This window comes from Bradyrhizobium lablabi, from assembly GCF_018131005.1.
Taxonomy (GTDB): domain Bacteria; phylum Pseudomonadota; class Alphaproteobacteria; order Rhizobiales; family Xanthobacteraceae; genus Bradyrhizobium; species Bradyrhizobium lablabi_D.
Genome location: NZ_JAFCJK010000011.1, coordinates 57,672 through 172,235, shown reverse-complemented (window position 1 = coordinate 172,235; position 114,564 = coordinate 57,672). Strand labels below are relative to the sequence as shown.

The following is a 114,564-nucleotide window of genomic DNA, read 5'->3' as shown; positions in this document are numbered from 1 at the left end:
CGCCGCCGGCGTCGGAGCGTATCCAGCCGAAACGGCTGTTCGCATTCATCATCATGGTGTTCGGGATGTTCATGTCGATCCTGGACATCCAGATCGTCTCGGCGTCGCTGACTGACATTCAGGCCGGCCTGTCGGCGAGCTCGACCGAAGTGTCGTGGGTGCAGACCGCCTATCTGATCGCCGAGGTGATCGCGATACCCTTGTCCGGCTTCCTGTCGCGCGCGCTCGGCACGCGGCTGTTGTTTGCGATCTCGGCGTCCGGCTTCACGTTCGCGAGCCTGCTTTGCGGCTTCGCCTCGTCGATCGAGCAGATGATCCTGTGGCGCGCGCTCCAGGGGTTCCTCGGCGCGGGCATGATCCCGACGGTGTTTGCTTCCGCCTATTTGATCTTCCCACGCACCAAATTCCACATCGTCGCGCCGATCATCGGCCTCGTCGCCACGCTAGCGCCGACTGTCGGCCCAACGGTCGGCGGCTTCATCACCGACATGATGTCGTGGCACTGGCTGTTCTTCATCAACGTCGTGCCCGGCATCATCATTACCATCGGCGTGCTGGCGCTGATCGATTTCGACCAGCCCAACTTCGCGCTGCTCGAACGGTTCGACTGGTGGGGCCTGATCTTCATGGCCGGCTTCCTCGGCTCGCTCGAATACGTGCTGGAGGAAGGCCCGCAATATGAATGGCTGCAGGACACCTCGGTAGCGGTCTGCGCCGGCATCGGCTTCGTCTCGGCGATCGCCTTCTTCTGGCGCGTGCTGACCGCCGAGGAGCCGATCGTCGATCTCTATGCCTTCACCAACCGCAACTTCGCGGTCGGTTGCGTGCTGCAATTCTGCATCGGCATCGGGCTCTACGGCCTCACCTATATGTATCCGCGCTATCTCGCCGAAGTGCGCGGCTACAGCGCGCTGATGATCGGCGAGACCATGTTCGTCTCCGGCATCACCATGTTCCTGATGGCGCCGGTGGTCGGGCGCCTGATGCTGAAGGTCGATCTGCGCTACATCATCGCCTTCGGTCTGGTCACCTTCGCGCTCGGCTCCTGGCAGATGACGTGGATTACGCGCGACTACGATTTCTACGAGCTCCTGTTGCCGCAAATCCTGCGCGGAATTGGCATGATGTGCGCGATGGTGCCGACCAACAACATCGCGCTCGCCACGCTGCCGCCGGACCGCGTGAAGAACGCCTCGGGTCTGTTCAACCTGATGCGCAATCTCGGCGGCGCGGTCGGGCTTGCCGTCATCAACCAGGTGCTTAACGACCGCACCGACCTGCACATCTCGCGGCTGCATGACCGTGTGACCTGGGGCAACGGGACCGCGGTCGAGACCCTCAACATGCTCAGCCAACGCCTGCAGGGCATGGGCGATTCCGCTGTCATGGCGATGAAGCAGCTCTCACAGATCGTGCACCGCCAGGCCGTCGTGATGAGCTATGGCGACGCCTTCTTCATGCTGTCGCTATTTTATGTCGGCCTCAGCCTCCTGGTGCTGCTGGTCAACAAGCCGCCGTCGATGGCCACGGGCGGCGGCGACGCCCATTGAGTGATAAGGGCCACAGTTGCGCAGTTTGGATCGCAGCGTGACGCGCTCACGGGCTTGTCAACTTGCAAATCACGCATGATGTCTTTATAAGAAACTTATTGTCACTCGAACCGGGGAGATGTGCATGATTTTGATGCTTTTGCAGATCGCGCGCCCGCGTTCGATGTCGCTGGACGCCACCGCGCATTGAGCACCAGCTCTGATCGGGCCTGATACCCGATCATCCAAACTTCCCAACACGTTACCGATTGTTTTCAACGACGACGCAGGCGGCTGGATTCCGTCCGCCCTGCGTCGATTTCAGACGGAGCCGGCCGGCGCTGCAAACGCGTGGCCGGAATGTGCCATGGCCGCCGAAACAACCAAGCGTCCCGCCGCGATCCGGATCGTGATCCCATTCGTGTTCTGCCACTGGCTCAAGCAGCCGCTCCGCGCGGCTGCGGTGATCGCTGGATTTCTCGGGGCGACCGTCGCCGACCTGTTCATGCCGGTCTATTCCGGCCATCTGGTCGACGCGCTGACCTCGGGCGCTTTCGATCCGGCAGCGCGTCACGGAGCGATGATCGCGTTCGCCGCCATTGTCGCGCTCGGCCTGCTATCGGTGATCCTGCGGCAATGCGGCCTGCAGGCGATCGTGCCGTTCACGCTGAGGACGATGTCGGACGTGGCGCAGCAGGCTTTTACGCGCGTGCAGCGCTTCTCGACGGATTGGCACGCCAATTCCTTCGCCGGCTCGACGGTGCGCAAGGTCACGCGCGGCATGTGGGCGCTCGATCTCCTGAACGACACCATACTGATGGCGCTTCTGCCTTCGCTGATGGTGTTGGTCGGCTCGATGATCCTGCTCGGCCTGCATTGGCCGCAGCTCGGCGCCGTGATCGCCGTAGGTTCGGTGATCTATGTCGCGATGACGACGGCGTTCTCGGTGCGCTACATCGCGCCGGCCGCCCGCGTCTCCAATGCATGGGACACCAGGATCGGAGGCACGCTGGCGGACGCGTTGACCTGCAACGCGGTGGTGAAGTCGTTCGGCGCGGAGATGCGCGAGGACACGCGGCTCGCCGGCGTCATCAGCCGCTGGGGCAGGCGGGTGCGGCGGACCTGGTATCGCTACAACCACACCGCGGCCGCGCAACTGCTCGTGCTGTTGTGCTTCCGCGCGTCGGTGATCGGCGGCGCGATCCTCTTGTGGAGCGCGGGCCGCGCCACGCCGGGCGACGTCACCTATGTGCTGACCAGCTACTACGTCATTCACGCCTACCTGCGGGACGTCGGCATGCACATCAACAACCTGCAGCGCTCGGTCAACGACATGGAAGAGCTGGTTGCGATCCATGGCGAGCCGCTCGGCATTGTCGACGCGGCCGACGCCAAGCCGATCGACATCCAGGGCGGCCGCATCGTGTTCGACGACGTGACGTTCCACTACGGTGGTCATCGCCGGGCGCTCTATGACGGCCTGTCGATCGACATCCGCGCCGGCGAGCGGGTCGGCCTGGTCGGACGCTCCGGGTCCGGCAAGACGACCTTCGTCAAGCTGGTGCAGCGGCTCTACGACGTTTCGGGCGGCAAGATCCTGATCGACGGTCAGGACATCGCGCAGGCGACGCAGCAGTCGCTGCGCAGTCAGATCGCGATCGTGCAGCAGGAGCCGATCCTGTTCCACCGCACCCTGGCGGAGAACATTGCCTATGGCCGGCCGGGCGCCGGCGTGGCCGCGATCGAGCAGGCAGCGCGGCTCGCCAATGCGCACGACTTCATCATGCGGCTGCCCAAGGGCTACGGCACGCTGGTGGGCGAGCGCGGCGTCAAGCTCTCGGGTGGCGAGCGCCAACGCGTGGCGCTGGCGCGCGCGTTCCTGGCCGATGCCCCGGTGCTGATCCTGGACGAGGCGACCTCGAGCCTCGATTCGGAATCGGAAGCGCTGATCCAGCAGGCGATGGAGCGGTTGATGAAGGGCCGGACCTCGATCGTGATCGCGCATCGCCTGTCGACGGTGCGCAGCATGGATCGGATCCTGGTGTTCGATCACGGCAAGATCGTCGAGCAGGGTACGCATACCGCGCTCACGACGCGGCCCGGCGGCACCTATCGCTCACTCTTCGAGCGGCAGGTGACCGACTTCAGCCGGGTCGACGCGGCCGAGTGAATTTTGCGGGGCGTGGCGGACGGGCGGCCACGCGCCGGGACCGGATTTGATGTGAATGGATTTCGAAAATGAAAGACCTGACGCACGGCTCGATTGCGAGCCACATCCTGACCATGGCGCCCCCGATCGTCGTCGGCATGATCACGATCATGATCTGCCAGCTGGTCGATCTGTATTTCGTCTCGAACCTGGGCGAGGCTGCTGTCGCCGGCGTGGCCGCGGCGGGCAACGCCGGATTTCTCGTCAACGCGCTGATGCAGGTGCTCGGCGTCGGCACGGTCGCGCTGATCGCACATGCCGTGGGACGCAAGGACCGGCACGACGCCAACCTCGTCTTCAACCAGTCGATCGTTCTGTCGGTGCTGTGCGGGTTGATGACGCTGGTCGCAGGATCCGCGCTGGCCCGGCCCTATATGCGCTCGGTTGCAGCCGACGAGGCCACCGTCGAGGCCGGTACCCTTTATCTGCTGTGGTTCATGCCGGCGCTGGCGCTGCAATTTGCGACCCAGGTGATGGCGTGTGCGTTGCGCGCGACTGGCATCGTGCGGCCGAGCATGCTGGTGCAGGCGCTTGCCGTGATCATCAACATCGCGCTGGCACCGGTCCTGATCGCGGGATGGGGGACCGGCCGCGCGTTTGGCGTCGCCGGGGCCGGCCTTGCAAGCTCGATCGCGGTCCTGATCGGCGCGCTGATGCTGCTCGTGTATTTTCGGAAGCTGGAGCGCTATGTCGGGTTCGATCCCGCGCAATGGCGTCCGCAGCTTCACCAGTGGAAGCGTATCCTCAACGTCGGTCTGCCCGCCGGCGGCGAGTTCGTGATGATCTTCATCTTCATGGCCGTGGTCTATTATGTGCTGCGCGACTTCGGCGCCGCGGCACAGGCGGGGTTTGGTATCGGGACACGAGTGCTTGGCCTGATCCAGATGCCTGCGCTGGCGGTTGCGCTCGCTGCGGGTCCGATCGCGGGGCAGAATTTCGGCGCCGGGAACGCCGCACGCGTGCGCGAGACCTTCGTCAAGGCCGTTCTGATCGCCACCGCCGTGATGGTCGGCTTCACGATTCTGGCGCAATGGAAGCCCGGGCTGTTGCTCGACGGCTTCTCGAACGATCGGGAGACCATGGCGGTTGCCGCGCAGTTCCTGCACTTTGTTTCGCTGAACCTCGTGGCGCAGGGAGTTGTCTTCACGTGCTCCAGCCTGTTCCAGGGCCTTGGCAATACCAAGCCCGTGCTGCTGAGCTCGGCATCGCGCGTGCTCACCTATTCGCTGCCGGCGATCTGGCTGTCCACGCTGCCCGGCTTCCGGATCGAACAAGTCTGGTATCTGTCGATCGCGACGACCACGCTGCAGGCCGGCTTGAGCCTGTGGCTGCTGCGCCGTGAATTCGACAGGCGCCTGGCACCATCGGGACAGGAGGTCACTCCGGCGGCAGCTGCGCCTGCGCGGCGAGCACCTTCTGGGCACGCGTCCGCGTAGAGACCGCGACCGTCGCCACCACGGCGGCGGCGAACAGCACGATCTGCCATGTGATCGTTTCGCCGTTGAAGAGGGCGGCAAGCGCGAAGGTGATGAAGGGCTGCAAGAGCTGCACCTGCGACACCCGCGCGATGCCGCCCATCGCCATGCCCGCGTTCCAGGCGAAGAATCCGATCCATTGCGAGAACAGCGCGACATAGAACAGGCCGAGCAGCGGCTTGAGCGGAATGTGCAGCGGGTCCGCCGGCATGGTCAGCGCCGCCGCAGGTACCGAGAGCGGCAGTGCGATCACCAGCACCCAACTGATGACCTCCCAGCCCGGCATGTGTGCGGTGAGCTTGCCGGAGAAGGCGTAGCCGATCGCCGATACCGCAACGGCCGCAAACAGGAACAGATCGCCCGTCGATAGCGTGCCGCCGCCGTCGCGCAGCGCGAAGGCTATCACCAATGCCGCGCCGGCGATCGAGGCGATCCAGAACAGCGGACGCGGGCGCTCGTGGGTGACGACGACGGCGACCAGCGCGGTCGCGATCGGCAGGATGCCGAGCACCACGCCGCCATGCGAGGCATCGACGCGCTGCATGCCCTTTGCCATCAGAAGCGGAAACAGCGCGACGACACAGACCATGGTCAGCGCCAGTTGCGGCCACAGCGAGCGCGGCGGCAGCGGACGCCGCAAGCTGGCCAGCACCAGCGCCGAACAGACGCCCGCGATCGCGGCTCGCATCGCGGTCAGCGCAAACGGATCAATCGCGGAGACCGCAAGCCGCGTTCCCGGCAGCGTGCCGCCAAAGATCACCATGCCGACAAAACCGAGCAGCAGGCCAAGACGTTCGCGGGATGAGGACTCCGACATGACGGCCGTGGTTAGCGGCTTTGCTGTCGACCCGACAAGCACTTCAGGCGGTGCACATGGCGGCTATGCGCGTGCTAGCTCGGAGCAATCCCGCTCCACAGCAACCCAAGGCCGGACAGGAACAGGAGCGCCAGCACGACGTCGGAGAAATTCCGGTCGCTCATCGCGTGATAGACGCGCGCGCCGATCCAGGCGCCGATCAGCGTGCCCGGAAAAGCGCAGACCACCAGCCAGACGATCTCGGGCTTGACCAGGCCGCTTGCGATCTGCACGCACAGCGCGCTCGCAAGGATCGTGAAGTTGAAGGTCTGGAAGATACCGCGACGCGCTTCCTTGCCCCAGCCGCGTATGCTCGCCCACAGGATCGGCAGCGGGCCGGACAATCCGGCGAGGCCGCCGAGGATGCCTCCGGCAAACCCGATCGCGCCGTCGGCCCATTTGCCGCCGAAGCCGATCGCCATCGGCTTGCGCTGCAGATACAGCGCGGTCGGAAACACCAGCAGGAAGACGCCGATGGTCAGCTTGAAGACGGTCGGGTCGGCTTGCGCGATCAGGAGGATGCCGATCGGGACGCCGGCGAGGCCGCCGATGATGAATGGCCAGACCAGGCGGAAATCGATGGTCTTCCAGATCGAGGGGAGCGTCGAGGTCTGCGCGATCACCGAACAGATCAGCACCAGCGGCACCGCAAGCGTCGGCGGCAGCACGTAAAGCCAGATGCCGAGAGCCATCAGTGCAGTGCCGAAGCCGGCGAGGCCGGCCACGAACCCGCCAGCGAGCGCGCCGACAATCAGAAGCACGTAAGTCGGCGCGGTCATCCTTGTCCCGTATTCCCTGTTATGTGACGTGACGTTTACACGACGCCGGCGGCAGGTACTATCCAAATCACGGTTGTTCAACGGCAATCGGAATGGAAACGTCTCGATCATTTCGAAGAGTGAAGACGGCCGCCAATTTCGGGATCGGGCAATTCGGTCAACCGGACTGACTGTTCCACAGCGCGGGCCAAGCCGTTACAGGGACCGTACCTGACTGCTGTAGCGAGCATTCGCAGCTTGTGATAGCATAGAAGGTACATCTCCCAACAAAGGCGAAGCCCCCCCGCACCTTGAAGCAAGTTTTCTACGTTCCGCTGAGAAGATTTCGTCGAAGCAAGCGAGGAGAATGCTCATGGCCGACAAATCAAGCTTCACCTCTGACGAATGGCAGACCCTGCTGGAAAGCGTAATGGCAACGGGGCTCGCTGTAACTGCGGCCGAGCCGAGTGGGCTTTTCGGTCTCCTCCAGGAGAGTTTTGCGAGCGGCAAGATGCTCGCGAAGGCAAAGATGGACGCGGGCGCCAACCCGCTCGTCAAGGCCGTCGTCGATGAGCTCGCAACGAGCAGTGGACGCAGCATGTCCAGCAGCCGTTTGCAGCAGGCATTGGCCGGCAAGAAGCCTGGCGAAATGAAGGCCGCCTGCATCGAAATCCTTGGCAAGGTCGACAAGATTCTTGGCGCAAAGGCGCCGGGTGATGCTGCGGTATTCGAGAATTGGCTGCGTCAGATCGGCCAGAGCGTTGCGGAGGCCGCCGGTGAAGGTGGTTTTCTCGGCATCGGAGGCGTTGCCGTAAGCGAAACCGAAAAGGCGACGCTGAACGAAATTTCGAGTGTGCTCAAGCTCGCGAGCTGAACGAGCTATCCAGCGCTTGCCGCACGAAGCGCCGCGCGTCTTCGCACCGACTGCGGATGAGCACAGGTATCCACCGCATGAGGATCGACGATCGAAATGCGTTTCAGCGTGGGAGTAGCGTCCATGACATCTTATGCCGCCCATGATGGGCCGTCAGCGCAGGGCAGCGAGAGCTGCGGTGGCCACGACCCGCATTCCGACTTCGTGCTCGTAGAGCAGGTCCGGCCCCCGCAACGCATCGAGCTCGGGCGCGAGCGAATGCTTTTGTGTCGCCTGTATCTCGGCTTGATACAGAGCCTGAACGACGACTACGGCACGTCATTCGGCTCTCACAGCGACAGTGCGACCTATCGCGCAATCGGCATCTATGTGTTTCTCCGAACCGTGATGTGCTCGCCGGCGCGGCCGACCAATATCGCCGACGCCTTGAAGCTGCCGCGCGCAGTAGTGTTGCGGCGCCTGCAGGAGATGGTGAAGCACGGATATGTCGAACGTGTCGGCAACGCCTATCGGGTCACCGACAAGGTCAACATCCCCGATCTGAAGCAGAAGCTGCAGCGTCGGATCGACATGATCGTGGACACGGCAAAGGAATTATCGAGATTGGAAACGTCGATCTGAAGGCCCTGGGGGGCGCATAGACTCAACCTAGAAAGATTTCAAAGGAGCTCACGATGGCTACCAACCTTGTTCAGCTTGTGACGCAACTACTGACCCCCGACATGATTACGAAGATCGCCGCGGCTCTCGGCCTTGACAGCAACCTCGTGCAGAAGATGATTGCCGGCGCAGTCCCTTCGCTGCTTGCGAGCGTCGCTGACGTCGCTTCGACTCCCACCGGCGCGCGCCAACTCACGAACACGCTGTCGCAGCAGCAGCCCGGATCCCTCGATGGCGTGCTAGCGAGTCTCACGCAGGGTTCAGGCGCAGATGCGCTCATGAGCACCGGATCGCGCATGCTGTCCGGGCTGTTCGGAGGTGGTGCGCTCGACACGATGTCACAGGCGATTGGTGAATCTTCGGGAGTGAGCAAGAGCTCAGCCAATTCCTTGCTGAGCATGCTTGGTCCGGTGGTGCTCGGCGCCCTGGGCCGGCACGCCAGCAGTGCGGGCCTGGATACAAATGGACTGGCATCTCTCCTCACTTCGCAGAAGCGGCAGATCGCGGCGGCGATTCCGTCAGGGATTGCCGATCGGCTGACGGCGACTGGTCTCATCGACGATGCTGGCGAGAGTCTGCGTAGCGGCGCAGCCACGGCTTCGGCCGCCGCCGGGCGAATGTCTGCCGCAGGCAGTCAAGCAGCCGCGAGGGCGAGCGGAACGACGGCGCAGTGGCCCTACTGGCTCCTCGGCGTGGCCGTGCTGGCCGGCCTCGCCTGGTACGCAATGGGTCCGCAGCGAGAAACCGTCGCCGAGCTGCCACGTTCGGCACCGGTTCAACCGGCGACGACCACGGTTGGCGCTGCGCCAACGGATATAACCGTTGGCAATTTGACAGGCCGGGTCAACTCGTCCGTCGACAGCCTGAAGTCGCTGCTTCCAAGCATTAAGGATGCCGCGAGCGCGCAATCGGCCTTGCCCAAGCTGCAAGAGGCGACCAATCAGTTGAGCGAGGTCAATCAACTCGCCGGCAAGCTCAACCCGGAAGGCAGAAGCGCACTCGCCAAGTTGATCGCCGCGGCAATGCCGACGATCAATGAAATGTGCGAGAAGGCGCTGGCCACGCCGGGGGTCGGCCCGGTCGCGAAGCCTATGATCGATGAGCTTCGCGGCAAGCTTGACGCGCTCTCCCGGGCTTGATCCGTACGCGTCAAGCACGGAGCGCGGCAGCGCGGAAGGATCTTGCTGGCCGGCGGCAACGGCTATGCGGCCAGCTCGATCCGACGACAGAAGCACGATGCCCGTATCGGCACCTCCGTCCGCGCTTGCGCGAGATCGAGCCGTTGCTTGATCAGAGCGCTCTCGACTTTTTCTCCGCGACGAACCAGGCATTCGTGCAAGCCATGGAGCGACCACAAATTGTCGGGATGCTGGCAGGCCCGGCTCAGCTTGCCGTCGAGACCGAGATCGGAACGGTACACCGCCTCGGCCTCCTCGATGCGTCCCTGCTCGAGGAGTAGCGCGCCGAGCGCATGACGGGGCGGCTGCATCCATCCCCAGGGCTCGTCATAGGGCAGGGCGTCTGAGAGCTCGACCGATCGACGCAGGTGCGCGAACGCGGTGTCGTGATTGCCCTTGCGGTACTCCAATTCGCCGTTCAGCATCGCGTCCGCCACGAGCAGCAGATTCACGACCCTGTTGTTGTGGATGAGTCGGCTTTCGGGCACGCGGGTTCTCGCCGCCGCGAACAATTCCTTCTCGGCCTCGGCCTCGGCGACATTGCCGAGCGCCGAATGCGCAACCGCCTTGGCGTAGTGGATCATGGCGGTCACCGAGCAGTACAGGTCGCGATCCTCCGGCAGCTTCTGTTCGATGATCTCGCGCCATTTGCCGAAGCGCACGAGAACGTGCTGCTTCATCGTCAGATATCCCTCGAGGAAATCCGCCATCGGCGGCGATGGAATGCGCAACACCGGCTCGGGGACCGTCGCGATCAGTTCCTCGGCGGCAGCGATGGCGGGCTTGTACTGGCCGAGGAACATCGCGCCGTACATCGCGAAGTGGAAGTTGTGGATGACGTAGACCAGGTAGACGCCCGGATCGTCGGAATAGGCGAGGAATCGGCGGTCGCTCGCGAGCGCCTTCTGATTGTAGAGCAGGACGTCGTTGTATTGTCCGCACAGCACGTCGAGATGCGTCGGCATGTGGATCAGGTGACCGCCGTCGGGGACGATCTCGCGCAACCGGTCGCCGGCCCGCAGCGCCCGCTCCGGGAAGGGCGACATCTCCATCAGGTGGACATAGAGGTGCAACAGCCCCGGATGATTCCACGCAGCCGGAACTGTCGCGAAGGCCTGTTCAAGGACCGCCCTGCATTCCTCGGTGCCGGCGCCCTCCGCGGGCTTGCCGGACGGCAGGTCCCACATCAGCCACGGCGTTTCGTTCATGATCGACTCGGCAAACACCGCCCGGACCTCGAGGTCATCGGGAAAGGAAGCGAAGAGCTGGCGCATCTCTCTCGTGAAGGCCTTGTCCCATGGCGCCATGTCCTCGATCGCCTCGCGCTGCGGATAGCGCGCGGGCAGGGCGCGGATCATCGCCTGCTCGACCGGACTTGCTTTCCCTGCATGCGCGAGCGCCTGCTGCATGGCATCGTAGGATGCGGCGAGCGCCATTTGCCGGCCCTGCGGGTCATAGCGGACCCAGGGCAAATTGTAGTTGGGACCGGCGGCGTAGCTGATGCCCCAATGCGCCATCGCGCATTCGCCATCGTGCTGGAGCGCCTTCTGGAAGCACTTGATCGCTTCGCCATGGTTGAAGTTGAACACCCAGTTGAGTCCGCGATCGAACCAGAGCTGGGCGTCGGGCGACGATGTCGTGACTTTGCGGCTGTACGGCCCGAGATCAAAATAGGTCATGCCCTTTGTCCTCATTGAGCGGCGCCGGTTCGGCAATCTACCAAAACAGCCGCCATCGTCACAGCGCTTGCGACCGTGGTACCCCCAAATGGCGAGGGGCCCGGCGGTTACGCCGAGCCCCTCATGGATCGAGCATCAGCCGGCCTGTAAGCCGGGTTCTGTAGGGCACCATTCTTGCGAATGATGCGCGACGGCCATTCCTCTGGGACAAGGTTCGCACCTTGCCTCGAGCAACCTACCCGGACGGCGAGCCTGACATCGCCCTGCGGTGTTATCGCGCGTCGCGCGAACTGACCGCGTTGCCGTCCCTATTCGGTTTTGCTCCCGGTGTGGTTTGCCATGCCGTTTCCGTTGCCGGAAACGCGGTGCGCTCTTACCGCACCTTTTCACCCTTACTTCCTCCGAGGAGGCAGCGGTTCGTTCTCTGTGGCACTTTCCCTGGGGTTGCCCCCGCCGGATGTTATCCGGCACCGCATGTCGATGGAGCCCGGACTTTCCTCTCTCGCGGCCTTTCGGCGCTTGCGGGAGCGGCCGTCCAGCCGACTGACGGGCTTACGCATGGGGGCTTTGGGCGCCGGCGTCAAGCGATAGGGATGGTTAACGCGGGCTGTGCATGATTTTGACATTCGCCAAGCAGCGGCATTTGATATCGAATTCGCCGATTCAAGGAGATTGCGCGTCATGGACACCGAACTGGCCCGCACCTTCCTGACCGTGGTGAGCGCCGGCAACTTCATCACCGCAGCGGACCGCCTTCACGTTAGCCAGTCGACCGTCAGCACACGCATCCACACGCTCGAGCAGCAACTCGGCTGCACGCTGTTCGTGCGCAACAAGGCGGGCACGACGCTGACGCCGGCTGGCCGCCAGTTTCAGCGTCACGCGTCGGTGCTGGTCCGCACCGTCGAGCAGGCACGCCAAGATGTCGGGATTCCGAAGGGCTTTACCGGCACGCTGGTTGTCGGCGGCCGCATCGGATTGTGGGAGGAATATCTGCTGCATTGGTTGCCGCTGATGCAGGCGACCCATCCGGACATCTCGATCCGTGCCGAAAGTGCGCTCGAGCCGGAACTGATGCAGGGCCTTGTGGAAGGACGTATCGACATCGGTGTGATGTACACGCCGCAAAGCCGTCCCGGCCTCAAGGTCGAGCAATTGTTCGACGAGCAGCTTATCCTGGTCTCGACCGATCCCAAGAGCCCGCCCGAACCGGGAGCGGGCTATGTCTATGTCGACTGGGGGCCGGAATTCTACATGCGTCACAGCACGCTGTTCCCGAATTTCGCCGGCTCCGCGCTGAACGCGAACATCGGCTGGCTCGGCTTGCAGCATCTGCTCGAAAACGGAGGAACGGGATTTTTTGCCCGACGGATCGTGGAACCGTTGCTGAAGGCGAAGCGACTGTCCGCGGTCGCGGGCGCGCCGGTGTTCACCTTGCCGGCCTATGTCGTCTATCCCTCCGACCGGCAGGACGAGCATATCGCGAGCGCGGTCGCGCTCATGCATCGCATCGCGATATCGCCGGTGCGGCGAGATGCCGAACCGCCGGCGGTCACCAAGAAGAGCGTCCGCAAACGTCGGTGACGTCTGAGCGTCGTATCGGCGTTGTCGATGGATTGCATCGCCAATTCCCGCTTGTCACTGCGGGCTTGCGGGTCCAAACCAGCGCGATCAAGCGAGCGGGGGAGCACGATGGATCTTCGTCAGATTCTTGGCAGCGCGCTGCTTGGCGGCGAGTCGGACGCGATCGTCGCGACCGATCGAGACGGCAGCATCACGTTCTGGAATCCAGGCGCGGAGCGCATCTTCGGTTTTGCGTCCGCGGAAGCCGTTGGGAGTTCGCTTGATCTGATCATTCCCGAGAACCTGCGCGCACGGCACTGGGCCGGCTACCGCCATGTCATGCAGACGGGCGCCAGCCGTTACGGCCAAGGCGATCTGTTGTCGGTGCCGAGCCTGACCAAAGATGGCCGGCGGATTTCGGTCGAATTCACGATCGTCATGTTGCGAAACGGGCAGGGCGAGGTCGCAGGAACGGTAGCCGTCATGCGCGACGTCACGAAACGGTTCGAGGAAGTCAGGGAGCTGAAACGCCAACTGGCGGTGCAAGGGCAGGTCAGCTCGCGGTCCTGAGCTTGGCAGGACCGGCGAGGTTGGGGTTCGCGCTATTTCCGCGCCCTCATTCGGGTCTCCGCAAATGCGGTCGCTACGCCCAGGATCAGCATCGATGCCACGACCTCCAATGTTGCGCCAAAGCCAAAGGCGAGCAGCGCCGCGAGCGCGACTGTCGCAAAGATCGCGACTGTCGGCCCTTCATCGGCCAACAGCTGGCGCAAATCGTAGAGAAATGCGGCGCCGCGTTGCATCCGATGCCTTTACTGAAACAGCTTCATGGCGTTGATGAGTGTCTGGATCACGCCTGCAAGCAGTGGGATACCGGCAAAGCTCCAAGCCAGCGCGAGCTGGAGCGGGGTGGTGCGGGATATTTCGTTGATCTGCATGATGGCCTCATGTGCCGGACGGGTTACCGCTCGCCGCGACATCGGCCGCGATCCGGTCCGCCTTGTAGACCGGACTGAACGAAGCAAGCACGCGCGCGAGGTGACGCTTCGCCCAACCCAGCAGCATCTGCGAGAAGGGTCGTTCGGCCTCTGGCAATCTCTTCATGATCGTTCCTCCCTGGGTATGGAACTAGGCGGCGCGTTCGAGTTCGGCCTCGCGCTCGGGCGCCATGTGATGGCGCTTGTCGACGGCCTTGACACAGAGATTGGCGATGAAGCCGATCACGAGCAGGCCGGCCATGATGTACATGGTGGTGTTGTAGGCCTGCGCCTTCGGCACGCCGTGCGTGACGTTGTATTCCCGGATGTAGTTGATCAGCACCGGCCCGGCGACGCCGGCGGCGGACCACGCCGTGAGCAGGATGCCGTGTATGGCGCCGACATAGCGAGTGCCGAACATGTCGCGCAGATAGGCCGGCACGGTGGAGAAGCCGCCGCCATACATGCTGACGATGATCAGGAAGCATATCACGAAGAGGGCGACGTTGCCACGTGCGCCTGCGAACGGCACCGTGATGTAGAGTGCGAAGCCGAGTGTCATGTAAACGAAATAAGTGTTCTTGCGTCCGATCAGGTCCGACAGCGATGCCCAGCTGAAGCGGCCGCCCATGTTGAACAGGCTCATCAACCCGACGAGGCCCGCTGCGGCCACCGCCGTGATGTGGCCGGGGAACATCTCCTGGCTCATCGCCGAAGCCTGGCCGAGAACGCCGATGCCTGCCGTTGTGTTGCAGAACAGTACGATCCAGATCAGCCAGAACTGCGGCGTCTTGACCGCCTGGTAGACGAACACGTCGTTTGCCGTCATCAGCTTGCGCGGCGTCGCGGGCGGCACATAGCCTTCCGGCTTCCAGCCTGGCGCCGGCACGCGCACGATCGTTGAGCCGACCATCATGAAGATGAAATAGATGCAACCCAACGTGATGAAGGTGTAGAGCACGCCGACATCGGAGGCGCTCGCGAACCTGCCCATCAGCCAGACCGACAGCGGAGACGCGATCAGCGCGCCGCCGCCGAACCCCATGATCGCCATGCCGGTGGCCATGCCGGGCCGGTCGGGAAACCATTTCATCAGCGTCGAGACCGGAGAGATGTAGCCAATTCCAAGTGCGCAACCGCCGATCACGCCGTAGCCGAGATAGATGATCCAGAGATTGTGGAAGTAGACGCCGAGCGCCGAGATCAGGAACGCACCTGCCCAGCACACTCCGGCGGTGAACATCGCCTTGCGCGGGCCGCCTTCCTCGACCCAGCGCCCGAACACGGCAGCGGAGAGGCCCAGGAAAACCATGGCGATCGAGAAGATCCAGCCGAGATCGGTGAGTTTCCAGTCCGCCGGCGTCGATTGCGTGATGCCGAGCAATCGCGTCATCGGCAGGTTGAAGACGCTGAAGGCGTAGGCTTGTCCGATGCACAAATGCACGCAGAGCGCTGCCGGTGGAACCATCCAGCGGCTATAGCCGGGCCGGGCGATTGTATGATCGCGGTCGAGAAATGGCAGCACCGATTGCGAAGACGGATCGAGCCTCTCGAGCGTGGTCGTCATTCATCCCTCCAGCGCGCCACCTTTGAAGCCGGTGAGGACCGGCGTGAATGCGCACGACATGAAAGCTACGCACGGCAATAATTTTGACAAACGAATAATTGTGGCTGTTACTATCGTATTTATAGATATAAATGCGCCGGATCAGTATCACCATTTGCGACGGCCGGGGCTCTGCCGCGTTCTCAAAAAAATATTATCCTGGCGATGTCGTTTCGCCTGTCGCCGGTTCGACTGGGTGTCGGTGACCCAGCCGATGAACAAGGAGTTGTTGAGATGCAGTACCTGCTGTTGATCTATCGTAGCGAAGCAGAGCTAGGCCGTATGACCGCGGACGACCGTAAGAAAATGACGGGGGAATACGGCGCATTCACCCAAGCCATCATCCAGAGCGGCCATTTCAAGGCCGGCGATGGGCTGCAGCCCACCACGACCGCGACCACGGTGCGGGTCCGCGACGGCAAGATTCTGACGACGGATGGCCCATTCGCGGAAACGCGCGAACAACTCGGCGGTTATTACCTGATCGATGCCAAGGATCTCGACACTGCGCTTGGCATCGCCGCGCGAATTCCGGGCGCCAAGACCGGCTCGATCGAGGTCAGGCCGGTCATGATCTACAACAACTGATGCCGGACCATCGTTCCGGGCTGCGCCACGTGGCGCGGCTGCGGAATGAAGCCTGGCAGGTCCGATGACGCCGAACGAGATCGAAAAGATATTCCGCGACGAGGTGGGGCGCGCGCTGGCCACGCTGATCCGCCTCGTCGGCGATTTCGATCTCGCCGAAGACTCGCTGCAGGACGCGTTCGCCGTCGCGCTTGAGAAGTGGCCGGCCGGCGGGCTGCCTGCCAATCCGCGTGCCTGGCTCGTCAATGTCGGCCGCAACAAGGCGATCGACCGCGTGCGCCGTGTGGCCTCATTCCGTGGCAAGCAGCAGGAACTGACGCATCAGTTGCTGCTCGATGCGTCGTCGTCTGCCGAACCGGCCGATGCGACGCTCGACGATGACATGCTGCGGCTGATCTTCACCTGCTGCCATCCGTCCTTTGCCGAGGAAGTCCGGATTGCGCTGACGCTGCGCACGGTGTGCGGGCTCACCACCGCGCAGGTCGCTCGCGCCTTCCTGGTGAGCGAGGATGCGATGGCGCAGAGGCTGTTGCGCGCCAAGCAGAAGATCAGGCTCGCCGGCATTCCCTACGAAGTGCCCGAACGCAATGCGCTCGCGGCGCGGCTCTCCGGTGTGCTCGCGGTCATCTATCTCGTTTTCACCGAGGGCTATGCCGCGACCGCGGGCGACGACCTGATGCGGCCCGATCTGGCGCGCGAGGCGATCCGCCTGGCACGCCTGATCGACGGCCTGATGCCTTCGCGCGGCGAGATCAAGGGGTTGCTGGCGCTGATGCTGCTGCATGACGCGCGCCGCGCCGGCCGCCAGACCGCGGGCGGCGACATCGTGCTCCTTGAGGAGCAGGACCGTTCGCTGTGGGATGTCCAGCAGATCGCCGAGGGGCTGGAACTGGTCGAGGAGGCGCTGCGGATTCCGGGCCGGCCGCAATCCTATGCAGTGCAGGCCGCGATCGCCGCGCTGCATGCGCGCGCGCCCAGCTACGAGGACACCGACTGGCCGCAGATTGCGGGCCTCTACGAGGTGCTGCTGCGGATCAGTCCATCACCTGTCATCGAGCTCAATCACGCCGCCGCTGTGTCGATGGTCGACGGCCCGGCGCGTGCGCTCGATCTGCTCGATGCGCTGGAGGCGCGCGGCGGGTTGAAGGGATACGAGCTCCTGCCGGCGGTGCGCGCTGATCTGCTGCGCCGCCTCGCGCGCAGAGAGGATGCGCGCGAGGCGTATCAGGCGGCGAGTGCGGCGACGCAGTTGGAACCGCTGCGCCGGTTTTATGCGCGCCGGATCGCGGAGATGGGGTGACGGACATCAGGCTTGCACTTGCAAACGATGCAATGGTTGGAACAGATCAACCTGCAAAGCAGGGTTTCTGTCTCTATAGCAGGCCGCGCTGGTGCAGGACGATGATGATCGCGCGAATGATGCAGTCCGACATCGATTCGCCGGGCCGCCGCACCTTCTGCAAGCACTTCAACGTTTCCGCATCGACCGGCAGCTGCCAGTTGCCATTTGGCAGGCGCCGCCCGGTCTCTTCAAAGGGGAACTCGGCCGCAATCAGGGCGCGGCACTCCTCGTTGATTTCAATATCTGGCATCGCTCTCGGTAGAAGTCGTCACGGCGGGCGCCGGCCGCGTGCAGCTATCGCCTGACCCCCCAAGATCAGCCAGTTAAATCGCAGTAACCTCAGGCAGCGCGTCGAGGCAGTCGCCAACCGGATGCGATGCCTCGAGACGTCTGCTCCGACCGCGACAGAACAGCGCACATCGGGGGACGTCTCAAACATGCCAAACAAGCGACCTAGCAGGCTTTATGCGAAACATCGCCCGACAACCGGCCATCGATTTTCAGGAGCACGAACGGAGCGTTGCATACTTGCGCCACTTCTGCACTTATCATCTGTAACCAGTGAATCGACCCCTTGAGGCCCGACACGCTGCGTGGCATCGTGACCCTCGAGGTCCAGGCCGGAGCAACATGACGAGTCCCTGCCGTGTCCTAATGATCTATCCGAAGTTCATTACGGACTCATTCTGGAACTATACGGAAGCATGCGAACTCGTCGGCGCGAAGTATCCGGCTGCGCCGCTCGGGCTGATCACCGTTGCCGCCATGCTGCCGAAGCATTGGGACATTCGTCTTGTCAACCGCAACACCGAGCCTTTGACGGACGCGGACCTCAACTGGGCCGATCTCGTCATGATCGGCGGTATGCTCAACCAGCAGCCTGATTTTCTCTACCTGATCGATCTCGCCCATCTGCACGGCAAGCCGGTATGTGTCGGTGGGCCGGACGTCTCCTCCAGCCCGCATCTATACGCGGACGCGGACTTCCAGGTGATCGGCGAGGCCGAGCAAATCATGGAGCAATTCATCGCGGCATGGGAACGCGGCGAGCGCAAGGGCGTGTTCATCGCCGAGAAATTCAAGATCGACGTCACGCAAAGCCCGATGCCCCGCTACGATCTGATCAAGTTCGATCAGTATCTCTTCATTGGCGTGCAATATTCGCGTGGTTGCCCGTTCACCTGCGAGTTCTGCGATATCATCGAGCTGTATGGTCGCGTGCCGCGCACCAAGACCAACGATCAAATTCTCGCCGAGCTGCAAGCGCTCTACGATCACGGTTATCGCGGGCATGTCGATTTCGTCGACGACAATTTCATCGGCAACAAGAGAAACCTACGTACGTTGCTGCCGCGGCTCAAAGCCTGGCTGGAAGAACGCGACTATCCGTTCGAGTTCTCGACCGAAGCCTCGATCAATATCGCTGATGACAGCGACCTGTTGCAGGCAATGAAGGACGCGAACTTCTTTGGGATTTTCGTCGGGATCGAGAGCCCGGATCCGGAGACCCTGGTGCAGATGAAGAAAAAGCAGAACACCAGGCGCAACATCGCGGAGTGCATTCACAAGATCTACAGCTACGGCATGTTCGTCACCGCGGGTTTCATCGTCGGGTTCGATACCGAGAAAGTCTCGATGGGGCAGGCGATGATCGACTTCATCGACGAGGCGAGCATTCCGGTCTGCATGGTCGGCCTGCTCTATGCGCTGCCCGGCACACAGCTGACGCGGCGGCTCGCCGCGGAGGGTCGCCTGCACGAGGGCCATGATCTCATGAAGGTCGAGCATGCGGGCGACCAATGCACGCTCGGTTGCAATTTTGACACCGTACGCCCGCTTCGTGACATCCTGGAAGATTACAAGACCGTGCTCGGGCATGTGTTCAGCCCGACGGCGTACGCGGCCCGGCTGTCGCGGCTCGCCGTGATGCTCGATCGGTCGGATCGGCGCCGCGACCTGCCGGATGGCGACGTGCGTAAGAGGCTGGCCGGCATCGAGGGCGTGCACAAGGTCATGCGTGCCCTGCCGGAGGTTCGCGAGCCGTTTTGGAAGACCTTCGTCGAGGTTGCCAAGACCAATCCAAACGCGCTGCGTTACATCGTGATGCTGATGGCGCTGTACATGCATCTCGGGCCCTTCTCGAAGCGCGTGATCAGTCAGATTGAGCGCCGGATTGCCGAACTGGATCGCATGCCTGCGGTGACGGCTGATGGGCTTGTGCGGCGAACTCATCAACATGCAGTTTGATGGACGGAAAAGTTCGCGACACCTCCGATCGCTGCCCGATCAAATCACCCGTTGAAGAGAGCGGCGCCCGCTATCTCGCCGAAGCCACAACCGGCGCTGCCGCATCCGGCGGCAGGCTGGCGAGCAGTGCGTGCAGCGTCGTCATGGTGGACTGGTCGGCGATCCCGTCGACACGCGCGGGGCGGAAGTGGCGCTGAAACGCGGTGACTGCATCCATCGTCGGACCGTCAAACTTGCCATGGACCGGGATGTTATATCCGTAGCGCGCGAACGCCGTCTGCATCTCGGTGACGGCGTCGCTGATCGCCCCTAACTTCAGCGCGTTGCCGGGCACAATCGGCGCCGGTTGGACCCAGTGGCCGACCCCGGAATTGGCCAGCGAATGCCAGGGGAATTTCTCGCCGGGATCCTTCTTGCGCGCCGGCGCCACGTCGGAGTGGCCGAGCACGCGATGCGAGGGCACCTTGCGGCGGAGCATGATGCCGCGGCACAGCGCGATGACAGCGGCGATCTGGCGCAGTGGAAAATCGGGATAGCCCCAGTCGTGGCCGCGGTTGACGATCTCGATGCCGATCGAGCAGGAATTGACATCTTCCTCGCCGGCCCAACAGGAGACGCCGGCATGCCAGGCGCGCTTGCTTTCGGGAACGCACTGCAGGATGCGGCCATCCTCGAGCACGACGTAATGCGCCGAGACCTCCGTGCCCGCCGTGCAAAGCTGCGCGATCGCACCCTCCACGTCGGGCATGCCGGTGTAGTGCAGCACGATCATATCGGGCTGGCGACCGTCGGCGCGCTCTCCATAGTTCGCGGACGGGATCACGTCGGACGCAATCGAGGAATCGGGAGTGAACGTGTTCATGTCGGCAATGGCCCCGGGAATGGGAAGGGCACGTTGACGCTTCGAGTCGGGACCTGCAGACGTGAACGAACCGAAGCACAGCGGATCATCCAAACCGGGCAGGAGAACGGCACCACACATAAATCAACCAATGACATTTACCATTCCTTTACCTGCCGGCGGTCGATCGCTTCGCCGGCGGGCCCGGGGGCATTTTGCCCGGGTTGTGCGCCGAGGGCATCCCTCCAGGCTCCGGCAAGGTTAAAAGGCAGCCGATTCCGGTAACGGATCATCAACTCTTTCTTAACGCTAAGTGCCATTACTGAGAGGAGAGGAGCCGAACCGGTTTGGAAGGGCGGCCGAGGTCCGCTTTCGCGCGAAATCCCATGGGAACCCAGCAAATTCCGGTCGGAAATCAGGGTTTGCAGCCGCCAAGGGGAACCAGCGCGATCTCGAATCGGCTTTTTGACCGGAACGGCGAGGCAAGGCGCAGGAGTCTCGGGCGCAATGGACCCGTGCGCGTCCATATTCCATCTAGAGAGCGCGGCCCGGTGCGGGGCCGGCGCATGATGGCTGTTGTCTCTCGTCATATCTCGGTGCTCGGCCGCGAGGCGGTGGACTTTCTCGCGCCGCGCGCAGGCGGCACATACGTCGATGCCACGTTCGGCGCCGGCGGCTACAGCCGCTTGATCCTCGACGTCGCCGGCACCCGCGTCATCGGCATCGACCGCGACCGGAGGGCAATTCTTGGCGGCTTTGATCTGGTCGACCGCTCCGACGGCCGCCTGACGCTGGTCGAGGACCGCTTTTCCGAACTCGCCGAAATCTGCGCCGCGCGCGGCATCGACGCTGCCGACGGCGTCGTGATGGATGTCGGCGTCTCCTCGATGCAACTGGACCAGTCCGAGCGCGGCTTTTCGTTCCGCCACAATGGCCCGCTCGACATGCGGATGGGGCAGGGCGGCCCGACTGCCGCCGACGTGGTCGCGAAAGCCTCCGAGACCGATCTCGCCAGCATCATCTATGTTTTTGGCGAGGAGCGTCATTCACGCGGCGTCGCCCGCGCCATCGTCGCCGCGCGCAAGGAGACCCCGATCACGACGACGCAGGCGCTTGCCGACATCGTCGCGAAAGTCGTGCGCGCCAAGCCGAACGAGATTCATCCGGCGACGCGGACGTTCCAGGCGCTGCGCATCTTCGTCAACGAGGAGCTCGATGAGCTGCACTTGGCGCTCGCCGCGGCCGAGCGTGTGCTAAAGCCAGGCGGGCGGCTCGTGGTGGTGTCCTTCCATTCGCTGGAAGACCGCATCGTCAAGAGTTTCTTCGCCGAGCGCGGCAAGGCCGCCGGCGGATCGCGGCATTTGCCCGAGGTCGCACTGGCGGCGCCGAGCCTTCGAATCCTGACCAAGCGCCCGGTCACTCCTGACGAAGCCGAGGTGGCGGCCAATCCGCGTGCACGGTCGGCAAAACTGCGCGCGGCAGAACGCACCGCGGCTGCCGTGCACAAACCCGTGGCCTCGGCGTCATGGCCGCGGCTATCAGACGTGATGCGGGGAGGCTGACATGCGCATCCTCCATTTCCTCGTCATCGGCATGCTGGTGTTCGCGGCGGCCTATGTCTACCGCATCAAGATGGAATCGACCGCGCGCACCGAGCGCGTGCTGCGACTCAATGCCGAGATCCGCGAGCAGCGCGATGCGATCGCGTCCTTGCGCGCTGAATGGGCCAGGCTCGACGCGCCGCTGCGGCTGCAGGGGCTTGCCGAGCGGCACCTGCCGCTCAAGCCGATCAATGCAACCCAATATGATTCCCTGAAGAACCTGCCCGAGCGGCCGCCGAACTTCACGCGGCCCGGTGCGCGCGACCCGATCGGCGCGATGATCGACACCATCGAGGCCGCGGCCGATCCCGATGCCGCAACCGGTTCGGTGCAACCACCCGCGCCAGACGCCGAGCAGGCGACGGGAGATCAGCAATGAGCGACCGGGCACCCGCCAACAAGCCGGCCGAACCCTGGCGTCGGCGTCTGATCCGCAACCTGCTGTACGGACCCAATGTCGATCGTGCCGCGAAGGCGCGCGCCCGCGTCGGCTTTGCGATCCTCGCCTTCACCGCTGTCTACGCCGTGCTTGCCGGGCGCCTTGTGCTGTTCGCGGTCGGCGCCGACAGCCATGGCGCGCGGCGCACCGCCTCGCAGGACGCCATCGCGACCGCACGGCCCGACATCGTCGACCGCAACGGCGAGATCCTCGCAACCGACGTCAAGACGCCGAGCCTGTTCGGCGAGCCGCGCCGCATCATCGACAAGGACGAGGCGATCGAGCTCCTGACCGCGACCTTGCCCGATCTCGATACCGGCGAGGTGCGCGACCGCCTGTCGTCGCGCAAGGGCTTTGTCTGGCTGAAGCGAGAGATCTTGCCGAAGCAGCAGCAGGACATCCATCGCCTCGGCATTCCCGGCATCGGTTTCCTGCGCGAGAACAAGCGCGTCTATCCGACCGGCGCCGAGGTGGCCCATCTGATCGGCCTCGTCAATATCGACAACCAGGGCATTGCCGGAATGGAGAAGTGGCTGGACAATAATGGTCTGGCCGACCTGCACCGCGCAGGCTTCGCCACCGACCGGCTGCAGAAGCCGATCGAATTGTCGATCGACCTGCGCGTCGAGCACGCGTTGCGCGACGAACTGCTCAAGGCCAAGGCGAAGTTCAAGGCCAAGGCCGCCTCCGGCATTATCTCCAATGTCAGGACCGGCGAAATCGTGGCGATGGTCTCTCTCCCGGATTTCGACCCCAATAATCCGAAGGAAGCCCACGACCCAGACCGCATCAATCGCCTGACCACCGGCGTCTACGAAATGGGATCGACGTTCAAGGCATTCACGCTGGCGATGGCGCTCGATTCCGGCAAAATCAGCCTGAACTCGTCGTGGGATGCGCGCGGAAACCTGCACTACGGCAAGTTCACCATCCATGACAGTCACCCGCTCGGGCGCTTCATCAACACCAAGGAAGTATTCACCTACTCGTCCAATATCGGCGCCGCGCGGATCGCGCTCAGCCAGGGCGTCGAGGCGCACAAGGCGTTCCTGTCCAAAATGGGCCAGCTGACGCGGTTGCGCACCGAGTTGCCGGAGAGCGCCGCGCCTCTGGTGCCGCGCCATTGGGGCGAACTGAACACGGTGACCGTGGCGTTCGGCCAGGGCCTGTCGGTGGCGCCGCTGCAGGCGGTGATGGGCATCAACGCACTGGTGAACGGCGGCTACCTGATTCCACCGACGTTCCTGAAGCGCAGCGAAGCAGAAGCGGCGGCGATGGCCAAGCGGGTGGTCAAGCAGGAGACCAGCGACAAGATGCGGTACCTGATGCGGCTCAATGCCGAGATCGGCACCGCCAAGACCGCCGACGTCAAGGGCTATTATGTCGGCGGCAAGACCGGCACTTCCGAGAAAGTCATCAATGGCCGGTATGCCAAGAAGCGGGTGCTCAACTCCTTTACCGCGATCATGCCTTCCGACGATCCGAAGTATCAGATTCTTGTCATGCTGGATGAGCCACAGGCGTTGCCCGAAACGCACGGTTTCATCACTTCGGGCTGGAACGCGGTGCCGACCGGCGGCAATGTCATCGCCCGAATTGCGCCGCTTTTGGGGGTCGAACCGCGATTCGACCTGCCGCCGTCCGACCGCCTTATTCTTGCGGCATCCAGGACAACCCAGTAAGGCGTACAACCAGAGGCGCGGCGGCGCCGGCCAGACTGGAAGATCATGAAACTTCGCGACCTCTTCAGCGATGATGCCACGATCGATCCGAGCGCGGACGCCATCGTGGTCACGGGACTTGCGGTCGACAGCCGCACGGTGAAACCGGGCGATCTGTTCTTTGCGCTGGCGGGCAGCAGAACCGACGGCGCGCGCTTCATCGACGCGGCGGTCGCCGCGGGTGCGGTGGCCATTGCCAGCGATCATCTGCCGCAACGCGGCAGCCGCGTTCCCTTTGTCATCACGGCGAATGCGCGCCGCGCACTGGCGCTCGCCGCCGCGAAATTCTATCCCCGGCAGCCGCAGACCATTGCCGCGGTGACCGGCACCAGCGGCAAGACCTCGGTCGCGGCGTTCGTGCGCCAGATCTGGCAGCGACTCGGTCACCCTTCAGCGAGCATCGGCACCATCGGCCTCGTGTCGGACAAGCGCACCGTCTACGGCTCGCTGACCACCCCCGACCCGATCGCATTGCATCGTCAGCTCGACGAGATCACAGGTGACGGCGTCACCCATCTGGCGTTCGAGGCCTCCTCGCACGGCCTCGACCAGTATCGCCTCGACGGCGTACGGATCGCCGCGGGCGGCTTCACCAATCTGTCGCGCGATCACATGGACTACCATCCCGACGTCGCGCATTACTTCAACGCGAAGCTGCGGCTGTTCCGCGATCTCGTCACCGATGACGGCGCCGCCGTGATCTCGGCGGATCATGATTGCTCGCGAGCCGTGATCGATGCGGCGCGCGCGCGCAAGCTTCGTATCATCCCGACCGGCCGCAACGCCGATGGCGCAGGCGAGGGCATTGGCCTCCTCGAAGCCGCCATCGAAGGCTTTGCGCAGAAAGTCGTGATCGCGCATCGTGGGCGCAGGCAGACGATCAGGCTGCCGCTGGTCGGCGAATTCCAGATCGAGAACGCGCTGGTCGCGGCTGGCCTTGCGATCGGCACCGGCAGCGCCGCGAACGACGTGTTCGACTGCCTCGAACATCTCGAGGGCGCAAAGGGACGACTCGAGCGCGTCGGCGAGCACAATGGCGCGCCAATTTTTGTCGACTACGCCCACAAGCCCGATGCGCTTGCGAAGGCGCTGCAGGCACTGCGACCCTATGCCAAACGCAAGCTCGTCGTCATCTTCGGCGCCGGCGGCGACCGCGATGCGGGCAAGCGGCCGATCATGGGGGCGATCGCGGCCGAGAACGCCGATCAGGTCATCGTCACCGACGACAATCCGCGCGGCGAGAAGCCGGAGGCGATCCGCGCCGCGATCCTGGCGACCGCCAAGGGGGCGCGCGACATCGGCGATCGCGCCGCGGCGATCCGCGCCGGTATCGCCGACCTGCAGCCGGGCGACGCCTTGCTGGTCGCCGGCAAGGGCCATGAAGTCGGGCAAACCATCGGCGATAAAACGTTGCCGTTTAGCGATCACGACGCGGTTGCCGCCGCGCTTTCAACGAGGGGCGCATGAACGCATTGCTGTGGACGTCGGATGCGATGGCAAAGGCGATGCGCGCCGCGACACAGGGCGCGCTGCCCGAAGGCGTCACCGGCCTCTCGATCGACAGCCGCACCATTGCAGCAGGAGAAGCCTATTTCGCGATCAAGGGCGACGTGCATGACGGCCATGGCTTCGTCGAGGCCGCGCTGAAGGCGGGCGCCGGGCTCGCGGTCGTCGAGGCGGCGCAGCGCCACAAGTTTCCCGCCGACGCGCCGCTTCTGGTCGTTGACGACGTGCTCGCCGGGCTCGTCATGCTCGCACATGCCTCGCGCGCGCGGCTCGGCGCCCGGATCATCGCGGTGACCGGATCAGTCGGCAAGACCTCGACCAAGGAGGCGCTGCGGCGCGTGCTCGCGGCGCAAGGCGAGACCCATGCCTCGGTGGCGTCGTTCAACAATCACTGGGGCGTGCCGCTGTCGCTGGCGCGTTGCCCTGCGACGGCGCGATTTGCGGTGTTCGAGATCGGCATGAACCATGCCGGCGAGATCACGCCGCTCGTGACGATGGTGCGGCCGCACGTCGCCGTCATCACCACGGTCGAGCCGGTGCACCTGGAATTCTTCGCCGGCATCGAGGCGATCGCCGACGCCAAGGCCGAAATCTTTCTCGGCGTCGAGCCCGGCGGCGCCGTTGTGCTCAACCGCGACAACGCGCAATATGCCCGGCTTGCGCAGCAGGCGAAGAACGCCGGCATCTCCCGCATCCTGTCGTTCGGCGCGGACAGGAAATCGGACGCGCGGTTGCTTGCCGTGTCGCTGCACGCGACCTGTTCAGCGGTGCATGCCGACATCTTCAACCACGACATCACCTACAAGATCGGCATGCCCGGCCGTCACATGGCGATGAATTCCCTCGCCGTGCTCGCAGGTGCCTCGCTGCTGGGCGCGGATATCACGCGCGCGGCGCTGTCGCTGTCGCAGCTCGAGGCGCCCTCGGGGCGCGGCATGCGGCGCGTGCTGGAGGTCGGTCATGGCGAGGCCACGCTGATCGACGAAAGCTACAACGCCAACCCGGCCTCGATGGCGGCCGCCCTCAATGTGCTCGGTCAGGCTCAGGTGGGGCCGCATGGCCGGCGCATCGCTATTCTCGGCGACATGCTCGAGCTCGGGCCCAGCGGTCCCCAGTTGCACCGCGGCCTCGCCGAGGCCATCAAGGCCAACCGAATCGATCTCGTATATTGTTGTGGTCCGCTGATGCGGAATCTGTGGGACGCCCTTTCCGCCGGCAGGCGGGGAGGCTATGCGGAGAGTTCGGCGGCGCTGGAAGCACAGGCGGTCGCCGCGGTCCGCGCTGGTGATGCGATCATGGTGAAGGGATCGCTGGGCTCGAAGATGAAGGTCATTGTCAGTGCGCTGGAAAGGCGCTTCCCCGGCAAAGCCGCGCAAGAAGAAGCGGTATAGGGCTTTTGAATGTTCTACTACTTGATCGAGTTGTCCAATACCGTACCGGGTTTCGCGGCGTTCCGCAGCGGCCTGAACGTGTTTCGCTACATCACCTTCCGCACGGGTGGCGCGATGGTGACGGGGGCACTGTTCGTGTTCCTGTTCGGGCCCTGGATCATCGACCATTTGAGACTGCGGCAGGGCAAGGGCCAGCCGATCCGCACCGATGGGCCGCAGTCTCATCTCATATCCAAGAAGGGCACGCCCACGATGGGCGGGCTGATGATCCTCTCCGGTCTTGTCGTATCGACATTGCTGTGGGCCAACCCGATCAATCCCTATGTCTGGATCGTGCTGGCGGTGACACTCGGCTTCGGCTTCGTCGGCTTCTATGACGATTATCTGAAGGTCACAAAACAGTCGCATGGCGGATTCGCCGGCAAGCTGCGGTTGTTGATCGAGGCGGTGATCGCGCTCGGCGCCTGCTACGCGCTGGTGCGGCTCGGGCGCGACGTGTCCTCGACCTCGCTCGCAATTCCCTTCTTCAAGGACCTCGTGTTCAATTTCGGTTGGTTCTTCGTGGTCTTCGGCGCCTTCGTGATGGTCGGCGCCGGCAACGCGGTGAACCTCACCGACGGCCTCGATGGTCTCGCCATCGTACCGGTGATGATCGCGGCGGCAAGCTTCGGCATGATCTCGTACCTGACCGGCAACGCGGTATTCTCCGACTATTTGCAGATCAACTATGTTGCCGGCACCGGCGAACTCGCAGTGCTCTGCGGCGCGGTGCTCGGGGCCGGCCTCGGCTTCCTCTGGTTCAATGCGCCGCCGGCCTCGATCTTCATGGGCGATACCGGTTCACTCGCGCTCGGCGGCATGCTGGGCGCCACTGCGGTTGCGGTGAAGCACGAGATCGTGCTCGCCGTCATCGGCGGCCTGTTCGTGCTGGAAGCGGTGTCGGTGATCGTGCAGGTGGTGTCGTTCAAATTGACCGGCAAGCGCGTGTTCCGCATGGCGCCGCTGCATCATCATTTCGAGCAGAAGGGCTGGACCGAGCCGCAGATCGTGATCCGCTTCTGGATCATCTCGGTGATGCTGGCGCTCGCCGGCCTCTCCACGCTCAAGCTGCGCTGAGCGGCAGGCCGATGATTCCCGTTACCTCATTCGCGGGCAAGACGGTCGCAGTGTTCGGCCTCGGCGGCTCCGGGCTTGCGAGTTGCCACGCGCTGAAGGCGGGCGGCGCCGAAGTGATCGCCGCCGACGACAGTGCCGACAATGTCGCAAAGGCAGCCCAAGCAGGCTTCATCACCGCGGATCTGCGCAATGTCTCGTGGGCGGGTTTCGCCGCGCTGATCCTCACCCCCGGCGCGCCGCTCACTCATCCGGCGCCGCACTGGAGCGTGCTCAAGGCGCGCGAGGCCGGCGTCGAGGTGATCGGCGACATCGAGCTGTTCTGCCGCGAGCGGCGGCGCCACGCGCCGAACGCCCCGTTCGTCGCAATCACCGGCACCAACGGCAAGTCGACCACAACGGCGTTGATCGCGCATCTGGTTGATGTCGCGGGTTACGACGCCCAGATGGGCGGCAATATCGGCACCGCGATCCTGTCGCTGGAGCCGCCGCGGATGGGACGGGTACATGTGATCGAGATGTCGTCCTACCAGATCGACCTTTGTCCGTCGCTCGATCCGTCGGTTGGCATCCTGCTCAATGTGACCGAGGACCATATCGACCGCCATGGCACGCTCGTGAATTACGCCGCGGTGAAGGAGCGGTTGGTGGCCGGCGTGCAGGACGGCGGTACATCGATCGTCGGCGTCGACGATATCTGGTGCCGCAATATCGCCGACCGGCTGGATCAGTCGGGCAAGCGCGTGGTCCGCGTCTCCGTGAAGAACCCGCTGCCCGACGGAATCTATGTCGAGCGCGAAACCATCGTGCGCGCGGAAGGCGCGGCGCGCCGCGAGGTGGCGCGCCTGGGTGGCATCGGCTCGTTGCGTGGTCTGCACAACGCGCAGAACGCCGCGTGCGCCGCGGCCTGCGCGCTCGCGATGGGAATTTCCGCCGACGTGCTGCAGAACGGCCTGCGCAGCTTTCCCGGCCTCGCGCACCGCATGGAGCAGGTCGGTCGCCGCGGGAACGTGCTGTTCGTCAACGATTCCAAGGGCACCAATGCCGATGCGGCCGCGCATGCACTGTCATCGTTCGCTGACATCTTCTGGATCGCGGGCGGCAAGCCGAAGGCCGGCGGCATCACCAGTCTGACCGGCTATTTCCCGCGTATCCGCAAAGCATATCTGATCGGCGAGGCCGCGCAGGAATTTGCCGGAACACTCGGCGAGCGCGTGCCGCATGAGATGTCAGGTACGCTCGACGTCGCGGTCGCCAGCGCCGCCCGCGACGCGGAAGCCTCCGGTCTCCCTGAAGCGGTCGTGCTGCTGTCGCCGGCCTGCGCGTCGTTCGACCAATACCGTAACTTCGAAATCCGCGGCGCGGCGTTTCGCGATCTCGTCAATTCGCTGCCAGGTGTGAAGCCGATCGTATGAAGCCAACACGTACGGCGGATTACGCTGTCAATCCGCCGTACGTGCTTTCGCCTCTTGCTCTCTTCACCAGCTTGATGACGCCCAAGCTGGCGTTACCTGCCCGATCCGCGTCTCCTTCCGCCCTCAAACCAATCGGAGCGTTGACACGGAATTTCGTATTCAAAGCAACAGTGGGCCAACAATCTGAACTTTGAATTTCTCAGCGATAGCCATGATGTCGACATCACCTCGCGCGATCAGGCGAAGTGATTCTTCGACACCACCCGGCGTGGTCGTCACCACGAAGCGAATGGGCGACTTCGTAGGGTTACCCCAGGCGTGAGGAACATTCCGCGGAAGGCTCATGGATGTCCCAGCCGGGGCGTCAACTACCTTGTCACCGCACGCAATGCGTGCCGTGCCCTCCAGGATAACAAAGTGCTCGTCCTCGTTCTGATGAACGTGCATGGGCGTGCTATCTCCGGGACTGGCGACGATCTCGACGATCGAGTATGCGCCGTTCGTTTCCTCAGCGGAAACCCGTATCAGGCAACGCTCACCCGGCCTCGTTTGCAGCCATTCGCCTCCAGTTTCTTTTGATCGCGCGCCAGTCATCTATGTCTCCTTTTTCTTGGTGGGATCGATCGCGGAGAGTTGGTTCACGCATTGCCAGGGCTCACGTACTGGAAGAACTCCAATTCTCCACTAAACGAAGATCGATGGCTACGAGACCGCCACCGGTGTCCAGAACGCAATGTCCCAAATGACTTTGCTGTTCGACGGCTACTGCAACGATGAAAAGCTTCGTCATCGTATGCGTCCACGATAGAGCGCTCGACAGCGCGCGTAGAAGAAGTACCGTGGAGGGGCCGCGTGTATGTGACCATGCCAAGCGGTGTTTGCGTTAGCTGAAGGCGGGTAGACGCGGCGAACGTACCGGCCTGCCGGTAGGCATGCGGCCGTTCGTGAGTGCGGAGGCAATTAGCTGATCCACGAGCGTGTACCTTCTGTCGCTTAACTCACGGACCTCCGAAGCAATGGTTGGCCGGAAGCGATGTGGCCGTCTATAGACGAATTTGCTGAACTCGGAGATCACTCTTTCGAGATTCACGTTTGAAGCTTCAGGTTGCGAAATTCTTGGCCGTTATCTTCGGCACGTTCGCTTGCCGAGCATCGGTAAATACATTCGTCGCAATCCGCACTCATGCGGGCTAGCGACTGCGGATCGATTGCGCAGCGGTCGTAGTGTCGGGAAAATTCGCCGCACGAAGCTGCGTAAGACGACAGGCTGCACTTGCCAAACCGATCAAGCAACGTATCGCCGAGTTCGCTGGCGACCGTTTGCTCGGATGATCGATAAACAAAGCGATCCGGAGTTGGTTCTCAGGACGATCGATTCTGGACGAGTTCCCAGGTCCGCCGATAACGATCCGAAAAGAAAGGCTCCGACTGTGAGCCATTTCATATACCGCGCAATCGGGCTGACAACTAATAGTGGGATAAGGATCGTTGCTCAACCCTCTTCGTGGAGGTTCGACATGTCAGTCTACGATCTAATTTCACTTCTAGTTTCTGACGAGAGTCGAAAATTTCTTGCAAATATCTGGACGGTTCCGGTTGGGATGGCTGTCCTGTACTTTTATGGTCTGAGCCACTTTAACACGCCACAGTATTCGCTGGAGTTGTCGAGCGGTGAGCCTTTTCGGCTCATTACGCTGACGCCACCTATTTTTACGACGACCCGGGCGCGGTACAACAATTACGCCTATCGTTATGTGCTCATTCTTGAAGTCGTATTTCTTGTTTTTCTGTTCGCTCACTCGGTCATTGAAGACGCCGCCACGATCGGAAAAGTCCAGCTGCCGAATTGGGCCGACCAACCCTTGCACTATCGTGTCGTCCTGGCGCTTTTTGTTTTAACCGGCCTTTTGTCTTCATTTCCCATTATCAAGCAGATCGATGCTTGGCTTTTAGAGAACTTGCACAAGAGCGCTTACATCCCAGACGACGCGAAGAACCTGGGTGAAAAGCTCTACAATTGCTCATTTTCTCCTCCTCCCGACGTGAGGAGAGCAGTTCAATCAATGCTGAACATGCGGGACACTATCCGCGTCGCCGAAGGCAAGGCAGCCGGAGTACTCGAAAAGCGGTTGTTCGAAATACTTTGCCTGCGCAGCCTGTTGCAAGCACGTAGGGGCGAGAGATTCACGGAGTTCAAGATAACGCTGGAACGGGACTTCAGGGCTCTGACGGAGCAATCGCAGAGCATAAGATCTGCGGTCATCAGCTATCTGAGAACTCAAGAACGCATCGTGCCCGAAGATGCATCGGACATCGATGCGTACATCTCGGAAAATACTGATGCTGAAGGGATGCTTGAACTTAGCGAGCGTCGCCAAGAGTTACAGGCGAGGTGCGACTCCGTTTACGAGACGTTGTGCCTCGTTGTCGCGCTGTCAGTCTTTGCAACGCAGTTTGATCCCGAGGACATCGATTCTGCAATCGGCGAGATGGGTTTCTCCACGACTGTGGATCGGCTGCCTCCATCCGATTGGAATACAATCGGCCTGGTTAGCGCTTCGACCTTCGTGCTTATGCTCGCCTTCAACGGACTGTATGTGTTGATTGGTTACCTATCAGGACTGTTTGACAAATACCCCGTCATGATGCCGAGTAAAGTCGATATCATCAGATATGCAGTTATCTATACGTTCGCGTATGCCATCGTGATATGGCTGTCCATCTATTGCAAACGCAAGTGGCGGCGTACTGATGACGGAGAGTACAGGCCCGAAGATCTCTTGCTTGCTGTGTTCGCCTACTTTGCGACTGTTTGGCTTAACGTGATTTTCAGTCTGATCTTGCGGGGCGGCCAGTTTACATATGCACCATTTCTTTATGCGCTGAACCAAGCGATTCTTGGCTATTTCATCGGGTTGTATATTGATCGTTCAATGAAGTCGTCCGGCGTGTCTGTCGGACTCGCGTTGATACAGGCTACAGCGCAAGCAACTGCTGCTGTCATTGCGACCACCCTTTCGCCAAGCGTTTTTTCGCCCACGTTTGGCATACTGGATCTACAGATAGCTGCTTTCGCGTCGTTGCAGGCTGCGTTTAGCGGTTTTATCATCAGTATATTGTTTCAACGGCTCTATGGGCGCACCGGATCGGCCGGACCTCAACTGGCGCCAAACCTGCAGGCGACATATCAGCCAGTTCCGGCTCGCTCCCCGTAACCTGGAAAATGACGCCCTCTGCGAGGTACGGCCACGGCCTTCGCCGGGACCATGGCCGCGAGCGCGGTCTCAGTGGTCGCGTTCCTCAAAAGTTATACAAACCGTTAACCGCTTGGAAACCATCCTGCGGCACCAATGGACATTGCCTCTGCCATCTGGGGACGCCCATGCTCGCCCGTGACCAACGCACCCCGTTTTCCGACTGGTGGTGGACCGTCGACAAGCCCCTGCTTGCGGCGATCCTCGCGTTGATGCTGGGCGGCGTCATTCTGTCGCTGGCGGCGAGCCCGCCGGTCGCGACCCGCATTGGGCTGGATCCGTTCCACTTCTTTTCCAGGCACGTGATGTTCCTGGCGCCGTCGCTCTTGGTGCTGGTCGCGGTGTCCTTCATGTCGCCGCGGCAGATCCGTCGTGCCGCGCTCGTCGTGTTCGCGCTCTCCATCGTGCTGATCGTGGCGACGCTGCTGGTCGGGCCGGAGGTCAAGGGCTCACGGCGGTGGATCACGCTGATCGGCGTCAATGTTCAGGCCTCCGAATCCGCCAAGCCCGCCTTCGTGATCATTGCGGCGTGGCTGTTCGCCGAATCCACTAGACGGCCGGAGATGCCCGCAACCTCGATGGCGATGGTGCTGCTATTGATGCTGGTGTCGCTCCTGGTGATGGAGCCGGACTTCGGCCAGACGATGCTGATCCTGATGGTATGGGGTGCGCTGTTCTTCATCGCGGGCATGCGGATGATCTGGGTGCTCGGGCTCGCGGGCGCGGCAGGCGCCGGCCTGTTCGGTGCCTATCTGCTGGTGCCGCACGTCGCCGGCCGCATCAAGCGCTTCATGAATCCGGCGTCCGGTGACACCTTCCAGGTCGACACCGCGATGGAAGCGTTCTGGAACGGAGGCTGGTTCGGCCTCGGGCCGGGCGAGGGGATTGCCAAGCGCAGCCTGCCGGACAGCCACACCGATTTCGTGTTCGCGGTCGCCGCCGAGGAGTTCGGCATCATTCTGTGTCTGATGCTGGTCGCGCTGTTCGCCTTCGTGGTGCTCCGCACCCTGAGCCGCGCTTATTCCACCGACGACATGTTCGCGCGGTTCGCTGCCTCCGGGCTTGCCATCCTGTTCGGCGTGCAGGCCGCGATCAACATGGCGGTCAACCTGCAATTGATCCCGGCGAAGGGCATGACGCTGCCGTTCATCTCCTATGGTGGGTCCTCGATCGTCTCGCTCGCCTATGGCGTCGGCATGATGCTGGCGCTGACCCGGCAGCGGCCGCGCATCGAGATCGAATCGATGGAAGGCGCCAGTGCCTCGGGCGCCTACGCGTAGGGTTGAAGCAAGACGGTGCTTACCGTCGCTGCGAGGGGCGCAGCGACGACTAGTCCACGGTGGCCTTAGCGAAGGCGGAAGCAATCCATCCTTCGTATGCGGCTCGATGGATTGCTTCGCTTCGCTTGCAATGACGGTGTAAAAGGCCCGTATGGCGAATGCACCTCTCATACTATTGGCTGCCGGGGGGACCGGCGGTCATCTGTTCCCGGCCGAGGCGCTCGGCGTGGAGTTGATCCGGCGCGGCCTGCGGGTGCGGCTTGCGACCGATGCGCGGGCGCTGCGCTATCGCGGCGGTCTGTTCTCCAGCGACGACATCGACGTGGTGCCGAGCGAGACCATACGCAGCCGCAATCCGATCGCGCTCGTGCGCACAGGCATCATGCTTGGCTATGGCATGTTGGTGGCCGTCAACGTGGTGCGGCGGCTGAAACCATCAGCGGTGGTCGGCTTCGGCGGCTATCCCACCTTGCCGCCGTTGATGGCCGCGCGTCTGCTTGGCGTGCCCGGTATCATCCATGACGCCAACGCGGTACTTGGCCGCGCCAACCGCTTTCTCTCCAGCCGCGTCAATGCGATCGCAACCGCGCTGCCCGGCGTGCTCGATCGCGATCCCGCGCTTGCAAGCAAGACGACCATGGTCGGCACGCCGATGCGTCCGGCGATCCTGGCTGCGGCGGTGGTGAAATACGCTCCGCCTGAAGTGAACGGACCGCTGCGTCTGCTCGTGGTTGGCGGCAGCCAGGGCGCGCGGGTGATGAGCGACATCGTTCCACCCGCGATCGAGAAGCTCGAGCCTGCGCTGTGGAGCCGCCTGATCCTCACCCAGCAGGTGCGCGAAGAGGACACGGCGCGGGTGAGCGCGGTTTATGATCGGCTCAAGATCAACGCGGAGCTTGCGCCGTTCTTCAACGACCTGCCGGCGAAGCTCGCGTCGAGCCATCTCGTGATTTCGCGTGCCGGCGCCGGAACCGTCGCCGAGCTTGCCGCGCTCGGCCGGCCCTCGATCCTGGTGCCCTTGCCGGGCGCGATCGACCAGGACCAGTTCGCCAATGCCGGTGTGTTGCTGCAGTCCGGCGGCGCGCTGCGCATTGCGCAAACCGAGTTCACACCCGACCGCCTGGCGGTCGAAATCTCGTCTCTTGCCGCCGAACCGGCAAAACTGACCGCGATGGCGCAAGCCGCGCGCAGCGTCGGCCGGCTCGATGCCGCGGAGCAGCTGGCCGATCTGGTGATGAATGTTGCCCGAATATAGGCCGTCGCGAGGAATTTTTGGCGATTCGGCGTCATGGCCGGGCTTGTCCCGGCCATCCACGTCTTTCATAAGTCGGGTGCCCGAAACAAGCTCGGGCATCACGGAGCAACCGCGAGACACACCATGAGACTGCCGCGCGAGATCGGGCCCATTCATTTCGTCGGGATCGGCGGCATCGGCATGAGCGGCATCGCCGAGGTGCTGATCAATCTCGGCTATACCGTGCAGGGCTCGGACGCCTCGGACAATTATAATCTCGAGCGGCTGCGCAAGAACGGCGCGAAGATCTCGGTCGGCCACCAGGCCGAGAATGTGGACGGCGCCGATGTCGTCGTGATCTCGACCGCGATCAAGCGCGACAATCCGGAATTGATGGCGGCGCGCGCGCAGCGCATTCCGGTGGTGCGCCGCGCCGAGATGCTGGCGGAGTTGATGCGGCTCAAAAGCTGCGTCGCGATCGCCGGTACTCATGGCAAGACGACCACGACTACGATGGTGGCGACGCTGCTCGACGCCGGCGGGCTCGATCCGACCGTGATCAACGGCGGCATCATCAATGCCTACAGCTCCAATGCACGGCTCGGGGCCGGCGACTGGATGGTGGTGGAAGCCGACGAGAGCGACGGCACGTTCCTCAAATTGCCGTCCGACGTCGTCATCGTCACCAACATCGACCCCGAGCATCTCGATCATTTCAAGACTTTCGAGGCGATCCAGGATGCGTTCCGCAGCTTCGTCGAGAACGTTCCGTTCTATGGCTTTGCTGTGATGTGCACCGACCATCCCGTGGTGGAGACGCTGGTCGGCACAATCGAGGATCGCCGCATCATCACCTATGGACAGAATCCGCAAGCCGATGTGCGGCTGATGGATCTGACGCCGATGGGTGGCGGATCGAAATTCAAGGTCGCAATTCGCGATCGCAAGAGCAGCGCGACGCATGAAATCGCAGACATCATGCTGCCGATGCCCGGACGCCACAACGCGTCGAATGCAACGGCGGCCATCGCAGTCGCGCATGAGCTCGGCGTCCCCGACGACGTCATCCGCAAGGCGCTTGCCGGCTTCGGTGGCGTCAAGCGGCGCTTCACCCGGACCGGCGAATGGAATGGCGTCACCGTGATCGATGACTACGGCCATCATCCCGTCGAGATTGCGGCGGTGCTAAAGGCTGCCAGGGAATCCACTAACGGCAAGATCGTTGCCGTGGTGCAGCCGCACCGCTTCACCCGCCTGCAGTCGCTATTCGAGGAGTTCTGCACCTGCTTCAAGGACGCTGATGCCGTCGTGGTGGCAGAGGTCTATGCTGCCGGCGAAACGCCGATCCCGGGTATCGACCGCGATCATTTCGTCACGGGCTTACGCGCGCACGGCCAGCGCGAAGTCATCCCGCTGCCGGATGCGGGCGAACTCGCCGGGATCGTTCACGGCCTCGCCAAGCCCGGCGATCTCGTCGTCTGTCTCGGCGCCGGCAACATCACGCAGTGGGCCTACGCGCTGCCCGGCGAATTGAAGGCGTTGGGGTGAGCGTGGCTTTTCCCGACATCACGCCCGACCTGAAAGTCGCGCTGCCCGACTTACGGGGCCGGCTGCTCGCCAATCAGTCGCTTGCGGAACTGACCTGGTTTCGCGTCGGAGGGCCCGCGCAGGTGTTGTTCACGCCGGCGGACGAGGAGGATCTCAGTTATTTCCTGAAGCGCCTGCCGACGGACCTGCCGGTCTATGTCGTCGGCGTCGGCTCCAATTTGATCGTGCGAGACGGCGGCATGCCGGGTGTGGTGATCCGCCTCGCGCCGCGCGCCTTCGGCGAAATTAGCGCGGAGGGCGATGTCGTGACCGCTGGCGCTGCGGCGCTCGACAAGCGCGTGGCGGAGACGGCGGCCGCGGCCAATCTCGGCGGCATGGAATTCTTCTTCGGCATTCCTGGCACCGTCGGTGGCGCCTTGCGCATGAACGCCGGCGCCAATGGCGGCGAGACCAAGGATGTGCTCGTCGAGGCGACCGGCATCGGCCGTGACGGTACGAGGCATGTCTTCGGCAATGCCGACATGAAGTTCGTCTATCGCAACAGCGGCGTTGATCCTTCAATCATCTTCACCTCGGCGCGCTTCCGCGGAAACATCAACCACACCGACGCGATCCGCGCCCGCATGAACGAGGTTCAGGCCCATCGCGAGACCGCGCAGCCGATCCGTGAGAAGACCGGCGGCTCGACCTTCAAGAATCCGCCCGGCAACAGCGCCTGGAAGCTGATCGATGCCGCCGGCTGCAGGGGCTTGCGGGTGGGCGGCGCGCAGGTCTCGGAGATGCACTGCAATTTCCTCATCAACATCGGCACCGCCACCGGGCACGACATCGAAACCCTGGGCGAGACGGTGCGTGAACGGGTGAAGCAAAATTCCGGAATCGAGCTACACTGGGAAATCAAGCGGGTTGGGATCGGAAAAACCTGATGCGGGTGACCATTCTGTTCGGCGGCACCAACAAGGAGCGGCTGGTCTCGGTGGCGAGCGCGCAGGCGCTGCATCGCGCGCTGCCGGAGGCCGACCTCTGGTTCTGGGACTTCGACGACACCGTCCACGAAGTCACCTCCGAAAAACTGCTCAATCACGCGCGGCCGTTCGAAGTCGACTTCAAGCCCGACGATCGCGGCATCGGCATCGACCAGGCGCTCGACAAGGCCAAGGGGGAGGATCGGGTGCTGGTGCTCGGCCTGCATGGCGGCCGCGCCGAGAACGGCGAACTGCAGGCGATGTGCGAGATGCGCGGCATCTCCTTCACCGGCTCCGGTTCGGCGTCGTCGCATCTCGCCTTCGACAAGGTCTCGGCCAAGCGCTTCGCCGCGATCGCCGGCGTGAACGCGCCGCAGGACATCGCGCTCGAGCAAATCGACGTCGCCTTCGCCGAGCACGGCAGGCTGATAGCGAAGCCCGTAAAGGACGGATCGAGCTACGGCCTGATCTTCGTCAACGCGGAGCAGGACCTCGTCGCGGTCCGCAATGCGGCCAGATCGGAAGAGTATCTGATCGAGCCCTTTGTCTCGGGCGTGGAGGCGACCTGCGGCGTGCTCGAACAGTCGGACGGCACCGTGTTCGCGCTGCCGCCGATCGAGATCGTGCCGGCGGAGGGGGGCTTCGACTACACCGCGAAATATCTCCTGAAATCGACCCAGGAGATCTGTCCCGGACGCTTCGTCCCCGAGGTCAGCGCTGCGATCATGGACGATGCGCTGCGGGCGCACCGCGCACTGTCGTGCAGCGGCTACTCCCGCAGCGACTTCATCGTGTCGGCCGGCGGGCCGGTTTATCTTGAGACCAACACGCTGCCGGGTCTGACCGCAGCGTCGCTGTACCCCAAAGCCTTGAAGGCGCAGGGCATCGCTTTCGTCGATTTCCTGCGTGACCAGGTCGAGATAGCAAGGCGCCGCACGCAAAGGTAGGTCCGGAAGGAGGGCGCGGGCCGCCGCGCCCGAATCGAGCCCGCCTGTTGCTAAAATGCTAACGAATTCGCGGCAAAGTACTCACGGGGCTGATCAAAACACGCATCAGGCGGCCCAGTTTTACCCTTTGTTTACCAGGAAGTCCGAAGGTTAACGCTGGCGGCGCATGTTGCGCTTGGCTGCCGGGGCGTGAGCTGTCGCGGATTTCCGCTTCGAGGAACGCAACCAGGGAACAGGGGGTCACTCTATCCCACCGGTATCGTCGAGCCGTCATTTGTGCCGGGACCCGCAAGGTTTGCGGGCGTAACACGTGACGAGTTCGTGCAATGGACGGTGTAGGACGCCTCGCCCGATCGCTGGGGCCTCGAACTGACCTGAAGGCGGCCGCTACCGGAGCGGTCGTGCTGCTGCGCGAGTTTTTCGCCCGCCGGCGGCGCCCTACGAAACCCGTGATCGATCGCGAGCCGTCCAATCGCTTGGTCGTTCTGGTCGAGCGCTATCTGCCGCGCCGCGTAGGCATCGCTGCGACTGTCGCCATTCTGCTCGGCAGCACCGGTTTCGGCATCGTCAAGGGTGGCCATGTCGAAGAGTTCGTCACCGCACTCAGCGACACCCGCAACGCGCTGGCCAATGCGGCGGGCTTCCGCATCGCCACCGTCGCTATCAACGGCCGCAAGCAGCTGAGCCAGGACGAGGTGCTGGCGATCGGCGGCGTCAACGGCCGCTCCTCGCTCCTGTTCCTCGACGCCGCGACCTTGCGCGACAGGCTCAAGGCCAATCCCTGGATCGCCGACGCCACGATCCTGAAACTCTACCCTGGCCGGCTGCAGATCGACATCGTCGAGCGCACCGCGTTCGCGCTGTGGCAGCAGGACGGTCGCCTCTCTGTCATCGCTGCGGATGGTGCGGTGCTGGAACCCTATGTCGCGCGTCGCTTCCTCAATCTGCCGCTGGTGGTGGGCAAGGGCGCTGATACCCGCGCGAAGGATTTCCTTGCGCTGCTCGACCGCTATCCGCAGGTGCGCTCGGTGACCAAGGCCGCGATCTTCGTCGGTGAACGGCGCTGGAACCTGCGCCTGAAGGACGGTCTCGATATCCGCCTGCCAGAGAACGACATCGGCAATGCGCTAGCCGCGCTCTCGAGGTTCGACAAGGAAGACAGGCTGTTCTCGCGCGACATCGTCGCCATCGACATGCGCCTGCCCGACCGCCTGACAGTGCAATTGTCCGAGGAAGCAGCGAAGGCGCGCGAAGAGCTGTTCAAGGACAAGAAGTCCAAAAAGAAGGCCGGTGACGCATGACCGGCCTCGACCGCAGCCTGACCCCGAAGACCCGTCCGATGACGCAGAAGCGCACGGCGATGGTGGCGTCGCTCGACGTCGGCTCCAGCAAGATCGCCTGCATGATCGCGCGGTTGAAGCCCACGGCGCCGAGCGAGGCGTTGCGCGGCCGCAGCCACGCGGTCGAGCTGATCGGCTACAGCCAGATCCAGTCGCGCGGCGTCAAGGCCGGCGCCGTGGTCGATCTGGCTGAGTGCGAAAAGGCCGTGCGCCATGCCGTGGCGCTGGCGGAGCGCATGGCGAAAGTCCGCGTCGAGTCCGTGTTGTTGTCGGTGTCCGGCGGACGGCTGCATGGCCAGCTCATTGAAGCGGCCGCCGATATCCACGGCGGCTCGGTGACGCCGGATGATGTCAGCCGCGTGACCTCGGCCGGCATGCGCCACGCCACCGGCGAGGGCCGCACCGTTTTGCACGCGCTGCCCATCGGCTACGCGCTCGACGGCGTCAAGGGCATCCGTGATCCCCGTGGCATGGTGGCGCGGCAATTCGGCGTCGACATGAACGTGGTGACGTCGGATGCCACGGTCGCCAAGAACCTGATGCTGGTGGTCGAGCGCTGCCACCTTAACATCGAAGCCGTGGCGGCGAGCCCGTATGTGGCGGGCCTATCCGTGCTGACCGACGATGAAGCCGATATCGGCGCCGCCGTCGTCGAGATGGGGGCGGGATCGACGACCATCGCAACCTATTCCGGCGGACGCTTCGTACATGCGTCGGGCTTTGCGCTCGGCGGCCTTCACATCACGATGGATCTTGCGCGCGGCCTCGGCGCATGCATTGCGGATGCCGAGCGAATCAAGACTTTATACGGCACTGTGTTGACCGGCGGCTCGGATGCGCGCGAGCTGATGTCTGTTCCGAGTGCAGGCGACGATCGGGAGACACCACAGATCGTTTCCCGAGCCACGATTGCGAACATTGTGCGGCATCGCGCCGAGGAGGTCTTTGAGATGGTCCGGGACCGCCTCGCGGATTCGCCCTTCGCGGCCGAGCCCAGGGCGCGCGTTGTGTTGAGCGGCGGCGCCTCCCAGCTCACCGGCACCATCGAACTCGCCACCCGCGTTCTCAACCGGCCGGTCCGCATCGGCCGCCCGCTTGGCTTCGGCCGGCTGCCCAGCGAGGCCAAGGGCGCCTCGTTCGCGGTGCCCACGGGCCTCCTGGTCTATCCGCAATACGCTCACCTTGAACATGTCGAACCGCGGCGTACGCGGCAGCTCAGGACAGGGACTGACGGTTACTTGGGAAAGGTCGGACGATGGCTACGCGAGGGCTTCTGATGACCGCACCCCGGCTCACACGATGTTCACCAACACCCGCGGCCGCCGGCCGGGGCGAATCCACGCGCGCGTAATCGAGAGGCATCCATGACACTGAATCTGACCCCCCCTGACATCAGCGAGCTGAAACCGCGGATCACCGTTTTCGGCGTCGGTGGCGCAGGCGGCAACGCTGTCAACAACATGATTACCGCCGGGTTGCAGGGCGTCGACTTCGTCGTCGCCAACACCGACGCCCAGGCGCTGACAATGTCGAAGGCGCAGCGCATCATCCAGATGGGCACCCAGGCCACCCAAGGCCTCGGTGCAGGTTCGCAGCCTGATGTCGGCGCTGCGGCCGCGCAGGAAGTCATCGACGAGCTGCGCGACCACTTGACCGGCGCCAACATGGTGTTTGTCACCGCCGGCATGGGCGGCGGCACCGGCACCGGCGCCGCGCCGGTGATCGCTAAAGCCGCGCGCGATATGGGCATCCTCACCGTCGGCGTGGTGACCAAGCCGTTCCACTTCGAAGGCCAGCGGCGAATGCGCACTGCCGAGTCCGGCATCGCCGAACTGCATAAGGTGGTCGACACGCTGCTGATTATTCCGAACCAGAACCTGTTCCGGGTCGCGAATGAGAAGACAACCTTCGCCGACGCCTTCGCGATGGCCGACCAGGTACTTTATTCGGGCGTCGCCTGCATCACCGACCTGATGGTCAAGGAAGGCCTGATCAACCTCGACTTCGCCGACGTCCGTGCCGTGATGCGCGAGATGGGCAAGGCGATGATGGGCACCGGCGAGGCCACGGGCGAGAAGCGCGCGCTGACTGCGGCTGAAGCTGCGATCGCCAACCCGCTGATCGACGACTCCTCGATGAAGGGTGCGAAGGGTCTTTTGATCTCGATCACCGGAGGCAAGGATCTGACGCTCTTCGAGGTCGACGAGGCCGCGACCCGCATCCGCGAGGAGGTCGATCCCGACGCCAACATCATTGTCGGCGCAACCTTCGACGAGTCGCTCGACGGCGTTATCCGCGTCTCGGTGGTCGCGACCGGCATCGAGCAGGCCGCTATCGCCCGTAACGTCGCGGGTTCCGCCCCGCAGTCCAGCGGTTCGCCGGAAAGCCGGCTCGCCGACCTGACCGCGCGCCTGCGGGCCGACAATCTGCGTCTTGCCGAGCGCGCCCAGAGGCCGGATGCACCGGCCGGTGTGACTGTCAGTCCGATTGCCGCGCCGGCTCAGACCGCTGCGCCCCATCAGCGTGCGGCTACCAACAATGTCGAGCGCGCCGCGCTTGCCGCCATCGCCGCCGCGGTTGGTCCGGGTACGACGCAGCCGGTCGCTCCGGCTCCGGTGCAGCCAGGGGCCTATGGCGACGTCACGGTCCGCCCGATCGCGCAGAAGCCGACCCTGTTCCCGAATCACGACGTCACCAGGGTCGATCAGCACGAACAGGCACCGCCCGAGACCTTCATTCCGCAGGCCGCCGAGCGTTCGCCGGTCCGTGCCCCGCGGATGCCGAAGTTCGAGGATCTTCCGATGCCGGCACAGGCCGAGATCCGCCAGGCGCGCGGCGACGCCGAGGAGGAGCATCCTCAGAAGACCCGCCTCTCGCTGCTACAGCGCCTGGCCAATGTTGGCCTAGGCCGCCGCGACGACGAGACCGAGCCGCCGATCGCGGCCCGTGCCTCGAATCCCGCCATGCCTGCGATGCCGCCACTGCCGGAGCGAAAACCGGCGCGCAGCATGGCGCAGCAGATCGGCGCCAACGAATCGCCGGTATCTGAGTATGCCAAGCGTCCCGCACCGCAAGGTTTGGACGCTCATGGGCGCCCGGCACCTGTTGCGCCGACGCCACAGGGCGACGATCATCTTGATATCCCCGCCTTCCTGCGCCGGCAGGCGAACTGAAGATTGTTACAAAGCTGATCACCAAAAAGGCCCCGGCGGGAACCGACGGGGCCTTGTCTTTCGGCGGCGCAGCCGATTGTGGCTGGACCACTAAGAAGCTGATTCCAAATGATTAATTACTATTCCCGTGGTCAGGTGGTGATGCCGACGACACCTTCTGCGCAGCGGCAATTTGGTTAGCCTCGGGCGTTAATGCGGCAGAGATGGGGTAACAATCGGTAAAGAAGCGTGAGTTGGCGCTCTTTGGGGCTGTGACTATGGTCTGCCGTGACTTGGGGAGCTCAAGTGAGTCGGCCTTTGGGGGAAAATGGGCCACTTGATTTTGAGTGAAGTCGGGTAGTGGGCATTATCGGATGAAATTCAGCCGCCAAACAACGCTTCGGTCGCAAGCCACCGTGACGGGCGTCGGTGTTCATTCTGGTCTTCCAGTTAGCCTCACCTTGGGGCCGGCACCGGTTGATGCAGGTATTATTTTTATCCGCACCGGTCTCGACGGTGCCGACCGCGAAATTCAGGCCAATGTCGACGCCGTGATCGCTACTGAATTTGCGACGGTGCTGGGTGACCGCGAAGGGCCGTTGGTCTCGACAGCCGAGCACGTGCTCGCCGCATTGCGCGGCATGGGCATAGATAACGCGACAATCGAGGTCGATGGGCCCGAAGTTCCGATCATGGACGGCAGCGCTGCGCCCTTCGTGGCAGCCATCGAGCAGGCCGGTATCGTCACTCAGCCCGCCGTCCGCCGCTTCATTCAGATTCTAAAGCCGGTGCAGGTCCAAATCGGCGATTCCTTTGGCGAGCTGCGCCCGTTCGCCGGCGGGTTCCGCGCCGAAATCGAGATCGACTTTACCAATCCGGTGATCGGCCGGCAGAGCTACTCCTTCGATCTGTCCCCCGAAAGCTTCCGCCGCGAGATCGCCCGAGCCCGGACCTTCGGCTGTATGAGCGACGTGGCGCGGCTCTGGGGCGCCGGCTTTGCGCTCGGCGCCTCCTTCGAAAATACCGTGGTTTTCGATGAGACCTGCCTTCTGAACACCGAGGGCTTGCGCTACAGCGACGAGTGTGCCCGCCACAAGGTGTTGGACGTGATCGGTGACCTCACGCTGGCAGGCCTGCCGCTGCTCGGCATCTATCGCTCGGTTCGGGGTGGTCACAAGGTCAACCACGCGGTGCTGAAGGCGCTTCTTGCCGATCGCAGCGCCTGGAAGGTGGTCGAACCGGAGACCGCACGCCGGCCGGCTCGCGGCCCTGTGGAAGCGGGCGTCGGCTTGGTGGGCGGCATGATTGCGCCTGCCTACGGTCCAGACGTGTCCTGATCGGTTCGGCTCCGGCGGCCCGATTTCCGTAATATCCACAGGCGGTAACGGGGACGCCCGGTCGCCTTAATCCGGGCGAAATGGCCGCGTATCCGGTTTGTCAGCGACCATTTTTCGGCCAAAGGGACCAGCGGTTGGACGACACGCCGCCAATGGTCTTGAGATATTGAGTCCATGATCGCGGTTCATGGATGGAAGCAGGCTCCGCCGTTAACCGCATCAAAGGCGTCAGGTTTTATTGTTCATGTCGGCAAAGCGCATGGGGCTCGATCCACGCAATTTTTCTGACGTCTTCGGCCTGAAGCAGGTCGCGCGCCCGCTGCGTCTTGCGGTGGGCCTGATTGCGCTTGCGTTGCCCTTGAGCGGCTGCGGCACCGGCGCGCTGTGGGACAAGTTCCTGGCCAAGGATGACACCTTCGTCGAGGAACCCGCTGACAAGCTCTACAATGAGGGCTTGTACATGATGAACCAGAAGAAGGATCCGAAGGCCGCATCGAAGAAGTTCGAGGAAGTCGACCGTCAGCATCCTTATTCGGACTGGGCGCGCAAGTCGCTGCTGATGTCGGCCTATTCCTTTTATCAGGCCGGCGACTATGACAGCTGCATCGGTGCCGCGACCCGGTACGTGACACTGCATCCCGGCAGCCCGGACGCGGCCTACGCGCAATACCTGATCGCGGCGTCGCACTACGACCAGATCCCGGACGTCTCCCGCGACCAGGGCCGCACCGAGAAGGCGATCGCGGCGCTTGAAGAGGTGGTGCGTAAATATCCGACCTCGGAATACGCGACCTCGGCCAAGTCCAAGCTGGAGGCCGCGCGCGATCAGCTCGCCGGCAAGGAAATGGCGGTCGGCCGTTACTACATGGACAAGCGCGACTTCACTGCCGCGATCAACCGCTTCAAGACGGTAGTCACGCGTTACCAGACCACACGGCATGTCGAGGAGGCGCTATACCGTCTCACCGAGGCCTATCTGGCCATCGGCATCAACGGCGAAGCGCAGACCGCAGCGGCCGTCCTCGGCCACAATTTTCCTGACAGCCGCTGGTACAAGGACGCCTATAATTTAGTAAAGTCCGGCGGTCTCGAGCCGAGCGAGAATCAGGGTTCCTGGATCAGCAGGACCTTCAAGAAGGTAGGCCTCGGCTAGGAATTGTCCTCGCATGCTGGCGCGTCTGTCGATCCGCGACATCGTCCTGATCGAACGACTTGATATCGAATTCTCCCGTGGCTTGGCGGTGCTCACCGGCGAAACCGGTGCGGGCAAATCCATCCTGCTTGATGCATTTGCGCTGGCGCTTGGCGGCCGCGGCGATGCCGGCCTCGTCCGTCATGGCGCGGAGCAGGGACAGGTCACCGCTATGTTCGATGTCCCGAAGGGACATCCTGCGGCAAGGATACTCGCCGAGAACGGGCTCGACGATACCGAAGAGATGATCCTGCGCCGCGTGCAGCTCTCCGACGGCCGGACCCGCGCCTTCATCAACGACCAGGCGATCAGCGTGCAGACGCTCAGAGCAGTTGGTGCCGCGCTGGTCGAGATCCACGGCCAGCACGACGAGCGCGCGCTGGTCGACGCGTCTACCCATCGCCAACTGCTCGACGCGTTCGCCGGGCTGGAGAAGGACGTCGAGGCGCTGGAGGCGCTGTGGGATGACCGCCGGGCGGCAACCACCGCGCTCGACGAGCATCGCGCCGGCATGGAACGCGCGGCGCGCGAGGCGGATTATCTGCGCCATGCGTCCCAGGAACTGAAGGCGCTGGCGCCGAAGGATGGCGAGGAGACCGAGCTCGCCGACCGCCGCACCACCATGATGCAGGGCGAGAAGATCGCCACTGATCTGCGCGAGGCGCAGGAGGCGATTGGCGGATCGCATTCGCCGGTGCCGGCACTATCGGCGGCGGTGCGGCGCCTGGAGCGGCGCGCGGCCAACGCTCCTCATCTGATCGACCCCGCGGTCAAGGCGATCGACGTCGCGATCAACGCGCTGGAAGAGGCCGACCAACATCTCAATGCCGCGCTCGCCGCCACCGATTTCGATCCGGCCGAGCTCGAACGCATCGAGGAGCGGCTGTTCGCGCTTCGCGCCGCCTCGCGCAAATATTCGACGCCGGTCGACCGGCTAGCGGCGCTCGCGACCCAATACGCCAACGATGTCGCACTGATCGACGCCGGCGCCGATCAGCTGAAGAAGCTCGAAGCCGCCGCCGCCGAAGCCGACAAGCGCTATGGCGCCGCCGCGGCCAAACTGTCGGCCGCGCGCATCAAGTCGGCCGAGAAGCTCGACAAGGCGGTCAATGCCGAACTCGCGCCGCTCAAGCTCGAACGCGCCAAGTTCATGACGCAGGTCGAGAGCGACGCGAAGGCGCCGGGACCACAGGGCTTCGACCGTGTCGAGTTCTGGGTCCAAACCAATCCGGGAACAAAACCGGGACCGCTGATGAAGGTCGCGTCCGGCGGCGAATTATCGCGCTTTCTGCTGGCGCTGAAGGTCGTGCTGGCCGATCGCGGCTCGGCGCCGACGCTCGTGTTTGACGAGATCGATACCGGTGTCGGTGGCGCGGTGGCGGACGCGATCGGTTCGCGGCTGTCGCGCCTCGCCGGCAAGGTCCAGGTCATGGCGGTGACACACGCACCGCAGGTCGCCGCGCGCGCCAGCCAGCATCTTCTGATTTCCAAGGATGCGCTCGACAAGGGCAAGCGCGTCGCTACCCGCGTCAACGCGCTCGCCGCCGATCACCGCCGCGAGGAAATCGCCCGCATGCTCGCCGGCGCCGAGATCACCGCTGAGGCGAGGGCGGCGGCGGAGCGGCTCTTGCGCGGCGCGGCGTAACGGCGGCGCGCAATGATGGCCACCAAGGCAAAGAAGGCGCGGGTCGATGTTGCAAGCCTCACCAAGGCTCAGGCCAGGGTCGAGTTGACACGGCTCGCGCTGGAGCTCGAGGCGAACGACAAGCGCTATTACCAGGAGGACGCGCCCAGCATCACGGACGCCGAATACGACGCGTTGCGCCAGCGCTACAACGCGATCGAGAAGCGCTTTCCTGAGTTCGTCGCCTCGGATTCGCCGTCGCAGAAGGTCGGTGCGGCGCCGTCGGGGCGCTTCAAGAAGGTTCGTCACTCCGTCCCGATGCTGTCACTCGACAACGCCTTCGCGGAAGCGGACGTCATAGACTTCGTCGGGCGCATCGCACGTTTCCTGAAGCTGCCTGACGACAGGATCGATTTCTCTGCCGAACCGAAGATCGACGGGCTCTCGATGTCGCTGCGCTATGAAGGCGGCGAGCTCGTCACCGCCGCGACACGCGGCGACGGCGCCGAAGGCGAGGATGTCACCGCCAATATTCGCACGCTCGAGGATGTGCCGCAAAGGCTGAAGGGGCGCAACGTGCCCGACATCTGCGAGGTGCGCGGCGAAGTCTATATGACCAAGAAGGCATTTCTCGCGCTGAACGAGCGGCAGAAGGCCGCCGGCGACACCATCTTCGCCAATCCGCGCAATTCGGCCGCGGGTTCGCTGCGGCAGAAAGACCCGACGATCACCGCCTCCCGTCCACTCGGTTTCTTCGCTTATGCGTGGGGGCAAATGAGCGCGATGCCGGAGGACACGCAGAGCGGCATGATCCACTGGTTCGAGCGTTGCGGGTTCAAGACCAATCCGCTGACGAAGCTCTGTCACTCCATCGAGGAGTTGATCGCATTCCATCGCACGATCGAGGAGCAGCGCGCCGAGCTCGACTATGACATCGATGGCGTCGTCTACAAGGTCGACCGCATCGACTGGCAGGACCGGCTGGGCTTCGTGTCGCGCACGCCGCGATGGGCGATTGCGCACAAATTCCCTGCCGAGCGCGCCACGACAGTGCTGCGGGATATCGAGATTCAGGTTGGACGTACCGGCTCGTTCACGCCGGTCGGCAAGCTCGAGCCGGTCGGCGTCGGCGGCGTGATTGTGCAGAACGTCACGCTGCACAATGAGGACTATATCAAGGGCATCGGCAACAAGGGCGAGGTGCTGCGCGAGGGCCGCGACATCAGGATCGGCGACACCGTCGTGACCCAGCGCGCCGGCGACGTGATCCCGCAAGTGGTCGACGTCGTGATCGCCAAGCGGCCGAAAGACGCGAAGGAATTCCATTTCCCGAAGAAGTGTCCGTGCCCGCTGCACACCGACGTCGTGCGCGAGGAAACCGCGACCGGCGAGGAGGGATCGCGCGCCCGCTGCAGCGGCGAATTTGCCTGTCCGTTCCAGAAGATCGAGCACCTCAAACTGTTCGTGTCCCGCCGCGCCTTCGACATCGACGGTCTCGGCGAAAAACAACTGCAGTATTTCTTCGACGAGGGATGGGTGAAGGAACCGGCCGACATCTTCACGCTGCCCAAGCGCAACGCGAAACTCAAGCTGGAGGAGATCGAGGGCTACGGCGAAACCTCGGTTCGGAATCTCTTTGCTGCGATCGAGGACCGCCGCAGGATCGCGCTGGAGCGCTTCATCTACGCGCTCGGCATGCGCCACGTCGGTGAGACGACCGCGCTGGCGCTGGCCCGCGGCTACGGGTCCTGGCAGGCGTTCCACGATGCCGGGATCAAGCTCGCCAGGGATGACGAAGAGGCGATCGCCGAGATGGACGCACTGGATCAGATCGGCGACACCGTGATCAAGAGCGTCGCCGCGTATTTCGGAGAGAGCCATAATCGCGGGATCGTGGAGCGGCTGACCAGGGAGGTCGAAATTCTCGATGCCGAGAAGCCGAAGAGCAATTCGAAGGTCGCGGGCAAGACGGTGGTGTTCACCGGCTCGCTGGAGAAGATGACACGAGACGAGGCAAAGGCCACAGCGGAGCGGCTGGGTGCGAAGGCGGCGGGCTCTGTGTCAAAGAAGACGGATTATGTGGTCGCGGGTCCCGGCGCAGGCTCGAAGCTGGCCGAAGCCAAGAAGCACGGCGTGACCGTGCTGACGGAGGATGAGTGGCTAGTGCTGATCGGGGAGTGAGCCTGCTCGTCATTGCAGGGAGAGAAGCGACGAGGCAATCCACGTCTCAACTTGCGGCGGTATGGATTGCTTCGCTTCGCTCGCAATGACCCCCGGGCCTGTCCTCCTCGGCTTGCTCGATCAGCTTCTCGCTCACCACCACGTTCCGCCGCGGCACGATGAAGATCATCGTGCAGGCGCAGGCGATCGAGATCGCGAAGATCGCCGCCGTCAGCGGCAGCGTGGTCGTCGAGTGGCCGCCGAGATAGGCACCGGATTGCGAGACCAGCGACCCGATTCCCTGCTGCAGGAAGCCCATCGCCCCTGATGCGGTGCCGGCGGCCTCGGGGCGGATGCTGATGGCACCGGCGGCCGAATTGGCCATCACGAAGGCGTTCGCGACCATCACGATCATCTGGGTGCCGAACAGCCAGAGCGGGGCCTGGTTCAGCCCGGCGAAACTCCAGATCAGATTCGACAGGCTGGCGCCGAGTTGCAGCGCGAGGCCGAACCAGATCAATCCCTCCAGCGAATGTCGTGGCGCGAATCGCACGCACAGGAGATTGCCGACGAGGTACGCGAATCCCGTGGTCGCGAACCACGCACCGTATTCGGCACTGCTGCGGCCCATCTGCGTCACCACGATGTAGGGACCGCCGCCGGCGAAGGCGAAGATGATCTGCGAGGCCAGCACCTGGCACAGCATGTAGCCGACGAAGGCGCGGTCGGTGATGAGCTTGCCGATATCGCCACGGAAGCCGCCGCTCTTGGCACGATCGCGACGGGTCTCCGGCAAGGCCAGCGCGATGAAGATCGTGATCGCGAGCGACGCCCCGGTAATCAGATAGAGGATGGCGCGCCAGCCGAATGCGGTCTCCAGCAGGCCGCCAGTCAGCGGGCTCACCATCTGCGCGATCATCAAGGCGGCGACGACGAGGCTGATCATGGCGCCGACGCGCTCGCGCGGATACAGATCGCGGATGATGGCGCGGCTGATCACCATGCCGCTGGCGCCGCCCAGCGCCTGGACGAAGCGAGCGGCGATCAGCTGCGGCAGGGTTTGCGCGAAAACCGATCCCACACCCGCCAGAACCATCAGGCCAAGCCCGGCGAGCAGAACCGGGCGGCGGCCGAACTTGTCCGACAACGGGCCCATGACGAGCTGCGAGCAGGCGATGCCGACCATGTAAAGCGACACCGTCATCTGCGCGATCGAGATGTCGCGGCCAAATGTGGTTGCAAGCACAGGAAGCGCCGGAACCAGCATGTAGAGCGAGATCGGCGCCACACCCGTCATCACGACCAGCATCAGCAGCATGATCTTCGAGGTCGCGATGTTATTCGTCGCCGCGCCGGGCGGCCTGCCCATCACGCCGTGCATTTCAGGTCCGATCCAGTGTTGTGAATCGGACTGTAGCGATCCCGTCCAGGCCGAATACGGATGTTTCGGCATGCGGCCATGCGAATTCAGGAGGCGCAGATGATATTTCGTCTCGCGCAATAGCTTCCGTCATCACTCGCGAATGCGGGTGGTCGAGCATTCCAGAGGCGGACGTTGGGATACCGAGAGGCGGGGCGTACTGGGTCCCGCATTCGCGGGGACAACAATCGAGGATTACTTCAGCACCGCCGTTGCCTCGTCGAGCCACAGTTTCGTTCCATTGTCGTCGAGATGCGGGCGGACCTCGCGGTTGACGCGGGCGTGGTAGTCGTTGAGCCACTTCAGCTCGCTCTCGCTGAGCATGCCGACCTCGATCAGCCGGCGGTCGATCGGCGCGAGCGTCAGGGTCTCGAAGGCGTTCACCGGCTTCTCCGCGCCAATGATGTCGGTACCGATCACCAGTTCGAGATTCTCGATCCGGATGCCGTAGGCGTCCGTCTTGTAGTAGCCGGGCTCGTTGGACAGAATCATGCCGCGCTTCAGCGGCGTGGCGCCGAGTTTTGAAATCCGCGCCGGCCCCTCGTGCACGCTGAGATAGCTGCCGACGCCATGGCCGGTGCCGTGCTCGAAATCGACGCCGGCCTGCCAGAGATATTGCCGCGCCAGCGTGTCGAGCTGTGCGCCAGTGGTGCCGTCGGGGAAGATCGCGCGCGCGATCGCGATATGGCCGCGCAGCACGCGGGTGAAGCGGTCGCGCATCTCGTCGGTCGGCCGGCCGATCGCGATGGTGCGGGTCACATCGGTGGTGCCGTCCTCATATTGCGCGCCGGAATCGATTAGCAGGAGATCGCCGGGCTCGATCCGGCGATTACTCTTGCGCGTGACGCGGTAATGCACGATGGCGCCGTTCGGCCCGGTGCCGGCGATGGTCGGGAACGAGACGTCCTTCAGCGCGCCGGTGTCGCGGCGAAATGTCTCCAGCGCCTCGACGGTGTCGATCTCGGTGAGGCCGCCCGACGGCGCCTCACGATCGATCCAGGCGAGGAAGCGCGCCAGAGCCACGGCGTCGCGCTGGTGCGCGGTGCGTGTGCCCTCGATCTCGGTGATGTTCTTCACTGCCTTCAGCAAGCTGACCGGATCGTTGCCGCGCACCGGCTTGCCGCCGGCGCCACTGATCAGGCGGCTGAGCGCGTCCGCGGCGGTCGCACCGTCGAGCGCGATCGAGGCGCCGCGCCGGGCAAGCTCGGTCAGCTTCGGCGCCAGCGCCGCTGGCTCCTCGACATCCGCGGATCGTTCGAGATGGTCACGCGTCGCGTTGGAGAGTTTGCGGTGGTCGATGAACACCAGCGGGCGGCCGTCTTTCGGCACCAGCGCGTAGGACAGCGGCAACGGCGTATGCGACACATCGGCACCGCGGATGTTGAAAGTCCAGGCCACCGCGTGGCTGTCGGAGAGGACCAGCGCATCGACGCCAAGCTTGTTGATCTCGAGCCGGATACGCTTGATCTTCTCGGCCTCGATCTCGCCGGAATGTTGCACGCCGTGAATCGTGACGGGGCCGAGCGGCGGTGCCGGACGTTCGGTCCAGATCGAATCGACCGGGTTGCTGTCGACCGCGACCAGTTCAGCGCCGGCCTTGGCGCAGGTGGTCGCGAGCCGCTCCGCTGCCGCAGAAGTGTGCAGCCACGGGTCAAACCCTAGGCGGTCGCCGGCCGTCAGGTGCCGCGCCAGCCATTGCTCCGGCGGAGGATCAACGAGAGGCTCGACGTCCCAGGCCTTGCGGTCGACTTGCTTGCCGGCCTGCAGTGTGTAGCGGCCGTCGACAAACACCGCGGCCTGCTTCGGCAACACGATCGCCAGGCCCGCCGATCCGGTGAAGCCGGTCAGCCAGGCGAGCCGCTCCTCCGACGGGGGGACATACTCGTTCTGCTGCTGATCGGCTCGCGGAATCACGAATCCCGTCAGCTTGCGCCGCGCCAGCTCGTCGCGGAAGGCGCTGAGGCGGGCGGCGAGCGCCACCCCGCCTTCGGGGTCTTCGAATGTCTGGAAGTGGGCTTCGAACATCGCCTGGGCACTCTCTTTCGGTCGAGCATAATCTCTTCGGACAGCCGGTTGCCACTTTTCCGCAATGCGGCCGGAATCACCACAGTTTGGCATAACTTATGCTTGAATCGTGCGGGCAATGTCAGCGCAGGAAGAACGGTTTCGCCGGCGAGCCGTTCGTCGAATAAGAACAGGGAGTCCAGGAGTGTCTCAACTCAACGGCGAGGAGATACACCATGCCTGCGTTCAGCTTTGAAAAGATTTCGCCGCCGCCGGTCCACCGTGGTCCGGTTGCCCCTATCGAACAGAAGCAACGCGGTGTCATCGTCCAGATCCTGGGCCGCTTCGTCGAAGCGCGCGCCAAGCGCGCGCTCAGGAAGAGCAAGGCCGAGATCATTCGCCGTGACCCGGCGCCCAAATAGTACTGAGGTCTGGATCGCAGGTTGGACGCCATTGCGCCGGCTCGGCCAATTGGACCTTCCAGCAGAGCGTGCAGTCGCCGCCCTGCCTGCCGGAGGTGGTCATTTCGCGGCGCGCAGCAGCAGGCTGCTCCAGCCCTCGATCTTCAAATGCCGCAGCGGCACCAGCCCGCGCGCGCGATAGGCCGCGATGACGGCCGGCGCCTGGTGGGATAACAGGCCCGACAGGATCACCAGCGCTGAGGGGGCAAGATGCCGCGCCATCGGCCCGGCCAGCTGCCGCAGCGGATTGGCGAGGATGTTCGCGAGCACGAGGTCGAACGGCCCTTCCTTGGCAAATTGCGGGGCTGCGAAGCCCGTGGCGCGGATCACCTCCACAAGATGTCCGGATAGGTTCAGCCGCGCATTCTCCTTGGCGACATGCACTGAGGCCGGATCGATGTCGCTGGCGAGCACCTTGCCGTGCCGCGCCCTCGCGGCGGCAATCGCCAGCACGCCGGTCCCGGTGCCGAGATCGAGCACGCGGCGCGGCCGGCGCGCCTTCAGCACATGGTCGAGCAGCAACAGGCAGCCCCGCGTGGTGCCGTGATGACCGGTGCCGAAGGCAAGCGCCGCCTCGATCTCGATGCCGAGCTTGTTAGGCGGTATCCGTTGCCGGTCGTGCTGCCCATGGACGATGAAGCGGCCGGCCGGGACGGGGATGAGATCTTCCAGGCTGGCCTTAACCCAATCTTTAGCCTCGATTGTATCGAAGGCGATGGCCGCAGCGATATCTGGTCCTGCGGCTTGCCCGACCAGCTCGCGCAGCAGCTGCTGATCCGGCGCCTCGGCAAAAAGCACGGCGACATCCCAGCGTCCGTCCGGCCGCTCGAATGCCGCGAACGCTGCCTCCTCCTCGAAAAACGCCTCGGAGAGCGCGTCGACCGCACGCTTGGCGGCCAATTCGTCTGACAGCGTGATGCTAGCTCGGTGCGTGGAGGGGGTCATCGAATGCCGGTAGCGCAGCTTTTGCTAAAATTTCAACTTTGATTTCATTCAATTATCGCGGGAACTTATAGGTTCCCCGTTTAAGCAACCTTAGGTTCCGGCGTGCTATCTCAGGCGTGGAACCTGCAAGCATCACCTGGTTCCAGAAAAACCGAAGCACAAGGGGCAGGACTAACATGAAGGCGTTTGTCGTTAAGTTTTTCCAGGACGAATCCGGCGCTACCGCCATCGAGTACGGCCTGATCGCGGCGGGCATCGCCATCGCGATCATCACCGCGGTGAACGGCGTCGGCACCGCGTTGAACGGGACGTTCGGCACGATCAGCACCTCGCTGAAGTAACCGAACCAGCGGCAGCGTTCTCAGCGCACCGGGCGATCCCGTCGCCCGGTGTTTTTTTGCGTAAATTACGGTCTTCCGCGGGATGGCGCCCCGGACACTCGGTCCACAGGGCAGCCGGGACATATCGACAGGATATCAACAGCTTTGCCGCAGTGTCTCAGCGTGATTTCTCAACTCCTTCGCGCTTCTTGTAAGGGTCGCGAACTCGAGGAGGGATGCGAGCATCGATCAGCTCCAACGCGTCTACCATCCTCAGAATATGGTCAACCAATCCTGAAGGCGTCGCAGGAATTGCGCCCAACGTCCTGTGAACGCGGCAGAAACTGTAGTCGAAGAAGTAAAGCGCGAGGACGTGACAGCGGTTCTCGAACCGCTTGCTGAACGCGTTTGCACCCGGGAGCTATCAAAGGTATCAACAGGATATCAACCGCTTTGTCGGGGGACCAATCGACAGTTTGTCCACAGCCTCTCCACCGAGGCTTGAGCTGGTTATCCCCGCAGACAGGGTAAGCTTCTTCGCAAGGGAGGCAGGCATGGACGACAAGTCATCTGACAAGCCGATCGACGAGAAGCACACAGAGCGGTTACGGGAGGCCGCGAAGCGCGCCGCCGAGGCTCTGAAAGAGAACCCGCCGCCCGATACGTTCCCGGGCCGAAAGACACAAACGGACGGCTAAACTTAAAACTGAGAGACCAGCCAGACAGCGAGCGCGCGTTTGACGCTCCATCCACCGGTTGTTCACAGCCTATCCACCTGTTCTCCACTGCGATAACAGCGCGCGGTGGTCCGCCAGGATGGCGCGCGCCGCGTTATGGCCGGGGGCGCCAGTGACGCCGCCCCCGGGGTGGGCGCCGGAGCCGCAATGGTAGAGACCTCTGAGCGGCCCGCGGTAGTCGGCGTGGCCGAGCATCGGGCGCGCCGAGAAGAGTTGGTTCAGGGTTAGCGCGCCGTGAAAGATGTCGCCGCCGAGCAGGCCGAACTGGCGCTCCAGATCGAGCGGCGACAGGATCTGACGGCCGATCACGCTGGCGGCGAAACCGGGCGCGTACCGATCGACGGTTGCGATCATGAGGTCCGCGACTTCCTCGCGGTGGTCGTCCCAGGATTTGCCGTCGGGCAATTGCGGGGCAACATGCTGGCAGAACAGGCTCGCGACATGCTGGCCCGGCGGGCTTAGCGAGTCGTCGAGCGTCGAGGGGATCAGCACTTCGACGACGGGCGAACGGCTCCAGCCGAGGTCGTGGGCATCGCGCCATGCGCGATCCATGTAGCCGAGGCTGGGCGCAATGATAATGCCCGCGGTGAGATGATCACCAGCCCCGGGCAATGCCGCGAACGACGGCAGCGCGCCGAGCGCAACGTTCATCCGGAATGTGCCCGAGCCGTTGCGCCAGCGCGAGATACGGGTGAGAAACTCCGGCGCCAGCGCGTCCTCGGGCACCAGGCGTGTGTAGAGCAGCTTCGGATTGACATTCGAGGCGACGTATGTGGCGCGGATAGCCTCGCCATTGTCGAGGATGACGCCGGCGGCGCGATCCTTCTCGACGATCACCTCGCGCACGCCGGCCTCAGTCTCGATCTCGGCGCCGTGGCCGCGCGCGGCGCGCGCCATCGCCTGCGTGATTGCGCCCATGCCGCCGATGGCATGGCCCCAGACGCCCTTCTTGCCGTTCACCTCGCCAAAGGCATGATGCAGCATCACATAGGCCGAGCCGGCCGCGTAGGGGCTCGCATAATTGCCGACGATGGCGTCGAAGCCGAACAGCGCCTTCACCAGATCGCTTTCGAAGCGCTCGTCGAGCATGTCGCCGGCCGAACGGGTGAACAGGTCGAGCAAATTGCGCCGCTGCTCCAGCGACAACCGCCGCAGGATGTTGGCGGTGCCGATCGCGTTGAAGGCCCCGCTCATCGCGCCGATGCCGAACCCTTCGACGATGTTCGGCGGTGCGCGCAGCACGAACTGGCGCAAGACGTCGGCGATAGCCTCAAGCTCTCGCGAGAAGCGCTCGATTTCAGCGGCATCGCGACGGCTGAGTTTCGCGACCGACTCCCTGGTGCGACCTTCGCCCGTCAGCAGATAGTTGCCGTCAGGGGAGGGAAGGAAATTCTGCGCGCGGCGCTCGACGATCTTCAAGCCGTGGTTTGCAAGTTTCAGGTCAGAAATGATTTGCGGGTTGAGCAGGCTCACCGTGTAGGAGGCAACCGAATTGCGGAAGCCCGGGCAGAACTCTTCGGTGACGGCGGCCCCGCCCACCACCTTGCGGCGTTCCACGACCCTCACGCGCAGCCCGGCAATCGCGAGATAGGCCGCGCAGGTGAGGCCGTTGTGCCCCGCGCCGATGATGACAACGTCCGTTTCGTTCATGTCCGCTTCAAGAAACAGTGATTACACCGTGCTGTCGCGCTCTATCGGCGTCCCGTCAAGTCCGCATGACCGCGATTCCTTGCCCGTGTTGCCGCCATATGCTCAAGTCAACTTTCCCGCGCGATGCCGCTGGACCATCCGCCTCCGGCGCCCGCCGGGTCCATGCCGGAGCCTTCATGACGCCTGAGCCGTCCGCCTCGCGAAACCGGCTGGTGCTGGTTGTGTACACCGCTGCGATTTTCGTGAGCGCATTGCTGCTGTTCTCGGTGCAGCCGCTGTTCACCAAGATGGTGCTGCCGCGGCTCGGAGGCTCGCCGGCCGTGTGGTCGGTGGCGATGGTGTTCTTCCAATCGCTGCTGCTTGGCGGCTATGCCTACGCGCATGTCCTGATGAAGCTCCGCAGCCGCCTCGTTCCGGTCGTGGTGCATCTCGTGCTGCTCGTCGTCGCGCTGTTGACGCTGCCGCTGTCGATCAAAAGCGGCTGGGGCGAGCCGCCGACCTCGGGCTATGCGTTCTGGCTGCTCGGCTTGTTCGTGGTATCGATCGGGCTGCCGTTCTTCGCGCTCGCCGCCAACAATCCGCTGCTGCAGGCCTGGTTCGTGCGCACCGGGCACCCCAACGGGCCCGACCCGTACTTCCTCTACGCGTCCTCGAACATCGGCAGCTTCCTCGCGCTGCTGTCCTATCCCGTGCTCCTGGAGCCGATGTTCACGCTGCGCAGCCAGAACCTGATCTGGACCTGCTTCTATGGCCTCCTGATCGTGCTGATCGCGGGCTGCGCTGCGCTGTTGCTGCGCTCCCCGGCCAATGCGGGCCTGCTCAACATGCCGGCTGACGACGCGGACGCGCCAGCGCCGTCATGGATGTTGCGCGCGCGCTGGATTTTCCTCGCCGCGGTGCCGTCGGGCCTTCTCATCGCCGTGACCGCGCATATCTCGACCGACGTCGCCGCCGCCCCCTTGCTCTGGGTGTTGCCGCTTTCGCTGTATCTTCTGACCTGGGTGCTGGTGTTCCAGTCGCGGCCGCTGCTGCCGCACAAATGGATGCTGCTGGCGCAACCGCTGGCGATCGCGGGCGTGATCATCCTGCTCGCGGTCGGCGGCGAACAGAACCTGCTGCTGACGCTCGGCGGCCATCAGGTTTGCTTTTTCGTCATTGCGATGGCCTGTCATGGCGAACTGGCGCGAACGCGCCCCGCTGCCAAATATCTTACCGGCTTCTACGTCGCGCTGTCGTTCGGCGGCATGGTCGGCGGCCTGTTCGCGGGCCTGATCGCGCCCTTCACCTTCTCCTGGGTTGCGGAATATCCGATCCTGCTGGCGCTCGCGGCGCTATGCCGTCCGCCCGGCGGCGCCGAGCGGCTGCCGCGCTGGAGCGCCTGGTACTGGCCGTTGCTCGCAGTGCTGGCGATCGCGTTGATCGCGCCGGCCTATTCGGTCGGTAAGGCATTCTCCTGGGTTGATGACCGGCGGGTGTGGGTGATCGGTGCGGTCGGCGTGCTCTCGGCGCTGCTGGCGCTGGCGCTGAACGCCAACCGTTGGAAGATCTTTGCGACCGTCGTCGTCGCGCTGGTGCTGCTGCGCGCGTACCCGTCCGACGAGGGGCGCGTCGAGACGGTGCGCAGCTTCTTCGGCGTGCACAAGATCGTGGTGACGCCGAACGGGCAGTATCACGTGCTGATGCACGGCACCACGATCCACGGCGCAGAGAAGTTCAAGAATGACAACGGCACGCCGGTCACCGGACGGCCCGAGCCGATCACCTACTACCACAAGGACGGCGGCATCGGGCAGGCGATATCGGCGATGCGGGAGCGCAAGGGCGCGCCGCTGAAAGTGGCCGTGATCGGGCTCGGCTCGGGCACGTTGACCTGCGCGTCCGAGCCCGGCGAGCAGTGGAAGTTCTTCGAGATCGACCAGTCGATGGTCGATACCGCGCGCGACCCGAAATACTTCACCTATATCCAGAGCTGCGAGCCGGATTTAAAGCCGGTGATCGGCGACGCGCGGCTGACATTCGCCAGGGAGCCGGACGGCATCTACGATCTGATCATCATCGATGCCTATTCGTCGGACGCGATCCCGATCCATCTCGCGACCGAGGAGGCGATGGCGATCTACAAGCAGAAGCTGGCGCCGCAGGGCGCCGTCGTGATGCATGTCTCCAACCGTCATCTCGAGCTCGCGAGCGTCATCGTCGGCATCGCCGATGCCAACGACATGAAAAGTTGGGTCTACAGCGAGGATTCCGGCCGCGACAACGAGTATATCTTCTCGACCTCGGTCGTGGTGTCGGCCCGCGAGGAGGCCGATGTCGGCAAACTCGCGTCTTCCGATTTCTGGGCCGAGACCGAGGCCGACGAGAAGCAGCGGGTCTGGACCGACGATTATTCGAATGTGCTGGGAGCGGTCTATCGGCGCCTGCGCGACGGCGACCAGTAGGCCGCCGCTGCGCGCGGCATGCGATTGCCGTAGCACGGCGAAATGGCGCTGCTACTGATAATAGCCGGGCTGCTGCTGCTGATAATAGGGCCGCGGCTGGTAGTAGTAGCCCTGCGGCGCCGGCGCGTAACCTTGGTTGCCGTAATAGTACTGCTGCTGCGGCTGGGCGTAGACGCGGCGGGCGATGCGAGGCGCGGGATAGCGCGGGTCGGTCGAACTGCCATCCGCCGGATAGATGTAGCCGTCATTGACGCGGGCCTGCGCCGGGTAATCGCGCGGCTGCGGCGTCAGCACGACGGGATCGCCGATGGTGCCGTCTTGCTGCGTGCCGCGGGCGACTGCGGTGCCGTTGCGCAGGCGCGGATTGCGCGCCAGCGCGACCTGGGACGAACCGCTCAGAGTGACCGTGGTGCTGAGCACGCCCTGCTCCTGCACGAGCGCATAGAGCGTGGCCGCATTGGCGCGCGACAGCCGCACGCAACCATGCGAGGCCGGACTGCCGAGCTTGCTCACGGAATCGGTGCCATGGATTGCATGGCCGATCTTGGTGAAGAAGATCGAGTGCGGCATCGGCGCGTCGTCGAATTCCTTGGAAAAGTGGTCCTCTTCCATCCGGAAAGTACGGAAGGAGCCGCTCGGCGTCTCGTAGGACGGAATGCCGGTCGAGACCGGCCAGTGATAGCGTTCGACGCCGTCGACCGCGACGGTCATCTCCTGATTGTTCTTGTCGACGGTGATTGCGACCTTGGCCTGAGCGGCACTCGCGGTGGCGAGCGTCAGGGCGGTGAAAGCAATGAGGAACGTACGCATTTAATTTTGGCCCTCCAGGCCGATTGCACTGCCGCGGCTCTCCGTCCCCCGGTAATAACTATGCCCGGAATTGGGCTGAAGTTCCAGAGGCGCGCACTTCAAACGCGAATGTGAGACACCGTGCGAAAAAAGGCAGCGGCCGCGTACGCAATCAAGGCGCGTGCTGACTTTTGCGCGAGCGAGACGCGGCAATCGACTCGAATTGGTCATGCTTGTGCAACGATTTGGCCGCAGGAGCGTTTCAAAATCCCGCCTGGCGATGCCAATGCGTCGTGTTTTAAGGAATCAAGATGAAAAAACCCAAGGTCAAGACCGCGGCCGTCTCCGCCGGCCTTTCCGTGTGGCTCCTGTTTGCGGCCGCGTGCCTCATCCTCGCGCTGCTTGCGATCCCCCATACCAGCCATGCCCAGGGCATCGTTCGCGGGGCGCACGAGGGCGCTCATGAAGGTAACCGGATCGCCGGGCCGGTCGGCGGCGTGGTCGGCGGGGCCGTTGGCGCCGGCGTCGGCGGTGCCATGGGGGCGGTTAAGGGCGTGTTCGGTATTCCCGATCGCGGCTGGCATCGCGGTCACCGCTGTCGCGGCTACCATGACGGCTACGGCCACTTCCACTGCTATCGATAGGAACGTCGACCGCGTCGCGGCGCTCCGGATCGCGGAACGTCAGTTTTTCAGCCGGTAGCCGGTTTTGAAGATCCGCGCCACGATGACCATGCAGATGACGAGGAAGCCGACCGTCATGCCAAGACTGAGCGCGACGCTGACGTCGGCGATCTCATAGAAGCTCCAGCGGAAGCCGGAGATCAGGTAGACCACGGGATTGAACAGGCTGATGGTGTGCCAGGTCGGCGGCAGCATGTTCACCGAATAGAAGCTGCCGCCGAGGAAGGTCAACGGGGTCACCACCAGCATCGGGATCATCTGCAGCCTCTCGAAGCCGTCGGCCCAGATGCCGATGATGAAGCCGAACAGGCTGAAGGTGACCGCTGTCAGCACCAGGAAGGTCATCATCCACACCGGATGGACGATGTGCAGCGGCACGAACAGCCCGGCGGTCGCCAGGATGATCAGGCCGAGGATAATCGACTTGGTTGCTGCGGCGCCGACATAGCCGATCACAATCTCGAAATAGGAGACCGGCGCCGACAGGATCTCGTAGATCGTGCCGACGAATTTCGGGAAGTAGATGCCGAACGAGGCGTTGGTGATGCTCTGGGTCAGCACCGACAGCATCACGAGCCCGGGCACGATGAACGTGCCGTAGCTCACGCCGTCCACCTGCGTGATGCGCGAGCCGATCGCGGCGCCGAACACCACGAAATACAGCGAGGTCGATACCACGGGCGCGACAATGCTTTGCAGCAGCGTGCGCCAGGTACGCGCCATTTCGAAGAGATAGATCGCGCGGATGGCATGGAGGTTCATGGCGTCCTCACCGGCACTGCGATTTCGAAGCCCACATGCGCTTGCGGGGCCTCCGCTGCGAGCTTAGAAATCGGAGCGGCGCTGGAAATTGATGATTCTGGTTCGGCATTCGAGCTTTGAAGTCCGTGTGACGGGCGGCAGCAAGCTGACAGGAACTTCAAACCTGCCGCACCAGGCTGACGAAGATGTCCTCAAGCGAGGACTGCTCGGTGTCGAGGTCCGAAATCCTGACACCCGCATTTCGAAGGTCGGTGAGCAGGCTGGTGATGCCGGTGCGATCGCCCTTGGTATCGTAGTCGTAGGTCACCGCGCGGCCGTCGCCGGACAGTTCCAGATTGTAGGCGGCGAGCGCCGGCGGAATTGTATCGATCCTGTCGTGAAGATGCAGCGTGAGTTGCTTCTTGCCGAGTTTCTGCATCAAGGTCGCCTTGTCCTCGACCAGGATGATCTCGCCCCTGTTGATGACACCGACGCGGTCGGCCATCTCCTCAGCCTCTTCGAGGTAGTGCGTGGTCAGGATGATGGTGACGCCCGAGGCCTGCAACGCGCGGACGACTTCCCACATACCCTTCCGCAGTTCGACGTCGACGCCCGCGGTGGGCTCGTCCAGGAAAAGCACTTGAGGCTCGTGTGACAGTGCCTTCGCGATCATCACGCGGCGCTTCATGCCGCCCGACAGCGTGACGATCTTGTTGTCCTTCTTGTCCCACAGCGACAAGTCCTTCAGCACCTTCTCGATATGTGCGGGATTCTTCGATTTGCCGAACAGGCCGCGGCTAAAGCTGACGGTGGCCCACACCGTCTCGAAGGCGTCGGTATGCAGTTCCTGCGGAACCAGCCCGATCATGGATCGCGCCGCACGATAGTCCTTGATGATGTCATGGCCGCCCACCGCGACCTCGCCGTGAGTCGGATTGGCGATGCCGCAGACGATGCTGATTAGCGTGGTCTTGCCAGCGCCGTTAGGGCCGAGCAGTGCAAAAATCTCGCCGCGCCTGATCTCGAGATTGATGTTGTTCAGCGCCTTGAAGCCGGAGCCGTAGACCTTCGAAAGATTGGAGACGGAAATGATCGGCGACATGGCTTGGGTGATCGGTGAGGTATGGAGGCAGGGTAGGGCGCTTCCATGCGCACCTGGGCGAGGAAAATGTCCCCACGAGATAGGAACGCAAACTGCGTTTCGCAATGCGTCACGCCGGACCGATAGAACAGGAAATTCGAGGAAGCCTAGCGTTGAGCGATGTCCAACTGAAAGCCGAATACGTCGAAGCCACTCTGCTGAAAATCGAGCTCGGGAAACCGGACGAAGCCCAGCCCTTCATATATCTTCCACGCGGCCCGCATCATCTTTGTGGTGTGGAGCACGACGCGTGCCTTGCCGGCGCGGCGTGCCTGCTCGATACAGAAGAGCACGAGTGCCTTTCCGACGCCCCTGCCGCGGGCCACGTCGCTCACGGCGAGCAGGCGCAAGCCGGCCGCATCCGCGATCGTCGGTGCGGTGCCGCCGGAGCCGTAATGTGTCATGTCGTCGATGTAGTCGATGCTGCCAAGCAGTTGTCCCGCTTCATCTGTTGCGACGAACACCGTCACCGACGGCCGCGCGACGCGCGTGCCGACATCGGCCAGCATGGCGTAATAGTCGGGCTGTTGCTGCGGCGTCGGCATGCCGGGCAGTCCGGCGTAGGCCGAAACCAGCAGCTTGCCGAGCGCGGCATATTCATGCGCTTTGCACGGCCGGATGGTCCAGTCTGGTGCGGACAACGCCATCTGTCGATCAACGCTTTTTCGCCGGCTTCTTGGCTGTCGACGCGCTGGACGCCGGGTGCGCGGGCTGCTCGCTCTGCTCGGGCAGTTTCGAGACGGTCATGATCTGGAGCTGATTGTTGGCCGGCGCGTTGGGCCGCGCGGGATCGAGCAGTTGCTCCTCGCCGAGGCCGACCGACTGCAGACGTTTCGCGGAAATCTTGAAGGTGTTGACCAGGATGTCGCGGACTGCGTCGGCTCGGCGCTGGCTCAGCAGCGCGTTGTTCTCCCGCCTGCCGGTCGATTCGATGTGGCCGACGATCAGGAAGGTGTAGGGCAACAGTGACGCGTGGGTCAAGGCATCGGCGATGCGCCCGACCGTCTGATAGGACGCCGGCAGGATGATCGGCGTATCGACGTCGAACTGGATGTCGACATTGAAGGTAGGCAGGTTGGCGAGATCAGGTGCGATCGGCGGGCGCTTTTGGGGCGGCGGCTCATTCTTCGAGCGGGATTTCGAACGTTCGGCTACCTGCTGGCGCAGCGCGGGAACGTCGATGTCGGCCGGCGTCTCGAAGTGGTTGAGTTTGGCGATGACGTCGTCGCGCGTGATCGCCGTCTGCGCGAGCGCCGGCGACAGCGGTGCGGCCAGCAGCGCCAGCGCGCCCAGCACGCCGATGTCGCGCAGGTCTCGCGCAAAAGAGCGCATCACTGATACCCCGCATCAAGAATAGCCTGCGCGCAGTTGCGGCTCACGCCTTTTGCCGTGACGAGGCAGGGGACAGATTTGCTGGTCTCCTTTGTCGAGCCGCCGCACAGTTTGACAATCTCGCGGGTGCAGGCATTGGCCACCGTGACGCGGGCCGCGATCCGCTTCTGGATCGCATCGAAAGTCGAGAGGTAACTGGATTTGCACTGTGGCGTCAGGACGTCCTGATTGCGCGAAAGGCATTCCTTGAGGCGATTGGAGTCAAGATTGACGCCGCGGCAATTGGCGGCGATCTCCGCGCCGCAGTTCTTGGCGAGCAGCGCCGTGGAATCGCCAAAGCTTATCGTCTCCGCAACCGCCAGCGACGGCGCGGCAAGCACAATGGCAAAAAGGATAGACCCTCCCCGGACCATGACCCCATCTGAACCCATGAATTCAACGATGGTCAAGGGCTACGATTAGAGAAGGCCGCTCTGTCACACCCGCTCCACAAAACTGTCGACGACCTTTTTCTCGCCGGCCTTTTCGAATGCGATGGTGAGCTTGTTGCCGTCGATCTTCACCACATGGCCGTAGCCGAATTTCTGGTGAAACACACGGTCATCGAGCGAGAATTCCGAGACCGTACCAGTGGATTTCGCGACCAGTTCGCCCTCGATTATCATCGGGCCGCGCCTGGCGCGTCCGAAGCCGCCGGTAGAGGCATCGCTTCGCGAGCCTGAAAATGAGGACTGCCGCTCCTCGAATCCACCGCCACCGCCGCGGTTGCGATTGGCTTGGGCGCGCTGCCAGCCCGGCGTCGCGTAGCTCGAGCCGAACGATTCGACATTATCGAAACGCGAGGGACCATAGCCGCCGGCGCCGCCCCAGCCGGAGCCGCCCTTGGATTCCGTGATCTCGACATTGTGTGCCGGCAACTCGTCGAGGAAGCGCGAGGGGATCGTGGTCGACCAGGTGCCATGGATCCGCCGATTGGTGGCGAAGTAGATCTTTGCGCGGCGGCGGGCGCGGGTCAGACCGACATGGGCGAGGCGGCGTTCTTCCTCCAGTCCTGCGCGGCCTTGTTCGTCGAGCGTGCGCTGGCTCGGGAACAAACCTTCCTCCCAGCCGGGCAGGAACACGTTGTCGAACTCGAGGCCCTTGGCCGAGTGCAGCGTCATCAGCGACGCCGCATCGTCGCCGGTCTCGCCGTCGCGGTCCATCACCAGCGAGATGTGTTCGAGGAAACCCTGGAGGTTCTCGAACTCCTCCATCGAGCGCACGAGTTCCTTCAGGTTCTCAAGCCGTCCGGCAGCGTCCGCGGAGCGGTCCTTCTGCCACATCTCGGTATAGCCGCTCTCGTCCAGCACGATCTCGGCGAGCTCGGTATGTGACGTCACCTCGGACTGGGCGCGCCAGCGGTCGAATTGCATCACGAGATCGCGCAGGGAACTGCGCGCCTTCGGTTTCAGTTCGTCGGTCTCGACCACGGCGCGCGCGGCCTCGAACAAGGGGATGCGGCGCTTGCGCGCGTGTTCGTGCAGCATCTGAACCGTGGCGTCGCCAAGTCCGCGTTTCGGTACGTTAATAATGCGTTCAAAGGCGAGATCGTCCGCGGGCGAATTGATCGTGCGCAAGTACGCTAGTGCGTCGCGGATTTCGGCGCGCTCATAGAAGCGCGGGCCGCCGATCACGCGATAGGGCAGGCCGAGCGTGACGAAGCGATCCTCGAACTCGCGCATCTGGAAAGAGGCGCGCACGAGAATGGCGACCTCGTTGAGGTTCTCGCCCGCGCGCTGCAGGTCCTCGATCTCCTCACCGATCGCGCGCGCTTCCTCTTCGGAATCCCAGGAGCCGGTGACGGTGACCTTCTCGCCGTCGACATCCTCCGTGCGCAGCGTCTTGCCAAGCCGCCCTTCATTGTGCGCGATCAGATGCGAGGCGGCGGCCAGGATGTGGCCGGTGGAGCGGTAGTTGCGCTCCAGGCGGATGACCTTGGCGCCGGGAAAATCGTGCTCGAAGCGCAGGATGTTGTCGACCTCGGCACCGCGCCAGCCATAGATCGATTGATCGTCGTCGCCGACGCAGCAGATGTTCTTGGGCCGCGAGGCGGGGGGCGCTAACGCCACTTGCGCCGCTGCCGCCTCTCTGCGTGGATCCTCGATCGGTCCCGGAATGATGGCCGAGAGCGGCTCGCCCTGCTGCGAAGGCGCCTGAGACAGCAGCCGCAGCCAGAGATACTGTGCGACGTTGGTGTCCTGATATTCGTCAACCAGGATGAACTTGAAGCGGTTCTGGTACTGCCTGAGCACGTCAGGATTTTCGCGGAACAGACGGATATTCTCCAACAACAGGTCGCCGAAATCCGCGGCGTTGAGGATTTTCAGCCGCTCCTGGTAGGTCGCATAGATCTTGCCGCCCTTGCCGTTGCCGAAGGAGGCCGCTTCGCCCGACGGCACCTGCGCCGGAGTCAGGCCGCGGTTCTTCCAGCCGTCGATCAGGCCCGCCAGCATCCGCGCCGGCCAGCGCTTGTCGTCGATGTTCTCGGCCTGCAGCAACTGCTTGAGCAGCCGGACCTGATCGTCGACGTCGAGTACGGTGAAATTGGACTTGAGCTGCACCAGTTCGGCATGGATGCGCAGGATGCGGCCGCCGATCGAGTGGAAGGTGCCAAGCCACGGCATGCCTTCGACCGCCTGACCCAGCATCTGGGCAAGACGCAGCTTCATCTCGCGCGCCGCCTTGTTGGTGAACGTCACCGACAGGATCTCGTGCGGCCGCGCGCGGCCCTGGCTCAGAATGTGTGCGATGCGCGTGGTCAAAACCCGCGTCTTGCCGGTGCCGGCGCCGGCCAGCACCAAAACGGGGCCCTCGAGTGTCTCGACCGCCTCGCGTTGCTCGGGATTGAGGCCGTCAAGATATTGCGGTCCGCCCATCGCCGCCCGTGCACGCGCGGCGATTCCGCCAGCTGCGGGCTGGTGGTCGGGAACGGCGTGATGAGGCAGCTTGCTCGGCTCGGTCATGCGCGAATCGTCTCGGCCCCACGATGGCACCGCGGGACGGTGAAAGGGAGCCTTCTTAGCAGGGATTGAAGGCGATATAGGGCCTGATCGGCCGTATTGACAGGTTCTGTCGGGACAGTCCACGGCCTGTCGCTCCCGGTCGTTCGCCGATCTGGTTCCCTAAACCAGCAAAAATTTCCAGGTTTCACGGTTAGGAACCCGCGTTCCTCCCCAGGATTGTCCTCGCAAGTCTCGCGCCGGGCGCCGGCTCGCGCGCGAGGGAGCGAAACGAAACAGAGGTTTGATCATGCTGAGCTGGGTCGTCACGTTTTTAGTCATCGCCCTGATCGCGGGCATTCTGGGCTTCGGCGGCATCGCGGGCGCCTCTATCGAAATCGCCAAGGCGATCTTCTTCATCGCCGTCATCCTGTTCCTGGTAACGGCGGTGATCGGGCTGGCGCGGGGGCGCACGCGGGTTTAGCCGACGGTCTATTTCGAGGGCATCGCCACGTTACGGCCGATGCCCTCGGGACGCGGCATCGCCGCATGGCTGCCCGCAATCGCCTGGGCGCGGGTGCGAATTTCAGGCGGAAATGGCGCAACCTTTCGCGCCTGCATGTCGATGTGAAGCGACAGATTTTCCGAGGTCGCCGAGAGCCAGCCCTCGGTCGCATGGCGCATCTCCTCGAACGTATGCAGCCGCTTTTCGTCGGTGCCGAGCAGATAGACCGAAATCTGCACGGGATCACCAAGGTGGATCTCTCGCAAATAGCGCACGTGGCATTCCGCGGTGAAGGTCGAGCAGTGTCGCTCCTTCATGTAGGCAGGCCCGATGCCGAGCTGCAGCCACATCTCGTCGATGGCGCGGTCGAACATCACGTTGTAATAGGCCATGTTGAGATGTCCGTTATAGTCGATCCATTGCGGCTCGATCTGCATCACCGAGGAGCGGAACGGGGCAGGCGGAAGCGGTATCTCCCCGGCGGCAGTCACGGTCGTCATTGGCCCTCCATGTTGTCGGTGAGGTTTGAGCCGCAGCTCTCTTGACCCCTTATACAACCTTTGCCACGGTCGGCTGAAGTCGGGAGGAAGTTTGACGTGGCGACAACGAATTCGAGCGATGTAACGCGTCCGGAGCCGCAGGCTTTGAAGAGTGCGATTGAAGCGCTGGCCGCGCGGTTCGGCAACAGGCTCGTGACGTCGCAGGCGGTACGCGAGCAGCATGCCCATACCACGACATGGCTGCCGACCCAGCCGCCGGACGCCGTGGTGATGGCGCAGGAAACCCCCGACATCCAGGACGTGGTGCGGATTTGCGCCAAGCATCGCGTGCCCGTGATCGCCTTCGGCACCGGAACCTCGCTGGAAGGGCAGGTCAACGCGCCGGCGGGCGGCGTGTGTATCGATCTGCGCGACATGAATAAGGTGCTGGCGGTTCATGCAGAGGACCTCGACTGCGTGATCCAGCCGGGCGTGACCCGCAAGGCCCTCAACGAGCACCTGCGCGACCAGGGCCTGTTCTTCCCGATCGATCCCGGCGCCGATGCATCCCTCGGCGGCATGACCTCGACGCGCGCCTCGGGCACCAACGCGGTGCGTTACGGCACCATGCGCGAGAACGTGCTGGCGCTGAAAGTGGTGCGCGGGGACGGCGAGATCATCACCACCGGCACGCGCGCCAAGAAGTCCGCGGCCGGCTACGACCTGACGCACCTCTTCATCGGTGCCGAGGGCACGCTTGGAATCATCTCCGAACTCACGATCCGCCTGCGCGGCATTCCCGAGACGATCGCCGCGGCGGCCTGTTCGTTCGAAACCGTGCGCGGCGCCTGTCAGGCGACAATCATGGCGATCCAGACCGGCATCCCTGTTGCGCGGATCGAGCTGCTCAATGCCGCGCAGGTGAAGGCCTGCAACAGCTATTCCAAACTGTCGCTCCCGGAGACGCCGCTGCTGCTGCTTGAGTTCCACGGCAGCGAGGTGGAGGTCGCCGAGCAGTCGAAGAATTTCCGGGACATCGCCGCGGAGTGCGGCGGCGGCGAGTTCACCTGGACCACCAAGCCGGAGGATCGCACCAGGCTCTGGCAGGCACGGCACGACGCCTATTGGTCGGTGAAGGCGCTGCGCCCGGGCGCAGGTGTGGTCGCGACCGACGTCTGCGTGCCAATCTCGCGGCTCGCCGATTGCGTCACCGAGACCGAGGACGATTTGGCGCGGCTCGATCTGCTGTCGCCGATCGTCGGCCATGTCGGCGACGGCAATTTCCACTGCTCGCTGGTTTGCGACATCGACAACAAGGACGAGATGGCGCGCGGGGAAGAGTTCATGCACCGCCTGGTCGAGCGCGCCCAATCCATGGGCGGCACCTGCACCGGCGAGCACGGCATCGGCCAGGGCAAGCAGAAATACCTTAAGGCAGAACTCGGCCCGGAGGCGCTCGACGCGATGCGGGCGCTGAAGCGCGCGCTCGATCCGCAGAACATCTTCAACCCCGGGAAGATCGTTCCGGCGGCCTGAGGCATCCTGTTTCCTCGCGCCGACCGGGTTGCAACGTTCGCGAGGGGAACTTTTTCGTTGGCATGGCGTCTCCTTTACGGCGCAGTGTGACACGTTGCGCAGGGAGGAAGCCGTGGTCAGACGGACAATCGGAATTGCGATCATTGTCCTTGCGGTGGCGCTGTCGGGTGCTGCGATAGCCAAGGGTGGCGGCGGTCATGGCGGGGGCCACGGCGGCGGTCATGGAGGAGGCCATGGACATGGCGGCGGCTTTGGCGGAGGTCATGGTGGTGGCCGTGGCCATGGCGGCCATGGCTTCGGTCACATGCATTTCGGCGGCGGACATCATTTCGGCGGCGGGCATCACGGCGGGTTTGCGCGGTCGCGCGCGTTCCGTTATGGCTTTTCCGGCCATCGTTCCTTTGCATCGCGCGGTCACGCGAATTTCGGCCAGATTCGAAATGCCGCGATCAGATCCGGCAACGCACGCAATTCCTTCAACTCGCTGTCGCGCAGCGGCGCATTCCGCAACGGCCGCTTGCTGAGCAATCCGGCGGCGCGCGCGCAGTTCGCAACCGCTGCGGCGCTCGCCGGCTGGCGTGGCGGCGCGGCTGCAAACGGCTGGTGGCAGCATGCCGGCGGCGGTTATGGCTGGGTCGGTCCGCTGTTCTGGCCCTTCGCCTACAACGACATCTATGACTACGCCATCTGGGGCGACGACATCGGCTTCTGGGGCTACGGCTATCCGGACATCTATGCCGGCATCTTCGGACCTTACGGCTATAACGACCTCAGCGGCTATCTGCCCGATCGTCGGCCGGGCCGACGATATCGCGGCGGCCGGATCGAGCAGATGTGCGGCAACGACAGCCGTTCGGTTGCGGGCCTGCCGGTTGATCAGATCGCGGACGCCGTGCAGCCGACGGAAGCGCAGGTCGCTGCGCTCAGCGAACTCGGAAGCGCCTCGCTCGCCGCCGCGCAAACCATTCGTGCGGCATGCCCATTGCAGGTGGTGCTGACCGCGCCGAACCGCCTTGCCGCCATGCAGCAACGGATCGAGGCGATGATCGCGGCGGTCGGAACGGTGAAGCCGCCGCTAGAGAAATTCTATGGCCTGCTCGACGACGAGCAGAAGGCGCGGCTGAATGCGCTCGCCGAGAACCAGCGCAAAGAATCCGCGGCAAGGAATCCCGCGGCGGCGGTTGCCCAGAACTGTGGCGCTGCGCAGTCGGCTGTGCAGGAATGGCCGACCGGAGAGCTCGAGGCCAGATTGCAACTGAACGCCACACAGCGCGGCGCTCTTCAAGTGCTGCAGGACACCAGCGCCGACGCAGCGCAGAAACTCAAGGCGGCGTGCCAGACCAACGAGACGATGACGCCGCCCGCGCGGCTTGACGCCGTCTCGAGGCGGTTGGACACCATGCTGCAGTCAGTCAAGGACGTTCGTGCGGCGCTCGAGGATTTCTACGCCACCCTCAGCGATGAGCAAAAGGCTCAGTTCGAGGCGATCGGTCCAAGGCGGTCGGCCTGAACTCACGAATGAATTTGAAAGAGCACCCGGCGCTGAAGGGCGGTCAGCCTTCGCGCTGCGATCATGCGGGCGCGCCGAGCGTGCGCACGGCTTCGTCGACGCTGCGAAACACATGGTCCCTCGGCAGCACATCGTAGAGATCGAAGCGTTCGAATGCGGCCTGAGCGCGGGTCGATTCCAGTCGTGCGACGGCCACCGTCACGCCGTTGTCCCGGCACTCCCGGAACAGGTCTCGTAACGCCTGCGCGGCGGTGAAATCGATTTCGACCATACCGCCCGCTTCGATCACTAAAAGCCGCGGCTTCGGTGTCGATGCGCCAATGACCTTGAGCACATCGCTTTGGAAGCCTGTGGCATTGAGGAACGACAGCGGCGCCTGCAGGCCGAAGACGGCAACTCCCGTCGCGTGTTCGCCCGACAGGCGCGGGCTTGCCGGCCACCAGATCGTGGTGCCGGGCACCCGAACGAACTCGATCAGCCCGCCTCGCGTCGTGGTCCAGATGCCGTGCAGCAGCGACAACACGATCCCGACGGCAACGCCTTGCTCGATCGGCAGTACGATGATGGCGGCAGCCGTAGCGACGACCAGCAGGAACTCGCCGAACGATTGCCGGAAGATGGTGACGATCTCCGTTACGCGGATGATGCGCAGCGCGACGAACAGCAGCACACCGCCAAGCGCGGCGTCCGGCACCTGCCGCAGCAGCGTCGCGCCGAAGGCAAGCAGGGCAAGGACGATCGCGGCGGCAAACAGCCCGGCCAATTGGGTGCGGCCGCCCGTCTCCGACACGATGCCGGTGCGCGGCGGACTGGCATCGACCGGAAACGACCCGAACAGGCCAGACAGGATGCTGCCGGCTCCGGCGCCAAGAAAATCGCGATCGACGTCGGCCGGCTTGTCGGGGTCGGAGCGGAAGGAGCGCGTCGTCGCCGCTGTCTGCACCATGACGACGATCGCGATCAGGAGCGCCAGCGGCAGCAGCTTGACCCATTGCTCCGGCGCGATATCGGGAAACGAGGGCCTCGGCAGCGTGCCCGGAACGGCGCCGACCACCTTGACGCCCTTGCTTTCAAGATCGCCGGCGATGACCGCAATCGTCGCGGCGACGAGGCCGATCAGCGCGCCGGGGATGCGTGCGCTGATCTTTTCTGCGCCCGCGACGACGGCGAGCACGCCAAGCCCGATGACCAGCGTATGGAGGTTGGTCTGCGCGAGCTCCCGGGCGAGGACTCCGACCTTGTAGAGCGTCGGCCCGTTCGGCGTCGGCAGGCCGAGCACGCCCGGCAGTTGCGAGACCAGGATGTGGACGGAGATGCCGGCGAGGAAGCCGACCGTCACCGGCGTCGACAGCAGGTTGGCGATCCAGCCGAGCCGGAACACGCTGCCGGCGATCATGATCACCCCGACCATCAGCGCCAGCGCCATCGCAAGCGCCTGATAGTCGGGCGAACCGCTCGTCGCCATCAGCGCCAGTCCGCCGGCGAAGATCGGCGTGATCGTGGAGTCGGCGCCACAGGACAGAAAGCGGTTGGCGCCGAGCATGGCAAAGCCGAGCGATCCGCCGATGAAGGCGAAGAAGCCGATTTGCGGCGGGAAGCCGCCGAGCCGCGAGGTAGCCATCTGCTCGGGGATCGCGATCGCCGCAAGCGTCAGCCCTGCGATCAGGTCGCCCGGCAGATCGCTCGGCCGGAAGGAGGCCAGCGAGCGAAAGATCGGCCAACCGGCGTGTCTCGCAACTTGCTGGGCCATCGGTCTCGACTCTCTCCTGGCGACTTGCAAGGATGGTCGGGAAATATTCCGATATCGCGCGGCCAAAAGCCAGCGGAGTCACTGCCGCGCAATTGCTACCGGCGACGCACCTCGGTGATCGCCTTGCGGACTGCGGCCAATGGCGCCGTGTCGTCGAAGTCGAGGCTTTCGCCCTGCATCGTCAGGCCGAGCTCGCGCCAGAGCGCGGCGAGATCGGGCGACACGGGCCTTGGTCCCATCTCGTTGTGCAGGCGCGTCAGCACGTCGACGCCGACGGCCTTGTCGGCGGTCGACAGCACGCGCTCGATCGACCACTCCTTCTCGTGGTTGCCGCCGGCGGCAATGACGCCGCGCATGGCGTCTTGCAGACCAAGCCTGTTGCCGGTGCGCTTGCGGATCTCGATATCGGCAAGCAGGGCGAACGTCGCACCGCCCCAGTATTTCCGACCCCAAGTGCCGGTATTGTCCAGGCCCTGGTCGCCGGGCTGCGGCAGGCCCTTGGGCATGTCGCGCATCATCGCCTGCCAGATTTCCCGCGCGGTAAGGTCGCCGGCCTGGACGCGCGCGATCGGCTCGACGTAGACGGCGAGCCCCTCGGAGAGCCAGGCGTAGCGATCGTCGAGGTCGGGCAAAGCGAGATGCACCATCTCGTGCACCATCACCCAGTCTCGCCTGAGATCCGCTTCGCTGCAATCGCGACCAACCAATATGCGGATCGCGGCGCCGCGATAGCTCCAGGTCGTGCCGCCGCGAACGCGGGGGCCATCCACCGGCACCAGCAGCAGCTTCAGTGAATCGACCGGAAACCGTCCATAGTAGGTCGCAACCGCCTTGGCCGACGTCTTGACCCAGTCGAGGATCTTGTCCCTCGGCAAGGCAATGTCGCCCGGCGCGAATGCGACATGAATGGTGCCGCCGGCAATTTCGAGATCGGTCTTCGGCAACGTCTCGAAAGCATCATAGGGCATGCGGTCGCCGCGCATGAATTCGGACTGCGCATTGGCATGGAGCAGGGCGGCGCTCGCCAGCATTGCGGCGACAAGCGTCGCCGTGGCGATCGAGCGAATCGACGAAACCCAAATCATCGCAATGCGTCCCGAGCCGGACCGGAGGCGCCGCCGAGGCGTTCGATGAAGCGGCTGTTGGCGACGGCGTCCATGTCTCGGGCCTTCAATCGCGGATAGACGCGGCCGTCAGACATCCTGCCGCGATCCAGCCATGGAGATAGCCGGCGCCGCGTGCGGCGGCACCGTCGGGATCGTCATAGGTCGCAAGCATTTCGCAGAGCACGCCAAACGGAATGCCGTTCGCGGCTTCATCCCACATCATCGCTTCCTCGGTCGGCAGCTCGCGAAACATCGGAGTGGTGTCCTGCCGCCAGGTCAGGAGACGACATGGCTCGGCCAGTGTCATCGCTTCGGGCGGCGTCTCATCGTTCTTCAATGCCATCCAGATCGCGGCGGCGTTGGTCGAAAGGTCGATCCGCCGTGCGCTCGGATGCGGTTCGAAGGCGAGGTCGGTCCATGCCTCGGGCGCGAAGCGGGCCATCGCCGCAAGCGCCAGCACGTCGCCGTCCCTGGCATCGAAGGCGTCGTTGAGCGCCTTTTCCAGCGCCGCAAGGTCGGCCAGTACTGGATGTCTGCTGTAGGGCTCGGCCGCTTTCAGGAAATCCGGCAGCGCTTGCGAGAACCATCGCAGGTTCGGATGCTCTGACGGCCGCGCCTTGACATAGGCGTGGCCCATCTCGTCAAAGGTCTTGTCGCCGAGATAGAGATGCAGCAGCTCGTGGTCGTTGCGCATCGCCTCGACGAGACGCGAGCCGTAGGCATAGCGATAGACGCCGAGCAGCGTCTCCCGCTTTTCCCTGGGGCTGTCGAGGATTTCCGACAGGATTGCATCGTCGCCGGTCAGAATGGCGCGCTGAAATTCGCTCTGCTGCCGCGCGAAATCGCTCATCGCGCCGGTGTGCCCGCGGGCAGGACCCTCTCGGCGATCTCGCGGGTCCTGATAACTTCGACGAGCAGCTCGTCGAGCGGTGGGATGTTGTCGTCACGCTCGATCATCGTCGAGACGCGGCCGAACCGCTTCAATGCAGCGACATAGAGATCCCAGACATCCTCGCACACGGGATGGTCGTGGGTGTCCACGATATGGGTGCCCATGTGACTGTGACCGGCCATATGGAATTGCACCACGCGATCCGCCGGAATGCCGTTGAGGAACGTCAGCGGATCATAGCCATGATTGAACGCGCTGACATAGACGTTGTTGATGTCGAACAAGAGCCAGCAGCCCGAGCGGCGCGACAGTTCGGAGAGAAATTCCCATTCCGTCATCTCGGAATTGCTGAACTGCACATAAGTAGAGACGTTCTCGAGCACCATCGCGCGGCCGAGGAAGTCCTGCACGAGCTGCACGCGGTCGACCACGTGGTCGAGTGCTTCCTGCGTATAGGGGATCGGCAGCAGGTCGTGCAGGTTCTTGCCGTGCACGCCGGTCCAGCACAGGTGATCGGAGACCCATTTGGGCTTGACGCGTTGCGCCAGATCTTTCAGGCCCTGCAGGTATTCGAAATTCGGCGGCGCCGTGGAGGCGATCGACAGCGAGACGCCGTGCATCACCACGGGATAGCGCTCACAGATCTTGTCGAGGATGCGCGGCGGCTGGCCGCCCGGCAGCATGTAGTTCTCGCTGATCACTTCGAACCAGTCGATCGGCGGATTGCCGTGGAGGATTTCATCGTAATGCTGCGCACGCAGGCCGAGGCCGAAACCGAGAAATGGCGGCTTTGCTGACTGCCTCGCGCGCTCACTAAGCGCCGTCGACGTATCGGGCAACCGGCTTGCGACGTTCATGAGATCTCCGCGCTGGTGGCGCCGGGAAGCGGCGCCTGACTTCCAGAAGCTATCCTGTCGGCGGGACCCGGACTGCGCCGAGCCCCGCCTGAACTCCGATGCGGTTAGGCCGGCTCGTATTTGCCCTTGGCGGCAGTGCATTGGTCCTTGGTCATGGCCGAAAAGCCCTGACCCTTGCAGGCGTTCTGGCCCTTGCAGGCATGGTTGCCGCCTTTACAGGCGCTCTGCCCCTTGCAGGCGTTGGCGCCGATGCATTTGCCTTCGCCCGCGGCGTAGGATTGCGTCGACACCGCGGCACCAGCAAGGAAAAGGGTGGCTGCGGCGGCGGCAAGTGCGGCTCCGGATTTGGTCGTAACCTTCATCGGCTCTCTCCTGTGGAAGGACATTGAAGGTGCGCCGCCCGCAAGCCACGATGATTCCGCCCGAAGGCTGCACCCCGCAACAGCTACGATGTACAACCGGCGTTGGTTACGTGACCAGACAGATTTTTTTGAACCGAATTGAAGGTGGCCCCGGTCTTCCAAGGCGATCGGCCCTTGACGAATTTGCCATCGAGCGGCTCGCTGCATCGCACAAGCACTCAGTGGACCGCGCGTGCCGGTATGAGTCTCGCGTCCGACATCGGGCTTACGGTCACGGAAACGTGAGCGAGCGCCTCACGTCGACTTCTGCGAATGGCCTGATGCGCTGACCAGCAGACGATCCAGCGAAGCGGCGCCGGGGCCTGCGATCGCAAGCCACGTGAAGGCGGCGAAATAGGTCGCTTCCTCGAATCCGAGCAGCGTCTCCAGCGAATCGACGTCGCCCCATTTCGCCGCCTTGATCGCGACAATCATCACCACCGCCAGCATCGCGGCGGGGATGCGGGTGAACAGGCCGAGGATCAGCATCGCCCCGCCGAAGAATTCGACTCCGGACACAAAGGGGGTGAGGAGCTTCGGAAACGGAATGCCCCAGCCGACGAAGTTCTCGGTGACCAGCGCGAGATTGTTGAGCTTGCCCCAACCGGACAGCACGAAAGTGTAGCCGACGACGACGCGCATGATCAGCGGCCCGGCCCAGGAAAAATATGACGCGATGCGTGCCGGCAGCAAAATCAGCAGGTCGACGAAGCGCTTCATGGCAAACCCTCTCAGATAAAATCATCACGCGACGACGCCGGCGTTCAAATCGAACGCGCATCGCAGGGGCCAGCCAGGTGCCTAAGGCCGCCTCCTGGCAGTTTCGCCGCGATTGACCCGCTTGTTACGGGCGCTAGCCGATATTTTGCAGTGCCGGGAAGGTTTCCAGCAGCCAGACGCTGACGCTGGACACGGCGCCGGTCAGGAAGCCGATTCCAGTGATCACCATCAGCACGCCCATCACACGCTCGACGCCGTCGAGATGGCGTTTCATCCGGCCAAACAGCGAGGAGAACTGCTTGACCATGAAGGCCGCGAGCAGGAAGGGGATGCCGAGACCGGCGGAATAGACCGCAAGCAGGCCCGCGCCCTTGGTCATGGTCGCTTCCGCCGCCGCGATCGAGAGGATCGCGGCGAGGATCGGGCCGATGCAGGGCGTCCAGCCGAACGCGAAGGCGAGACCCATGACATAGGCACCCCACAGGCCGACCGGCTTGGGCGCGGTCAGACGTCCCTCGCGCATCAGGAGACCGATCCGGGTCACACCGAGGAAGTGCAGGCCCATGATGATGATAATGATGCCGGCAAGGATCGCGAGCTCGCTCGACCAGGCGCGCACCAGCCCGCCGACAAAGGACGCGCTGGCGCCGAGCGCGACGAACACGGTTGAGAAACCGAGCACGAACATCAGCGCTGCCGTCATCACCGCGCGCTTGGAGGCTTGCGTCGTCCCGCCCTGGTTGACCTGCTCGATGGTCGTGCCGGTCAGATAGATCAGGTAAGGGGGCACCAGCGGCAGGACGCAGGGCGACAGGAAACTGACGAGACCTGCAATCATGGCCGCGGGAATGGAGACGTCGTGCATCAGTAAACCTTCGAGGAGCGGGGTGGTTGGTCCTGTCTTGGCGTCTACGCCGCAAACAATCCAGAACTTTCGTCACCTGCCACTTCAACTATCGTCACAGGCCCGTGTCGGCACCTGGCGGCGCCGGTCCAGCCAGTCGCTGGCGAAACAGTCACCGATATGGTCCATAATACGGGCAGCAACGGCCAATCTGGACTTAAATCCGTGCGCATCGGCATTCGCAGCGCCATCTCCGCCCTGGTGCTGACCTCGATCGTGGTCAGCGCCGTCGGCGTGCATCTGCTGTGGTGGCGTACCGCGCAGCAGGTGAGCCGCATGCTCGCCAACACGATCAATGACCAGATCGTCTCCGCCGTCAGCGACGAGCTGCAGTCGATCACGACCGAAGCGCGCTCGTCTATGACGGCGGTGCGGACCCTGCTGACCGAGAAAGTGCTGGACGCGGACGACGTCCGGAAGCGTGAATCCGTGTTCCTGTCGCAGTTGCAGTCGCAACCAACCATTTCCTGGGTCGCGTTCGGGCGGCCGGACGGCTCGTTCTTTGCCGGCCACAAGCTTGGCGAATCCGGCGTCGAGATGCTCACGATGACGATGCCCGACCGCAGGCTGCGCATCGACCAGTACGACTATGCCGGCAACGACATCAAGCTGAGGGACACCAAGGTCGAGGACAGCAAATACCTCGTCACCGACCAGCAGTGGTTTCGTGACGCGATCGCGGCCGATGACGAGCATTGGTCGACGCTGACCACCCATCCGCGCGGCGAACGGCTGGCCGCCGCATTGGCCGTGCCGATCGACGTCGACGGCAAGCGCGCCGGCGTGCTCGCCATTATCATCGAACTGACCCGCGTCTCGAACTTCCTGTCGCAGCTCACGGTCGGCAAATCCGCCGGAGCCTTTCTACTCGATCGCGACGGCGGCGTGATCGCGACGCCGGACCCGGATGCCGACGAACTGAATGCGCTCAAGACCAATCATCCGCTGCTTCCCATTGCGGTCACCGCGATGCAACGGGCCGGCGAGGCCTATAATCCCGGCGAAGGCGAAGTCTTCCGTTCCCAGGTGAGGCGGGACGGCCAGGCCTACGAGGCGGTGCTGACGCCGATCTCGTTCCCCGGCTGGTCACTGGTGACTGTGGTGCCGGAATCCGTATTCCTCGGGCCGGTGCAGACTACGATCCGCAACCTCCTGATCGGGCTCGCGCTGCTGATTGTCGCGGCCGGGCTGCTGTCGGCCTGGCTCGCGCAACGCCTGATCGCCGCGCCCCTGATCAAGGTGGTTGGCGAGATCAAACATGTCGAGCGTTTCGACCTCGACAAGGTCGAGCGGCACCCGTCTCGCCTGGCCGAGATCGGAAATCTGTCGAGCGCGATCGGCGATATGGCGCACGGGCTTTCTGCATTCGGCAAATATATCCCGGCCGATCTCGTCAGGCGGCTCGTCATGGATGGCAACGGAGCGCGGCTCGGCGGCGCGGTGCGGCCGATGAGCGTGATGTTCATCGACCTCGCCGGCTTCACCAGCCTGTCGGAGCGGCTCGGCGATCGGATCATCCCGCTGCTGTCGCGCTATTTCGACCTCGTCTCCGGTGAGATCCAGAAGGAGGGCGGCACCATCGACAAGTTCATCGGCGACGCCGTGATGGCGTTCTGGGGCGCGCCATCGGCCAATTCCGATCACGCCGTCGATTGCTGCCGCGCCGCGCTCGCCTGCCAGCGCGCGGTTGCGGAGGCCAGCCTGACCGACGACAGGGGCATGCCGCTCAGGATTCGGATCGGCATCAATTCCGGCGACATGCTGGTCGGCAATATCGGTTCCGAGGTGCGGCTGAACTACACCGTGATCGGTGATGCCGTGAACATCGCAAGCCGCCTCGAAGGCATCAACAAGATCTACGGATCGACCATCATCATCGGTCCGGAGACGCGGCGTCTTGCCGGCGATTGGGTTGTCGTCCGAGAACTCGACCGGCTTGCGGTCTACGGCCGCGCCGGCGGTCTGCAAGTCTATGAGCTGCTCGGGATGGCCGACCAGCATGCGCCGCCGGCCAACTGGGTTACGTCCTACGAAGCCGGCCTCGCCGCGTGGCGCGCCGGTGATTTCACCGCCGCGATCGGCGCGTTCGAGAAGACATTGGAACTTCGTGGCGAAGACGCCGCGTCAACGCTTATGATCGAGCGCTGCAAATATCAGCTTGCAAACCCCACCGGTGAGGATTGGGACGGCACCACGGTGGCGCGAACCAAGTAGTTCGGTCGCGATGACGGTCCAGAAGGCCTCGGAAACCGGCAAGGCAATGCGTCGGGCAACTCAGCCAAAACCTGTCCAGCCCCCTTGGGAAAAATATTTCTGTTTCCGAATTGCAAATCAGCCCCGGATCGAGAGCTGGATGAACACCGCCTCCCATCTGCGGCGCTTCGTCAAACCGAAGCTTGGCAGGATGATCGGTAGCGACGTGACGCGGCAGGACATTGCGGAGCTCATCGACGGCAAGTTCGGCAAACCCTCGGCCAGCAATGCCCGCCATATGCGCCGCGCGGTATCAGGCCTGTACACCTGGGCGGCGGAGGCAGTGCGGGACTATGTGCAGGAAACCTGCCGTCCCTGCTTCAATCTCCCGAAGTTGCCCAAGGAGCATGCGCGCGAGTGGGTGCTGAGTCTGGATGCGCAAGAGCGCTGCCTTCGCTGCAACGTGGTCGGCGTCGGCCTCTGCGCGCGGCGACTGCCGCCTCTCACGGCGCAAACATCGCAGATAGGCAACGCGGCTCTGGTCGAGGGGGAAGCCGTCACCTTGCCGCTGGAAGACGCCTTCCGCTTCGAGCTTGCCGATGTAGGTCCGGCTGCAATCGAGGTGCAGCGCCAGTGCAGACGCACTGACAGTCGGAACCACTTTGGCGACGGGCGGACGATCAACGGCAACCGGCTCAGACATCGCGTTGGCTCCTGCAGCGTCGCCGCAGGATAGCTCGCTTCCGCTTTGGCGGCATAGCGGACCAATAGAGATGTCTTTGGCACACAACGTCATTTCGCTGCGTTGTCGCGAATTTGGTCGCTGCAGCGCCTCTTGCCCTTGGCGAAGTGTTCCTTTTTGTCGCACGCAGAGCTGCTTCCACCGATGGTAGCATCATAAAATTGAATTTAGCATTCGCCAGGGAGAGTTCCATGAGGCGGCGCGAATTCATTACCCTTCTCTGTTGTGCAGCGACGGCGTGGCCGCATTCCTCGGTTGGCCAGGCTCCGCGCACGACACGACCACTTGTCGGATGGGTTTCAGGGGGTGGGCGGACTGCTTCCTGGACTTTCGTCGAAGCCTTCCTGGAAGGAATGCGCGATTTCGGCTACGTCGAGGGAAAACAATTCGATTTCACGCATCGGTTCGCGGACGGGTACGTGGAGCGCCTCCCCATGCTTGCGGACGAGCTAGTCCGTCTCAACCCCAGCGTTATCGTTGCCCCTGGTAGTGGCCCTGCTGTTGCGGCAAGAAAAGCGACCGCGACAATCCCGATTGTCGCGCCAGCCCTCGGCGATGCCGTGCATCTGGGACTGATAGCAAGCGAGGCGCGACCGGGAGGCAACGTCACGGGGATATCGCCGTATGTACCGGGACTGCCGGCCAAGCAGTTGGAGTTCGCGCGGGAATTCTTGCCCAGCGCCGGCAGCATCGGTGTGCTAGCCAACTTGGTTGATCCGAAGGCGCCACCTCAGTTGCAGGAGCTAAGGGATGCCGGCCAGAAGATGGGGATTATAGTAGTCGCGGCGGAAGCCGACACGCCGGGCGATCTCGACAACGCTGTACAGTCGCTGGTCAGCCAGCGGATTGACGTGATCATCGTATTGCAAACCTCGATGTTACTAAGCGAGCGAAAAAGAATTGCTGCGTTGATAGCGGCGGCCCGGATCCCAGCGATCTACGGATACCGCCAGCATGTGGAAAGCGGTGGGTTGATCAGTTATGGAGTAGACCTTCGCGCGTGCTTTACCCGCGCCGCCTATTTCGTCGATAAAATCCTGCACGGGGTCCCGCCGGCCAACCTACCGGTGGAGTTTCCAACCAAGCTGGAGATGGTGATAAACCTTCCTGTTGTGAAGGCGCTCGGCCTGACCATCCCTAACTCGTTGCTGGTACGAGCCGACACGCTGATCGAATGAGGGCCGGGGGGCGTTCTGCTCGCCCAACAAGGCACCGGGTCTGTTGTAAGCCGCGGCGGGCGCTTGTTTCTCAATGGGTCAAACCCGGACTTCTTTCCGCCGAGTGCAGAGGGCGGTCTATTGTCAAGCTGCGCAATTCTGCTTAGGCAGCCGTGTTGCTTCCCCCTGTAACTGCAACCACGGATTTTCTTGGGGCAGATATCCTCAAATTCCGATTGCCGGTTAACCGAGGTCAACCGCTGTCCGGATTTTGAAAAACTTTACGGCGATCCGTCTAGTTTAGGTCAGAACGGCCTAGTCTTGACAAACCATCGCGCCGACCGTCATCAACGCCGATCCAAGCGGGATTGCCGGTCCAACGTCGCGGACAATGGCGGGCGACGGGTGCTCAGTCTGCAACGGCAACATGACAGCTTGTTTAGCGGTTCGTGGTGGACCGTCCGACATTGCGACCGCGCGCATCGTAGATGGTCATCTGATTGCCGGTCGTCGTCTCGCGGCTGATGACGTTGCCACGGCTGTCGTAGGTCGTCACCGTGCCTTGGCTGTCGGTCGCGGACCGGCCGACGACCTTGCCGCTCGCGTCGTAGAACGTGCGTTGCTGTGCCGAGGCTGCGTCGGTCATCATCGCGAGCACGAGCAGCGCTGGCAGGATCATCTTAGGCGTGGTGTTTGTCATCCGGCCGAATGTAGCACGCGGGACGAATCAGGGTATCCGGGCGGCACTTCGCAGGCGATACCTTGTTCCCGCCCCAAAACGTGGGGAACGGCCCCCCCGTGCTTTTGTTGCACGGGGCCCATGGGTGCAATCGGCACCCGGCTTTCCCTGGGCCCTCCTTGATGAGAGGGCGCGAAACGATACTCAAAGCTCGGGCGAATCACGTTGCGAGATCGCGGTCTCATATCCGCACCGCTGTCTGACAATTGGACTCGAACCCATCCCCGAGATTGCGACCAGCTCGCGACAAAATTGCAAAACAACTTTGCGCTGAAGGGACGAAGCAATCCATCGTTCCGCGTTCGCCGCGCGATGGAATGCGTCGCGGAGCCTGTCATCGGGCGCGCATTCGCGCGACCCGGTGGCAAGCAATGACGGGTTGGGACGGCGCGTCCGTTCGCTCGCAACGAGGTGCAGGGAACGGCGCGACGCCCTGCTCCTTTGATGCTCGTGCTGGTGCAGGCGCGCACTTGCACAACCGGACTGGCTTTGTCATAGATCATGACAAGTAAGCTGCAACGTCACGACGCAGTGGCGGACAACAACAGACTGTTCCCGGGGAGGAGCATCATGACGTCGAAGCGCGTTAGCCGCCGTGTGGTCTTGCAGTCGTCTGTCGCCGCCACCACGTGGCTCGTCGCGACGCCCGCGATCATCGGGAACGCGCAGGCCGCGACCATGAAGATGCGGTGCTCGTCGTCGCTCCCCAACGATCCCAAATACGCCAACGGCCGCGTCTACTACGACAACCTGGTCAAGAGCCTGAAGGCGAACGGGCTCGGCGAGCAGGTGGACGTCACTTTCTTCCCCGACAACCAGCTCGGCCAGGAAATCGACGTCATCAACTCGGTGAAGCTCGGCGTGATCGACCTGATGGTGTCGGGCTCGTCGATCTCGGCCAATCTCGTGCCGCTGGTCGGCACGTTCGACCTCGGCTATCTCTTCACGAGCTACCAGCAGCAGACCAAGGCATTCGACGCCGGCGCGGCGAAGCCGATCGAGGACGCCCTGCACAAGGGCGCCAATATCCGCATCATCGCCTGGGCTTACAATTTCGGCGCGCGCAGCGTACTGGCGAAGAAGCCGGTGAAGACGCCAGAGGATCTCGCCGGGCTGAAGATCCGCACCTTGCCCAATCCGATCATCACGGAGTGCCTTCGCTTGATGGGCGCGGCGGCAACGCCGCTGGCATTCGGCGAGATCTACACGGCGCTGCAGGCCGGCGTGCTCGACGGGCTGGAGCACGATCCGCCGACGATCCTTGCCAGCAAGTTCTACGAGACTTCGAAGCACTATGCGCTGACGCAGCACATCTTCTCGCCGCTCGCGATCTATTTCAGCGATACGACCTTCAACCGCATGGACCCGAAGCTGCGCGAGGGATTCCTCGATGCCGCGAAGAAGGCCGCAGCCGACACTCGCGCCCATGGGCTTGCGGTGGAGAAAGAGGCGCTGACGACGCTGGCGGAGAAGGGCGTCACGGTCGTCGAATGCGACAAGGAGGCGTTCCGCAAGCGCGTGCTGCCGCAGACCGACAATTTCATCAAGACGCGGCCCGAGGCGAAGGCCGTCGTCGACATGATCCGCGCGACCCAGGCCTGAGGGTCGGCGTCATGTCCGTCGCCGCAGTCGCGCCGAGCAGCGGCTACCGCATCACGGCACCGCTGGTTGCGCTCAGCGACGCGATCGCAGCGCTACTGCTCGCTGCCGATCTCCTGGTCGTTTGCGGCTCCGTGCTGGCCCGCTTCCTGTTCAACGCGCCGGTCGAATGGGCCGACGACGTTGCCCGCGGGCTGATGGTCGGCTCGAGCTTCTTCGGCGCAGCGAGCGCGCTGGCGCGCAGCGAGAACCTCGGCGTGGCCTTCTTCATCGATATGCTACCCTCCGGCATCAGGCGCGTTGTCGACTCGGTCAGCGCGCTGCTTGTCACCATCGTCGCCGGCTATGTCGCGTTCAACGCCATCAGGATGGGCTGGCTGACGACCGGGCAGACGTCCGGCTCCGGACTGCCGCTGGAGTGGACCTTCTATCCGATGGGTGTCGGCGCGCTGTTCATGACGATCTTCGCGTTCGAGCTGTTCTGCAGCCGTCCCTTGCGCGACATGATCGCGGGCATCGCCGCCACGGGCATCGTCGTCGGCGTCTATCTGGCCTGGGATGCCCTGGCGCCGGCGTCCGTTCCGTCCTCGCAAACGTTGATGCTGGTCGGTTTCTTCCTGACGCTGTTCGGCGGACTGCCGATCGGCTTCGCGCTGGCGCTGGCGGCACTGATCTTCATCTGGGTAGAGGGCACGCTGCCGGGCGTCATCTTCGCCCAGCAGATGGCGCGCGGCATCGACAATTTCGTGCTGCTCGCGATCCCCTTCTTCATCCTGGTCGGCTACCTCATGGAAGCCAACGGCATGTCGGTGCGGCTGATCGAGCTGTTGCAGCGCGCGGTCGGGCGCATGCGCGGCGGGCTCAACGTCGTGATGGTGACATCGATGGTGCTGTTCTCGGGCATCTCGGGCTCGAAGATGGCCGATGTCGCCGCCGTGGGCTCGGTGCTGATCCCGGCAGCGCGCCGTTCGCGGCAGAATCCGGGCGGCGCCGTGGCGCTGCTCGCGGCGTCCGCGGTCATGGCGGAGACCATTCCGCCCTGCATCAACCTGATCATCCTCGGTTTCGTCGCCAACCTCTCGATCGGCGGATTGTTCGTCGCCGGCATGCTGCCGGCCGGCCTGATGGCGCTCGCGCTGATCGTGGTGTCGATCATCTTCGGCAAGCGCCCAACGGCCGGCGAGGAAGCCGAGCCTCGCGCCGCCGTGTCCGGCCTGTGGACCGGCGCGATCGCGTCGTTCGGACTGATCTTCATGATCTTCTTCGGCTTCAAGAGCGGTTTTGCCACCGCGACCGAAATTTCGGCCTTTGCGGCGGTCTATGCGATCGCCGTCGGCAGCCTGCTGTTTCGGGAGTTGAGCTTGAAGAGCCTGGCGCACTGCTTCGTGCAATCGGCAACGCGCTCGGGTCTCGTGTTGTTCATCGTCGCGGCCGCGCAATCGCTTGCCTTCATCCTGACGCTGCAGCAGGTGCCGCACACGGTGGGTGATTTCATGCTGTCGATTTCTGGCAGCCACGGTGTCTGGCTGTTCATGCTGCTGTCGATCGTCGTTCTGGTGGTGATGGGTTCGGTGCTCGAAGGCGCCGCGGCGCTGATCATCTTCGGGCCGCTGTTGTTGCCGGTCGCGGTCAAGCTCGGAATCGACCCGCTGCACTTCGGGGTCGTGCTGGTGATCTCGATGGGGCTCGGCCTGTTCGCGCCGCCGCTCGGACTTGGGCTCTACGGCGCTTGCCTGATCGGCAACGTGCCGATCGAGCAGACTATCAAGCCGATCATGGGCTATCTCGGCCTGCTGCTGCTGTGCCTGCTGGTGATCGCCTTTGTGCCCGTGATCAGCACGGCCTTGCCGCATGCGCTCGGCTACTGAAGCATGATCAGGAGAATCGTGCAGCGGCTTTCCGAAAAGATCATGCTTAGTCAAAGAGATCTAGGAGACTTCCGCCGTGAGGGTGTTGCTGGCGCATACGCCGCAGATGCGGCGCGACTATTATGGCGAGCGCAGTTTTAATGGCCTGCGCGCGGTTGCCGACGTGAGGCTGCATGAAGGCGACGAGGCGCTCGATGCCGCCGCGCTGGTGAAGGCTGCAGATGACGTCGACATCATTGTCGCCGATCGCATGACGCAGGGGCCCGGCGAGATCTTTCGTCGCCTGCCGAGGCTGCGCGCCTTCGTGCGCTGCGCGGTCGATATCCGCAATATCGACGTTGCGGCCGCGTCCGCGGCGGGCGTGCTGGTGACGCAGGCGAGCCCCGGCTTCGTGCAGTCCGTTGCCGAGCTTGCGCTGGGTTTCATGGTCGACCTGTCGCGCGGCGTCTCGCGGGCCACCGCCGACTACCACGCCGGCACGATGCCCGAGGTCGTCATGGGCCGGCAGCTTGCCGGCAGCAGTGTCGGCATCATCGGGTATGGCAGCATCGGCCGTCATCTGGCCGGGATCGCAAAGGCGCTCGGCATGGAGGTGCTGGTCGCCGATCCCTTTGTCACGATCGATGACGCCGCAATCCGGCATGTGCCGCTCGACGATCTGCTTGCGCGCGCCGACTATGTCGTCTGCCTTGCGATTGCCAATGAGCAGACCGAGAACCTGATCGGGCAGGGCGCGCTGGCGCGGATGCAAAGGCACGCGTTCTTCATCAACCTGTCGCGCGGCAATCTCGTCGATGAAGCCGCGCTGGCGGCCGCGCTGCGCGAGAATCGCATCGCGGGCGCGGCGATGGATGTCGGCCGCGCGCCCGATCAGATGCCGTCGCTCGAACTTGCGAAATTGCCCAACGTGATCGCGACGCCGCATATTGGCGGGCTGACGCCGCAGGCGATCGAACACCAATCATCGGAGACGGTACGCCAGGTCGCAAGGATCAGCGCCGGCGAAGTCCCGGTTGGCGCGGTCAATGCCGACCATTGGACGCGGCGGAAGGCATGAGTTTCGCGCGTACGCTCAATTCCTCCATAGGGCTGGACAAGCCCTTGGCATCCGGCCCAAAGTTGGGGACGCAAATTCAAACTGCGGTCCGTGAGCCGCGGAAAATGAACCAGCGGCCGTCCCGCGGACAGCGACGGGCGCCGTAAAGCCATCAGGGAGCGCATCACATGGCCGTTTCACGCCGTGAAGTTTTATTGGGCAGCGCCGGCGCACTGGGCGCCGCATCGTTCTCCTTCCCGGCTCCCGCCATCGCGCAATCGGAACCGATCAAGATCGGGTGTCTCGCGGCGATCACCGGCCCGAGCTCGGCGCCGACCGTCGGTTTCAATCGCGGCGTGAACTTCGCGGTCGATGCCATCAATGGGAGCGGCGGGGTGAAGGGCCGCAAGATCGAGCTCGTGATGCGCGACACCCAGGGCGATCCGACCAAGGCGGTGAACGCCACGCAGGAGCTGATCAGCCAGGCCAAGGTCCACGCGATCTGGGGGCCGCTGAATTCGGGCGAGGCGCTGGCGACGACGCCGATCATGGCGCGCGCCAAGATGCCGGATCTTCACCCCTGTGTCGTCGAAAGCCTGATTGATCCAGCCAAATATCCCAACGCGTTCCGTATCGCGCCGTCGAACAATCAGTGGGACGATGCGGTGCGCAACTATTGCCTCAAGATCCTCAAGGTGAAGAAGGTCGCGGTCATCGGCGACACCACCGGCTATGGCGTCACGGCCGTCGGCGCGTCGGTCGCGGCCTTCAAGAAGGATGGCGCCGAGGTGGTCTACCAGGCCAATGTCGATTCGACACAGCCTGACATGACGCCGGACATGCTGCGAGCCAAGAATGCCGGTGCAGAGGCGATCGTGGTCTGGAGCGTGTCGACCGGCATGGAGGCGCGCATGTTCAACACCCGCGCTGCGATGAATTGGGATGTGCCCTTCGTCGGGCATCCCTCGATGGCGTCGGGCGAGCTCGCCGGTCTCGTCGCCAAGCCGGAGAACTGGAAGAAAGTTTACGCCATCGGCTACAAGAGTTGCAGCTACGACGGCGCTGGCAAGCTGCCACAGAGGAGCGAGGATCTGGTCGCGCGGCTTGCCAAGGCCAACGTCGTGCTGAGCGATACGCTGTTGTGGTGGGTCGCCGGCGGCATCGACTGCATCGAGCTGATCGCCAAGGCGGTCGCGGAAAGCGGCTCGACCGACAGCACGGGCATCATCAAGTACTGGAATACGCTGTCGAGCTATCCCGGCTATTTCGGCAACTACCGCTTCTCGCCGACCGAGCACAACGGCTACTTGACCGAGGAGATCGTGATGTCGGAGGCCAGCACCGCCAAAAACGGCACCTTCGCATTGGCGCCGGGATATACCTGAGCTCCGGAGGAGGGCGCAGCCGATGCTCGCCTCGATCCTTGCATCCGGTCTCGCTGCGGGCGCGATCTACGCGCTGGTCGGTGTCACCTACAATACGATGTTCTCGACCTCGCGGGTGATGAGCTTCACCGCCGGCCAACTCGCCATGCTCGGCGGCGTGTTCGGCTCGATGTTCACGCTGAAGATGGGTCTGCCCATTGTCGTCGGCTTCCTGCTGACGCTGCTCTGCTGCGCCATCATCGGCATCATCACCGAATTCGTCGCGGTGCGGCCGGTGCTGAAGAGCCTCGATCAGCACCTCTATGTGCTGTCGACGCTTGCGGTCGCGCTGATGATCCAGCAGGTCGCTGCGATCAAATGGGGCACCGAGCCGCAGCCGTTTCCACGTATCGTCGGGATCGGCGAGGGCATCCTGGATGAGAAGTTCTGGCTGCCGGTCGCGGCCTGCGCTATCACCATCGTCGGCCTCGAGTATCTCTATCGTCGCACGCTGGTCGGTCGCGCCTTTCTTGCCATTGCGGAAGACAATTTCGCCGCGCGCGCGCTCGGCCTGCCCGAGCGCAACCTGCGGGTCGCGAGCTATGCGCTGGCCGGCGTGATCGGCGGCATCGCGGGATTCTCCGGCGGCCAGTTGTTGCTCGCATTCTTTGCCAACGGCGCGCTGTTGAACTTCTACGGCTTCGTGCCGGTGGCGCTGGGCGGCCTCGGCAACAATCGCGGGGCCATCATTGGTGGTTTGGCGCTCGGGCTGTTCCAGCAGGCGGCGAATTTCCTGGTCGGCGGCATCTTCTCCTCGGTCGCGGTGTTCACGCTGTTCATCGTGGTCCTGCTGGCGGCGCCGCAGGGCCTGTTCGGCGCGTCGACCGCGCGGAGAGTGTGATGACATCAGTCACCGCAACTTCGGCTCAAGTCGAAGGCGGTGCATGGCGCACCGCCTTGCCGCACATCGCGCCGTTCCTCGGGATTCTTGTACTGGCGTTGCTGCTGCCGTTCGTCAGCAACGATTATTGGGCGTTGATCGGCACCCGCATGGCGATCTACTGGGTGCTGGTGTCAGGCCTCAATCTGGTCGTCGGCTTCGCCGGCCACCTCGCGATCGGCTATGTCGCGCTGCTGACGCTCGGTGCCTATACCACGAGCGTGCTGGTTGCCGGCAATGTGGCGCCGGCGCTGCCGGTGTTCGTGGCGTTGCCGATCGCGGGCTGCGTCGGGGCGATTTTCGGCGTCATCGTCGGCCTGCCGGCGCTGCGGCTGCGCACCTTCTATTTCGCGATGTCGACGCTGGGTTTCGCGACCATCGTGACCCAGATCGCGCTGGCGTGGCAGAGCGTCACCGGCGGGGGCATCGGCATCGCCGGGCCGGAGTTCCCGGCGCCGTTCAACACGGCATGGGGCTTCTATGGGCTCTGCATCGCGTTCGCCGTCGTGACGACCTGGATGAGCGCCAACATCGCGCGCAGCCGCTTCGGCCGCGCCCTGATCGCGGTGCGCGACGCCGAGGTCGCGGCGGAAGCGACCGGCATCTCCAAGCCGAAAATGCTGATCGCGATCTTCCTGTTCGCCGGTGCGCTCGCCGCGATCGCCGGCGGGCTGTTCGCGACCCTGCAGACCTACATCACGCCTGATGCCTTTACCTTCGATCTGTCCGTGCTGTTCTTCATCGCGATCCTGATCGGCGGCCGCGGCTCGATCCTGGGTCCGATGCTCGGCACCATCATCCTGACCATCCTGCCGGAGATCGCCGCACCGCTCGCAGCTTGGTCAACCTTCCTCTACGCCGTGCTGCTATTGGTGATCGTGCTGGTGATACCAGGCGGCATCGCATCGCTCCTGGATTTCCGCAACCGTCGTCCGCTCGCCAGCAACCGCGCGATCGTGCCGCGCCCGGCCGCGCTCGCCGACATCGTGCGTCAGCGCAAGGGCGGCAAGGTGCTGAGGCTGCGCGGCATCGCGCTCAGCTTCGGCAATGTGAAGGCGATCGACGGGCTCGATCTCGACGTCGCGCCCGGCCAGATCCACGGCCTGATCGGCCCGAACGGCAGCGGCAAGACCACGACGCTCAACGTCATCTCCGGCTACTATGCCGCGAAGGCCGGCAGCATGACATTGGGCGACGAGGCATTGCGCGCAGGCCAGCCTGTGCTCCGCGCCGCCTGTGGCATCGCGCGCACCTTCCAGACGCCGCGCGTGATCGGCGAAGCCTCGGTGCTCCAGAACGTGATGATCGGCGGCTCGATCGAAGGCAGGGCGACCTTCGTCGAGGCGATGCTCAGTCTTCCGCGTAACGGGGAGGACGAGCGCATGCTCGCTGCCAAGGCCCGCGCCTTGCTTGGCGTCGTCGGGTTGGAGTCGCTGGCCGATGTGCGCGCGGATCGCCTGCAGCACAGCGAGCTGCGTTTCATCGAGATCGCACGTGCGTTGATGCTTGATCCGGATTTCCTGCTGCTTGACGAGCCCGCGGCCGGCCTCTCCAACGACGAGATCGAGCGGCTTGCTTCGCTGATCATGGCGATCTGCGACCGCGGCACCGGCGTGCTGTTGGTCGAACACCACGCCGACCTGATCTTCGACATCTGCCACCAGGTCACCGTGCTCAATCTCGGCCGCACGCTGGCGGCAGGCACGCCGGCGGAAATCCGCGTTCACAAGGAGGTCGTCAGTGCTTACCTCGGCGGCTGAACCTCTGCTCTCGGTGAAAGAGCTGGAGTCCGGCTACGGCAAAATCCGTGTGCTGCATGGCATCGATCTTGCGATCGCGGCCGGCGAGGTAGTGGCGCTGCTCGGCCCCAACGGCGCCGGAAAGACCACGCTGCTGCGCGCGCTGTCGGGACTGTTGCCGGTCAGCGCCGGGCATGTGCGCTTCGACGGCCGCGACATGACCAACGCAACGCCGCGCGACGCGGCGCGGGCCGGTCTCGTGCATGTCATCGAGGGACATCGCGTCTTCACGCAGATTTCCGTAACGGACAACCTGTTGCTCGCCGGCTACGACCTGCCGCGCGCCGAGCGCGCCGTGCGGGTGGAGGAGGCGCTGGCGTTCTTCCCTGAAATCGCCGAGAAGCGTCACGAGCGTGGCGGCGCGCTATCGGGTGGGCAACAACAGATGCTGACGGTAGCGCAAGGCCTGGTTCGTCGCCCGCGGCTCTTGATGCTGGATGAGCCCTCGGCTGGCCTCTCGCCGGTACTGGTCGATCGCGTCCTCAATGTCATCGGCCGCTTGCGCCAGCAAGGCACGGCGGTGCTGCTGGTCGAGCAACTGCTGGAAAAGGCGCTGGCAGCCGCCGATCGGGTCTACGCTCTGGTGCAAGGGAATATCGCGCTGGAGGCGCCGACCTGCGAAGGCGACCTGCCACACCGGCTCGAGCGCGCCTATTTCGGTCACGAAAGCCGCGCCTTGGGTGCCTGAAAAATCCAGAGCATCGACAGCGCAATTCAAGTCTGCCACAAGGTTTCCATGCGGCTTCCCTTTTTCTACGGCTGGATCGTCATCGCGGTGACGTTCGTCACTATGGCGATTGGAGTCAATGCGCGCACCGCGTTCTCGCTGTTCTATCCGCCGATCATCGGCGAGTTCGGCTGGGAGCGCGGTGTCACCGCCGGCGCGTTCTCATTCGGCTTCGTGGTGTCGGGCGCGGTCAGCCCGCTGATCGGGCGGATGATGGACCACTACGGTCCACGCGCGGTAATGGAAGTCGGCGTCGCATTGATGGCAGGAGGGCTGCTGCTGGCGCCGCTGACGTCGCAGCCCTGGCATCTCTATCTCACGATCGGCGTGCTGGTCGGCGCCGGCAGCGTCTGCCTCGGTTATTCCGGTCAATCGCTGTTCCTGCCGAACTGGTTCATCCGTCGCCGAGGCTTTGCGATAGGGCTCGCCTTTGCCGGGGTCGGCATCGGCTCGGTGACACTGCTGCCGTGGGTGCAGCATATGATCGAGCAGAGCGGCTGGCGCACCGCCTGCACCGCGATGGGCATCCTGGTGCTGGTCGTGCTCGCGCCGATCAACGTTCTGCTGCGCAAGCGCCCGGAGGACATCGGCCTGCAACCCGATGGTGATGCCGCGCCGACCGGGACCTCGGCCAAGCCGGCATCGAACATCGTCGATCCCGTCTGGGCCGGCACGGACTGGACATTGCGGCGCGCGCTCCGCACCGCCCGGTTCTGGTGGATCGCGGTAGGATATTTCTGCGGCCTGTATATCTGGTACGCGGTTCAGGTACACCAGACCAAGTTCCTGCTCGATATCGGCTTCAGCTCCAGCGTCGGAGTCTGGGCGCTCGGCGTTGTCAGCCTGCTTGGCATTCCCGGCCAGATCTGGCTCGGGCATTTGTCAGATCGTATCGGCCGCGAGTGGGTCTGGGCGATTTCCTGCGTCGGCTTCGCCATCTGCTTTGCGGCGCTGGTCGCGCTGAAATATTGGCCGACCATGACGCTCGTCTATCTCATGGTGTTCACGCAGGGCGCGCTCGGTTACGGCCTGACTTCGGTGATGGGACCGGTCGTGCTGGAGATCTTCCAGGGCAAGCATTACGGCAGCATCTTCGGTACCGTCATGCTCGCAGCGCTGGCCGGTGGTGCTGCGGGACCTTGGGCGACCGGCCAGCTTTACGATCTCTCGGAGAGCTACACGGTCGCATTCACCGTTGGCATCGGCGTAAGCCTGTTGTCGGCGATCGCGATCTGGCAGGCTTCGCCCGGCAAGGTCCGCGCTGTCGCCGGGCAGATGCACAAGATCGAGAGCCCGGGATGAATCGGATCAGGTGGGAGCAACTCCGATCGCCCGCTGCAGGTCGGTAATCGCGCGGAGGAAACTATCCGATGGCGTGGTCTCCGGGTCGATCAGCCGATGCAGGCGGAAACCGTCGTCGAGCGCGAGCACGATTGCGCCGATCCATTCCGAATCGAGCGCGCCGCTCCTGCCGGCATTCCTCAGCGTCGTCTCGACGATATCGGTGATCAGCTTGCGCCGCGCGCGCAGGCGTTTGGCGAGTTCCGGCCTGCGCTTCTCGGCGCGCGCCACGAACAGGATCATCTCCATATGCAGGAGAGGCGAGCGTCCGAGCGGATCCTGCCGGCTGCGGTCCATGGTCCGCAGGGCCTCGAGGAAATCTGCGAGGTTCTGGTGCTTCGCAAGCAGTTCCAGATTGCGCCGGATCGATTGCTCGACGTGATCCTCGAGCATGGCGATGATCAGTTCGTCCTTGCTGTTGAAGTTCGAGTAGAAAGCGCCGCGCGTAAAGCCCGCCGCGGCCGCGATCGCCTCGATGCTTGCGCCGCCAATTCCCTGGTCCTCGAACACCCGCGCCGCCGCCTCGAACAGCTTTTCGCAAGTGGCATCCCGAGTCGGCCTGGTTCGAACCCTTGACATCGCCCGATTTTAGGGCAAAATGCAACTCGATACAATAATGTATTGTGTTACCGAATTGCAAAATTGATCGAACAAAATTGATCCAACCGGATGGCGCAAAGCGGCCGCCCGGCCCCTAGGATGACAGCAACGCGCGCCATTTGCCCATCGGCGCAACAGGCCAGCGAGGGTTACTATGAACGAACATGCTCAGGCGGCGAGCAGCGAACCGCTTTTCAATCCCTTGGCACCCGAGTTCATCCGCAACCCCTATCCGCACTACGAGCGGTTGCGCACCACGGATCCGATGCACGTCAACGCGCATGGCGCCTTCGTCGCCAGCCGCCACGCCGAAGTGAGTCTGGTCTTGCGCGACAAGCGCTTCGGTAAGGACTATGTCGACCGCACCGTCCGCCGCTACGGTCCGAAGATCATGGAAGAGCCGGTCTTCCGCAGCATGAGCCACTGGATGCTGCAGCAGGATCCGCCTGATCACACCCGCCTGAGGGGCCTCGTGGTGAAGGCCTTTACCGCGCGCCGGGTCGAGGACATGCGTCCGCGCATCCAGCAGGTCGTCGACGAAACACTCGAACGCATCATTCCGCAGGGCAGAATGGACCTGATCGAGGATTTTGCGTTCCGCCTGCCGGTGACGATCATCTGCGACATGCTCGGCATCCCCGAGGAGCATCGCGACGCGTTCTACAACGGCTCGCGCGACGGTGGACGCCTGCTCGATCCGGTGCCGCTGTCACCCGAGGAGATCAAGCAGGGCAATGCCGGCAACGCGATGGCGGCGATGTACTTCCATCAGCTCTTTGAGCTGCGGCGCAAGCAGCCCGGCGACGACCTCACCACGCAACTGGTGCAGGCCGAGGAGAACGGTCACAAGCTTACGAACGAAGAGCTCACGGCCAACATCATCCTGTTGTTCGGCGCCGGCCACGAGACGACCGTGAACCTGATTGGCAACGGCCTCCTGGCGCTGCATCGCAATCCTGACCAACTCTCCCTGCTCAGGGCCAATCCCGGCCTGATCACCAACGCGATCGAGGAATTCCTGCGGTACGACTCCTCGGTGCAGCTCACCGGTCGTGTCGCGCTGGAGGACATCGAGGACCTCGGCGGCAAGCGCATTCCGAAGGGCGAGACCGTGCTGTGCCTGCTCGGCTCGGCCAATCACGACCCGGCGGTCTATCCTGATCGCCCCGAACGGCTCGACATCACGCGGCCGAACGTGAAGCCACTGTCGTTCGGCGGCGGCATCCATTTCTGCCTTGGCGCCCAGCTCGCGCGGATCGAGGCGGAGATCGCGATCTCGACCCTGTTGCGCCGGATTCCGGACCTGCGGCTCGATGACGCGGAAAATCCGGAATGGCGGCCGACCTTTGTGCTGCGCGGGCTGAAGCGGCTCCCCGCGCGCTGGTGATCCGGCACATTTCGGACCGGTCAGCATCGGCCGTGCCCACGCAGGCTTGAGCGGAGGCACCTTCGGGCCTGCCAGTCACAGCAGCAAAGGTGCTGTGACTTCGCCATACTTGCCTCTATATATTGGGCGGCTCCGGCTCGGGCTCGCCACAGGCAGGCTGCCCGCGGGGCGGGCTTAAAGGGAGACACCGTGCAGACGACGCTGCTCGGCCTGGCGATTGCGTTCATCCTTGCGCTGGCGGCCGCACTGGTCGGTCCGTATTTCGTCGACTGGAACCAGTTCAGGCCGCAATTCGAGGCGGAGGCGACCAAGATCATCGGCGCGCCGGTCCGCGTTGGCGGCAAGCTCGACGCGCGCCTGTTGCCGGCCCCATCGTTGCGGCTCAACTCCGTGACCGTCGGCGGCGCCAGCGACCTCGGCAAAGTCGGCGCCGACAAACTGGATGTCGAATTCAGCTTGGGCTCGCTGATGCGCGGCGAATGGCGCGCCACCGAACTGACCCTCAACGGCGTGTCGCTCGATCTCCGGCTCGATCCGAAAGGGCGCATCGACTGGCCGGCCACGAGCGGCACCTTCAACCTGGCGTCGCTCGCGATCGACCGGCTCAATCTTACCGGCCGCGTCGCGCTGCACGATGCGGCGAGCCGCGGCACGCTCGAGCTGAATGACATCGTCTTCAGCGGCGATGTCCGCTCGCTCGCCGGCGCGATCCGCGGCGACGGCAATTTCATGTTCGATGGCACGCGCTATCCGTTTCGCGTCTCGTCGGGGCAGGGCCCCGATGGCAACGGAACGCGCGTGCATTTCACCATCGATCCGGCGCGGCGCGCGTTGTCGGCCGATCTCGAGGGCATTCTGAGCTTCGAGTCCCGCGCGCCGCGGTTCGAGGGCGCGGTGACGCTGGCGGCAACGCCGAGCCAGCGCGGCAGGGCAGACGAACCGCCGTGGCGGATCGCAGCCAAGGTGAAGACCGACTATTCGGCGGCGCGGCTCGACCAGGTCGAGGTGAGCTATGGCGCCGAAGATCGGGCGCTGAAGCTTGCCGGCGCCGGCGACATCCGCTTCGGCGCAGCGCCGCTGCTGCGTGCCGCGCTGTCGGCGCGCCAGCTCGACGCCGATAGGTTTGCCGCCAAGGACAGCGGAAAGGATGGCAATGCGGAGCCGGCGCGCGTGCTGCCGGCGCTGCGCGCGTTTTTCTCGGGCCTGCCGGAAAGCCCGATTCCCGCGCAGATCGAGGTTGCGACCGAGCAGGTGATGCTCGGCGGTCGTCCTCTGCAGGACGTCTCGTCCGAACTCTATTCGGATGCAAAGTCATGGACGGTGCGACGGCTGGAGTTTCGCGCGCCGGGAACGACGCGCGTCGCAATGAGCGGCGCCGCGGCGCAAGGCGGGTCATCCGACAGCTTCAGGACGGCACTCAATGTCGAGTCGTCGGATCCGGATGCGCTAGTGGGCTGGCTGCAGGGCCGCGGCGACATCGCCCGTCGGAGTCAGAAGCCATTTCGGCTGCGCGGCGATGTGACGGTGTCTCCGGCCGGCTTTGCGATCGACGCCATGAAGGCCGAGATCGAGGGCGGTGCGCTTGAGGGCCGCGTTGCGGTTGCGCACCGTGAGGCGGCCAGCGGATCGAAGATCGAGGCGCAGGTGAAGGCGGAGCGACTCGATCTCGATGCGACCGCCGCCTTCATCCGCTCGCTGGCCGGCCCGCAGGCCGAATGGCCCGACGAAGCCCAGCTCTCGCTCGACATTGGGCGCGCCATATCCGCGGGCCAGGAAATGCGCCCGCTGTTTGCAAAGTTCCGCTACAGCCCAAAGGAGATCGTGCTGGACCGGATCAAGATCGGCCAGTCCGACAAGGTTGCCCTGGACGGCAGCGGCAATTTCGATCGCGCCAGTTCCACGGGGAGGCTGCTCCTTGACGTGACAGCCGCATCACTGTCGCAGGTCGCAACTTCGGTCTCGCCTTTTGCTCCGTCGGTTGCCTCGAGGCTTGAGGCACTCAAGGTCGCGCCGGGCCCGGCCCACGCCAAGCTCGACATTGGTCTGTTGCAAGGCAAGGCGCCCGGGATCGCTACGACGGCCGTGTTGGACGTCGAGGCGCCGCAGGTCAAAGGCCGCCTGAGCATTGGAGGGTCATTGTCCGCGGCAGCAATTAGCGGCTTCGATATCGATGCGCTCAGCCATAGTGAGATTGGTGGCGTAGCGAAAATCTCGGCGGAGCAGGGGCGCATTGTGCTGGCATTGCTGGGTCTCGACCAGATGGTTGCCGCCGGCACCGGCCCGGCGCAGTTCGAGGCCACGGTGAACGGCGCCTGGGGCGCGCCGCTGCGACTGAAGGCCCGGTTGTGGGGCGCCGGGCTTGATGCTGATGCCGAGGGGTCCGCGGAGCCGTGGGCGAAGGATGCCAAATCGAGCGTCAGTCTCCGCGTCCGCAGCGCCGACATCAGCCCGTTGCTGGATCTGAAATCGTCCGACCAGGGAGGAAACATCCGACTGTCGTCGCGGGTGACACTGGCGGGTGACAGACTGACCTTCGGCGATCTGGATAGCATCGTCGCTGGCTCGCGGCTGCGCGGGCACCTTGCGCTGACTCTCGCCGACGAAAAGGCCATCGAGGGCGAAATCGGTCTCGACCAGATCACGCTCGCGCCGATCTTTGCGACCGCAATCGGCGCCGCAGGACATGATGGAACCGAGCCGCTCGGCGCGGGATTGACCAAGGGCTGGCGCGGCAGGGTCGCGTTCGAGGCCCTGCACGGCTTGTTGCCGGGCGGAGCGGAACTGCAGCCGGTGAGCGGCATCGTCAGGGCCGACGGTCAATCGCTGACGTTTGAGGGCATCAAGGGCAAGATTGGCGGCGGCGAGGCGAGCGCCACCATCGACGCGCGGCAAAGCGCCAACGGCGTCACGCTGAACGCGAACGTCCAGCTCGGAGGCGTCGATGGTTCGGCGCTGCGCTACCGCAATCTCGCGATGCCCAAGGGCCGCGCGTCGATGCAGATGACGCTCATGAGCCAGGGCCGCAGCGCCTCGGCCCTCACCGGCGCGCTGTCTGGCAGCGGCACCGTGACGCTCGAATCGGCCAAGTTCGCGGGGCTCGACCCGCGCGTCTTCGACGTTGCGATACGCGCCAGCGATTCCGGACAGGCGAGCGACGATACGCGGCTGAAGCAGATCATCGAGCCCGTGCTCGCAGCCGGCACATTGTCGATCGCGTCAGCGCAAATTCCATTCAACATCCGTGACGGCCGCATCCGCGTCGCCGCGACCACGCTCGCCGCGATCGGTGCCAACGCCATCGTGTCCGGCGGCTACGATATTCCGGCGGACCAGGTCGACATTCGTGCCGCGCTGGCCTCGACGCTTGTCGGCACAACCAGCAGTCGCCCGGAGATTCAGTTGCTCGCGGTCGGCACGCCGGATGGGCTGACGCGCAGCATTGATATCACCGCATTGTCGTCCTGGCTCGCGGTGCGTGCGATCGATCGTGAAACGCGCCGGCTGGACGCGATCGAACGTGGTGAGCCACCGCCGCCACCTGAACCGATGCCGGCGGCGATTCCGCACGCGACCGAGCCTGCGGCGGAGGCGCCGGATTCCGGTTCGGCGGCGTTTCCGCCCTCCGAAGCGGCGAAGTCCGGCCGCGATCCGCGTCGTGCGCCTCAGAAGTCGAAGATCGTGGCGCCGCGTCCGCCGATCGTGCCGCCGGTTGCCACGGCGCCCGCGGTTGCGACGCCAGCGCCGGTCGCAAGCCAGCCCCAAGTCGCTCCATTGCCGCCTCCGATCGAGGTCAAACCGTTGCCCGGAATGCCCAGGCCGAAGCCGCGTCCGCCGCTGTCGCTCGCGCCGCAGGTCGCCAATCCGCCGGCTCGGCCGGCAGTGCAGAATTGAGGCATGATTGGGAAAGCATCATTGCGACATTGAAGGCGGCGCCCGGCGATGCCTTCGCGAGGCGTCACGCGCACGCTCTCAAGCGCGAAAATGATTCAGCAGAGCCAGTCGACAAAGAACGACGAGATCGGGAGGGACCATCGTCGCGCTTTGCCTGGTTGCTTGAGCATGATCGTCCCGGAAAACATCTCACGGTCTTCCGGATCAAGCGTCACGCCTGCTGCCGCGTATCCACCTGCTGCGGCCTTGCTTCCGGCACCGCGGGAGCTGCGCGTGAGCGGAAATAGTCGAGCACGAAGAGTCGGATCGCCGAGGAGAGGTTGCCCTGCTGGCGGTTGCTGTCGATCTCGCCGACCAGTTCCGAAAGCGTCATGTTCCGGAGACCGGAGATCTCCTTCATGCCGTTCCAGAACGCCTCTTCGAGGCTGACGCTGGTCTTGTGGCCAGCGACGACGATCGAACGTTTGACGACGGGGGATTTCATGATGTCTCTCCGCCATCGATGTGATGCTGATCAAGCAGGCGATTGGAACGTTCGATGGCCAACTCATCGCGCGCCCGTTCGGACTTTGTACGACCAAAACGCGCACGATTGGTCCCGGCTTGCTTTGCCGCCTGCTCGCGCTCGGTGCGTTTCTTGAAACGTTTCAGGTTGACCACGTCCCCCATGCTCGTCCTCATCATCCGCTCACACGACTTGGGGACACAATGTGACGAAAGCAAGAGTAATGACGAAAGCAGGAGTAGCGACGCTGCGCGCCAAGCTCAATGTTCATCAAAAATCCTCGTTCGACGCTTAGTGATAGCACCAAAAAATCAATTTCGCTCTGCGAAAACAATGCGTCTGGTCGCTCTAGCATGCGCAGACGCAGAGCTGATAGCGAATATATGACTTCTCTCATTCTTTGGGCGTTATCGTCCACAATCAATTCGCGCGCGAGTGCCCGTAATTCCCCGGTCTGCGCGTCAATCATTCAGTTCGGGTGTGTCATTTTGTCCGGCTGCACCAGCCGATCAAATTCATCTTCAGACACAAAACCAAGCCGCAATGCCTCTTCTTTTAGCGTTGTTCCGCGTGCATGCGCTGCCTTGGCGACTTTTGCAGCATTGTCGTAGCCGATCTTCGGTGCGAGCGCCGTCACCAGCATCAGCGAACGCTGCATCAACTCGCCGATGCGCTTTTCGTCTGCGCGTATTCCGACAACGCAATGCTCCGTGAATGAGCGGGCCACGTCGGACAGCAGTCGAATGGAATTCATCATACAGTATGCCAAAACCGGCTTGTACACGTTCAGCTCGAAATGTCCCTGGCTGCCGGCAAGTGTGATTGAGGTCTCATTGCCGAACACCTTGCAGCACACCATCGTCAGCGCCTCGCATTGGGTCGGGTTGACCTTGCCTGGCATGATAGACGAGCCCGGCTCGTTCTCGGGCAGGATCAATTCGCCGAGACCCGAGCGCGGGCCCGAGCCGAGGAAACGGATATCGTTGGCGATCTTGAACAGGCCGGTTGCTACCGAATTGATCGCGCCATGCGTGAACACGTAGGCGTCATTCGAGGCCAGCGCCTCGAATTTGTTCGCAGCACTCGTGAAGGGCAGCTTGGTGATCTTGGCGACGTGCTTGGCAAAGGTCCTGGCGAATTTCGGTTTCGAGTTGAGGCCGGTGCCGACGGCGGTGCCGCCTTGCGCCAGCGGGAACAGGTCCTTCACGGCGGTGTGCAGCCGCGCGATGCCGCTCTCGACCTGCGCGGCGTAGCCCGAGAACTCCTGGCCGAGCGTCAGGGGAGTTGCGTCCTGGGTGTGCGTGCGCCCGATCTTGACGATACCTGCGAACGCCTTTTCCTTTTTGCGCAGCTCGCGATGCAACTCGCTGAGCGCAGGGATCAGATCGGCAATGACATGTTGCGCCGCCGCGATGTGCATCGCGGTCGGGAATGAATCGTTCGACGACTGACTCATGTTGACGTGGTCGTTCGGATGAATCGGCTTCTTTGCGCCGAGCTCGCCGCCGAGCATCTGGTTGGCGCGATTGGCGATCACCTCGTTGAGGTTCATATTGGTCTGCGTGCCGGACCCGGTCTGCCACACCACCAGCGGAAAGTGATCGTCGAGCTTGCCCTCGATCACTTCCTTGGCGGCGCGAACAATGGCGCCGGCGCGGCGCGCGTCGAGCAGGCCGAGCTCGCGATTGGTCAAGGCTGCCGCGAGCTTGACGATGCCAAGTGCGTGGATGATTGGGATCGGCATCCGGTCATGACCGATCTTGAAGTTCTGCCGCGAGCGTTCGGTCTGCGCGCCCCAGTAACGGTCGGCGGGCACATCGATCGGGCCGAAGCTGTCGGTCTCGCTGCGGGTCGTCGTCTTGGAAGGTGTTGCTGATCGAGCCATGAATGTTGTCCGCTTGCTTCGCGAGAGCATGATCCGGAGATGTGACGACCGGTTCTTCCTCGCGGCAGACGCAAACCGCCACCGCCAGGAGCATGCTCACACAGAAAATCGATCGGAACGACAAGCGTCATCCCGATCTTCGCAAGCGGCATCCTACAGGGTCGAGGATTACTCTGCGCTTAGATTATTTCTTGCGGAAACGATCGAGCCGAACCACCTCGGCACCTTCGCCGGGCTTCGCCGGCTCTTCCATGACCTCGGTCGCGGCCGGCGGCGCAGGCAGAGAGGCGGCCGGTGCCGCAGCCGGGAGCTTGGCCGGAGGTTCTTCGGCCACGGCATCGGAGGCGTCGAATTGCAGGTCGAACGGCGCGGATGGATCGAGGAAGCGCGTCACCGCGGCGAACGGCACGGTCAGCCGCTCCGGAATGCCGCCGAACGACAATCCGACCTCGAACCGGTCCTCCGTCACCACGAGGTCCCAGAACTGGTGCTGCAGGATGATCGTCATCTCCTCCGGATACTGCGCAAGCAGCCGCGGGGAGAGTTTCACGCCCTCGGCGGTCGACAGGAAGGTGATGTAGAAATGGTGTTCGCCTGGCAGGCCGTGCTCGGCCGCGTCGGCGAGGACCCGACGCAGCACCCCGCGCAGCGCGTCGCGCGCCAGCACGTCATATCGGATGTGATCGGTCGCCATGGGTCATCCTGTTGTTCTCGAAACCTTGCCGGCTGGTCGGCGCCGCCGCCGTCCGACTCGCCTCCTTTTGGGCCATGGTACCCTGTTGGGGACCGGAAATCAGCAGGGGGAACCACAAACGCAGGCGAAAATGCCCGATCTGCAATGAAGTGGAGGCTTCTGTTGCCAGGTGCCTCCGAACCCCGCCTAGCGGAGCTTAACCCGCTAGGACTTCAAGATGGTCTTTCAAACTGCGTTACGCAGCCTGAGCAACCGGAGCAAAGTTGTCGTTGGCAACTATTGCATTGGCCCGATATCGGCGGAACCATACCGAGAAAAAACGCGCCCTTTACGCCCTCGTCGATCCTATTTCGCCCCCGCCGAAAACCACCTGAAGCCGATGGGTTTTGGTGGAGGCGCCGGGTACCGCCCCCGGGTCCGAATGGTTTATTGCGACGGTCATTTATTTCCATAGCCGGCGAACCGGCATCTCCAATATAGGCGCCAAGGATTGAGAAAAATAGAGCCAATTCCGCGCTCATTTGACCGTGAAACCTGCCGATTTGGGTTGGCCGGTGTGCCGCCGCCAGTCTAGATATCATCCATGCCTCCGGATTCGCAGCCGGTTGCCGCTCCGGCGCCGGACACCCCCACACCCAATCCACCACCGCAGCCCGGACTGTTCGAACTGTTCGTGGCGTTCGCCAAGATGTCGCTCGCGGGGTTTGGCGGGGTGCTGGTCTGGGCGCGCCGCGGCATCGTCGAGCAGCACCGCTGGATGACGGCGGAGGAGTTCAACGAGACCTTCGCGCTCTGCCATTTCCTGCCGGGTCCGAACATCGTGAACCTGTCGTTTGTGTTCGGCTCGCGCTTCCGCGGCATTGCCGGCGGTCTCGCGGCCTTCGCCGGGCTGGTCGGTCCACCCATGGTGATCGCGACCGTCCTGGCCGGGCTCTACGCGCACTATGGCGAGATCGATGCTCTTCGCCGCACGCTCGCCGGCGTCGCCTGCGCGGCGGTCGGACTTTTGATCGCGGTCGTCTTCAAGATGATGATGCCGCTCGTCAAGCGGCGCGATCTCGTTGGCCTCGTCATCCTGGCGGCGGTGTTCGTCGCGATCGGGCTGATTCGGTGGCCGCTGCAGATCGTGCTCCTGGTCGCGATCCCGCTCAGCCTTGCGATCACCATTGGCGTGCGCCGCAAAGGCAAGGCATGACAGCAAATCCCAATCCGATCGCGACGCTGGTCTGGACGTTCGGCCTGATGTCGCTGTTTGCGGTCGGAGGAGCCAATTCGGCGATTCCGGAAATGCACCGCGTCGCGGTCGACGTGCATCACTGGATGACCGACAAGCAGTTCGCCGACGTGTTCGCGATCTCGCAGCTCTCGCCGGGACCGAACGTGCTGATCGTGACATTGATCGGCTATTCCGTTGCAGGCGTCGCTGGTGCATTGGCGGCAACCGTTGCGATGTGCGGCCCGACCGCGCTGCTGGCCTATTATGTGAGCCGCTTTCTGGAACGCTCGCGCGGTGCGCGCTGGCCGGCGATCATCCAGGCGGCCCTTGTTCCTCTGTCGATCGGCCTGATGGCGGCGAGTGGCCTCATCCTGGCGCGGACATCAGACCAAAGTTGGATCGCGGCTCTGATCACCGTTGTCGCGGCAGCGCTTGCCTCTGCGACAAGGATAAATCCTTTTTGGCTGTTGCTCGCCGGGGGCGTCTTGGGTTTTGCTGGCGTTGTCTGACGAATATCGCTAGGCAAGGGCAGGGCGGGACCTAATTCCAGCCGAGAGAGGAAACAGCCGCGGCAGCGGGTCACGGAGGAGACGTGCATGGCCGATACGATGGGCCACACCGCATCAACGACGCCTGACGCATCAACGACGCGTAATACGTCGGTCGCGCTCGGAATTGTCGTGCTGGCGGTGGCGCCGCAGATTTTCGAGCTGGTGTGGTCGTTGGGAACGGTCGTCGGACTGGGGGCTGGCCGCACGCCACTGTCGGCGCTGGCGGCGCATGCCATGGCCCTCCTGCTCGCGTTTCCAAGCATCGTTGCGAAGACGGCGCTGTCGCCGGATTCGCTTCTGGCGCTGATCTATTCCTATCCGCTGTTTGCGATTGCGATCCTGACGCTTTTCGTCAAGATCAGGGCGCCGCAGGACTATATCGGCGGCATCGTGCTGATGGCGGTGGCGCTGTTTGCGCTTTGGGCATCCAGCGATCTGCAGGGGATGCACGGTTTCTCCTTCGGCGCCGGAACTGCCCCGCGCATGTTCGGCGTGCTGCTGGTGGCGCTGGGTGCCGGCATCGCCTTGACGGGGCTTCTCACCGATGGGGCGGGTCTCTCCCACTATTCCTGGCGGGGGCCGCTGTTCGTGGCGGCAGCGATCGTCTTTTTCGCGCTGGCGATCCGGCCGCTTGGGCTCATCGTCACCGCATTTTCGAGCTTCCTGATCGCAGCCGTCGGTTCGTATGAAACGAAATGGATCGAGACTATCATCGTCGGCGCCTGCCTGACGCTCGGCTGCGCGATCCTGTTTCCTTACATTTTGGGACTTCCGATGCCGATGTTCCCGCGTTTCCTGATCCAGTGAGGGCGCGATGGATCTTTTTGCCAATCTCGCCCACGGTTTCGGAGTCGCGTTCTCGCCGATCAACTTACTGATGTGCCTGATCGGCGCGCTGGTCGGCACGCTGGTCGGCGTGCTGCCCGGCATCGGCACCATCGCAACCGTCGCAATGCTGCTGCCGATCACGTTCGGCCTGCCGCCGGTCGGCGCGTTGATCATGCTCGCCGGCATCTATTACGGCGCTCAGTATGGCGGCTCGACCACATCGATCCTGGTCAATATTCCGGGCGAAGCGACCTCGGTGGTGACTGCGCTTGACGGCCATCAGATGGCCAAGCAGGGGCGCGCCGGTCCGGCGCTGGCGATCGCGGCGATCGGTTCGTTCTTCGCCGGCTGCGTCGCAACCGTGCTGATCGCCGTGCTCGGTGCACCGCTGACGAAGCTCGCGCTCGCCTTCGGCCCCGCCGAATATTTCTCGCTGATGGTGCTCGGCCTGATCTTTGCTGTGGTGTTGGCGAAGGGGTCGGTGCTGAAGGCGATCGCGATGATCGTGCTCGGGCTGTTGCTCTCGATGGTCGGCTCCGACATCGAGACCGGCGCGTCCCGGATGGCCTTCAATATCCCGGAACTCGCCGACGGCCTCGGCTTTGCGACCGTGGCGATGGGCGTGTTCGGCTTCGCCGAAATTATCCGCAACCTCGACTTCGGCGCGGAGATGAACCGTAATCTCGTCCAGCAGAAGATCACCGGCCTGATGCCGACACGAAAGGATCTGATCGACTCCGCGCCCGCGATCGGCCGCGGAACGGTGCTCGGTTCGATTCTCGGCATCCTGCCGGGCGGCGGCGCCGTAATCGCGTCGTTCGCGGCCTATACGCTGGAGAAGAAGATTGCGAAAAATCCGTCGCGGTTCGGCCGTGGCGCGATCGAGGGAGTGGCGGCGCCGGAGAGCGCCAACAACGCCGCGGCGCAGACCTCCTTCATTCCCCTGCTCACGCTCGGCATCCCACCTAACGCGGTGATGGCGCTGATGGTAGGCGCGATGACAATTCACGGCATTGTGCCCGGTCCGCAAGTCATGCAGAAACAGCCCGATCTCGTCTGGGGCATGATCGCCTCGATGTGGATCGGCAATTTGATGCTGATCATCATCAACCTGCCGCTGGTCGGCATCTGGGTCCGCCTGCTGCGCGTGCCGTACCGTCTGATGTTCCCCTCGATCGTGATCTTCTGCGCGATCGGCATCTACTCGGTGAACAATGCGCCGGTCGACGTCATCCTGGCGGGTGTGTTCGGCCTCGTCGGCTACTGGCTGATCAAGCATGATTTCGAGCCCGCACCGCTCCTGCTCGGCATGGTGCTGGGCCCGCTGATGGAGGAGAACCTGCGCCGTGCGCTCTTGATCTCGCGCGGTGACTGGAGCGTGTTTGTCACGCGTCCGCTGTCAGCGGTGCTGCTGGCCATCGCGGCCGGTCTGTTGGTGCTTGCGGTGTTGCCGAGCCTGCGTGCCAAACGCGACGAGGTGTTTACGGAGTCCGAGAGCTGATCTCGTGCCTGCCTGCGTCGGCGCGCCGCATCCCGAAGTCGAATCGACACCCGGTGTCGTCTCGTGAAACAAAAATGCCGGCCGGTTGGCCGGCATTTTTACTTGAAGGTCCCGGGGAGATTCGAGATGACCTCCATTCGCTCGCTCGCGGGCGCATGCCTTGCCGCGTTGTGCGCCCTTGCCGCACCGGCATCGGCGCAAAACTACCCGACGCGAAGCATCACCATGATCGTACCGTTCGCGGCCGGAGGTCCGACCGACGTCATTTCGCGCATCGTCACTGCGCATATGGCGCAGACGCTGGGGCAGAGCATCATCATCGAGAACGTGGTCGGCGCCGGCGGCACCACCGCGACGACGCGCGCGGCGCGCGCCGTCAATGACGGCTATACATTGATTACCGGGCATATGGGCACCCACGCCGCCTCCGTGCCGCTCTATCCCAAGCTCGCCTACCATCCGGAAAAGGACTTCGAGCCGATCGCTCTGCTCGCGGGCACGCCGATCCTGATCCTCGCGCGCAAGGACTTTCCGCCGAAGGATCTGAAGGAATTCGTGGCCTATGTGAAAGCCAACGCCGAGAAGGTCAACGCCGCGCATGCCGGCGTCGGCTCGGTCTCCCACGTGTCGTGCGAGCTGCTCAACTCGATCCTCGGAATCAAGCCGGTCGGCGTGCCCTTCAACGGCACGGGCCCCGCGATGAACGCGCTGGTCGCGGGGCAGGTCGATTACATGTGCGACCAGATCGTCAACGCGGTTCCGCAGATCAACGCCGGCACCATCAAGGCCTATGCGATCGCGACGCCGGAGCGCAACCCGTCGCTGCCCAACGTGCCGACCACGACCGAAGCCGGCCTGCCCGCATTCCAGGCCCAGGCGTGGAACGCAATCTTCGCACCGAAGGGAACGTCGCCCGCGATTATCGCGACGTTGAATGCGGCCACGGTCAAGGCGCTCGACGACGAGGCCGTCCGCAAGCGCCTGCTCGAACTCGGCAGCGTGATTCCGCCTGTCTCCGCCCGCACGCCCGAGGCGCTCGCGACCCTCGTAAAGAGCGAGATCGCGAAGTGGACGCCGGTGCTCAAGCCAGCAAGTTAGCCGGCGCGCTCAAGTAGATAGGGGGCGGAACGTCGGTTCCGCCCCCCTTGCCGTTTGCGATTCCGTGATCATTTTTCGGGGTATAATCGGTGCGCAGCGCCGAATCGGCGTGTCGACCGGCGGCGTCGGCCGCTAAATTCGCCGTTTCCCGAAGGGACCGAAACGACGCCATGAATCAATATCACGATCTGCTCGAACGCATTCTTGCCGACGGCGCGGAGAAGCATGACCGCACCGGCACCGGCACGTTGTCGATCTTCGGTCACCAGATGCGCTTCAACCTGTCGGCCGGCTTTCCGATGTTGACCACCAAGCGGCTGCCGCTGAAGGCGATCGTGCATGAGCTTTTGTGGTTCCTGGCCGGCGACACCAACATCAAATACCTCAACGACAACGGCGTCACGATCTGGGACGAATGGGCCGACGCCAATGGCGATCTCGGCCCGGTCTACGGCTCGCAATGGCGCTCCTGGCCCGCGCCGGACGGGCGCAGCATCGACCAGATCGCGAACGTGATCGAGATGATCAAGCGCAACCCGGATTCGCGGCGGCTGATCGTCAGCGCCTGGAATCCCGCCGAGGTCGACAAGATGGCGCTGCCGCCATGCCACTGCCTGTTCCAATTCTATGTCGCGAACGGCAAATTGTCGTGCCAGCTCTATCAGCGCTCCGGCGACGTGTTCCTCGGCGTGCCCTTCAACATTGCCTCGTATGCGCTGCTCACAATGATGGTCGCGCAGGTGACGGGCCTGAAGCCTGGCGACTTCGTGCATTCGCTCGGAGATGCGCACCTCTATTCGAACCATCTCGAGCAGGCGCGCCTGCAATTGACGCGGCCGACGCGGCCGCTGCCGACGATGGCGATCAATCCCGACGTGAAAGACATTTTCGGGTTCCGCTACGAAGATTTCAAACTCGAAGGCTACGATCCGCACCCGCATATCAAGGCCGAGGTCGCGGTGTGAGCGACTGATGTCTCTCGCCATCCGCCGCGCTCGGTCCGATGAGGCCGGACTGGTGTTTTCGCTGGTCCGCGAACTCGCCGACTACGAGAAGCTGTTGCACGAGGTTCAGGCCAGCGAGGCTGATATCGCCGACGCGCTGTTCGGCGAGAACCCGCGGCTTTACTGCGACATCGCCGAATGGAACGGCGAGCCGGCTGGCTTCACGGTCTGGTTCGTCAACTTCTCCACCTTCGCCGGCCGCCATGGCATCTACCTCGAAGACCTCTTCGTGCGTCCGCCGCTGCGCGGCAACGGCATCGGCAAGGCGCTGCTCGTCCATCTGGCAAGAGAGTGCGTCGCCAATGGCTGGTCGCGCCTGCAATGGGCGGTGCTCGACTGGAACGCGCCGTCGATCGCATTCTATAAATCGCTCGGTGCCGAACTGATGGACGAATGGACGATTTGCCGCGTCTCGGGTCCGGCGCTCGCGGTGCTTGCAGAAGGAGCGCGGTGATGGAAATCGTGCTCGTCGTCGCGGTCGCCGAGAACGGCGTGATCGGCCGCGACAATACAATTCCCTGGCGGCTGAAGTCGGACGTGCAGCACTTCAAGGCCATCACGCTGAACAAGCCGGTGGTGATGGGACGCAAGACCTTCGAATCCCTGCGCCGGCCGCTGCCGGGGCGGACCAATATCGTCGTGACGCGCGATCCGAACTACCGGGCCCGCGGCGCGATCGTGACGACGTCGTTCGAAAGTGCGCGCGCAGTCGCGTATGGTGACGCGCTGCGGCGTTTCGCCACTGAGATTGCCGTCATCGGCGGCGCCGAGATCTATGCCCAGTGGATGGGCGTGGCCGATCGGCTCGAAATCACCGAAGTTCATGCCAGCCCTGACGGCGAGACACGCTTTGCCGCAATCGATGCGAAGGAATGGGAAGAGGTCGCGCGCGTGCGGAATCCGGCCGGTCCGGACGACAAAGCCGACTTCTCCTATGTGACATATCGTCGGCGCGCCAAACGTTAACCAATGTGAGCATTGACAAATATGGCGCGGCGCATAGCTCGTCCGGCCAGGAAGCCCGCGTTGTAAGGGCCCCGGCAGTCCCCTATAACCGGGCCGGACATTGGAGTCCGGGCATCCTGGTCCGGACTTGCGAGGAGAACATTTGATGCCGTGGAAGAATCAAGGTGGGGGGCCGTGGGGTTCGGGTCCGAAAGGACCATGGGGCACAGGTCCGCAATCAGTCGGGCCGAGGCCGCCGGACCTTGAAGACCTTCTGCGTCGCGGCCAGGACCGGCTGCAGCAGTGGTTGCCCGGCGGACATTTCAGCGGCATGGGCATCGCGCTGGTGCTGATCGGCGCGCTGGCGATCTGGGGCTTGTCCGGCTTCTTCCGCGTGCAATCGGAAGAACTCGGCGTCGTGCTGCGCTTCGGCAAGCACGTGCGTACCGTGCAGCCCGGCTTGAACTACCACCTGCCGTATCCGATCGAGACCGTGCTGCTGCCGAAGGCGCTGCGCGTGTCGACAATTTCGATCGGCATGACGCTGATCGACGATCCGGCAAGGCGCGGCCGCACCATGCGCGACGTGCCCGAGGAAAGCCTGATGCTGACCGGCGACGAGAACATCGTGGATGTCGACTTCACCGTGTTGTGGCGCATCAAGCCCGACGGCGTCGGCAACTACCTCTTCAATATCCAGAACCCCGAGGGCACCGTGAAGGCGGTTGCCGAGAGCGCGATGCGCGAGGTGATCGGCCGCTCGGAAATCCAACCGATCCTGACCGGCGCCCGCACCATGACCGAATCCACCGTGCAGGAGCTGATGCAGAAGACGCTGGACAGCTACGGCGCGGGCATCCAGGTGACCCAGGTACAGATGCAGAAGGTCGATCCTCCGGCGCAGGTAATCGACGCTTTCCGCGACGTCCAGGCGGCGCAAGCGGATTTGCAGCGCCTCCAGAACGAAGCACAGACCTACGCCAATCGCGTCATACCCGAGGCGCGCGGCAGGGGCGCGCAGATCGTGCAGGCGGCCGAAGGCTACAAGGAGCAGGCGGTTGCCGAGGCCAAGGGCCAGAGCGCGCGCTTCCTGAAGGTCTATGACGAATACAAGAAGGCGCCCGACGTGACGCGCGAACGCATCTATCTGGAAACCATGGAGCGCGTGCTCGGCGGCTCCGAGAAGCTCGTCTATGACGGCGGCCAGGGCCAGAACATCGTGCCCTATCTGCCTCTCGGGGAGCTTACACCGCGGCGCCCGGCGGCGCCGGCCACGACCGGCCAGCAGCAGGGGGCTACGCGATGAGGTCCCCCGTCACCGGCATTGCCGCCCTGATCGTCCTATTTGCTCTGGTCATCGTTGCCTACAGCTCGACGTTCACCGTGCAGCAGACCGAGCAGGTGCTCGTGGTGCGGCTCGGCGAGCCCGTCCGTGTCGTGACCGAGCCCGGTCTGAACTTCAAGGCGCCCTTCATTGACAGCGTGATCTCGATCGACAAGCGTATTCTCGACCTGGAAAACCCTTCGCAGGAAGTGATTGCCTTCGACCAGCGACGACTGGTGGTCGACGCCTTTGCGCGCTACCGCATCAAGAATGCGCTGCGCTTCTATCAGAGCGTCGGCTCGATCCAGGCGGCCAACATCCAGTTGACGACGCTGCTCAACGCTGCGCTGCGCCGCGTGCTTGGCGAGGCGACCTTTATCCAGATCGTGCGCGACGAACGGGAAGCGCTGATGGCACGTATCCGCAGCCAACTCGACCGGGAAGCTGACCGTTACGGTATCGAGGTCGTCGACGTGCGTATCCGCCGCGCCGATCTGCCGGAGCAGAACAGCCAGGCCGTCTACGACCGTATGAAGACCGAACGACAGCGCGAGGCCGCCGAATTCCGCGCCCAGGGCAGCCAGAAGGCGCAGGAGATCCGCTCCCGGGCGGATCGCGAGGCAACGGTGATCGTCGCGGAGGCCAACTCGTCCTCCGAGCAGATCCGCGGTGCTGGCGATGCCGAACGCAACCGCCTGTTTGCCGAGGCCTACGGCAAGGACCAGGACTTCTTCTCCTTCTATCGTTCGATGTCGGCCTATGAAAGCGGCCTGCGCTCGAGCGATACGCGCTTCCTGTTGCGGCCGGACTCCGACTTCTTCAGATATTTCGGCAATCCGAGCGGTAAGCGGCCCGAGGCAGCCGCCGCGCCGAAGCCTTAAAGTTGACGTATGGCGGCGACGCGGAACAACGCGTTGCCGCCATCAATCAAGAAGAAAAAGCAAGCGGGAGGCTGCCATCCGATGAGGTCCATAGCGTTCGCCGACTTCCTCATCGGTGTGGGAATCCTGTTCGTGATTGAAGGTGTTATGTTCGCGGCGAGTCCGGCCTGGATGCGGCGGGCGATGAAAAGCGCGCTGGCGACGCCCGACAATATCCTGCGTGCAGTCGGCATCGGCTCGGCGATCGCCGGCCTCGTGTTGATCTGGCTGGTGCGGCGCTGACCTTGACCGGTTCCGGCGCAGAAAGCGTGCCGGGAAGGACGCGATCGTGAACTTTTCGCGACCGGTTTTTCGCCGAAATGTCCGGCTGAAATGCTTGCGCCGTGAGCCCGTTCGGGCGCACTGTACCGCTAACGATTTTCATCCGTTCGCCTGGAGAAAAGCTGATATGACCGCTGCCAGACCAGCCTTGGGCTGTTCCTTGGGCCGTCGCCTCCGTTTGATGGGAGCCGCGATCTCGATCGTTGCGGCGAGCGTGCTGGGCTCGGCGCCGACGTTCGCGCGCGGTCCCGAAGGCATCGCCGACATCGCCGAGAAGGTGATCGACGCCGTCGTCAACATCTCGACATCGCAGACGGTGGAAGCCAAAGGTGGCGGCGCGATGCCGCAATTGCCGCCGGGCTCGCCATTCGAGGAGTTCTTCGACGACTTCTTCAAGAACCGCCGTGGACCCGGTGGCAGCAAGGGTGGCGACAAAGGTGGCGACAAGAGCGGCGAGTTCCAGCCGCGCAAGACCAACTCGCTCGGCTCGGGCTTCATCGTCGATACGTCCGGCATCGTCGTCACCAATAACCACGTCATTGCCGATGCCGACGAGATCAACGTCATTCTCAATGATGGCACAAAAGTCAGGGCCGAGTTGGTCGGCGTCGACAAGAAGACCGACCTTGCGGTGCTGAAATTCAAGCCGCCGAAGCCGCTTGTAGCGGTGAAGTTCGGGGACAGCGACAAGATCCGTCTCGGCGACTGGGTGGTTGCGATCGGCAACCCGTTCAGCCTTGGCGGCACGGTCACCGCGGGCATTGTCTCGGCCAAGAACCGCGACATCAGCCAGGGCCCGTATGACAGCTACATCCAGACCGACGCCGCCATCAACCGTGGCAATTCCGGCGGTCCGCTATTCAACCTCGATGGCGAGGTGATCGGCGTCAATACCTTGATCATCTCGCCGACCGGCGGCTCGATCGGGCTCGGCTTTGCCGTGCCGTCCAAGACGGTGGCAGGCGTCGTCGATCAGTTACAGAAGTTCGGCGAACTGCGCCGTGGCTGGCTCGGCGTGCGCATCCAGCAGGTGACCGATGAGATCGCCGAAAGCCTCAACATCAAGCCGCCGCGCGGCGCGCTGGTGGCCGGCGTCGACGACAAGGGGCCGGCCAAGCCCGCCGGCATCGAGCCCGGAGACGTCGTCGTGAAGTTCGACGGCAGGGACGTAAAGGACCCCAAGGATCTGTCGCGCGTCGTTGCCGACACCGCGGTCGGCAAGGAGGTCGAGGTCGTCGTCATTCGTAAAGGCGCGGAGGAGACGCGCAAGGTCACGCTCGGCCGCCTTGAGGACAATGACAAGGTTCAGCAGGTCAACGCCAAGCCAAAGGATGAGCCGGCCGAGAAACCGGTGACGCAGAAGGCGCTCGGCCTCGATCTGGCGTCGCTGAGCAAGGACCTGCGCACCAAGTACAAGATCAAGGACAGCGTGAAGGGCGTGATCGTCACCGGCGTCGACGGCGGCTCCGATGCCGCCGAGAAGCGGCTGTCGGCCGGCGACGTGATCGTCGAGGTGGCGCAGGAGGCCGTCGCCAGCGCCGCCGACATCAAGAAGCGCGTCGACCAGCTCAAGAAGGACGGCAAGAAGTCGGTGCTACTGCTTGTTTCCAATGGAGAAGGTGAGCTGCGTTTCGTGGCGCTGAGCGTCCAGTAGAAGAGTGATGCGTCGTCCCGGCGAAGGCCGAAACGGCGTCTCAAGTCACCCCTCCACGAACTCATCCCGCCGATAGCCCTGCGCATAGAGCAGCGCGGTCAGGTCGCTATGGTCGATCCGCGCCGCGGCGGCCGCCGCCACTGCGGGCTTGGCGTGATAGGCGACGCCGAGTCCGGCGGCCTCGATCATGCCGAGGTCATTGGCGCCGTCGCCTATGACCAGCGTATCGATATCGTCGAGGTCGAAGGATTCCATCAACTCGACCAACGTGGCGAGCTTGGTCGCCCGGCCGAGGATAGGCTCGACGACGTCGCCGGTCAGCTTGCCGTCCTCGATCCTCAGCTGGTTGGCGCGGTTCTCCTGGAAGCCGATCCTGGCCGCAACGACGTTGCTGAACAGCGCGAAGCCGCCGGAGATCAGACAGGTATAAGCGCCGTGGGCGCGCATGGTCATGACCAGCGCCCGGCCGCCCGGCGTCGGCGTGATGCGCTTCTCCAGCACCTCGTCGACCACGCTGACCGGCATGCCCTTGAGCAGGGCCACGCGCTCGCGCAGCGCCGACTCGAACTCGATCTCGCCGCGCATCGCGCGCTCGGTGATCGCGGCGACCTTCTGCTTCAGCCCAGCATAGTCGGCGAGCTCGTCGATGCACTCCTGGCCGATCATGGTGGAATCCATGTCGGCCAGAAAAAGCTTCTTGCGCCGGGCCGCCTGAGGCTGCACGACAACATCGATCGGCAGATCGCCGCGCGCCTGGCGCAGGCGGGTTTCGATCGTCTTGATTTCGTCGCGGCTTTCAAAGGGAATATCGACCGCCACCTCGTTGAACAGCCACCGCGCCGGGCCGGGCGAAGGCAGGGCGGCGCGTGCG

100 protein-coding genes, 2 other RNA genes and 1 pseudogene (2 of these 103 running past the window's edge) are annotated in these 114,564 nt (G+C 63.8%); 65 read left to right on the top strand and 38 right to left on the bottom strand.

All coding sequences use genetic code 11. From position 1 onward, the window contains the following. The 3 genes from JQ553_RS28510 to JQ553_RS28500 all read left to right on the top strand — a co-directional run. On the top strand, window positions 1–1,550 hold the 3' portion of the coding sequence (locus JQ553_RS28510; protein ID WP_212503368.1) for a DHA2 family efflux MFS transporter permease subunit. It extends 43 nt beyond the left edge of the window; 1,550 of the gene's 1,593 nt are visible here — the last part of the coding sequence; its start codon lies off the left edge, out of view; its stop codon occupies window positions 1,548–1,550. Window positions 1,551–1,896: 346 nt separating this feature from the next. Continuing rightward, window positions 1,897–3,699 carry an ABC transporter ATP-binding protein gene (locus JQ553_RS28505; RefSeq protein ID WP_212503367.1) on the top strand — a complete coding sequence of 601 codons (1,803 nt, stop codon included), beginning with the start codon at window positions 1,897–1,899 and terminating at the stop codon, window positions 3,697–3,699. 68 nt (window positions 3,700–3,767) lie between these two features. After that, entirely contained in the window at window positions 3,768–5,174 is a 1,407-nt protein-coding gene (locus tag JQ553_RS28500) for an MATE family efflux transporter (protein WP_212503366.1), read from the top strand. Here JQ553_RS28500 and JQ553_RS28495 read toward each other — a convergent pair. Together JQ553_RS28495 and JQ553_RS28490 are read right to left on the bottom strand one after the other, a co-directional pair. Further along, window positions 5,116–6,030, bottom strand: coding sequence for a DMT family transporter (locus tag JQ553_RS28495; protein WP_212503365.1), 915 nt, complete (start codon window positions 6,028–6,030; stop codon window positions 5,116–5,118). The genes JQ553_RS28500 and JQ553_RS28495 overlap by 59 nt on opposite strands. 74 nt (window positions 6,031–6,104) lie before the next feature. Further along, window positions 6,105–6,848, bottom strand: a complete 744-nt coding sequence (locus JQ553_RS28490) for a sulfite exporter TauE/SafE family protein (RefSeq protein ID WP_212503364.1) — start codon at window positions 6,846–6,848, stop codon at window positions 6,105–6,107. 352 nt (window positions 6,849–7,200) lie between these two features. On the opposite strand from JQ553_RS28490, the gene JQ553_RS28485 reads away from it, so the two are divergent. From JQ553_RS28485 to JQ553_RS28475, 3 genes are all read left to right on the top strand, one after another. Further along, window positions 7,201–7,701, top strand: coding sequence for a hypothetical protein (locus tag JQ553_RS28485; protein WP_212503363.1), 501 nt, complete (start codon window positions 7,201–7,203; stop codon window positions 7,699–7,701). 123 nt (window positions 7,702–7,824) lie between these two features. Continuing rightward, window positions 7,825–8,322, top strand: coding sequence for a helix-turn-helix domain-containing protein (locus JQ553_RS28480; RefSeq protein ID WP_212503362.1), 498 nt, complete (start codon window positions 7,825–7,827; stop codon window positions 8,320–8,322). Window positions 8,323–8,375: 53 nt separating this feature from the next. Then, entirely contained in the window at window positions 8,376–9,500 is a 1,125-nt protein-coding gene (locus JQ553_RS28475) for a DUF937 domain-containing protein (protein WP_212503361.1), read from the top strand. 62 nt (window positions 9,501–9,562) lie between these two features. On the opposite strand, the gene JQ553_RS28470 is transcribed toward JQ553_RS28475, so the two are convergent. Together JQ553_RS28470 and rnpB are read right to left on the bottom strand one after the other, a co-directional pair. Further along, window positions 9,563–11,218, bottom strand: coding sequence for a tetratricopeptide repeat protein (locus tag JQ553_RS28470; RefSeq protein WP_212503360.1), 1,656 nt, complete (start codon window positions 11,216–11,218; stop codon window positions 9,563–9,565). Between the two features lie 131 nt (window positions 11,219–11,349). Further along, window positions 11,350–11,765: RNase P RNA component class A (rnpB, locus tag JQ553_RS28465), an RNA gene on the bottom strand. Between the two features lie 134 nt (window positions 11,766–11,899). On the opposite strand from rnpB, the gene JQ553_RS28460 reads away from it, so the two are divergent. Together JQ553_RS28460 and JQ553_RS28455 are read left to right on the top strand one after the other, a co-directional pair. Beyond that, window positions 11,900–12,802: a LysR family transcriptional regulator gene (locus tag JQ553_RS28460; protein WP_212503359.1), complete on the top strand. Its 903-nt coding sequence runs from the start codon at window positions 11,900–11,902 to the stop codon at window positions 12,800–12,802. A gap of 108 nt (window positions 12,803–12,910) precedes the next feature. After that, on the top strand, window positions 12,911–13,351 hold the full coding sequence (locus JQ553_RS28455) for a PAS domain S-box protein (RefSeq protein ID WP_212503358.1): 441 nt from the start codon (window positions 12,911–12,913) through the stop codon (window positions 13,349–13,351). Window positions 13,352–13,383: 32 nt separating this feature from the next. On the opposite strand, the gene JQ553_RS28450 is transcribed toward JQ553_RS28455, so the two are convergent. From JQ553_RS28450 to JQ553_RS28440, 4 genes are read right to left on the bottom strand one after another with little or no spacing between them, the layout of a single operon-like run. Further along, a complete protein-coding gene (locus JQ553_RS28450) occupies window positions 13,384–13,584 on the bottom strand; it encodes a hypothetical protein (protein ID WP_212503357.1) in 201 nt (66 codons plus the stop codon). 9 nt (window positions 13,585–13,593) lie between these two features. Further along, window positions 13,594–13,719, bottom strand: coding sequence for a hypothetical protein (locus JQ553_RS35000; protein WP_283817298.1), 126 nt, complete (start codon window positions 13,717–13,719; stop codon window positions 13,594–13,596). Window positions 13,720–13,726: 7 nt separating this feature from the next. Next, window positions 13,727–13,885, bottom strand: coding sequence for a hypothetical protein (locus tag JQ553_RS28445; protein WP_212503356.1), 159 nt, complete (start codon window positions 13,883–13,885; stop codon window positions 13,727–13,729). A gap of 24 nt (window positions 13,886–13,909) precedes the next feature. Then, window positions 13,910–15,325, bottom strand: a complete 1,416-nt coding sequence (locus JQ553_RS28440) for an OFA family MFS transporter (protein WP_212503355.1) — start codon at window positions 15,323–15,325, stop codon at window positions 13,910–13,912. A 273-nt stretch (window positions 15,326–15,598) separates the two neighbouring features. On the opposite strand from JQ553_RS28440, the gene JQ553_RS28435 reads away from it, so the two are divergent. Further along, on the top strand, window positions 15,599–15,952 hold the full coding sequence (locus tag JQ553_RS28435) for a YciI family protein (RefSeq protein ID WP_212503354.1): 354 nt from the start codon (window positions 15,599–15,601) through the stop codon (window positions 15,950–15,952). Window positions 15,953–16,016: 64 nt separating this feature from the next. Beyond that, window positions 16,017–17,252, top strand: a complete 1,236-nt coding sequence (locus tag JQ553_RS28430) for an RNA polymerase sigma factor (protein ID WP_212503353.1) — start codon at window positions 16,017–16,019, stop codon at window positions 17,250–17,252. A 73-nt stretch (window positions 17,253–17,325) separates the two neighbouring features. Here JQ553_RS28430 and JQ553_RS28425 read toward each other — a convergent pair whose 3' ends face one another. Next, the gene (locus JQ553_RS28425) at window positions 17,326–17,544 is read right to left on the bottom strand and encodes a hypothetical protein (RefSeq protein ID WP_212503352.1); all 219 of its coding nucleotides are present in this window, start codon (window positions 17,542–17,544) and stop codon (window positions 17,326–17,328) included. Between the two features lie 380 nt (window positions 17,545–17,924). On the opposite strand from JQ553_RS28425, the gene JQ553_RS28420 reads away from it, so the two are divergent. Next, window positions 17,925–19,541: a B12-binding domain-containing radical SAM protein gene (locus JQ553_RS28420; protein ID WP_212503351.1), complete on the top strand. Its 1,617-nt coding sequence runs from the start codon at window positions 17,925–17,927 to the stop codon at window positions 19,539–19,541. A 70-nt stretch (window positions 19,542–19,611) separates the two neighbouring features. Here JQ553_RS28420 and JQ553_RS28415 read toward each other — a convergent pair whose 3' ends face one another. Then, window positions 19,612–20,523, bottom strand: a complete 912-nt coding sequence (locus JQ553_RS28415; RefSeq protein ID WP_212503350.1) for an N-acetylmuramoyl-L-alanine amidase — start codon at window positions 20,521–20,523, stop codon at window positions 19,612–19,614. A gap of 425 nt (window positions 20,524–20,948) precedes the next feature. On the opposite strand from JQ553_RS28415, the gene rsmH reads away from it, so the two are divergent. Genes rsmH through murD form a run of 7 tightly spaced genes read left to right on the top strand, consistent with a single transcriptional unit; the run spans window position 20,949 to window position 29,568 of the window. Beyond that, window positions 20,949–21,944 (top strand): 16S rRNA (cytosine(1402)-N(4))-methyltransferase RsmH, encoded by a 996-nt coding sequence (gene rsmH, locus JQ553_RS28410; protein WP_409363096.1) that lies wholly within the window; start codon window positions 20,949–20,951, stop codon window positions 21,942–21,944. A gap of 1 nt (window position 21,945) precedes the next feature. After that, window positions 21,946–22,362 carry a hypothetical protein gene (locus JQ553_RS28405; RefSeq protein ID WP_212503348.1) on the top strand — a complete coding sequence of 139 codons (417 nt, stop codon included), beginning with the start codon at window positions 21,946–21,948 and terminating at the stop codon, window positions 22,360–22,362. Next, window positions 22,359–24,104 (top strand): penicillin-binding protein 2, encoded by a 1,746-nt coding sequence (locus JQ553_RS28400; protein WP_212503347.1) that lies wholly within the window; start codon window positions 22,359–22,361, stop codon window positions 24,102–24,104. Before JQ553_RS28405 ends, JQ553_RS28400 begins: the two co-directional genes overlap by 4 nt. Window positions 24,105–24,149: 45 nt before the next feature. Then, the gene (locus JQ553_RS28395) at window positions 24,150–25,610 is read left to right on the top strand and encodes a UDP-N-acetylmuramoyl-L-alanyl-D-glutamate--2,6-diaminopimelate ligase (protein ID WP_212503346.1); all 1,461 of its coding nucleotides are present in this window, start codon (window positions 24,150–24,152) and stop codon (window positions 25,608–25,610) included. Then, window positions 25,607–27,040 (top strand): UDP-N-acetylmuramoylalanyl-D-glutamyl-2,6-diaminopimelate--D-alanyl-D-alanine ligase, encoded by a 1,434-nt coding sequence (locus JQ553_RS28390; RefSeq protein ID WP_212503345.1) that lies wholly within the window; start codon window positions 25,607–25,609, stop codon window positions 27,038–27,040. The genes JQ553_RS28395 and JQ553_RS28390 overlap by 4 nt, the downstream gene beginning before the upstream one ends. 9 nt (window positions 27,041–27,049) lie before the next feature. Continuing rightward, window positions 27,050–28,156, top strand: coding sequence for a phospho-N-acetylmuramoyl-pentapeptide-transferase (gene mraY / locus JQ553_RS28385; RefSeq protein WP_212503344.1), 1,107 nt, complete (start codon window positions 27,050–27,052; stop codon window positions 28,154–28,156). Between the two features lie 11 nt (window positions 28,157–28,167). After that, complete coding sequence (gene murD / locus JQ553_RS28380; RefSeq protein WP_212503343.1) at window positions 28,168–29,568, top strand: UDP-N-acetylmuramoyl-L-alanine--D-glutamate ligase; 1,401 nt, start codon at window positions 28,168–28,170, stop codon at window positions 29,566–29,568. Between the two features lie 159 nt (window positions 29,569–29,727). Here the strand turns inward: murD and JQ553_RS28375 are convergent, their stop codons facing one another. Continuing rightward, the gene (locus tag JQ553_RS28375; protein WP_212503342.1) at window positions 29,728–30,162 is read right to left on the bottom strand and encodes a cupin domain-containing protein; all 435 of its coding nucleotides are present in this window, start codon (window positions 30,160–30,162) and stop codon (window positions 29,728–29,730) included. 923 nt (window positions 30,163–31,085) lie between these two features. Here JQ553_RS28375 and JQ553_RS28370 point away from each other — a divergent pair. The 14 genes and pseudogenes from JQ553_RS28370 to ligA all read left to right on the top strand — a co-directional run bounded on the left by JQ553_RS28370 (window position 31,086) and on the right by ligA (window position 49,622). Further along, window positions 31,086–32,783 (top strand): hypothetical protein, encoded by a 1,698-nt coding sequence (locus tag JQ553_RS28370; protein WP_212503341.1) that lies wholly within the window; start codon window positions 31,086–31,088, stop codon window positions 32,781–32,783. 167 nt (window positions 32,784–32,950) lie between these two features. Further along, a complete protein-coding gene (ftsW, locus tag JQ553_RS28365; RefSeq protein ID WP_212503340.1) occupies window positions 32,951–34,102 on the top strand; it encodes a putative lipid II flippase FtsW in 1,152 nt (383 codons plus the stop codon). Window positions 34,103–34,253: 151 nt separating this feature from the next. Further along, entirely contained in the window at window positions 34,254–35,357 is a 1,104-nt protein-coding gene (gene murG / locus JQ553_RS28360) for an undecaprenyldiphospho-muramoylpentapeptide beta-N-acetylglucosaminyltransferase (RefSeq protein ID WP_212503339.1), read from the top strand. A 123-nt stretch (window positions 35,358–35,480) separates the two neighbouring features. Next, window positions 35,481–36,884, top strand: coding sequence for a UDP-N-acetylmuramate--L-alanine ligase (gene murC / locus JQ553_RS28355; RefSeq protein ID WP_212503338.1), 1,404 nt, complete (start codon window positions 35,481–35,483; stop codon window positions 36,882–36,884). Window positions 36,885–36,886: 2 nt separating this feature from the next. Next, entirely contained in the window at window positions 36,887–37,810 is a 924-nt protein-coding gene (gene murB, locus JQ553_RS28350) for a UDP-N-acetylmuramate dehydrogenase (RefSeq protein WP_212503453.1), read from the top strand. Then, window positions 37,810–38,796 (top strand): D-alanine--D-alanine ligase, encoded by a 987-nt coding sequence (locus JQ553_RS28345; protein ID WP_212503337.1) that lies wholly within the window; start codon window positions 37,810–37,812, stop codon window positions 38,794–38,796. The genes murB and JQ553_RS28345 overlap by 1 nt, the downstream gene beginning before the upstream one ends. A 63-nt stretch (window positions 38,797–38,859) precedes the next feature. Further along, window positions 38,860–39,135: pseudogene (locus tag JQ553_RS34680) on the top strand (D-alanine--D-alanine ligase); the annotation flags it as partial. Then, complete coding sequence (locus JQ553_RS28340) at window positions 39,123–40,097, top strand: cell division protein FtsQ/DivIB (protein ID WP_212503336.1); 975 nt, start codon at window positions 39,123–39,125, stop codon at window positions 40,095–40,097. The pseudogene JQ553_RS34680 and the gene JQ553_RS28340, both read left to right, overlap by 13 nt. After that, window positions 40,094–41,413, top strand: a complete 1,320-nt coding sequence (gene ftsA, locus JQ553_RS28335) for a cell division protein FtsA (protein ID WP_212503335.1) — start codon at window positions 40,094–40,096, stop codon at window positions 41,411–41,413. The genes JQ553_RS28340 and ftsA overlap by 4 nt, the downstream gene beginning before the upstream one ends. 87 nt (window positions 41,414–41,500) lie before the next feature. Then, on the top strand, window positions 41,501–43,309 hold the full coding sequence (gene ftsZ / locus JQ553_RS28330; protein WP_212503334.1) for a cell division protein FtsZ: 1,809 nt from the start codon (window positions 41,501–41,503) through the stop codon (window positions 43,307–43,309). A 353-nt stretch (window positions 43,310–43,662) separates the two neighbouring features. Then, window positions 43,663–44,625, top strand: a complete 963-nt coding sequence (gene lpxC / locus JQ553_RS28325; protein WP_212503333.1) for a UDP-3-O-acyl-N-acetylglucosamine deacetylase — start codon at window positions 43,663–43,665, stop codon at window positions 44,623–44,625. 244 nt (window positions 44,626–44,869) lie between these two features. After that, complete coding sequence (locus JQ553_RS28320) at window positions 44,870–45,778, top strand: outer membrane protein assembly factor BamD (protein ID WP_212503332.1); 909 nt, start codon at window positions 44,870–44,872, stop codon at window positions 45,776–45,778. 13 nt (window positions 45,779–45,791) lie between these two features. Beyond that, complete coding sequence (gene recN, locus JQ553_RS28315) at window positions 45,792–47,462, top strand: DNA repair protein RecN (protein ID WP_212503331.1); 1,671 nt, start codon at window positions 45,792–45,794, stop codon at window positions 47,460–47,462. A gap of 12 nt (window positions 47,463–47,474) precedes the next feature. Further along, a complete protein-coding gene (gene ligA, locus JQ553_RS28310; protein ID WP_212503330.1) occupies window positions 47,475–49,622 on the top strand; it encodes an NAD-dependent DNA ligase LigA in 2,148 nt (715 codons plus the stop codon). A gap of 46 nt (window positions 49,623–49,668) precedes the next feature. On the opposite strand, the gene JQ553_RS28305 is transcribed toward ligA, so the two are convergent. Both JQ553_RS28305 and JQ553_RS28300 read right to left on the bottom strand, forming a co-directional pair. After that, window positions 49,669–50,982: a multidrug effflux MFS transporter gene (locus JQ553_RS28305; RefSeq protein WP_212503452.1), complete on the bottom strand. Its 1,314-nt coding sequence runs from the start codon at window positions 50,980–50,982 to the stop codon at window positions 49,669–49,671. Between the two features lie 234 nt (window positions 50,983–51,216). After that, on the bottom strand, window positions 51,217–53,046 hold the full coding sequence (locus tag JQ553_RS28300) for an aminopeptidase P family protein (RefSeq protein ID WP_212503329.1): 1,830 nt from the start codon (window positions 53,044–53,046) through the stop codon (window positions 51,217–51,219). Window positions 53,047–53,261: 215 nt separating this feature from the next. Here JQ553_RS28300 and JQ553_RS28295 point away from each other — a divergent pair, with 215 nt between their 5' ends. Beyond that, the gene (locus JQ553_RS28295) at window positions 53,262–53,447 is read left to right on the top strand and encodes a hypothetical protein (RefSeq protein ID WP_212503328.1); all 186 of its coding nucleotides are present in this window, start codon (window positions 53,262–53,264) and stop codon (window positions 53,445–53,447) included. Between the two features lie 99 nt (window positions 53,448–53,546). On the opposite strand, the gene JQ553_RS28290 is transcribed toward JQ553_RS28295, so the two are convergent. Beyond that, on the bottom strand, window positions 53,547–54,431 hold the full coding sequence (locus tag JQ553_RS28290) for a 50S ribosomal protein L11 methyltransferase (protein ID WP_212503327.1): 885 nt from the start codon (window positions 54,429–54,431) through the stop codon (window positions 53,547–53,549). 176 nt (window positions 54,432–54,607) lie between these two features. On the opposite strand from JQ553_RS28290, the gene JQ553_RS28285 reads away from it, so the two are divergent. Continuing rightward, window positions 54,608–54,772, top strand: a complete 165-nt coding sequence (locus JQ553_RS28285) for a Flp family type IVb pilin (protein WP_212503326.1) — start codon at window positions 54,608–54,610, stop codon at window positions 54,770–54,772. Between the two features lie 533 nt (window positions 54,773–55,305). Beyond that, window positions 55,306–55,449 carry a hypothetical protein gene (locus JQ553_RS28280; RefSeq protein WP_212503325.1) on the top strand — a complete coding sequence of 48 codons (144 nt, stop codon included), beginning with the start codon at window positions 55,306–55,308 and terminating at the stop codon, window positions 55,447–55,449. Between the two features lie 69 nt (window positions 55,450–55,518). Here JQ553_RS28280 and JQ553_RS28275 read toward each other — a convergent pair whose 3' ends face one another. Continuing rightward, window positions 55,519–57,138, bottom strand: a complete 1,620-nt coding sequence (locus JQ553_RS28275; protein WP_212503324.1) for an NAD(P)/FAD-dependent oxidoreductase — start codon at window positions 57,136–57,138, stop codon at window positions 55,519–55,521. Window positions 57,139–57,314: 176 nt separating this feature from the next. On the opposite strand from JQ553_RS28275, the gene JQ553_RS28270 reads away from it, so the two are divergent. Next, on the top strand, window positions 57,315–59,579 hold the full coding sequence (locus JQ553_RS28270; protein ID WP_212503323.1) for a spermidine synthase: 2,265 nt from the start codon (window positions 57,315–57,317) through the stop codon (window positions 59,577–59,579). Window positions 59,580–59,630: 51 nt separating this feature from the next. Here JQ553_RS28270 and JQ553_RS28265 read toward each other — a convergent pair whose 3' ends face one another. Beyond that, window positions 59,631–60,389: a L,D-transpeptidase gene (locus JQ553_RS28265; protein ID WP_212503322.1), complete on the bottom strand. Its 759-nt coding sequence runs from the start codon at window positions 60,387–60,389 to the stop codon at window positions 59,631–59,633. A 290-nt stretch (window positions 60,390–60,679) separates the two neighbouring features. On the opposite strand from JQ553_RS28265, the gene JQ553_RS28260 reads away from it, so the two are divergent. After that, the gene (locus JQ553_RS28260) at window positions 60,680–61,012 is read left to right on the top strand and encodes a hypothetical protein (protein ID WP_212503321.1); all 333 of its coding nucleotides are present in this window, start codon (window positions 60,680–60,682) and stop codon (window positions 61,010–61,012) included. A 39-nt stretch (window positions 61,013–61,051) separates the two neighbouring features. Here JQ553_RS28260 and JQ553_RS28255 read toward each other — a convergent pair whose 3' ends face one another. The 6 genes from JQ553_RS28255 to JQ553_RS28230 all read right to left on the bottom strand — a co-directional run bounded on the left by JQ553_RS28255 (window position 61,052) and on the right by JQ553_RS28230 (window position 67,267). Then, the gene (locus JQ553_RS28255) at window positions 61,052–61,813 is read right to left on the bottom strand and encodes an ABC transporter permease (protein WP_212503320.1); all 762 of its coding nucleotides are present in this window, start codon (window positions 61,811–61,813) and stop codon (window positions 61,052–61,054) included. A 157-nt stretch (window positions 61,814–61,970) separates the two neighbouring features. After that, the gene (locus JQ553_RS28250; RefSeq protein ID WP_212503319.1) at window positions 61,971–62,894 is read right to left on the bottom strand and encodes an ABC transporter ATP-binding protein; all 924 of its coding nucleotides are present in this window, start codon (window positions 62,892–62,894) and stop codon (window positions 61,971–61,973) included. Window positions 62,895–63,040: 146 nt separating this feature from the next. Beyond that, window positions 63,041–63,580: a GNAT family N-acetyltransferase gene (locus JQ553_RS28245; RefSeq protein ID WP_212503318.1), complete on the bottom strand. Its 540-nt coding sequence runs from the start codon at window positions 63,578–63,580 to the stop codon at window positions 63,041–63,043. A 7-nt stretch (window positions 63,581–63,587) separates the two neighbouring features. Then, window positions 63,588–64,265, bottom strand: coding sequence for an OmpA family protein (locus JQ553_RS28240; protein WP_212503317.1), 678 nt, complete (start codon window positions 64,263–64,265; stop codon window positions 63,588–63,590). Further along, a complete protein-coding gene (locus JQ553_RS28235; protein ID WP_212503451.1) occupies window positions 64,265–64,678 on the bottom strand; it encodes a hypothetical protein in 414 nt (137 codons plus the stop codon). Before JQ553_RS28235 ends, JQ553_RS28240 begins: the two co-directional genes overlap by 1 nt. A 63-nt stretch (window positions 64,679–64,741) precedes the next feature. Continuing rightward, the gene (locus JQ553_RS28230; protein WP_212503316.1) at window positions 64,742–67,267 is read right to left on the bottom strand and encodes an ATP-dependent helicase; all 2,526 of its coding nucleotides are present in this window, start codon (window positions 67,265–67,267) and stop codon (window positions 64,742–64,744) included. A 286-nt stretch (window positions 67,268–67,553) separates the two neighbouring features. On the opposite strand from JQ553_RS28230, the gene JQ553_RS28225 reads away from it, so the two are divergent. Then, window positions 67,554–67,727, top strand: coding sequence for a DUF1328 domain-containing protein (locus JQ553_RS28225; protein ID WP_212503315.1), 174 nt, complete (start codon window positions 67,554–67,556; stop codon window positions 67,725–67,727). An 8-nt stretch (window positions 67,728–67,735) separates the two neighbouring features. Here JQ553_RS28225 and JQ553_RS28220 read toward each other — a convergent pair whose 3' ends face one another. Then, complete coding sequence (locus tag JQ553_RS28220; protein WP_212503314.1) at window positions 67,736–68,248, bottom strand: thioesterase family protein; 513 nt, start codon at window positions 68,246–68,248, stop codon at window positions 67,736–67,738. Between the two features lie 96 nt (window positions 68,249–68,344). Between JQ553_RS28220 and JQ553_RS28215 the strand changes: the two genes are divergently transcribed. Both JQ553_RS28215 and JQ553_RS34995 read left to right on the top strand, forming a co-directional pair. Next, window positions 68,345–69,763 (top strand): FAD-binding oxidoreductase, encoded by a 1,419-nt coding sequence (locus JQ553_RS28215; RefSeq protein ID WP_212503313.1) that lies wholly within the window; start codon window positions 68,345–68,347, stop codon window positions 69,761–69,763. 112 nt (window positions 69,764–69,875) lie between these two features. Then, window positions 69,876–71,273, top strand: coding sequence for a Spy/CpxP family protein refolding chaperone (locus JQ553_RS34995; protein WP_212503312.1), 1,398 nt, complete (start codon window positions 69,876–69,878; stop codon window positions 71,271–71,273). Between the two features lie 61 nt (window positions 71,274–71,334). Here JQ553_RS34995 and JQ553_RS28205 read toward each other — a convergent pair whose 3' ends face one another. The 7 genes from JQ553_RS28205 to JQ553_RS28175 all read right to left on the bottom strand — a co-directional run bounded on the left by JQ553_RS28205 (window position 71,335) and on the right by JQ553_RS28175 (window position 77,864). Next, a complete protein-coding gene (locus JQ553_RS28205; RefSeq protein WP_212503311.1) occupies window positions 71,335–73,023 on the bottom strand; it encodes a SulP family inorganic anion transporter in 1,689 nt (562 codons plus the stop codon). A gap of 95 nt (window positions 73,024–73,118) precedes the next feature. Then, window positions 73,119–74,108 carry a hypothetical protein gene (locus tag JQ553_RS28200; RefSeq protein WP_249144633.1) on the bottom strand — a complete coding sequence of 330 codons (990 nt, stop codon included), beginning with the start codon at window positions 74,106–74,108 and terminating at the stop codon, window positions 73,119–73,121. Window positions 74,109–74,193: 85 nt separating this feature from the next. After that, entirely contained in the window at window positions 74,194–74,979 is a 786-nt protein-coding gene (locus JQ553_RS28195; RefSeq protein ID WP_212503310.1) for a DNA-binding domain-containing protein, read from the bottom strand. Next, complete coding sequence (locus JQ553_RS28190; RefSeq protein WP_212503309.1) at window positions 74,976–75,878, bottom strand: DUF692 domain-containing protein; 903 nt, start codon at window positions 75,876–75,878, stop codon at window positions 74,976–74,978. The genes JQ553_RS28195 and JQ553_RS28190 overlap by 4 nt, the downstream gene beginning before the upstream one ends. A 104-nt stretch (window positions 75,879–75,982) precedes the next feature. Then, the gene (locus tag JQ553_RS28185) at window positions 75,983–76,240 is read right to left on the bottom strand and encodes a hypothetical protein (protein ID WP_212503308.1); all 258 of its coding nucleotides are present in this window, start codon (window positions 76,238–76,240) and stop codon (window positions 75,983–75,985) included. Window positions 76,241–76,534: 294 nt separating this feature from the next. Further along, window positions 76,535–76,999 (bottom strand): DoxX family protein, encoded by a 465-nt coding sequence (locus JQ553_RS28180; RefSeq protein WP_212503307.1) that lies wholly within the window; start codon window positions 76,997–76,999, stop codon window positions 76,535–76,537. A gap of 133 nt (window positions 77,000–77,132) precedes the next feature. After that, window positions 77,133–77,864, bottom strand: coding sequence for a cytochrome c biogenesis CcdA family protein (locus JQ553_RS28175; protein WP_212503306.1), 732 nt, complete (start codon window positions 77,862–77,864; stop codon window positions 77,133–77,135). Between the two features lie 204 nt (window positions 77,865–78,068). Here JQ553_RS28175 and JQ553_RS28170 point away from each other — a divergent pair, with 204 nt between their 5' ends. From JQ553_RS28170 to JQ553_RS28160, 3 genes are all read left to right on the top strand, one after another. Further along, the gene (locus JQ553_RS28170; protein ID WP_312015207.1) at window positions 78,069–80,117 is read left to right on the top strand and encodes an adenylate/guanylate cyclase domain-containing protein; all 2,049 of its coding nucleotides are present in this window, start codon (window positions 78,069–78,071) and stop codon (window positions 80,115–80,117) included. Window positions 80,118–80,256: 139 nt separating this feature from the next. After that, the gene (locus JQ553_RS28165) at window positions 80,257–80,832 is read left to right on the top strand and encodes a hypothetical protein (protein ID WP_212503304.1); all 576 of its coding nucleotides are present in this window, start codon (window positions 80,257–80,259) and stop codon (window positions 80,830–80,832) included. Between the two features lie 197 nt (window positions 80,833–81,029). After that, the gene (locus tag JQ553_RS28160) at window positions 81,030–82,016 is read left to right on the top strand and encodes an ABC transporter substrate-binding protein (RefSeq protein ID WP_212503303.1); all 987 of its coding nucleotides are present in this window, start codon (window positions 81,030–81,032) and stop codon (window positions 82,014–82,016) included. 418 nt (window positions 82,017–82,434) lie between these two features. Here the strand turns inward: JQ553_RS28160 and JQ553_RS28155 are convergent, their stop codons facing one another. Further along, window positions 82,435–82,674, bottom strand: coding sequence for a hypothetical protein (locus JQ553_RS28155; RefSeq protein ID WP_212503302.1), 240 nt, complete (start codon window positions 82,672–82,674; stop codon window positions 82,435–82,437). A 630-nt stretch (window positions 82,675–83,304) separates the two neighbouring features. On the opposite strand from JQ553_RS28155, the gene JQ553_RS28150 reads away from it, so the two are divergent. From JQ553_RS28150 to JQ553_RS28115, 8 genes are all read left to right on the top strand, one after another. Beyond that, window positions 83,305–84,336 (top strand): TRAP transporter substrate-binding protein, encoded by a 1,032-nt coding sequence (locus JQ553_RS28150; RefSeq protein WP_212503301.1) that lies wholly within the window; start codon window positions 83,305–83,307, stop codon window positions 84,334–84,336. Window positions 84,337–84,347: 11 nt separating this feature from the next. After that, a complete protein-coding gene (locus JQ553_RS28145) occupies window positions 84,348–86,201 on the top strand; it encodes a TRAP transporter large permease subunit (RefSeq protein ID WP_212503300.1) in 1,854 nt (617 codons plus the stop codon). A gap of 76 nt (window positions 86,202–86,277) precedes the next feature. Next, entirely contained in the window at window positions 86,278–87,258 is a 981-nt protein-coding gene (locus JQ553_RS28140; protein ID WP_212503299.1) for a hydroxyacid dehydrogenase, read from the top strand. Between the two features lie 167 nt (window positions 87,259–87,425). Then, the gene (locus JQ553_RS28135) at window positions 87,426–88,622 is read left to right on the top strand and encodes an ABC transporter substrate-binding protein (RefSeq protein WP_249144631.1); all 1,197 of its coding nucleotides are present in this window, start codon (window positions 87,426–87,428) and stop codon (window positions 88,620–88,622) included. Between the two features lie 22 nt (window positions 88,623–88,644). Then, window positions 88,645–89,502, top strand: a complete 858-nt coding sequence (locus tag JQ553_RS28130) for a branched-chain amino acid ABC transporter permease (RefSeq protein WP_212503298.1) — start codon at window positions 88,645–88,647, stop codon at window positions 89,500–89,502. Continuing rightward, window positions 89,502–91,301: an ABC transporter permease subunit gene (locus JQ553_RS28125; protein ID WP_212503297.1), complete on the top strand. Its 1,800-nt coding sequence runs from the start codon at window positions 89,502–89,504 to the stop codon at window positions 91,299–91,301. Before JQ553_RS28130 ends, JQ553_RS28125 begins: the two co-directional genes overlap by 1 nt. Continuing rightward, window positions 91,282–92,028, top strand: a complete 747-nt coding sequence (locus JQ553_RS28120) for an ABC transporter ATP-binding protein (protein ID WP_312015206.1) — start codon at window positions 91,282–91,284, stop codon at window positions 92,026–92,028. Before JQ553_RS28125 ends, JQ553_RS28120 begins: the two co-directional genes overlap by 20 nt. Window positions 92,029–92,076: 48 nt before the next feature. Then, the gene (locus JQ553_RS28115) at window positions 92,077–93,369 is read left to right on the top strand and encodes an MFS transporter (protein WP_212503296.1); all 1,293 of its coding nucleotides are present in this window, start codon (window positions 92,077–92,079) and stop codon (window positions 93,367–93,369) included. A 6-nt stretch (window positions 93,370–93,375) separates the two neighbouring features. On the opposite strand, the gene JQ553_RS28110 is transcribed toward JQ553_RS28115, so the two are convergent. After that, entirely contained in the window at window positions 93,376–93,987 is a 612-nt protein-coding gene (locus tag JQ553_RS28110) for a TetR/AcrR family transcriptional regulator (protein WP_212503295.1), read from the bottom strand. 175 nt (window positions 93,988–94,162) lie between these two features. Between JQ553_RS28110 and JQ553_RS28105 the strand changes: the two genes are divergently transcribed. Together JQ553_RS28105 and JQ553_RS28100 are read left to right on the top strand one after the other, a co-directional pair. Beyond that, window positions 94,163–95,395, top strand: a complete 1,233-nt coding sequence (locus JQ553_RS28105) for a cytochrome P450 (protein WP_212503294.1) — start codon at window positions 94,163–94,165, stop codon at window positions 95,393–95,395. 189 nt (window positions 95,396–95,584) lie between these two features. Continuing rightward, window positions 95,585–99,286, top strand: coding sequence for an AsmA-like C-terminal region-containing protein (locus JQ553_RS28100; protein ID WP_212503293.1), 3,702 nt, complete (start codon window positions 95,585–95,587; stop codon window positions 99,284–99,286). A 211-nt stretch (window positions 99,287–99,497) separates the two neighbouring features. On the opposite strand, the gene JQ553_RS28095 is transcribed toward JQ553_RS28100, so the two are convergent. The 5 genes from JQ553_RS28095 to ssrA all read right to left on the bottom strand — a co-directional run bounded on the left by JQ553_RS28095 (window position 99,498) and on the right by ssrA (window position 102,876). Continuing rightward, entirely contained in the window at window positions 99,498–99,770 is a 273-nt protein-coding gene (locus tag JQ553_RS28095) for a ribbon-helix-helix domain-containing protein (protein ID WP_212503292.1), read from the bottom strand. Then, window positions 99,767–99,955 (bottom strand): DUF4169 family protein, encoded by a 189-nt coding sequence (locus JQ553_RS28090; protein ID WP_212503291.1) that lies wholly within the window; start codon window positions 99,953–99,955, stop codon window positions 99,767–99,769. The genes JQ553_RS28095 and JQ553_RS28090 overlap by 4 nt, the downstream gene beginning before the upstream one ends. 305 nt (window positions 99,956–100,260) lie before the next feature. After that, on the bottom strand, window positions 100,261–101,676 hold the full coding sequence (gene fumC / locus JQ553_RS28085) for a class II fumarate hydratase (RefSeq protein ID WP_212503290.1): 1,416 nt from the start codon (window positions 101,674–101,676) through the stop codon (window positions 100,261–100,263). Window positions 101,677–101,860: 184 nt separating this feature from the next. Then, window positions 101,861–102,370 carry an SspB family protein gene (locus JQ553_RS28080; protein WP_212503289.1) on the bottom strand — a complete coding sequence of 170 codons (510 nt, stop codon included), beginning with the start codon at window positions 102,368–102,370 and terminating at the stop codon, window positions 101,861–101,863. 148 nt (window positions 102,371–102,518) lie between these two features. Then, window positions 102,519–102,876, bottom strand: a transfer-messenger RNA (tmRNA) gene (gene ssrA / locus JQ553_RS28075). 77 nt (window positions 102,877–102,953) lie between these two features. Here ssrA and JQ553_RS28070 point away from each other — a divergent pair. The 12 genes from JQ553_RS28070 (at window position 102,954) to JQ553_RS28015 (ending at window position 113,693) form a co-directional block, all read left to right on the top strand. Next, the gene (locus JQ553_RS28070; protein ID WP_212503288.1) at window positions 102,954–103,565 is read left to right on the top strand and encodes a chromate transporter; all 612 of its coding nucleotides are present in this window, start codon (window positions 102,954–102,956) and stop codon (window positions 103,563–103,565) included. After that, complete coding sequence (locus JQ553_RS28065; protein WP_212503287.1) at window positions 103,562–104,095, top strand: chromate transporter; 534 nt, start codon at window positions 103,562–103,564, stop codon at window positions 104,093–104,095. The genes JQ553_RS28070 and JQ553_RS28065 overlap by 4 nt, the downstream gene beginning before the upstream one ends. Before the next feature lie 87 nt (window positions 104,096–104,182). Then, window positions 104,183–104,944 (top strand): tripartite tricarboxylate transporter TctB family protein, encoded by a 762-nt coding sequence (locus JQ553_RS28060; RefSeq protein ID WP_212503286.1) that lies wholly within the window; start codon window positions 104,183–104,185, stop codon window positions 104,942–104,944. 7 nt (window positions 104,945–104,951) lie between these two features. Beyond that, window positions 104,952–106,466 carry a tripartite tricarboxylate transporter permease gene (locus JQ553_RS28055; protein ID WP_212503285.1) on the top strand — a complete coding sequence of 505 codons (1,515 nt, stop codon included), beginning with the start codon at window positions 104,952–104,954 and terminating at the stop codon, window positions 106,464–106,466. 126 nt (window positions 106,467–106,592) lie between these two features. Continuing rightward, window positions 106,593–107,564, top strand: coding sequence for a tripartite tricarboxylate transporter substrate binding protein BugD (locus tag JQ553_RS28050; protein WP_212503284.1), 972 nt, complete (start codon window positions 106,593–106,595; stop codon window positions 107,562–107,564). 170 nt (window positions 107,565–107,734) lie between these two features. Further along, a complete protein-coding gene (locus JQ553_RS28045) occupies window positions 107,735–108,529 on the top strand; it encodes a thymidylate synthase (protein WP_212503283.1) in 795 nt (264 codons plus the stop codon). 7 nt (window positions 108,530–108,536) lie between these two features. Next, window positions 108,537–109,022, top strand: a complete 486-nt coding sequence (locus JQ553_RS28040) for a GNAT family N-acetyltransferase (RefSeq protein WP_212503282.1) — start codon at window positions 108,537–108,539, stop codon at window positions 109,020–109,022. Next, window positions 109,022–109,534: a dihydrofolate reductase gene (locus tag JQ553_RS28035; protein WP_212503281.1), complete on the top strand. Its 513-nt coding sequence runs from the start codon at window positions 109,022–109,024 to the stop codon at window positions 109,532–109,534. The genes JQ553_RS28040 and JQ553_RS28035 overlap by 1 nt, the downstream gene beginning before the upstream one ends. A gap of 145 nt (window positions 109,535–109,679) precedes the next feature. Beyond that, complete coding sequence (hflK, locus tag JQ553_RS28030; RefSeq protein WP_212503280.1) at window positions 109,680–110,819, top strand: FtsH protease activity modulator HflK; 1,140 nt, start codon at window positions 109,680–109,682, stop codon at window positions 110,817–110,819. Then, on the top strand, window positions 110,816–111,718 hold the full coding sequence (hflC, locus tag JQ553_RS28025; RefSeq protein ID WP_212503279.1) for a protease modulator HflC: 903 nt from the start codon (window positions 110,816–110,818) through the stop codon (window positions 111,716–111,718). Before hflK ends, hflC begins: the two co-directional genes overlap by 4 nt. Before the next feature lie 81 nt (window positions 111,719–111,799). Next, entirely contained in the window at window positions 111,800–112,000 is a 201-nt protein-coding gene (locus tag JQ553_RS28020; protein ID WP_212503447.1) for a DUF2065 domain-containing protein, read from the top strand. Between the two features lie 166 nt (window positions 112,001–112,166). Beyond that, on the top strand, window positions 112,167–113,693 hold the full coding sequence (locus JQ553_RS28015) for a Do family serine endopeptidase (protein WP_212503278.1): 1,527 nt from the start codon (window positions 112,167–112,169) through the stop codon (window positions 113,691–113,693). A gap of 45 nt (window positions 113,694–113,738) precedes the next feature. Here the strand turns inward: JQ553_RS28015 and serB are convergent, their stop codons facing one another. Then, window positions 113,739–114,564, bottom strand: partial view of a phosphoserine phosphatase SerB gene (gene serB, locus JQ553_RS28010; RefSeq protein ID WP_212503277.1) — the 3' portion only. Its footprint extends 68 nt past the window's final position; the window shows 826 of its 894 coding nt (coding positions 69–894); its start codon lies beyond the right edge, outside the window; the stop codon is at window positions 113,739–113,741.

Bases quoted from the DNA above. Each gene is read 5' to 3' on its own strand.
- JQ553_RS28505 (WP_212503367.1), top strand. From the start codon at position 1,897: ATGGCCGCCGAAACAACCAAGCGTCCCGCCGCGATCCGGATCGTGATC.
- JQ553_RS28500 (WP_212503366.1), top strand. From the start codon at position 3,768: ATGAAAGACCTGACGCACGGCTCGATTGCGAGCCACATCCTGACCATG.
- JQ553_RS28495 (WP_212503365.1), bottom strand. From the start codon at position 6,030: ATGTCGGAGTCCTCATCCCGCGAACGTCTTGGCCTGCTGCTCGGTTTT.
- JQ553_RS28490 (WP_212503364.1), bottom strand. From the start codon at position 6,848: ATGACCGCGCCGACTTACGTGCTTCTGATTGTCGGCGCGCTCGCTGGC.
- JQ553_RS28485 (WP_212503363.1), top strand. From the start codon at position 7,201: ATGGCCGACAAATCAAGCTTCACCTCTGACGAATGGCAGACCCTGCTG.
- JQ553_RS28480 (WP_212503362.1), top strand. From the start codon at position 7,825: ATGACATCTTATGCCGCCCATGATGGGCCGTCAGCGCAGGGCAGCGAG.
- JQ553_RS28475 (WP_212503361.1), top strand. From the start codon at position 8,376: ATGGCTACCAACCTTGTTCAGCTTGTGACGCAACTACTGACCCCCGAC.
- JQ553_RS28470 (WP_212503360.1), bottom strand. From the start codon at position 11,218: ATGACCTATTTTGATCTCGGGCCGTACAGCCGCAAAGTCACGACATCG.
- JQ553_RS28460 (WP_212503359.1), top strand. From the start codon at position 11,900: ATGGACACCGAACTGGCCCGCACCTTCCTGACCGTGGTGAGCGCCGGC.
- JQ553_RS28455 (WP_212503358.1), top strand. From the start codon at position 12,911: ATGGATCTTCGTCAGATTCTTGGCAGCGCGCTGCTTGGCGGCGAGTCG.
- JQ553_RS28450 (WP_212503357.1), bottom strand. From the start codon at position 13,584: ATGCAACGCGGCGCCGCATTTCTCTACGATTTGCGCCAGCTGTTGGCC.
- JQ553_RS35000 (WP_283817298.1), bottom strand. From the start codon at position 13,719: ATGCAGATCAACGAAATATCCCGCACCACCCCGCTCCAGCTCGCGCTG.
- JQ553_RS28445 (WP_212503356.1), bottom strand. From the start codon at position 13,885: ATGAAGAGATTGCCAGAGGCCGAACGACCCTTCTCGCAGATGCTGCTG.
- JQ553_RS28440 (WP_212503355.1), bottom strand. From the start codon at position 15,325: ATGACGACCACGCTCGAGAGGCTCGATCCGTCTTCGCAATCGGTGCTG.
- JQ553_RS28435 (WP_212503354.1), top strand. From the start codon at position 15,599: ATGCAGTACCTGCTGTTGATCTATCGTAGCGAAGCAGAGCTAGGCCGT.
- JQ553_RS28430 (WP_212503353.1), top strand. From the start codon at position 16,017: ATGACGCCGAACGAGATCGAAAAGATATTCCGCGACGAGGTGGGGCGC.
- JQ553_RS28425 (WP_212503352.1), bottom strand. From the start codon at position 17,544: ATGCCAGATATTGAAATCAACGAGGAGTGCCGCGCCCTGATTGCGGCC.
- JQ553_RS28420 (WP_212503351.1), top strand. From the start codon at position 17,925: ATGACGAGTCCCTGCCGTGTCCTAATGATCTATCCGAAGTTCATTACG.
- JQ553_RS28415 (WP_212503350.1), bottom strand. From the start codon at position 20,523: ATGTGTGGTGCCGTTCTCCTGCCCGGTTTGGATGATCCGCTGTGCTTC.
- rsmH (WP_409363096.1), top strand. From the start codon at position 20,949: ATGATGGCTGTTGTCTCTCGTCATATCTCGGTGCTCGGCCGCGAGGCG.
- JQ553_RS28405 (WP_212503348.1), top strand. From the start codon at position 21,946: ATGCGCATCCTCCATTTCCTCGTCATCGGCATGCTGGTGTTCGCGGCG.
- JQ553_RS28400 (WP_212503347.1), top strand. From the start codon at position 22,359: ATGAGCGACCGGGCACCCGCCAACAAGCCGGCCGAACCCTGGCGTCGG.
- JQ553_RS28395 (WP_212503346.1), top strand. From the start codon at position 24,150: ATGAAACTTCGCGACCTCTTCAGCGATGATGCCACGATCGATCCGAGC.
- JQ553_RS28390 (WP_212503345.1), top strand. From the start codon at position 25,607: ATGAACGCATTGCTGTGGACGTCGGATGCGATGGCAAAGGCGATGCGC.
- mraY (WP_212503344.1), top strand. From the start codon at position 27,050: ATGTTCTACTACTTGATCGAGTTGTCCAATACCGTACCGGGTTTCGCG.
- murD (WP_212503343.1), top strand. From the start codon at position 28,168: ATGATTCCCGTTACCTCATTCGCGGGCAAGACGGTCGCAGTGTTCGGC.
- JQ553_RS28375 (WP_212503342.1), bottom strand. From the start codon at position 30,162: ATGACTGGCGCGCGATCAAAAGAAACTGGAGGCGAATGGCTGCAAACG.
- JQ553_RS28370 (WP_212503341.1), top strand. From the start codon at position 31,086: ATGTCAGTCTACGATCTAATTTCACTTCTAGTTTCTGACGAGAGTCGA.
- ftsW (WP_212503340.1), top strand. From the start codon at position 32,951: ATGCTCGCCCGTGACCAACGCACCCCGTTTTCCGACTGGTGGTGGACC.
- murG (WP_212503339.1), top strand. From the start codon at position 34,254: ATGGCGAATGCACCTCTCATACTATTGGCTGCCGGGGGGACCGGCGGT.
- murC (WP_212503338.1), top strand. From the start codon at position 35,481: ATGAGACTGCCGCGCGAGATCGGGCCCATTCATTTCGTCGGGATCGGC.
- JQ553_RS28345 (WP_212503337.1), top strand. From the start codon at position 37,810: ATGCGGGTGACCATTCTGTTCGGCGGCACCAACAAGGAGCGGCTGGTC.
- JQ553_RS28340 (WP_212503336.1), top strand. From the start codon at position 39,123: ATGGACGGTGTAGGACGCCTCGCCCGATCGCTGGGGCCTCGAACTGAC.
- ftsA (WP_212503335.1), top strand. From the start codon at position 40,094: ATGACCGGCCTCGACCGCAGCCTGACCCCGAAGACCCGTCCGATGACG.
- ftsZ (WP_212503334.1), top strand. From the start codon at position 41,501: ATGACACTGAATCTGACCCCCCCTGACATCAGCGAGCTGAAACCGCGG.
- lpxC (WP_212503333.1), top strand. From the start codon at position 43,663: ATGAAATTCAGCCGCCAAACAACGCTTCGGTCGCAAGCCACCGTGACG.
- JQ553_RS28320 (WP_212503332.1), top strand. From the start codon at position 44,870: ATGTCGGCAAAGCGCATGGGGCTCGATCCACGCAATTTTTCTGACGTC.
- recN (WP_212503331.1), top strand. From the start codon at position 45,792: ATGCTGGCGCGTCTGTCGATCCGCGACATCGTCCTGATCGAACGACTT.
- ligA (WP_212503330.1), top strand. From the start codon at position 47,475: ATGATGGCCACCAAGGCAAAGAAGGCGCGGGTCGATGTTGCAAGCCTC.
- JQ553_RS28305 (WP_212503452.1), bottom strand. From the start codon at position 50,982: ATGCACGGCGTGATGGGCAGGCCGCCCGGCGCGGCGACGAATAACATC.
- JQ553_RS28300 (WP_212503329.1), bottom strand. From the start codon at position 53,046: ATGTTCGAAGCCCACTTCCAGACATTCGAAGACCCCGAAGGCGGGGTG.
- JQ553_RS28295 (WP_212503328.1), top strand. From the start codon at position 53,262: ATGCCTGCGTTCAGCTTTGAAAAGATTTCGCCGCCGCCGGTCCACCGT.
- JQ553_RS28290 (WP_212503327.1), bottom strand. From the start codon at position 54,431: ATGACCCCCTCCACGCACCGAGCTAGCATCACGCTGTCAGACGAATTG.
- JQ553_RS28285 (WP_212503326.1), top strand. From the start codon at position 54,608: ATGAAGGCGTTTGTCGTTAAGTTTTTCCAGGACGAATCCGGCGCTACC.
- JQ553_RS28280 (WP_212503325.1), top strand. From the start codon at position 55,306: ATGGACGACAAGTCATCTGACAAGCCGATCGACGAGAAGCACACAGAG.
- JQ553_RS28275 (WP_212503324.1), bottom strand. From the start codon at position 57,138: ATGAACGAAACGGACGTTGTCATCATCGGCGCGGGGCACAACGGCCTC.
- JQ553_RS28270 (WP_212503323.1), top strand. From the start codon at position 57,315: ATGACGCCTGAGCCGTCCGCCTCGCGAAACCGGCTGGTGCTGGTTGTG.
- JQ553_RS28265 (WP_212503322.1), bottom strand. From the start codon at position 60,389: ATGCGTACGTTCCTCATTGCTTTCACCGCCCTGACGCTCGCCACCGCG.
- JQ553_RS28260 (WP_212503321.1), top strand. From the start codon at position 60,680: ATGAAAAAACCCAAGGTCAAGACCGCGGCCGTCTCCGCCGGCCTTTCC.
- JQ553_RS28255 (WP_212503320.1), bottom strand. From the start codon at position 61,813: ATGAACCTCCATGCCATCCGCGCGATCTATCTCTTCGAAATGGCGCGT.
- JQ553_RS28250 (WP_212503319.1), bottom strand. From the start codon at position 62,894: ATGTCGCCGATCATTTCCGTCTCCAATCTTTCGAAGGTCTACGGCTCC.
- JQ553_RS28245 (WP_212503318.1), bottom strand. From the start codon at position 63,580: ATGGCGTTGTCCGCACCAGACTGGACCATCCGGCCGTGCAAAGCGCAT.
- JQ553_RS28240 (WP_212503317.1), bottom strand. From the start codon at position 64,265: ATGCGCTCTTTTGCGCGAGACCTGCGCGACATCGGCGTGCTGGGCGCG.
- JQ553_RS28235 (WP_212503451.1), bottom strand. From the start codon at position 64,678: ATGGTCCGGGGAGGGTCTATCCTTTTTGCCATTGTGCTTGCCGCGCCG.
- JQ553_RS28230 (WP_212503316.1), bottom strand. From the start codon at position 67,267: ATGACCGAGCCGAGCAAGCTGCCTCATCACGCCGTTCCCGACCACCAG.
- JQ553_RS28225 (WP_212503315.1), top strand. From the start codon at position 67,554: ATGCTGAGCTGGGTCGTCACGTTTTTAGTCATCGCCCTGATCGCGGGC.
- JQ553_RS28220 (WP_212503314.1), bottom strand. From the start codon at position 68,248: ATGACGACCGTGACTGCCGCCGGGGAGATACCGCTTCCGCCTGCCCCG.
- JQ553_RS28205 (WP_212503311.1), bottom strand. From the start codon at position 73,023: ATGGCCCAGCAAGTTGCGAGACACGCCGGTTGGCCGATCTTTCGCTCG.
- JQ553_RS28200 (WP_249144633.1), bottom strand. From the start codon at position 74,108: ATGATTTGGGTTTCGTCGATTCGCTCGATCGCCACGGCGACGCTTGTC.
- JQ553_RS28195 (WP_212503310.1), bottom strand. From the start codon at position 74,979: ATGAGCGATTTCGCGCGGCAGCAGAGCGAATTTCAGCGCGCCATTCTG.
- JQ553_RS28190 (WP_212503309.1), bottom strand. From the start codon at position 75,878: ATGAACGTCGCAAGCCGGTTGCCCGATACGTCGACGGCGCTTAGTGAG.
- JQ553_RS28185 (WP_212503308.1), bottom strand. From the start codon at position 76,240: ATGAAGGTTACGACCAAATCCGGAGCCGCACTTGCCGCCGCCGCAGCC.
- JQ553_RS28180 (WP_212503307.1), bottom strand. From the start codon at position 76,999: ATGAAGCGCTTCGTCGACCTGCTGATTTTGCTGCCGGCACGCATCGCG.
- JQ553_RS28175 (WP_212503306.1), bottom strand. From the start codon at position 77,864: ATGCACGACGTCTCCATTCCCGCGGCCATGATTGCAGGTCTCGTCAGT.
- JQ553_RS28165 (WP_212503304.1), top strand. From the start codon at position 80,257: ATGAACACCGCCTCCCATCTGCGGCGCTTCGTCAAACCGAAGCTTGGC.
- JQ553_RS28160 (WP_212503303.1), top strand. From the start codon at position 81,030: ATGAGGCGGCGCGAATTCATTACCCTTCTCTGTTGTGCAGCGACGGCG.
- JQ553_RS28155 (WP_212503302.1), bottom strand. From the start codon at position 82,674: ATGATCCTGCCAGCGCTGCTCGTGCTCGCGATGATGACCGACGCAGCC.
- JQ553_RS28150 (WP_212503301.1), top strand. From the start codon at position 83,305: ATGACGTCGAAGCGCGTTAGCCGCCGTGTGGTCTTGCAGTCGTCTGTC.
- JQ553_RS28145 (WP_212503300.1), top strand. From the start codon at position 84,348: ATGTCCGTCGCCGCAGTCGCGCCGAGCAGCGGCTACCGCATCACGGCA.
- JQ553_RS28135 (WP_249144631.1), top strand. From the start codon at position 87,426: ATGGCCGTTTCACGCCGTGAAGTTTTATTGGGCAGCGCCGGCGCACTG.
- JQ553_RS28130 (WP_212503298.1), top strand. From the start codon at position 88,645: ATGCTCGCCTCGATCCTTGCATCCGGTCTCGCTGCGGGCGCGATCTAC.
- JQ553_RS28125 (WP_212503297.1), top strand. From the start codon at position 89,502: ATGACATCAGTCACCGCAACTTCGGCTCAAGTCGAAGGCGGTGCATGG.
- JQ553_RS28115 (WP_212503296.1), top strand. From the start codon at position 92,077: ATGCGGCTTCCCTTTTTCTACGGCTGGATCGTCATCGCGGTGACGTTC.
- JQ553_RS28110 (WP_212503295.1), bottom strand. From the start codon at position 93,987: ATGTCAAGGGTTCGAACCAGGCCGACTCGGGATGCCACTTGCGAAAAG.
- JQ553_RS28105 (WP_212503294.1), top strand. From the start codon at position 94,163: ATGAACGAACATGCTCAGGCGGCGAGCAGCGAACCGCTTTTCAATCCC.
- JQ553_RS28095 (WP_212503292.1), bottom strand. From the start codon at position 99,770: ATGAAATCCCCCGTCGTCAAACGTTCGATCGTCGTCGCTGGCCACAAG.
- JQ553_RS28090 (WP_212503291.1), bottom strand. From the start codon at position 99,955: ATGGGGGACGTGGTCAACCTGAAACGTTTCAAGAAACGCACCGAGCGC.
- fumC (WP_212503290.1), bottom strand. From the start codon at position 101,676: ATGGCTCGATCAGCAACACCTTCCAAGACGACGACCCGCAGCGAGACC.
- JQ553_RS28080 (WP_212503289.1), bottom strand. From the start codon at position 102,370: ATGGCGACCGATCACATCCGATATGACGTGCTGGCGCGCGACGCGCTG.
- JQ553_RS28070 (WP_212503288.1), top strand. From the start codon at position 102,954: ATGCCTCCGGATTCGCAGCCGGTTGCCGCTCCGGCGCCGGACACCCCC.
- JQ553_RS28065 (WP_212503287.1), top strand. From the start codon at position 103,562: ATGACAGCAAATCCCAATCCGATCGCGACGCTGGTCTGGACGTTCGGC.
- JQ553_RS28060 (WP_212503286.1), top strand. From the start codon at position 104,183: ATGGCCGATACGATGGGCCACACCGCATCAACGACGCCTGACGCATCA.
- JQ553_RS28055 (WP_212503285.1), top strand. From the start codon at position 104,952: ATGGATCTTTTTGCCAATCTCGCCCACGGTTTCGGAGTCGCGTTCTCG.
- JQ553_RS28050 (WP_212503284.1), top strand. From the start codon at position 106,593: ATGACCTCCATTCGCTCGCTCGCGGGCGCATGCCTTGCCGCGTTGTGC.
- JQ553_RS28045 (WP_212503283.1), top strand. From the start codon at position 107,735: ATGAATCAATATCACGATCTGCTCGAACGCATTCTTGCCGACGGCGCG.
- JQ553_RS28040 (WP_212503282.1), top strand. From the start codon at position 108,537: ATGTCTCTCGCCATCCGCCGCGCTCGGTCCGATGAGGCCGGACTGGTG.
- JQ553_RS28035 (WP_212503281.1), top strand. From the start codon at position 109,022: ATGGAAATCGTGCTCGTCGTCGCGGTCGCCGAGAACGGCGTGATCGGC.
- hflK (WP_212503280.1), top strand. From the start codon at position 109,680: ATGCCGTGGAAGAATCAAGGTGGGGGGCCGTGGGGTTCGGGTCCGAAA.
- hflC (WP_212503279.1), top strand. From the start codon at position 110,816: ATGAGGTCCCCCGTCACCGGCATTGCCGCCCTGATCGTCCTATTTGCT.
- JQ553_RS28020 (WP_212503447.1), top strand. From the start codon at position 111,800: ATGAGGTCCATAGCGTTCGCCGACTTCCTCATCGGTGTGGGAATCCTG.
- JQ553_RS28015 (WP_212503278.1), top strand. From the start codon at position 112,167: ATGACCGCTGCCAGACCAGCCTTGGGCTGTTCCTTGGGCCGTCGCCTC.